General features: G+C 61.2%; 68 protein-coding genes. 37 read left to right on the top strand and 31 right to left on the bottom strand.

The features are described 5' to 3' along the window. Nucleotides 1–121: 121 nt before the first annotated feature. From CER19_RS19425 to CER19_RS19415, 3 genes are all read right to left on the bottom strand, one after another. A complete protein-coding gene (locus tag CER19_RS19425; protein ID WP_003192745.1) occupies nt 122–1,306 on the bottom strand; it encodes a thiolase family protein in 1,185 nt (394 codons plus the stop codon). A gap of 222 nt (nt 1,307–1,528) precedes the next feature. Beyond that, the gene (gene pap / locus CER19_RS19420; protein ID WP_032896033.1) at nt 1,529–3,043 is read right to left on the bottom strand and encodes a polyphosphate:AMP phosphotransferase; all 1,515 of its coding nucleotides are present in this window, start codon (nt 3,041–3,043) and stop codon (nt 1,529–1,531) included. Between the two features lie 102 nt (nt 3,044–3,145). Beyond that, nucleotides 3,146–7,993 carry an NEL-type E3 ubiquitin ligase domain-containing protein gene (locus tag CER19_RS19415; RefSeq protein ID WP_116667609.1) on the bottom strand — a complete coding sequence of 1,616 codons (4,848 nt, stop codon included), beginning with the start codon at nt 7,991–7,993 and terminating at the stop codon, nt 3,146–3,148. A gap of 210 nt (nt 7,994–8,203) precedes the next feature. Between CER19_RS19415 and mnmC the strand changes: the two genes are divergently transcribed. From mnmC to CER19_RS19390, 5 genes are all read left to right on the top strand, one after another. Next, entirely contained in the window at nt 8,204–10,204 is a 2,001-nt protein-coding gene (mnmC, locus tag CER19_RS19410; protein WP_116667608.1) for a bifunctional tRNA (5-methylaminomethyl-2-thiouridine)(34)-methyltransferase MnmD/FAD-dependent 5-carboxymethylaminomethyl-2-thiouridine(34) oxidoreductase MnmC, read from the top strand. Between the two features lie 136 nt (nt 10,205–10,340). Further along, nucleotides 10,341–12,113 carry an N-acetylglutaminylglutamine amidotransferase gene (locus tag CER19_RS19405; RefSeq protein ID WP_116667607.1) on the top strand — a complete coding sequence of 591 codons (1,773 nt, stop codon included), beginning with the start codon at nt 10,341–10,343 and terminating at the stop codon, nt 12,111–12,113. 3 nt (nt 12,114–12,116) lie between these two features. Continuing rightward, nucleotides 12,117–13,862, top strand: coding sequence for an N-acetylglutaminylglutamine synthetase (gene ngg / locus CER19_RS19400; RefSeq protein ID WP_116667606.1), 1,746 nt, complete (start codon nt 12,117–12,119; stop codon nt 13,860–13,862). 136 nt (nt 13,863–13,998) lie between these two features. Beyond that, nucleotides 13,999–15,183 (top strand): osmoprotectant NAGGN system M42 family peptidase, encoded by a 1,185-nt coding sequence (locus CER19_RS19395; RefSeq protein ID WP_116667605.1) that lies wholly within the window; start codon nt 13,999–14,001, stop codon nt 15,181–15,183. A gap of 74 nt (nt 15,184–15,257) precedes the next feature. Further along, nucleotides 15,258–15,485 (top strand): YheU family protein, encoded by a 228-nt coding sequence (locus CER19_RS19390; RefSeq protein WP_003192759.1) that lies wholly within the window; start codon nt 15,258–15,260, stop codon nt 15,483–15,485. Between the two features lie 7 nt (nt 15,486–15,492). Here CER19_RS19390 and csrA read toward each other — a convergent pair whose 3' ends face one another. Together csrA and CER19_RS19380 are read right to left on the bottom strand one after the other, a co-directional pair. Then, a complete protein-coding gene (gene csrA, locus CER19_RS19385) occupies nt 15,493–15,696 on the bottom strand; it encodes a carbon storage regulator CsrA (protein WP_116667604.1) in 204 nt (67 codons plus the stop codon). 127 nt (nt 15,697–15,823) lie between these two features. Continuing rightward, nucleotides 15,824–16,639 carry an SDR family oxidoreductase gene (locus CER19_RS19380; protein ID WP_116667603.1) on the bottom strand — a complete coding sequence of 272 codons (816 nt, stop codon included), beginning with the start codon at nt 16,637–16,639 and terminating at the stop codon, nt 15,824–15,826. 329 nt (nt 16,640–16,968) lie between these two features. Between CER19_RS19380 and CER19_RS19375 the strand changes: the two genes are divergently transcribed. Continuing rightward, entirely contained in the window at nt 16,969–17,121 is a 153-nt protein-coding gene (locus CER19_RS19375) for a DUF3309 family protein (protein ID WP_003192767.1), read from the top strand. Between the two features lie 175 nt (nt 17,122–17,296). Here CER19_RS19375 and CER19_RS19370 read toward each other — a convergent pair whose 3' ends face one another. The 5 genes from CER19_RS19370 to CER19_RS19350 all read right to left on the bottom strand — a co-directional run bounded on the left by CER19_RS19370 (nt 17,297) and on the right by CER19_RS19350 (nt 23,070). Then, on the bottom strand, nt 17,297–19,384 hold the full coding sequence (locus CER19_RS19370; protein ID WP_116667602.1) for an LTA synthase family protein: 2,088 nt from the start codon (nt 19,382–19,384) through the stop codon (nt 17,297–17,299). Nucleotides 19,385–19,790: 406 nt separating this feature from the next. Further along, complete coding sequence (locus CER19_RS19365; RefSeq protein WP_003192770.1) at nt 19,791–19,982, bottom strand: PLDc N-terminal domain-containing protein; 192 nt, start codon at nt 19,980–19,982, stop codon at nt 19,791–19,793. 67 nt (nt 19,983–20,049) lie between these two features. Further along, a complete protein-coding gene (locus tag CER19_RS19360; protein ID WP_116667601.1) occupies nt 20,050–20,580 on the bottom strand; it encodes a hypothetical protein in 531 nt (176 codons plus the stop codon). Between the two features lie 41 nt (nt 20,581–20,621). After that, nucleotides 20,622–21,137: an ankyrin repeat domain-containing protein gene (locus CER19_RS19355; RefSeq protein WP_116667600.1), complete on the bottom strand. Its 516-nt coding sequence runs from the start codon at nt 21,135–21,137 to the stop codon at nt 20,622–20,624. A 106-nt stretch (nt 21,138–21,243) separates the two neighbouring features. After that, on the bottom strand, nt 21,244–23,070 hold the full coding sequence (locus tag CER19_RS19350) for a long-chain-acyl-CoA synthetase (protein WP_116667599.1): 1,827 nt from the start codon (nt 23,068–23,070) through the stop codon (nt 21,244–21,246). Between the two features lie 466 nt (nt 23,071–23,536). Between CER19_RS19350 and CER19_RS19345 the strand changes: the two genes are divergently transcribed. Beyond that, complete coding sequence (locus CER19_RS19345) at nt 23,537–23,815, top strand: DUF3509 domain-containing protein (protein ID WP_003172952.1); 279 nt, start codon at nt 23,537–23,539, stop codon at nt 23,813–23,815. 59 nt (nt 23,816–23,874) lie between these two features. Here the strand turns inward: CER19_RS19345 and CER19_RS19340 are convergent, their stop codons facing one another. From CER19_RS19340 to aroC, 4 genes are all read right to left on the bottom strand, one after another. After that, nucleotides 23,875–24,144, bottom strand: coding sequence for a response regulator transcription factor (locus CER19_RS19340; RefSeq protein WP_116667598.1), 270 nt, complete (start codon nt 24,142–24,144; stop codon nt 23,875–23,877). A 209-nt stretch (nt 24,145–24,353) separates the two neighbouring features. After that, complete coding sequence (locus CER19_RS19335) at nt 24,354–24,884, bottom strand: acireductone dioxygenase (protein ID WP_116667597.1); 531 nt, start codon at nt 24,882–24,884, stop codon at nt 24,354–24,356. Further along, on the bottom strand, nt 24,881–26,044 hold the full coding sequence (locus CER19_RS19330; protein WP_116667596.1) for an MFS transporter: 1,164 nt from the start codon (nt 26,042–26,044) through the stop codon (nt 24,881–24,883). The genes CER19_RS19335 and CER19_RS19330 overlap by 4 nt, the downstream gene beginning before the upstream one ends. Before the next feature lie 75 nt (nt 26,045–26,119). Then, nucleotides 26,120–27,211 (bottom strand): chorismate synthase, encoded by a 1,092-nt coding sequence (aroC, locus tag CER19_RS19325; protein WP_116667595.1) that lies wholly within the window; start codon nt 27,209–27,211, stop codon nt 26,120–26,122. 143 nt (nt 27,212–27,354) lie between these two features. Between aroC and CER19_RS19320 the strand changes: the two genes are divergently transcribed. Together CER19_RS19320 and CER19_RS19315 are read left to right on the top strand one after the other, a co-directional pair. Next, nucleotides 27,355–28,317 (top strand): alpha/beta hydrolase, encoded by a 963-nt coding sequence (locus CER19_RS19320; protein ID WP_116667594.1) that lies wholly within the window; start codon nt 27,355–27,357, stop codon nt 28,315–28,317. 99 nt (nt 28,318–28,416) lie between these two features. Next, a complete protein-coding gene (locus tag CER19_RS19315) occupies nt 28,417–29,220 on the top strand; it encodes a hypothetical protein (RefSeq protein WP_116667593.1) in 804 nt (267 codons plus the stop codon). A 125-nt stretch (nt 29,221–29,345) separates the two neighbouring features. On the opposite strand, the gene prmB is transcribed toward CER19_RS19315, so the two are convergent. Further along, nucleotides 29,346–30,254, bottom strand: coding sequence for a 50S ribosomal protein L3 N(5)-glutamine methyltransferase (gene prmB, locus CER19_RS19310; protein ID WP_116667592.1), 909 nt, complete (start codon nt 30,252–30,254; stop codon nt 29,346–29,348). A gap of 240 nt (nt 30,255–30,494) precedes the next feature. Here prmB and CER19_RS19305 point away from each other — a divergent pair, with 240 nt between their 5' ends. The 5 genes from CER19_RS19305 (at nt 30,495) to CER19_RS19285 (ending at nt 33,272) form a co-directional block, all read left to right on the top strand. Then, nucleotides 30,495–31,085 (top strand): cysteine hydrolase family protein, encoded by a 591-nt coding sequence (locus tag CER19_RS19305; RefSeq protein WP_014719280.1) that lies wholly within the window; start codon nt 30,495–30,497, stop codon nt 31,083–31,085. Nucleotides 31,086–31,221: 136 nt separating this feature from the next. After that, complete coding sequence (locus CER19_RS19300; protein ID WP_020302242.1) at nt 31,222–31,542, top strand: hypothetical protein; 321 nt, start codon at nt 31,222–31,224, stop codon at nt 31,540–31,542. Between the two features lie 75 nt (nt 31,543–31,617). Then, nucleotides 31,618–32,175 (top strand): Smr/MutS family protein, encoded by a 558-nt coding sequence (locus CER19_RS19295; protein ID WP_003192796.1) that lies wholly within the window; start codon nt 31,618–31,620, stop codon nt 32,173–32,175. A 78-nt stretch (nt 32,176–32,253) separates the two neighbouring features. Continuing rightward, entirely contained in the window at nt 32,254–32,799 is a 546-nt protein-coding gene (gene folE, locus CER19_RS19290) for a GTP cyclohydrolase I FolE (RefSeq protein WP_003192797.1), read from the top strand. A gap of 101 nt (nt 32,800–32,900) precedes the next feature. Further along, on the top strand, nt 32,901–33,272 hold the full coding sequence (locus tag CER19_RS19285) for a glutathione S-transferase N-terminal domain-containing protein (protein ID WP_116667591.1): 372 nt from the start codon (nt 32,901–32,903) through the stop codon (nt 33,270–33,272). Between the two features lie 120 nt (nt 33,273–33,392). Here the strand turns inward: CER19_RS19285 and CER19_RS19275 are convergent, their stop codons facing one another. Genes CER19_RS19275 through CER19_RS19265 form a run of 3 tightly spaced genes read right to left on the bottom strand, consistent with a single transcriptional unit; the run spans nt 33,393 to nt 36,329 of the window. Next, nucleotides 33,393–33,713 carry a hypothetical protein gene (locus tag CER19_RS19275; RefSeq protein ID WP_116667589.1) on the bottom strand — a complete coding sequence of 107 codons (321 nt, stop codon included), beginning with the start codon at nt 33,711–33,713 and terminating at the stop codon, nt 33,393–33,395. Next, nucleotides 33,710–35,035, bottom strand: coding sequence for an acyclic terpene utilization AtuA family protein (locus CER19_RS19270; protein ID WP_116667588.1), 1,326 nt, complete (start codon nt 35,033–35,035; stop codon nt 33,710–33,712). Before CER19_RS19270 ends, CER19_RS19275 begins: the two co-directional genes overlap by 4 nt. A gap of 1 nt (nt 35,036) precedes the next feature. Then, nucleotides 35,037–36,329, bottom strand: a complete 1,293-nt coding sequence (locus CER19_RS19265) for a CitMHS family transporter (protein ID WP_003192804.1) — start codon at nt 36,327–36,329, stop codon at nt 35,037–35,039. Nucleotides 36,330–36,454: 125 nt separating this feature from the next. On the opposite strand from CER19_RS19265, the gene CER19_RS19260 reads away from it, so the two are divergent. Further along, entirely contained in the window at nt 36,455–37,351 is an 897-nt protein-coding gene (locus CER19_RS19260) for a LysR family transcriptional regulator (RefSeq protein WP_116667587.1), read from the top strand. Nucleotides 37,352–37,360: 9 nt separating this feature from the next. Here CER19_RS19260 and CER19_RS19255 read toward each other — a convergent pair whose 3' ends face one another. Further along, nucleotides 37,361–37,963: a glutathione S-transferase family protein gene (locus tag CER19_RS19255; RefSeq protein ID WP_116667610.1), complete on the bottom strand. Its 603-nt coding sequence runs from the start codon at nt 37,961–37,963 to the stop codon at nt 37,361–37,363. 290 nt (nt 37,964–38,253) lie between these two features. Between CER19_RS19255 and CER19_RS19250 the strand changes: the two genes are divergently transcribed. Both CER19_RS19250 and CER19_RS19245 read left to right on the top strand, forming a co-directional pair. Next, nucleotides 38,254–39,600 (top strand): NCS2 family permease, encoded by a 1,347-nt coding sequence (locus CER19_RS19250; RefSeq protein ID WP_116667586.1) that lies wholly within the window; start codon nt 38,254–38,256, stop codon nt 39,598–39,600. 12 nt (nt 39,601–39,612) lie between these two features. After that, nucleotides 39,613–40,251 (top strand): LysE family translocator, encoded by a 639-nt coding sequence (locus CER19_RS19245; RefSeq protein WP_116667585.1) that lies wholly within the window; start codon nt 39,613–39,615, stop codon nt 40,249–40,251. On the opposite strand, the gene CER19_RS19240 is transcribed toward CER19_RS19245, so the two are convergent. Together CER19_RS19240 and uraH are read right to left on the bottom strand one after the other, a co-directional pair. Continuing rightward, nucleotides 40,226–45,493, bottom strand: coding sequence for a dermonecrotic toxin domain-containing protein (locus CER19_RS19240; protein ID WP_165861650.1), 5,268 nt, complete (start codon nt 45,491–45,493; stop codon nt 40,226–40,228). The genes CER19_RS19245 and CER19_RS19240 overlap by 26 nt on opposite strands. Nucleotides 45,494–45,635: 142 nt before the next feature. Continuing rightward, entirely contained in the window at nt 45,636–45,989 is a 354-nt protein-coding gene (uraH, locus tag CER19_RS19230) for a hydroxyisourate hydrolase (protein ID WP_032896006.1), read from the bottom strand. A 440-nt stretch (nt 45,990–46,429) separates the two neighbouring features. On the opposite strand from uraH, the gene puuE reads away from it, so the two are divergent. From puuE to CER19_RS19190, 8 genes are all read left to right on the top strand, one after another. After that, nucleotides 46,430–47,356, top strand: a complete 927-nt coding sequence (puuE, locus tag CER19_RS19220; protein WP_116667582.1) for an allantoinase PuuE — start codon at nt 46,430–46,432, stop codon at nt 47,354–47,356. Then, on the top strand, nt 47,353–47,868 hold the full coding sequence (gene uraD / locus CER19_RS19215) for a 2-oxo-4-hydroxy-4-carboxy-5-ureidoimidazoline decarboxylase (protein WP_116667581.1): 516 nt from the start codon (nt 47,353–47,355) through the stop codon (nt 47,866–47,868). Before puuE ends, uraD begins: the two co-directional genes overlap by 4 nt. A 41-nt stretch (nt 47,869–47,909) precedes the next feature. Beyond that, nucleotides 47,910–48,905: an allantoicase gene (gene alc / locus CER19_RS19210; protein WP_014719294.1), complete on the top strand. Its 996-nt coding sequence runs from the start codon at nt 47,910–47,912 to the stop codon at nt 48,903–48,905. A gap of 145 nt (nt 48,906–49,050) precedes the next feature. Further along, nucleotides 49,051–49,554, top strand: coding sequence for an ureidoglycolate lyase (locus CER19_RS19205; protein ID WP_014719295.1), 504 nt, complete (start codon nt 49,051–49,053; stop codon nt 49,552–49,554). Nucleotides 49,555–49,605: 51 nt separating this feature from the next. After that, complete coding sequence (locus CER19_RS19200; protein ID WP_116667580.1) at nt 49,606–50,889, top strand: urate hydroxylase PuuD; 1,284 nt, start codon at nt 49,606–49,608, stop codon at nt 50,887–50,889. Nucleotides 50,890–51,066: 177 nt separating this feature from the next. Beyond that, nucleotides 51,067–52,410, top strand: a complete 1,344-nt coding sequence (locus CER19_RS19195; RefSeq protein ID WP_003192826.1) for a nucleobase:cation symporter-2 family protein — start codon at nt 51,067–51,069, stop codon at nt 52,408–52,410. A gap of 44 nt (nt 52,411–52,454) precedes the next feature. Then, complete coding sequence (locus CER19_RS28625) at nt 52,455–52,823, top strand: hypothetical protein (RefSeq protein ID WP_133298345.1); 369 nt, start codon at nt 52,455–52,457, stop codon at nt 52,821–52,823. Nucleotides 52,824–52,846: 23 nt separating this feature from the next. Then, complete coding sequence (locus tag CER19_RS19190; RefSeq protein ID WP_003192827.1) at nt 52,847–53,632, top strand: outer membrane protein OmpK; 786 nt, start codon at nt 52,847–52,849, stop codon at nt 53,630–53,632. Between the two features lie 108 nt (nt 53,633–53,740). On the opposite strand, the gene CER19_RS19185 is transcribed toward CER19_RS19190, so the two are convergent. Then, complete coding sequence (locus tag CER19_RS19185) at nt 53,741–54,889, bottom strand: patatin-like phospholipase family protein (protein WP_116667579.1); 1,149 nt, start codon at nt 54,887–54,889, stop codon at nt 53,741–53,743. Nucleotides 54,890–54,919: 30 nt separating this feature from the next. Beyond that, nucleotides 54,920–55,855, bottom strand: a complete 936-nt coding sequence (locus CER19_RS19180) for a lipid A biosynthesis lauroyl acyltransferase (RefSeq protein WP_116667578.1) — start codon at nt 55,853–55,855, stop codon at nt 54,920–54,922. Nucleotides 55,856–55,974: 119 nt separating this feature from the next. Between CER19_RS19180 and minC the strand changes: the two genes are divergently transcribed. From minC to CER19_RS19140, 8 genes are all read left to right on the top strand, one after another. Beyond that, nucleotides 55,975–56,712, top strand: a complete 738-nt coding sequence (gene minC / locus CER19_RS19175) for a septum site-determining protein MinC (protein WP_116667577.1) — start codon at nt 55,975–55,977, stop codon at nt 56,710–56,712. 199 nt (nt 56,713–56,911) lie between these two features. Further along, a complete protein-coding gene (gene minD / locus CER19_RS19170) occupies nt 56,912–57,724 on the top strand; it encodes a septum site-determining protein MinD (RefSeq protein ID WP_003192835.1) in 813 nt (270 codons plus the stop codon). A gap of 3 nt (nt 57,725–57,727) precedes the next feature. Then, nucleotides 57,728–57,982, top strand: coding sequence for a cell division topological specificity factor MinE (gene minE / locus CER19_RS19165; protein WP_003175252.1), 255 nt, complete (start codon nt 57,728–57,730; stop codon nt 57,980–57,982). A gap of 262 nt (nt 57,983–58,244) precedes the next feature. Beyond that, nucleotides 58,245–58,880, top strand: a complete 636-nt coding sequence (locus tag CER19_RS19155) for an RluA family pseudouridine synthase (RefSeq protein WP_003192838.1) — start codon at nt 58,245–58,247, stop codon at nt 58,878–58,880. A gap of 170 nt (nt 58,881–59,050) precedes the next feature. Then, nucleotides 59,051–60,340, top strand: coding sequence for a M18 family aminopeptidase (locus CER19_RS19150; RefSeq protein ID WP_116667576.1), 1,290 nt, complete (start codon nt 59,051–59,053; stop codon nt 60,338–60,340). Nucleotides 60,341–60,530: 190 nt separating this feature from the next. Beyond that, on the top strand, nt 60,531–60,707 hold the full coding sequence (locus CER19_RS28820) for a hypothetical protein (protein ID WP_164692207.1): 177 nt from the start codon (nt 60,531–60,533) through the stop codon (nt 60,705–60,707). 72 nt (nt 60,708–60,779) lie between these two features. Beyond that, complete coding sequence (locus tag CER19_RS19145; RefSeq protein WP_116667575.1) at nt 60,780–62,945, top strand: mechanosensitive ion channel family protein; 2,166 nt, start codon at nt 60,780–60,782, stop codon at nt 62,943–62,945. A 16-nt stretch (nt 62,946–62,961) separates the two neighbouring features. After that, on the top strand, nt 62,962–64,308 hold the full coding sequence (locus tag CER19_RS19140) for an amidohydrolase (RefSeq protein WP_116667574.1): 1,347 nt from the start codon (nt 62,962–62,964) through the stop codon (nt 64,306–64,308). A gap of 109 nt (nt 64,309–64,417) precedes the next feature. On the opposite strand, the gene CER19_RS19135 is transcribed toward CER19_RS19140, so the two are convergent. The 5 genes from CER19_RS19135 to CER19_RS19110 all read right to left on the bottom strand — a co-directional run bounded on the left by CER19_RS19135 (nt 64,418) and on the right by CER19_RS19110 (nt 69,292). After that, nucleotides 64,418–64,642, bottom strand: coding sequence for an MbtH family protein (locus CER19_RS19135; protein ID WP_003192847.1), 225 nt, complete (start codon nt 64,640–64,642; stop codon nt 64,418–64,420). A gap of 82 nt (nt 64,643–64,724) precedes the next feature. Next, nucleotides 64,725–66,125: an aspartate aminotransferase family protein gene (locus CER19_RS19130; protein WP_003192849.1), complete on the bottom strand. Its 1,401-nt coding sequence runs from the start codon at nt 66,123–66,125 to the stop codon at nt 64,725–64,727. Nucleotides 66,126–66,395: 270 nt separating this feature from the next. Continuing rightward, nucleotides 66,396–67,169: an N-acetylmuramoyl-L-alanine amidase gene (locus CER19_RS19120; protein ID WP_116667573.1), complete on the bottom strand. Its 774-nt coding sequence runs from the start codon at nt 67,167–67,169 to the stop codon at nt 66,396–66,398. Between the two features lie 123 nt (nt 67,170–67,292). Next, on the bottom strand, nt 67,293–68,612 hold the full coding sequence (locus tag CER19_RS19115; protein WP_116667572.1) for an ATP-binding protein: 1,320 nt from the start codon (nt 68,610–68,612) through the stop codon (nt 67,293–67,295). Continuing rightward, nucleotides 68,612–69,292 (bottom strand): response regulator, encoded by a 681-nt coding sequence (locus CER19_RS19110; protein WP_014719307.1) that lies wholly within the window; start codon nt 69,290–69,292, stop codon nt 68,612–68,614. The genes CER19_RS19115 and CER19_RS19110 overlap by 1 nt, the downstream gene beginning before the upstream one ends. 175 nt (nt 69,293–69,467) lie before the next feature. On the opposite strand from CER19_RS19110, the gene dsbD reads away from it, so the two are divergent. The 3 genes from dsbD to dsbG are packed head-to-tail and all read left to right on the top strand — an operon-like array spanning nt 69,468 to nt 72,777. After that, a complete protein-coding gene (gene dsbD, locus CER19_RS19105; protein WP_116667571.1) occupies nt 69,468–71,195 on the top strand; it encodes a protein-disulfide reductase DsbD in 1,728 nt (575 codons plus the stop codon). Continuing rightward, nucleotides 71,195–72,040, top strand: coding sequence for a TlpA disulfide reductase family protein (locus tag CER19_RS19100; protein ID WP_116667570.1), 846 nt, complete (start codon nt 71,195–71,197; stop codon nt 72,038–72,040). The genes dsbD and CER19_RS19100 overlap by 1 nt, the downstream gene beginning before the upstream one ends. Beyond that, on the top strand, nt 72,016–72,777 hold the full coding sequence (gene dsbG, locus CER19_RS19095; protein WP_014719310.1) for a thiol:disulfide interchange protein DsbG: 762 nt from the start codon (nt 72,016–72,018) through the stop codon (nt 72,775–72,777). Before CER19_RS19100 ends, dsbG begins: the two co-directional genes overlap by 25 nt. Before the next feature lie 63 nt (nt 72,778–72,840). On the opposite strand, the gene CER19_RS19090 is transcribed toward dsbG, so the two are convergent. The 3 genes from CER19_RS19090 to CER19_RS19080 form a co-directional block, all read right to left on the bottom strand. After that, a complete protein-coding gene (locus CER19_RS19090; RefSeq protein WP_116667569.1) occupies nt 72,841–75,561 on the bottom strand; it encodes a hypothetical protein in 2,721 nt (906 codons plus the stop codon). A 152-nt stretch (nt 75,562–75,713) separates the two neighbouring features. Beyond that, nucleotides 75,714–88,610, bottom strand: a complete 12,897-nt coding sequence (locus tag CER19_RS19085; RefSeq protein WP_116667568.1) for a non-ribosomal peptide synthetase — start codon at nt 88,608–88,610, stop codon at nt 75,714–75,716. 49 nt (nt 88,611–88,659) lie between these two features. Further along, nucleotides 88,660–89,412 carry a thioesterase II family protein gene (locus CER19_RS19080; protein WP_116667567.1) on the bottom strand — a complete coding sequence of 251 codons (753 nt, stop codon included), beginning with the start codon at nt 89,410–89,412 and terminating at the stop codon, nt 88,660–88,662. A gap of 301 nt (nt 89,413–89,713) precedes the next feature. Between CER19_RS19080 and CER19_RS19075 the strand changes: the two genes are divergently transcribed. Further along, nucleotides 89,714–90,265, top strand: a complete 552-nt coding sequence (locus CER19_RS19075) for an RNA polymerase factor sigma-70 (protein ID WP_014719314.1) — start codon at nt 89,714–89,716, stop codon at nt 90,263–90,265. The last annotated feature ends 199 nt before the right edge of the window (nt 90,266–90,464 follow it).

The following is a 90,464-nucleotide window of genomic DNA, read 5'->3' as shown; positions in this document are numbered from 1 at the left end:
TACCGTTAGCGCGTATCGCCTTTTCGCTCATGAAAAATCAAAGCGAGTACCAATCAAAAGCGTTTTTTGGGGCTTCCCCCCAACCATAGAATCTCCCACATTGGCGGTATTCCAACCTGACTCAGCGCACGGCTTCGAAGAGTCCGGTAGCGCCCATTCCCCCGCCCACGCACATGGTGACGATCCCATAACGCAGGTTGCGTCGTTGCAGCTCGCGCACCAGGTGCCCCACCTGCCGCGAGCCGGTCATGCCGAACGGGTGCCCGATGGAAATCGAGCCGCCGTTGACATTGTATTTGGCATTATCGATCTCCAGGCGATTGCGCGCGTAAAGGCATTGGGAAGCAAAGGCCTCATTGAGTTCCCACAGGTCGATATCCGCCACCTGCAAGCCCTTGGCCTTGAGCAACTTGGGCACCGAGAACACCGGGCCAATGCCCATTTCATCCGGCTCGCAACCGGCCACGGTAAAGCCCCGGAAAAACGCCTTGGGCTTAAGCCCCAGTTCCAAGGCTTTCTCCAGGCTCATCACCAGGGTCATCGACGCACCGTCGGAAAGCTGCGAGGAGTTACCTGCCGTCACCGAGCCATCCTCGGCAAACACCGGTTTCAAGCCGCTGAGGCTGGCCAGGGTGGTGTCCGGGCGGTTGCAGTCATCCCGGTCGACCACGCCGTCCAGGATCTGCACCGCGCCAGTGTTCTTATCCTCGACCTTGTACTTGACCGCCATCGGCACGATTTCATCGTTGAACAAGCCATCAGCCTGGGCCTGGGCGGTGCGCTGCTGGCTTTGCAGCGCGTAAAGGTCCTGGTCTTCGCGACTGACGTGATAGCGCCGCGCAACGATTTCGGCGGTCTGGCCCATGGGGAAGTAAATGCCCGGAACCTGTTCTTTAAGCAGCGGGTTGATCAGGTTATCGGTGTTGACGCTTTTCATGGTCAGGCTGATGGACTCCACTCCACCGGCAACAATGATGTCGCTGCAGCCCGAAGCGATCTGGTTAGCGGCAATGGCAATCGCCTGCAAGCCCGACGAACAGAAACGGTTGAGGGTCATGCCCGCCGTACCGGTGCCCAGTTGCGAGAGCACCGCCACATTGCGCCCGATGTTATAGCCCTGGGCGCCTTCGTTGGAGCCGGCACCGACGATGCAGTCTTCCACCGTCGCCGGGTCGATACCGTTGCGGGCCAGCAGCGCATTGACACAATGGGCCGCCATGTCATCGGGACGGGTCTGGTTGAACTTGCCGCGAAAGGATTTGGCCAGGCCGGTTCGTACGCTGTCGACGATCACTACTTCACGCATGGGCTACCTCAATCTTGGGGGTGTGGATCGAGGATAGAGCTGGGCCGGGCCGACCGCGATGATCATTCACTGCGTGGATGCAAAAGCATGGACCCACTGTAGGAGCGAGCTTGCTCGCGAAAAACGTCAACGATAACGCGTGCTTCCTGACTAAACGCGGCGCCTATGAGTTTTTCGCGAGCAAGCTCGCTCCTACAGTGGGAGAGGGCAAGCCCCCTCAGGCTATTTCTTTTTCTTCTTGTCGTGCTTGTCGCTTTTATCAAATGCCTCTTCCAGCGCACGGTTGATGGTGCGCAGCACCTTGACCCGTGCCCAGCGCTTGTCGTTGGCTTCCACCAGGGTCCAGGGCGCCACCTCGGTGCTGGTGCGGTCAACCATGTCGCCCACTGCCGCGCGGTAGTCGTCCCACTTGTCGCGATTGCGCCAGTCGTCTTCGGTGATCTTGAAGCGTTTGAAGGGGATTTCTTCACGGGCCTGGAAGCGCTCCAGCTGCGTCTCCTTGTCGATGGCCAGCCAGAACTTGACCACAATCACCCCGGCATCGCGCAGTTGCTCTTCGAAGTCATTGATCTCGCCATAGGCGCGCATCCAGTCCGCGGGGGTACAGAAGCCTTCGATGCGCTCCACCAGCACGCGGCCGTACCAAGAGCGGTCAAACACGGTGAACATGCCGCGCGCCGGGATCTTCTGCCAGAACCGCCATAGATAAGGCTGGGCCCGTTCGTCTTCGCTCGGCGCGGCAATCGGCACGATGTGGTACTGACGCGGGTCGAGTGCGGCTGCCACCCGACGGATCGCCCCACCCTTGCCCGCCGCGTCGTTGCCCTCGAACACGCTCACCAGGGCGTGCTTGCGCATGCGTTTGTCACGCATCAGGCCAGAGAAGCGTGCCTGTTCGGTAATCAGTTGTTCTTCGTAATCGTCCTTGTCCAGGCGCAGGGTCATGTCGAGGCTGTCGAGCAGGCTCTTGCGGTCCACCGAGGCAAGCAACGGCGCCGGGTTCATGCCGCTGGCCTTGACCTTGGCCTGCTTCAAGGCACTTTGCAGCCCATCCAGCAGGATCTTACCCACGGTCAGCCCACGGTAATGGGGGTCGACGCCTTCGATCACATGCCACGGCGCGTAATCGCGGCTGGTGCGGCGCAGCACACGCTCACCAAAATGCACGAACTTGTCGTAGGTCTTGGACTGCTGCCAGTCCAATGGGCTGATGCGCCAGCTGTGCAGCGGGTCGTCGGCCAGGGCCTTGAGGCGCGCCTTCATCTGTTTTTTGGACAGGTGGAACCAGAACTTGAAGATCAGCGCACCTTCATCACACAGCATCTTTTCCAGGCGTTCGGCGCCAGCGATGGCCTGGTCCAGCCGCGCATCCTTGATCTGCCCATGCACGCGGCCTTGCAGCATCTGGCTGTACCAGTTGCCGAAGAAAATGCCCATGCGGCCCTTGGCCGGCAGTTGCCGCCAGTAGCGCCAGGCCGGTGGGCGCGCCAGTTCTTCGTCGGTTTGCTGGTCGAAAGTGCGCACTTCGATCAGGCGCGGGTCCATCCATTCATTGAGCAGCTTGACGGTTTCACCCTTGCCCGCGCCCTCGATGCCGTTGATCAGGATGATCACCGGGAAGCGCTTCTGCTGTTGCAGCTCGTACTGAACTTCCAGCAAGGCTTCACGCAGGGCCGGCACTTCGGCGTCGTAGGTGTCTTTGTCGATGGCGTGACCGATTTCGGCGGATTCGAACATGGGCAGCTCCGTTTCAAGATGGCTCAAGACTAGCGGATTGGCAGCCACGGCAGGCAAGGAATTTCAACCGGCTTGCCGTGGATCAATCTGCGGGTTGGGTGGTCAATGGCCGGGAACCTGGCAAATGCCCAAGTCTTGATGCCTCAAGATCTGCTGCGTCAGGCGCTCTATCACTGCGGTGACTGCCTGTCGGCGCGGCGCGCGCAGGGCTTCCATTTGTTTGAAGTACTCGCCGTCGGTAAGGTTCTGACTGCTTTCAAAAAGCGTTTGCTGCTGCGCATCAAAAGGCGCGGTAGCCGTCAGGAATGCAGCGGGGAATTGCCGTTTGAGATGGGTTCTCCAGAAAGCCAACTGGGTAATAAAGCGCAAGAATGCCGGGGAAAGCTCTGCCGTGCGAACCTGCGAATGCGCGAGCTCCAAACCCTCACGGGTCACCCCGGCAAAGGAGCCATATTGCATTTGTTTGGGCTGCCCCGGCAGTTGCAGGTCTTTGGCCAACCCGACTCGAAATGCCAGGCTGACTTCCAGCGGGTCCGTGGAGGCGTTTTCGACAGCGTAGGTCGCGGCGATTTTCTCCAGTTCGCTGAGGCGGAACAAACCTCGGCTCAAGTCCAACAGCGCCCCGGAGTTGCCCTGCGCACGACCGGCCTGCTGCGTGGCCTTCTCGACCTCTTTCATGACCTCCATCTGGCTGAACATCTGCGCAGCACCATCTGCACAGTTAGTCGGATGAGCCGCCAGTTCAAAGACCTGCTCGCGCAGCCCGACACTGTCGTGGGTCGCCTGCAATACGTCCCAGACCCGCTGCGTCATATCCTCGTGCACATGACGGCTGTCGGCGGTACCGGACAACTCGGCCAGCAACAAAAACAACGCGCTCGATTCCGGGTCGTCCCGCAGGTTGGCCCACACCGTGCGCTTGTGGGCAGCGCGAACGGATACCTCTTCCGGCAACCACAGCGCCCGCGCCTTCAGTTCGGTCATGCGGGGCTCATCGTCGTCGACATACCCCATGCCAATGCCGACTTCGGCGCGATAGCGTTCGAGCTCGGTTACCGTCGTCTCGGACAGCGGGTTGCCCCCCAGATCAATCGACTGACTGAAACTGCGTGGCACCGTGAACAACCACTCAGGTAACACGGTGATCAAGTTATCGCGCAGATCCACCTGCTCCAGGTTGGCCAACCGCCCGAGCCCCGCAGGCAGATCGACGAGTTTGCTGTCTTGCAATAGCAGGGTGTGCAAGTCACGCATATTGCTGACATCTATCAACTTACCCAAAGGGTTGTGACTCAGGTCCAGTAGACGCAAGGTATTCAGGTCGGCCAGTTTCAGGCGGGTGTAATCCGTCAGCGCAAGACGGTTACGGGGCATCGACAAACTTTCAAGATCAAGCATTCGCGAGAATATTTCTGGCAAACGGGTCAGGCGGTTACGTCCCAGCTCCAGATGCCGAACCCCTTTAAAACACTTCAAGAAATACACCACGTCGTCACCCAACCGCATGTTCTTGAGTGAGACCTGCCGAACGTGATCAAAACGAACTTCGGCGGGCAGTGACGGCAGCGACCCAACCCGCATGCCATTCAGGTTCAGACTGGCAACCGACGCATGGTGCTCATCCAGGGTAAAGCTCTGATGTCGCCAGCAGGCCTCAATGCGTTGCGCCACTTGCTCGCGGCTATTGCGGATGTCGCTCAGGCCTGGCTGCTTATCCATGCCCTGGATATCACTCTTCCACAGTTTGAGCAGCGCACGCAGATGCGTAAGCTCTGCCTGCAAACGCTTGACCGCCCGGGCCCTGGAAAGATGGTCAGCCCCCAATTTCATCAGCAGCGAAGACACTTGCGCATCGCTGAACAACGGATACAATTGCTTCACCTTGCGTACCAACTCCGATGGATGCGCCAGTGGCCCGGTCGGCGAATCAGCCATTTCGCAGGGAACCGCCTCCAGCAGGTGCTCGCAGCCCCTGCTGGAGAAAGCCTCGCCAGCCAGTTCCCGTTCTCCCTGCGCCTGCTTGGCACTCATATATCGCAGGCGCCAGAGGTTACTGGCGTCTTTGAGGGGTAGTCCCATTGCCACGCGCTGAGTGTCCGTCAATGCTGAGTCGATCGCCTCGAACAAACCGTCCGGCCCGGAATAAGGCCCGCCCAGACTCAGGCCGTTGTCATCGAACGCTTCAAACCCGGCGCTCGAGCTGACCAGTACTCGCCGCACATCAGCGTCTTTGAACGCACCCACTGCCAATAAGTCGCCCTGTGGCGAATCCTGGCGCAACTCCAGGCGCACCGCCCTGCCCCACCCCGCCAGATGGGGCATTGACCGAACGGCAACGCGCGCGGTGTCCAGGCTGGCCAGCTCTGGCTGCTCAAACCCCATCAAGGCACGATCCAGGCGTTGCTCGCCAAGGGCACGCTGCGCTGACTCGGCCAATGCCATGGGAATACGTTGATTATCGCGCAGGGACTCACGCTGTACGGTTGAGGTGCGGGCCATCAATTCGCGTATCAGCGTGCAAGGCATTTGCCCATAGGTGCGCCTGAGCAACGCCCCTTCGGACGGTGCCGGCCCGTCATAGGCCTGATAAAGCTGTTCAAACAATGGCCTGCGATCCATCTTGAGGTGCGCGAGCAACTGACGCCCGAGCACCGCGTGCTCCTGATTGGCGGGAACCTCTTCTCCCAGCAGACCGATCTTTTGTTGCTCATCCAGCCCGGACAAGAGCACCTCAAACACTTTGCCCTCACGCAGCATCTGCTCGGTGAGCGCCAGGCGCAGGCCGACGTTGTCGAAAGGCCCGCTGGACGGATAGCGTGCCTTGATGCTGCGCTGTGCATCCAGCACCTCAAAATAGCGGCCTGCGGGCCAGCCTTGCAGCAGGGGCAAGGCATGCATCTGCAGGGTCGAATCTTCGACGCTCGGGAAAGCCGCGCTTTCCAACTGCCAGATCAAATCACGAATGGACTGGTCCAGCCTGAAGCGTTCGTACAAATCGCGAAAGCGTGCCGGAAAGGGCAAACACTCCTGGGCCTGATAGGTCCCCCAATCATGGGGCATATTCATGATGGCCTTGATCTGTACCAGTTTCCTGGGATGCAGCGAAACACCAGGGCCCGCTGGCTGCAGCCGTGAAAAGAGATACTCCTGATCTTCCCACTCGTGCGGCCTTTCGAACTCAAAACGCCAACGGCCTTCACCGTTATGCACAAGCTCAGGGCGATAAGCCGTGGGTCGCAGCGGATGGATGGCCCGCCATCGATCCCGTTTGGCGTCAAATGCAACCCGGTGCACGCAATCATTGACCTTGACGTAGGAATGGCCACCCACCTTGTAGATGCCCGAAGCGTCCGCGGTTTCGTCGTCGCCAACGCTGCGGTCATGGATGTATCGCGTGGCATCCGGGCGCCACAGCCGCAGGTTGCCATGAGTGGGGCGTACCACCTCAAATTTGCGGAAAAAACTGCCCAGGCTCAGACCACTGCGTTTGAGCGCCGAACCTACTACTTGGGTGCCCGCAGCGAACAGCACCATTGATGTGATGTTTTGCGCCACCGCCGTCAACTGCTCGAACGCCTCTTCGTGCTGCCCACGACGCCAGTCCTCGATGCCCTCATAGAGCTCACCGAGCATCTGCCCCACCGCCACTGCGGTCATCAATAACCCCAACTCCGGAATGACAAAGCCGGCGAGGTTGAGCAGCGTCAACCCGGCGTCCTGATATGCCTGCAAGCGCTGGTCGCGGGCCGCCTCGTCCACATCGGCCACCGGCACCGCCAAGGCCCGCGCGTCGGCCTGCAGCTTGCCCACGTAAGTCTCGAAAAAATGCCGCGCCAGGCTGACCCCGATCAGGTTGGCCTCCAGCATCCCCATGTCATTGGTTCGATCGAAACGGCTGAAAAAACCGACCCGGTCACCCTGGCTCAGGTAACGGCTGAAGAAGGTGCGATACGCAGCCACTTTGAGTTTGCCCTTGAGGTAAACCTGAAAGTCTTCAAACGAGGCGTACTCGAACAACGGTCGCTCCGGCTCGTTGGGCATATACACCACACAGGGCTCTTGCGGGTATTGCGCAATCGAGCGGCCAGACAACACCAGGATGCTCCAAAGGCAGGCTCCCTGTGTATTGAGCCCTTGCCAAATGACCGGTCGCCCTTGAAACACCAGCCCTGCAGCCTGGGCCTGTGAGGGGGTCAGTTTGCGCTCCATCAAGGTGCACAGCGTCTGGTAAGTACCTTGGGAAATATCCCCTCGCATACAGGCAATATGGGCGTCGACTTTTACATCCAGGATTTTCATCCGGCCGATATCGGTGGCGACATGATTGAGGTAGGGCTTATCCCCTGTCGGGTCACTCTGCAGTTGGAACACATCACTGATGTGCTGCTGGTACAAGCGGCCAAGGTCCAGGTCACGGCAGCCCTGGGCAAACTCAACGGGCGTCAGGTCAATGGCCTCATGCATGGCGGCCCCTGACTGCAACAGCGACCCCTCTGGATAGTGTTGTGCCCGGACTTCATCCTCTGAAAAATTCTGCATCGCCACATGCAGCAGGCTGTCCTGCACCAACCTCACCGTTTTTACATACTTCAATGGCACGACTTCTTTCTCATATTCGTTTACAGCCCGAATAAAAAGATCCTTCCAGGGATCCACAGCCAGTTGCCATCGTGTCAGGCAGTAATGCTTGAGCCGCTCACTGCAAAACTCATCCAGCCCCTGCAACGGCTTCAATCGCTCAGCGACGGCGGCCTGGGCTGCTGCAACCTGTGTCGCATCGTTGGTCAATGCATCCAGTACGCCAGGAGGTGCGTTGACCATCCATCCCGGCAGTTGCTTTTGCAGCACCTGGGCCTTGTCCAGATCGCCAGTTATTTCCAGCAAGGCCGCTTGCAGCTGGCGCTGGGTCAACTGGTTCAGCTTGTTGTTCAAATCATCCTGGATTCGCATCAGCAATGTCCTTGATTGCCTATTAACCAGGGAATGACGATACCGCAGCACCCAGTACAGGATTAACGCTGATTGTTGATGGGTTGGAAGGTGCGTGCAGCAGTCTTTTCCATGCAAAAACTACAGGCCTACCACCCTGATCAGCCCTCTGCCTCGTGATCGGCTAGAATGGCCGCCTTGCCTTTGCCCGCTTTCATTTTATGAGCCGCCATGAACCCCATCACCCATGCCCAGCTCGACTGGGATGATCAAGGCCGCCCGCATTCGCGGGTATTCGACGACGTGTATTTTTCCGACCAGTCAGGCCTTGAAGAAACCCGCTACGTGTTCCTGGAGCAGAACCGCTTGCAGGAACGCTTCGCCGCCTTGCCAACAGGTGGGCGCCTGGTGATTGGCGAGACCGGCTTCGGCACCGGTTTGAACTTCCTCTGCGCCTGGCAGTTGTTCGAACAGCACGCAGTCGCCGGTGCGCGACTGCACTTTGTCAGCGTGGAAAAATACCCGCTGAGCCATGCGGACCTGCAACGCGCACTCGCCCTCTGGCCCGAACTGCACCCCTTGGCCGAGCAACTGCTGGGGCAATACATTGCCATCCACCAGGGTTTCCAGCGCCTGGTATTGGACAATGGCCGCGTGACCCTGACCCTGTTGATCGGCGACGCGCTGGAACAGTTGCCACAACTGGATGCCCAGGTCGATGCCTGGTTTCTCGACGGGTTCGCCCCGGCGAAAAACCCCGACATGTGGACCGCCGAGCTGTTCGCCCAACTGGCGCGCCTGGCGGCACTGGGCTCGACCATCAGCACCTTCACCAGCACCGGCTGGGTAAGGCGGTTGATCAATGCCGCAGGGTTCAAAATGAAACGCACGCCCGGTATCGGGCATAAGTGGGAGATCCTGCGTGGGGAGTTTGTCGGTTGGCCCACCGACTCACCCGCGCCGCCCCCACGTAAACCCTGGTTCACCCGGCCACCCGCCATCGAGGGTGAACGTCACGCCCTGGTCATCGGCGGTGGCCTGGCCGGTTGCGCGACCGCCGCCAGCCTAGCCGCCCGGGGTTGGCGTGTCAGCCTGCTGGAGCGCCACGCCGGCCTGGCACAGGAAGCTTCGGGCAACCCACAGGGTGTGTTGTACCTCAAGCTTTCGGCCCATGGCACAGCCTTGTCCCAGCTGATACTCAGCGGTTTTGGCCACACCCGACGCCTGCTGGAACACTTGCACCGAGGTGTCGATTGGGACGGCTGTGGCGTGTTGCAACTGGCGTTTGATGCCAAAGAAAGCCAGCGGCAGGCCCAATTGGCAAACGCCTTTGCTCCGGACCTGCTGCAGCTGCTGGACCGCGAGCAGGCGCAGCAAAAGGCGGGAATCGAACTGGCCCACGGCGGGGTGTTTTTTCCACAGGGCGGTTGGGTGCATCCACCCGCGCTGTGCCAGTGGCAGGCGAAACATCCACTGATTGAAGTGCTCACCCACCACGAGGCACTGGAACTGCACCGGCTCGACGACCAATGGCAAGCCCGCGCCGGTGACCGCGTACTGGCCAGCGCCGGTGTCGTGGTGCTCGCCGGGGCTGCAGAGATCAAGCGTTTCCCCTTCAGTGCTGACATACCGCTCAAGCGCATCCGTGGGCAGATCACTCGGCTGGCGCAAACCTGCGCGAGTAAAGCGCTGGCCACGGTGGTCTGTGCCGAGGGCTACGTCGCGCCGGCCCGGCTTGGCGAACACACCCTGGGCGCCAGTTTTGACTTCAACAATCAAGACCTCACGCCCACGCCCGCCGAACACAGCGGCAACCTGCAGATGCTGCGCGAGATGTCTACCGACCTGCTGCAGCGCCTGGGTGCCGACCGCCTGGCGGCCGAACACCTGGAAGGCCGTGCCGCGTTTCGCTGTACCAGCCCCGACTACCTGCCCATCGTTGGGCCACTGGCCGACCATGCAGCGTTTCAGCAGGCTTATGCGGTACTGGGCAAAGACGCCCGGCAAGTGCCGCAAACGCCCTGCCCGTGGTTGCCGGGGTTGTTTCTGAATAGCGGCCATGGCTCGCGTGGATTGATCACTGCGCCGTTGTGCGGCGAACTTCTGGCTGCGTGGCTGAGTGATGAGCCCCTGCCCGTGCCCACCAGCGTGGCCGAGGCTTGCCACCCCAATCGATTTGCCCTGCGCGCGCTGGTGCGAGGCCAGGCCGCTGCACAAAAAAAGCCGGATTAAAGGCAAGGCGGCTATCTGCCTTATAACTTATCGGTCTAAAACTCCACGCATAGCACTGGGTCAGTTTCTGGGTACGCGCCCGTTTGGGCGTATTGAGTGTTGACCCCTCCCCAACGGAAAAACCGGTAAGGAACTTATGTGTGGACTAGCTGGCGAGTTACGCTTTGATCATCAACCTGCCGACCTGGCAGCCGTAGAACGCATCACCCATCACCTCGCCCCCCGAGGCCCCGACGCCTGGGGTTTTCATGCCCAAGGACCGATTGCCCTGGGCCACCGCCGCCTGAAGATCATGGACCTGTCGGACGGCTCCGCCCAGCCGATGGTCGACGCCCACCTGGGGCTGTCCCTGGCCTTCAATGGCGCCATCTATAACTTCCCGGAGCTGCGTCAAGAATTGGAAGCCCTGGGTTACGCGTTCTATTCCGGCGGCGACACCGAAGTGTTGCTCAAGGGTTATCACGCCTGGGGCGAAGCGCTGCTGCCCAAGCTCAACGGCATGTTCGCCTTTGCCATTTGGGAGCGTGATGCGCAGCGCCTGTTCATCGCCCGCGACCGTCTCGGCGTGAAGCCTCTGTACCTGTCGCGCACCGGCCAACGCCTGCGCTTTGCCTCGGCGTTACCCGCGTTGCTCAAGGGCGGCGACATCAACCCGATCCTCGATCCGGTGGCGCTCAACCATTACCTGAATTTCCACGCCGTGGTGCCCGCGCCGCGCACGCTGCTGGCGGGTATTGAAAAACTGCCGCCCGCCAGCTGGATGCGCATCGACGCCAGCGGCAAGACCGAACAGAAAACCTGGTGGACCCTGCCCTACGGGCCCCATGAGGACGAAAAACACCTGGCCCTGGAAGACTGGACCGACCGCGTGCTCGACAGCACCCGCGAAGCCGTGGCCATCCGCCAACGTGCGGCGGTGGATGTGGGTGTGCTGCTGTCTGGCGGCGTCGATTCGAGCATGCTCGTCGGCCTGCTGCGCGAAGTGGGCGTGGAGGATTTGTCGACCTTCTCCATCGGCTTTGAAGACGCCGGCGGCGAACGTGGCGATGAGTTCCAGTACTCAGACCTGATCGCCAAACACTACGGCACCCATCACCACCAACTGCGCATCGCCGAAAGCGAGATCATCGAGCAACTGCCGGCAGCCTTCCGCGCCATGAGCGAACCGATGGTCAGCCATGACTGCATTGCCTTCTACCTGCTGTCGCGGGAAGTGGCCAAGCATTGCAAAGTGGTGCAGAGCGGCCAGGGCGCCGACGAGTTGTTCGCCGGTTACCACTGGTACCCGCAAGTGGACGGTGCCAGCGACCCGTATGCGGCCTATCGCGAGGCGTTTTTCGACCGCAGCTACGATGACTATGCGGCGACCGTCACGCCCAAATGGCTGACCGCCAACGACGCTGCCGGCGACTTCGTGCGCGAGCATTTCGCGATGCCTGGCGCCGACGCGGCGGTGGACAAGGCCCTGCGCCTAGACAGCACGGTGATGCTGGTAGACGACCCGGTCAAACGCGTGGACAACATGACCATGGCCTGGGGCCTGGAGGCGCGCACGCCGTTCCTCGACTACCGCCTGGTAGAGCTGTCGGCCCGTGTGCCGGCCCAGTTCAAGCTGCCCGACGGCGGCAAACAGGTGCTCAAGGAAGCGGCGCGCCGGGTGATCCCCAGCGAAGTCATCGACCGCAAGAAAGGCTACTTCCCCGTGCCCGGCCTCAAGCACCTGCAGGGCGATACCTTGAATTGGGTGCGCGAGTTGCTGCTGGACCCGAGCCAGGACCGCGGGCTGTTCAACCCGGCCATGCTCGACCGCCTGCTCACCGACCCTCAAGGCCAACTGACCCCACTGCGCGGCTCCAAGCTGTGGCAATTGGCGGCGCTGAACCTGTGGCTCAGCGAACAAGGAATCTGATCCATGAAACCGAATGCCGCGGCTTATAGCCAACGCTTACTCAAGGGCCAGGCGCCGACCTATGAGCGCCTGCAAGCGCGCCTGGCCGAAGATGGCAGCGCACTGGCCGCCGACCCGATTGCCGTGCATTGCGGCTGGGGCCGGTTGTTGATCGGCCACACCTTTCCCGACCCGGCAAGCCTGGCTCAGGAACTGCTCAACGAACAGCCCGGCGAGCGCGATATCGCACTGTACGTGGCCGCGCCCCAGCAAATCCTGGGCATTGACCCGCAGCAACTGTTTCTCGACCCGTCCGACACCCTGCGCCTGTGGTTCACCGACTACCGCCCGGCCACGCGGGTGTTTCGCGGCTTTCGCATTCGCCGGGTGCAGAGCGAGGCCGACTGGCAAGCGGTCAACCACTTGTACCAGGGCCGCGGGATGCTGCCCGTCGACCCGGAGCGCCTTACCCCACGTCATCAAGGCGGCCCGGTGTACTGGCTGGCCGAAGATGAAGACAGCGGCGCGGTGATTGGCAGCGTGATGGGCCTCAACCATCACAAAGCCTTCCACGACCCGGAGAACGGTTGCAGCCTCTGGTGCCTGGCCGTCGACCCGCAATGCACGCGCCCTGGCGTCGGTGAAGTGTTGGTGCGCCACTTGGTGGAGCACTTCATGAGCCGAGGCTTGAGCTACCTGGACTTGTCGGTGTTGCACGATAACCGCCAGGCCAAGAGCCTTTACGCCAAGCTGGGCTTTCGGGCGTTGACCACCTTTGCGATCAAGCGCAAGAACGGCATCAATCAACCGCTGTTTCTGGGCCCGGGACCCCAGGCGGAGTTCAACCCTTACGCGCGCATCATTGTCGAAGAAGCCCACCGCCGCGGCATTGATGTGCAAGTAGACGATGCCGATGCGGGCCTGTTCACCCTTAGCCACGGCGGGCGCCGCGTGCGTTGCCGTGAGTCCCTGAGCGACCTGACCAGTGCCATCAGCATGACTCTGTGCCAGGACAAGAGCCTGACCCACAAGGTGCTCAAGGCTGCGGGCCTGCATGTGCCGGTGCAACAGTTGGCGGGCAGTGCCGATGACAACCTGGAGTTTCTCGACGAACACCAGCGCATCGTGGTCAAGCCGCTGGACGGCGAGCAAGGCCATGGCGTCGCCGTGGATCTGCGCAGCATCGAAGAGGTGCAGCAGGCGGTTGAAGCGGCGCGCCAGTTCGACAGCCGCGTGTTGCTGGAAAGTTTCCACGAAGGCCTGGACCTGCGCATTCTGGTGGTCGGTTTTGAAGTGGTCGCGGCGGCGATTCGTCGCCCCGCCGAAGTGATCGGCGACGGCCAACATTCGATTCGCGCGTTGATCCAGGCGCAAAGCCGTCGCCGCCAGGCGGCCACCGACGGCGAGAGCAAAATCCCGCTGGATGCAGAAACCGAGCGCACCCTCAAAGCCGCAGGTTACGACTACAACAGCACCCTGCCCCGTGGCGTGCAACTGGCCGTGCGACGCACCGCCAACCTGCACACCGGGGGTTGCCTGGAAGATGTCACGGCGATCCTGCACCCCACGCTGGTGGACGCGGCCGTGCGTGCGGCCCGTGCCCTGGATATTCCCATGGTCGGCCTGGACCTGATGGTGCCTGCGGCCGACCAGCCAGAGTATGTGTTTATCGAAGCCAACGAACGGGCCGGCCTGGCCAACCATGAACCGCAACCCACGGCTGAGAAGTTTGTGGATTTGTTGTTTCCACACAGTCAGCCGGCTACCTGACTACCGAGCGTTCCCACGCTCCGCGTGGGAATGCAGCCTGTGACGCTCTGCGTCACCACAGCGGACGCAAAGCGTCCCTTGAGGCATTCCCACGCAGAGCGTGGGAACGATCGCCCTCAACTCATCAGGAGTTTCCATGACCCGAACCATTCCCGAACCCGATCTCGCGTACCTGCAAAAAGTGTTGCTGGAAATGCTCGCCATTCCCAGCCCCACCGGTTTTACCGACACCATCGTGCGCTACGTCGCCGAGCGCCTGGAAGAACTCGGCATCCCGTTTGAAATGACCCGGCGCGGCACCATTCGCGCCACCCTCAAGGGCCAGAAAAACAGCCCTGACCGCGCCGTCTCCGCGCACCTGGACACCATCGGCGCCGCCGTTCGCGCGATCAAGGACAACGGGCGCCTGACCCTGGCGCCGGTGGGCTGCTGGTCGAGCCGCTTTGCCGAGGGCAGCCGCGTCAGCCTGTTCACCGACAACGGCGTGATTCGCGGCAGCGTATTGCCGTTGATGGCCTCCGGGCACGCATTCAACACCGCCGTGGATGAAATGCCGGTGAGCTGGGACCATGTCGAGCTGCGCCTGGACGCCTACTGCGCCACGCGTGCCGATTGCGATTCCCTGGGAATCAGTGTGGGTGACTACGTGGCTTTCGACCCACTGCCCGAGTTCACCGAGAGCGGGCATATCAGCGCTCGCCACCTGGACGACAAGGCCGGGGTCGCCGCCCTGCTCGCTGCGCTAAAGGCCATCGTCGACAGTGGTCAGCCCCTGCTGATCGACTGCCACCCGCTGTTCACCATCACCGAAGAAACTGGCAGCGGTGCAGCGGCCGCGCTGCCCTGGGATGTGAGTGAGTTTGTCGGCATCGATATCGCCCCGGTCGCTCCCGGCCAGCAGTCCAGCGAACATGCGGTGAGCGTGGCCATGCAGGACTCTGGCGGGCCCTATGACTATCACCTGTCCCGCCACTTGCTGCGCCTGGCGTCGGACAACGACCTGCCGGTACGCCGCGATCTGTTCCGCTATTACTTCAGCGATGCGCACTCGGCGGTCACCGCCGGCCATGATATTCGCACCGCGCTGCTGGCCTTCGGTTGTGACGCCACCCATGGCTACGAGCGTACCCATATCGACAGCCTCGCCGCCCTGAGCCGCTTGTTGGGCGCCTATATCCTCAGCCCGCCGGTGTTTGCCAGCGATGCGCAACCGGCCCAGGGTTCACTGGATAGGTTCAGTCATCAGATCGAGCATGAAACGCAAATGGAGAGCGACACCCGCGTGCCGTCGGTGGACAGCCTGGTCGGCCAGAGGTCCTGACGCGGGGTGAGTGGATACTGGCAACAAAGGTCCCGGCACAGTAGCATCGCCGGGACCTGACACCTGAGGCTTGTATGCTGATTCCCTACGATGCACTTGAAGTCGACACCCTGACCCGTCTCATCGAAGACTTCGTCACCCGCGACGGCACCGACAATGGCGACGACACGCCTCTGGAAACCCGCGTGCTGCGCGTGCGCCAGGCGCTGACCAAAGGCCAGGCGCTGATTGTCTTCGACCCCGAGAGCGAGCAATGCCAGTTGATGCTCAAGCACGATGTGCCCAAGCATCTGTTCGACTGAAACCTGCCTAAGGGTTGGGCACCGGCACGGGATGGGTAGCCTGGCTCTCGCCTTTGAGAATTTTGCGGTACACCTCGGCACGGTACACGTTGACGCCCACCGGTGCCTCGATGCCGAATTTCACGTGAGTACCGTTCACTTCAAGGATATGCACGGTGATGTCATCGCCAATGGCGATGGCTTCGCCTAGGGTACGGCTTAAGACCAGCATGGCGGTTGTCCTTTTCCAGTAACAGGACCTCGACCATGCCCCCTTGGCGCTGGGCCGGCAATGGCTTGCGGGCAAATCAGGCATTTCCTACACAGATAGGTAATTTGCCTGACAGACCCCAGCCAAATCAGCCCTTAACAACCTGCGCCTTGGCGCGCATCTTGTCGGCCATCAGTGTCATTTCGTCATACAGCAACTGCGGATTTTTTTGCTTCAACGCCCAGGCCATACGGCCTTGCTCGTGAGGCAGGATCATGAATTCACCTGCGGCCACGCGCTGGTAGATATAGTCGGCAATATCCGCCGCCGAGATGGGCGAACTCTCAAGCAACTTGCCCACTTGAGCCTTCATGGCTGGGGTTGGCCCACGGAACGAGTCGAGCAGGTTGGTCTGGAAAAACGACGGGCACACCACATGCACGCCCACTTCCTGTTGCTTGAGCTCCACCAACAGGCTCTCGGACAACGCCACCACGCCCGCCTTGGCCACGTTGTAGTTGCTCATGGCCGGGCCTTGCATCAGCGCTGCCATTGACGCGATGTTGATGATGCGCCCCTTGCTCTTTTCCAGCAGCGGCAGGAACGCCTTGCAACCTTTGACGACGCCCATCAGGTTGATTGCGATCTGCCAGTCCCAATCCTCCAAGGACAGTTCAGCGAAGAACCCGCCCGAGGCCACGCCGGCGTTGTTGACGATCACATCGATGCCCCCGAGCTTCACCTCACAGGCCTGGGCAAAGGCCGTGAGCTGGCTGTAGTCACGCACGTCACAGCGCTGGGTAAAGCCATCGCCGCCCGCCTCGCGAACCTGCTTGAGGGTTTCCTGCAAACCGGGCTCGCTGACATCGGACAACGCCAACTGCCAGCCTTCACGGGCCCAGCGCAGAGCGATTTCGCGACCCAGGCCAGACCCGGCGCCAGTGATCATCATGCGGTTTTGCATAGGAGGTAGCCTTGTGGTTCACGAAAGAAGTGACCGGCAGTGTAGCGAAGGTTTTTGCTCGACCCACGCACCATCAGGGTGATGAATGCCCCGGGCAAACCGTGGGCTCGGTCGCAGGCGTGCCTATAGACTAAGTTCAATTTTTTTCAACTGATTAGTTCAAGTTGTGCACGCGTTAAAAGAAATAAGCGACACATCAAAATGTTTTATAAAAACAATGAATTTTCTACGAAGTGGCAGAGTCGGAATGGGTAAGGCGTCCCACTGTACATGGACGAACCAACGGTTAAACAGCCGGTTTTTGCAAAAAACCTATAAGGAATAAAACCATGAGCCTCATTCTGATTATTATCCTGATCCTCCTGCTGGTCGGTGGCCTGCCGGTGTTCCCGCACTCGCGTAACTGGGGTTATGGACCGTCGGGTATCCTGGGGGTGGTACTGGTTGTTCTGCTGGTGCTGTTGTTGCTCGGCAAGATATAAACACCGCGCCCCGCTTTTTGTAGGAGCGAGCTTGCTCGCGAAAAACGTCAACGATAACGCGCGCGTCCTGAATGAACGCGGCGCCTGTAAGTTTTTCGCGAGCAGGCTCGCTCCTACAAGTAAGAAAGCAAAAAAAAGAGGCCTTCTAGAAGGCCTCTTTTTTATTGCCGGTCAGTTAGTCCGGCTTACCGTCCACCACACCTGCGGTGTTATCCAGCAGGCTCTTGGTCGCGGTCTGCAGGAACGACTCGAGTTTCTGCTTGAGTGCAGCTTCGTCCGGCGACTCAGGAATCACCTTGCCAGTCGGCTCGGCGCCCAGTGTGTATTCCCACAACTTGGGTGGCATTTCCTTGGGCAATACTAGTACGCGATCGCCGGTGAGCAAGGCCACGGTCTGGTCGCTGCCCGATGGCTTGATCACGCCGAAACCCTTGTCACCTTCCGGCAGGTTCAGCAGGTCACGGCCCCAGCACTGGTGCAAGGTGTCGCCGCCCAGGCGGCCCATGATGGTCGGCACGATGTCGATCTGGGTGCCCACAGTGTGGTCACGCTCACCGAACTTCTCGCGCATGCCCGGTGCGATCATCAGCATCGGCACGTTGAAGCGGCCCAGGTCCATCTCGGTGATCTGCTGCTCGTTGCCGAAGCCGTGGTCACCGACGATCACAAACAGGGTTTCCTTGAAGTACGGCTCTTTGCGGGCCTTTTCAAAGAACTGGCCCAAGGCCCAGTCGGAATAGCGCATGGCCGTCAAATGCTCGTTGAGGCTGCCACGGTCGGTGACTTTCTCAACCGGCAATGGGGTCGGCAACGCGTACGGCGTGTGGTTGGACAGGGTTTGCAGCAGTGCGTAGAACGGCTTGCCGCCTTCGCGCGCCTTCAGTTCTTCCAGGCCACGGTTGAACATGTCCTGGTCGGACACGCCCCACGTCGGGTCGGAGAACACCGGGTCGACGAAGTCATTGCGGCCGATGAAGTTGGTCATGCCCTGGTTGCTGAAGAAGCCCGACTGGTTGTCCCAGGCGAAATCGCCGTTGTAGACATACACATCGTCGAAATCACGCGCACTGAGCAACTGCGGCAGGCCCGACAGCTTGTGGCTGCCTTCCGGGGTCTGCATCAGGTATTCGAAGCCCGGCAGGTTCGGGAAGCAGGCCATGGTGGCGAACATACCCTGGTGGGTGTGGGTGCCGTTGGAGAAGAAGCGGTCGAACAGCAAGCCCTCCTGGGTCAACTTGTCGAAGTACGGGGTGATATTGCCCGGACGTCCCAATGCGCCCACCGAGTGACCGGCGAAGCTTTCCATCAGGATGACCACGACGTTCTTGATCGGCAGGGTTCTCTCGGCCGGTGGCGTGAAGTCACGGCGCACGGCAGCGGTGTCGGTATCGACCAGCTTCTCTTGCGGCAGCACCAGCATGTCGCGCACGGTCTGGGTGGCCAGTGGTTGTTCCAGCGTCGCCTTCCAGATGTTGGCGCGGTCTTCACCGAAGCGCGCCTTGGCCGCCGCGATCAGCGACAAGGTGCCATTGAGGCCCAACTGGTTGGCGAAGTTCGAGTCAGTGGTATAGACGTCACCCCAACGCAGCGGTGGCCCCTGGCGCAGGGTGCCACGGATGGCGACCACGGCAACCAGCAGGCAAACCATAAATACCGCGATGCGGCTGTACCACGGCGCCACCTGGCGCGTGCTGATCGTGCCGCCGCTGAACGGGCCCCGTGGGCGCGTTGCGCGGTCAGCGCCCTTGAAGGCCATGCTCAGGATCAGCGTACCCACGGCCCAGGCCAGCAGGTAGCGCACTACCGGGAAACCGTACCAGAGCATGCTCATCACGGTTTTCGGGTCTTCCTTCACATACTGGAAGACCAGGCCGTTGAGGCGCTGGTGGAATTCGCGGTAGAAGTCCATCTCCATCAGACCCAGGAACAAGGCGATGCTGGACGCAACGGTCAGCCACAAACGGAAGAACCCGCGCGCCGCCATGGCCCGCACGCTGAACAGCGCCAACAGCAGCGGAATCAGCAGGTACATCACCAGGCGAATGTCCAGGCGCAGGCCGTTGGCGAACGCTTCGAGGAACGTGGAGGCCGGCGTATCGAGGATCATCTCGCGGTTGTAGACCAGCAACGCCAGGCGCAGCAGGGAAAACATCACCATCATGACCAGTGCGCAGAGCAGCGTGTACGCCAGATGGGATTTGACGGTCGGTTGCAGCAGGCGATTTGAAGCTCGCTGCTGATTCAGGGCGTCCGGGTTTGCCATGTCGTTTTAGGACCCATTGGAAGTTTAAGTTGCGAAATAATGCAGTGGCGTCCGTCCCTCGCCCAGGCTGGCTGGGGTAGGCGGTTAACGCGGTGGCACAAATGGTGCCCGATCAAGGCCGGCAAGGCTATTAATTACTGAACGTATGCCACGGCCCTGCCTTTAAGGGCACTGGAGATAGAGCCCTGGCAGCCGGATAAAGCCGGCGAATTGTCTTGGATGGGATGTGAAAATTTCGTGCGGCGAATAGTTTCGACACACAAATATGGTTAATACAGTGCCCCCTGTGGGAGCTGGCTTGCCTGCGATAGCGGTGGGTCAGCTTGCATCGTTTTGATTGACACACCGCAATCGCAGGCAAGCCAGCTCCCACATTGACTGTGCCCACTCCAAATCGAGTAGGTCGTCAGATCCGCACGTTACCGCGCGGCCCGGCGATGGCCCAGATGATCAGGCCCAGCACTGGCAACAGTAGGATCAACAGGATCCACAGCACTTTGGCGCCGGTGCTGGCGCCGCTTTTGAACACGTTGATGATCGCCCAGATATCCAGCGCGAGGATGATCAGGCCAATCAGACTATTAAACGTGGAACCCATGGTGTCGCTCCTAAGTGAGGGCATGCACTTGTAGGATAGTCAGCCTTGGCGCGGGTTCCGTTTTATTTCAGACGTGTACAGCAATCTTCAAGGCTTCAAGCGAGGGCTCGCCCTTGATGCCGACTTCGGCACACAGTTCCAGTACTCGCGCCAGGTCGTTGCCGAACACCAGCACTGCCTGGATCTCGTCGTCCAGCAACTGGCTGAAGTTCATCAGCACATAACCGCCGTCTTCCGGGCTCAGGGCGCTCATCTGGATCTGGATGCGGTTGAGCGCGGTCAGATCTTCGGTCTTGGCCAGTTGCTTGGGCTTGAGGTTGAACGCCACGCCCGGACCGAACGACGCGACGATCTGGGCAAACAGGTCGCCATAGGTATCGGCCTGGAACAACACCGTGTCCGGCAGGCTACCGACCACCACCCACTCTCCCAGCGGGATCGGGAAACTGTCGTCGTAGTTGATATCCGGATTGGCCGCCAGGAACGCCGCCGGGTCCGCATAGGCCTGGGCCGCTTCGTCGGCGATACGCGCTACTTCGTCCTCACCCATGACGCCGGCGCTGATTTTACTGATGAGTTCGACGAGGGCGGTTTGCATGGGGCGATCCTGTAACGGGCAAGTTTTGAAGGGCGCGTAGCCTACACCAGTTTCTGCAACTGCGCCGCCGTATCCACCGCGCCCATGGTCTGCGCCGCGGCCAGTGCCGTCGCGCCTTGTGCATCGGTGGCCTTGGGATTTGCGCCTTTACCAAGCAGGTACTCAACCATTTCAACGCGGTTGAACATCGCCGCCATCATCAAGGCCGTACGCCCGTCCGAGGAGGCCGCCTCAACCGGCGTGCCGCCTTCGATCAACGCCCGGACCACCGGCAGGTTGCCTTTGAACGCCGCCCCGGCAATCGGCAACTGGTTCTTGTCGTTGGCGATCAAGGGGTCGGCCTTGAACTCCAGCAGCACTTTGACCGCCTCGGCATGGCCGTGGTACGCCGCAAGCATCAACAGCGTGTCGCCATTGTGATTACGAAAGTTGGCCGGCAGGCCCTTCGCCAACAGTGCGGCAAGCATGGCGGCGTCGCCGCGACGGGCCACGTCGAAAACTTGCTCGGCAAACTCGGCGGCTTCGTCTTCGGTCATTTGTTTAGGCTGATCTGACATGGGGGCTCCTTGCTGAGGCGACTGACATAACTGTTTAAGGCGCCCAGTGTCGCGATGGAGTTCCCCGGTGTCATGGCTTTTTTGTCAAAAGCCGCCATAGCCAGAATCAATAACGGAATTGGCCGCCCTGGATCTGCGCCAGCAATTGCCCGGTCACCGGCACATAGCTGTCCGAACCCGGCAACCAGGCGTAGACCGGGTCATTGCCAGCCTTGTCCGGGTCGAACCCTTGCTCCTTGAGCTTCACTTTCTGGTACTTGAACGTGCCGGTGGTTTCCATCTTCACCTTGATCCGCAAAAACAACGGCACCGCATAAGAGGGCAACTGGCCGTGGGCGAATTGCAGCAGTTCGCGCATGTCCAGGCTGGCCAGGGACTCGCTGGGGGTGATAGCGACCATGCCGGCGCGGCCGTTGGTGTTGTCGATCTCGACGCCATAGGCCACCACTTCAGCGATCTGCGGGTGTTTCAGCAAGACGTTTTCCACCTCGGTGGTCGAGACGTTTTCGCCCTTCCAGCGATAGGTATCCCCCAGACGATCGACAAATTGCGCGTGGCCGAAACCGATGCTGCGCACCAAGTCGCCGGTGTTGAAATAGCGGTCGCCTTTTTCGAATACATCGGTCAGTACCACCTTGCGGTTCTTTTCCGGGTCGGTATAGCCGTCGAAGGGCGACTTTTCATCAATGCGCGCCAATAACAGGCCCTGCCCGCCGGTGGGCACCTTGACCATAAACCCATTGCTGCCGCGCAGTGGTTCACCGATGTCATGGGCGTAGTCCACCAGCGCCCAATGCTGCAGGCAAAAGCCGATGGTGTTGTCAAAGTTCAGCACGTTGGTAAAGCCGATGTTGCCGTCGCTGGCGGCATACAGTTCGCAGATATGCTCCACGCCATAACGCTGCTTGAACTGCGCCCACACACCGGGGCGCAGCCCGTTGCCGACCATCTTGGTCACGTGGTTATCGCGGTCCTGCGCACTTGCGGGCTGGTCGAGCAGATAGCGGCACAGCTCACCGACATAGCCCAGGGTGGTCGCCTTGAACTTGCGCGCATCGTCCCAGAACTGGCTGGCGCTGAATTTGCGCCGAATGGCAAACCCCGACGCGCCGATAATCGCCGCCCCCCAGCACACGCACAGGCCGGTGGCGTGGTACAGCGGCAAGGTGCAATAGAGGACGTCCTGCGGCCCCATGTCCAGGGCGATACTGCCGAAGCTCACGGCGGTTTTGGTCCAGCGCCCGTGCTTCATGATGCCGGCCTTGGGCAAGCCGGTGGTGCCGGAGGTGTAGATATAGAAGCAGGGATCGTGGAAGAACACCTGCGCGGAACTCGCCGGGTTGTCCACCGGGCTTTCGGCACTGGCGGCCATCAGGTCGATGTAGCCGTCGGGCCCCCTACTGCCGGGCTGATCGGCCACGAACCAGGTGCGCTCGGCCGGGATCTGGACTTGATCGCGCACTGCTGCGTAAGGGCCCAGCAATTCGGCACCGACCACGATGGCAACCGGCTTGACCAGGGTCAGGCTGTGTACCAGCGCCCCTTGAGTTTGCGCCGTGTTGAGCATGGCGCAGATGCCGCCCAGCTTGGCCACAGCCAGCACGTTGAGCAGCAACTCGGGGCGATTTTCGATAAACAGCGCCACCACGTCACCCTTGCGGATGCCCTGGGCCTGCAAGTGATGGGCAATGCGATTGGCGCGCTGATTGGCGTCGCGGTAGCTGATCACGCTGTCCCCATAAAGCAGGGCAGCACCGTCCGGGTTACGCAAGGTGGCTTGTTCGAAATGCCAGCCCAGGCCGCAGGGTTGGCTGGGGTCGGTGACGTTGGCCGCGCGCATGCCGCGCACCACCCGTGGGAGGGCCCGAACGATGGCAGGCACCTTACGCAGCATCATGCGCCAGGTGATCATGTCGATTTGTTGATGAGTCATGGCGGGACGTCCCTTTTCTTATTCTTGATCTGGTCCAGGTACATCGACTGGTGTAGCGGAAAATACGTCAGCGGTTCTTTGGCTGTACACGCGGGATTTGAAAAGTTTTGTATCCCGTGGCGGCCGGCCGAGGCTTATCTCCATCACACTCCACCCTCCAAATGTGGGAGCTGGCTTGTCGGGTCGCCGCATCGCTGCGATGACGGCCTGCCAGCCGACCGGATTTTTCCGAGCAAAAGACGGTCAGTATCATTACAGCCCTCCCCCTCCTCCCGGAAAAATCACCGGGCAGACAGCGCAAAATGCAGGATGCACGATGGCCATTCATGCAAATTGCACGAAAATGAAAATCTTATAAATTTATAAACTACTGATTTATAACGATTTTCTAAAAAATCCAATACTGGCACAATCACTGCACCTACCACTCCATGCTTGCCAACTTGAGCCAACGGAGCTGATAGACATGAGCCTGATCCAAGATAAATTCGCTTCAGTATTCTCCAACTACGACGTCACCACCCAGCCACGTCCGGACGGCGGTATCCTGTTGACCCTGCGCAACAGCGAAGGTAAGCAGGTCAAGCGCTCGATCTCTTATCAGCAGCTGCACACTGCCGACCAACTGACCTGGGTCATCAGCGCCATTCGCCGTGACTTGGCTGAACAAGCCAGCGAACTGCCGCAGATTTCGATGCTGCAAAGCCAGAACCGCTTTGCACTGCCGACCTATCATTCGGCCTAAGCTGGAAATCTGAAAAAGGGCCGCGACGCTACTCAGCGTCGCGGCCCTTTTTCATGCCGTTAACATAAGCCCTGGCGGGTGGCCTCATTCTTTGCCTGCACACGGTTGGTGACATCCAACTTGCCGTAGATGTTGCGCAGATGAAATTTCACCGTGGCTTCAGAGGTGGCGCGAATCTGGCTGATTTCCCAGACGGTCTTGCCCTCGGAGGCCCATCGCAGAATTTCCAGCTCCGTGGAAGTCAGGGGCTTGCCGGACAAGCTCATGCGTTTTCTGATAGCCGTCGGCACGATAACCAACGGGCGATGCGTCTCCTCGGGGCCACTCATTGTTCTCTCCTTATATCTGCTGATGCGCTGCCATCTTTCGGATTCCTCCTATTGACAGATGGCATAAACATTGACGCTGAACAGAGAGTTACATAAAGAGTGGAATCAAAGCGCACAGCACAGAACAAACAGCTTTGCCCTACAAATAATTAAGTTTCTTCCCACAGCAACTTCCAACTTGCCAGGGTTGAACATTCAGTTATCTATGCTTAGTCATCCAGCCCTGGAAAGCCTGTGGCAATCGCATCGCCGGTAAAAGAAGGCACAACGCCTTGGGCCGTGTTGAACAAGCGCAGTGTCACACAGTGCGGGTTTTCGCCCATGTCGAACCAGTGCGGTACACCGGCCGGGATGATCAGCAAGTCATTCTTCTCACAGCGCAGGCTGTAGACAGAGTCGCCTATGTGCAGCGTAAACAGCCCCTGGCCTGCGATGAAGAAACGCACTTCATCTTCACTGTAGGTACGTTCGTCCAGGAACTGTGCGCGTAACTCGTCTTTCTGTGGATGGTCGAGGGTCACGCTGACCACTTCCACAGCGGCGTAGCCGAGGGCTTCGATCTGAGCCTGGTAGGCGGCAATCATTTCAGCATCAGTGGCGCCCTTTTCTATCGGGCTGGGCTGCCAGCGTTCAAAACGCACACCATGCTCGGCCAGGGTCGACTGGATGTCGTCGGCATGGGTCAACACTTTATTCGGAGTGTCCGGGGTGGCGATGGAGTAGACGGCTACATAGCTCATTGCACGGTTCCTTGGTTCGGCTCTTGCAATCGAAGGCCAATGATAATGGCGGCGGCCAGGGCCGCGAGGCTGGCGATACTGAACGTGAAGGTTGGCCCCAGCAGGTTCCAGCTGTAACCGGAATACAGGGCGCCGAGCGCGCCGCCGGTGCCGGCCAGCGCAGCATAAAGGGCCTGGCCCTGGCCTTGCTGGCGATCACCGAAGCTGCGTTGCACAAAGGCAATCGCCGCCGCGTGGAAGCTGCCGAACGTGGCGGCGTGCATCACCTGCGCCACCAGCAGCAGCCAGAAAACTTCGGCAAATGAACCCAGCAGCCACCAGCGTAGCGCCGCCAGCAGGAAACTGGCGAGCAGCACCCGGCGCACCGAAAAGCGCGTAAGAATACGGCTCATGGCCAGGAACATCAGCACTTCCGCCACCACCCCCAGCGCCCACAGCAGGCCAATTACGCCACGGCTGTAGCCCAAATGCTCCAGGTGCAGGGTGAGAAAGGTGTAATACGGGCCATGGCTCATTTGCATCAGCGCCACGCAGGCATAAAACGCCAGCACGCCGGGGCTGCGCAATTGCTTGAGAAAGCCATCGCCGACCAGGCGGTTGCCGTGGCTGGCCGGCTGCGCGTTCGGTACCCAAAGGCTGGCGCCGATGATGCCGGCCATGATCACCACGACCACCACCGGGTAAATATCCAGACTCAGCCAATCGAACAGACGCCCCATGATCACCACGGTGAGGATAAAACCAATGGAGCCCCACAGACGGATCTGGCTGTAGCGCGAGGTTTGCTTGTGCAGGTGGGCCAGGGTGATGACTTCGAACTGCGGCAGCACCGCGTGCCAGAAGAACGCGTGCAGGGCCATCACCAGCGCTAGCCAGGCGTAGGTCTTGCTGACAAAAATCAGGCAGAAGCTGGCCAGGGTGCACACCGCGCCGAATCGCACAATGGCCAGGCGCCGGCCGGTGTAGTCGCCGATCCAGCCCCACAGGTTGGGGGCCACGCAGCGCATCAGCATGGGTATGGCCACCAGCTCGCCGATGCGCGCGCTGGAGAAACCGAGGTGATCGAAGTACAGCGCCAGGAACGGCGCTGTCGCCCCGAGCAGGGCGAAGTAGAACAGGTAGAAGCTGGAGAGGCGCCAGTATGGGAGCACGGGGGTCATTTTATTGGGGCTGCTTCGCAGCCCAGCGCGAGCAAGCTCGCTCGCCACAACAAGCTCGCTCGTTGCCCCAGGCGATCACAGCTGGCCCAGTATCGGGGTACTCACGCGCACATCGGCATTCTGCCCGCGGTTGCGCAGCAGGTGGTCCATCAGCACGATGGCCATCATGGCTTCGGCAATCGGTGTGGCACGGATGCCGACGCACGGGTCGTGGCGGCCCTTGGTGATCACGTCCACCGGGTTGCCGTGCACATCGATCGAACGGCCTGGCGTGGTAATGCTCGACGTGGCCTTGAGCGCCAGGTGCGCCACGATCGGCTGGCCGGAAGAAATACCGCCGAGGATGCCGCCCGCGTTGTTGCTGAGGAAACCTTCAGGGGTCATCTCATCGCGATGCTCGGTACCGCGTTGGGATACGCAGGCGAAGCCGGCGCCAATTTCCACGCCTTTCACCGCGTTGATGCTCATCAGCGCATGGGCCAGTTCGGCGTCGAGGCGATCAAAGATCGGCTCGCCCAGGCCCGGCTTCACGCCTTCGGCCACGACGGTGATCTTCGCGCCGACCGAGTCCTGGTCGCGGCGCAACTGGTCCATGTAGGCTTCCAGTTCCGGCACCTTATCCGGGTCGGGGCAGAAGAAGGCGTTGTCTCCGACGCTGTCCCAGGTCTTGAACGGGATTTCAATCGGGCCCAACTGGCTCATGTAGCCACGGATGACGATGCCCTGGGTGGCCAGGTATTTCTTGGCGATGGCGCCGGCGGCCACGCGCATGGCGGTTTCACGCGCCGAGCTGCGGCCACCGCCACGGTAGTCGCGTTCGCCGTATTTGTGGTGGTAGGTGTAGTCGGCATGGGCCGGGCGGAACAGGTCCTTGATCGCCGAGTAGTCCTTGGACTTCTGGTCGGTGTTGCGAATCAACAGGCCAATGGCACAGCCCGTGGTGCGGCCTTCGAACACTCCGGAGAGGATTTCGACTTCGTCCGGTTCCTGGCGCTGGGTGGTGTGGCGGCTGGTACCGGGCTTGCGACGGTCGAGGTCGCGCTGCAGGTCGTCCAGGCTCAGCTCCAGGCCTGGCGGGCAGCCGTCGACAATGGCGACCAACGCCGGGCCATGGCTTTCGCCCGCGGTGGTGACAGTGAACAGCTTGCCGAAGGTATTGCCGGACATGCAGGGCGCTCCGTGAAATCAGTTGAATCAAGTCAACCGTAATAACTTAAGGCGGCCAGTATACGCAGGCTAACCGACTAGTTCATCCTCGAAACCTTACCGGTAGACGTTGGTCCAACCGGCACCTCTCCAATGATGGCGCTATGATGCTGCGAGTTCTGCTGTTCACCCTCACCCTATTCACCGCCGTGGCCCAGGCCGCCTCCCCTGTCGTCTTGCAACGCCCGATCAGCCTGGACACCGGCAGCGGCCAACTCTTTGGCTCTCTGCTGTTGCCGCAATCGGATAAACCGGTGCCGGTGGTGCTGATCATCGCCGGCTCCGGCCCCACCGACCGCAACGGCAACAGCGCCGACGGCGCGCGCAATGACAGCCTCAAGCGCCTGGCCTGGGTACTGGCCCGGCATAACATCGCCAGCGTGCGCTACGACAAGCGCGGCGTGGCCGCAAGCCTGGCGGCCACGCCGGATGAGCGCAACCTGACCCTGGAGGCCTATGTGGCCGACGCCGTGGCCTGGGGCAAGTTGCTCAAGGCCGACACGCGCATGGGCCCGCTGATCGTGCTGGGCCACAGTGAGGGCGCGCTGGTCGCGGCCCTCGCCGCGCCGCAACTTGAACCGGCCGGGGTCATTTCCTTGTCTGGCAGCGCCCGCCCGGTGGACCAGGTGATCCGTCAGCAACTGGCCGATCACTTGCCCCCGGCCCTGCTGCTACGCAGCAATGAAATACTCGATCATCTCAAGGCCGGCCAGGTGGACGCCGACGTGCCGCGCCCACTGGAGGGTATTTTCCGACCCAGCGTGCAGCCGTATCTGATCAGCCTGTTCCGCGCCGATCCGTCGGCCGCCTTTGCGCGCTTGGGCATGCCGGCGCTGATTATCCAGGGCACCAACGATATCCAGGTTGGCGTAGGTGATGCCCGGCAACTGAAGCAGGCCAAGCCCGACGCGCAGTTGACGGTGATCGAAGGCATGAACCACGTGATGCGCATCGTACCCAATAACGTGAAGCAGCAACTGGCCTCCTACAATGACCCGAAACTGCCGCTGGCTGCGGAGCTGGGCCAACGTATCGTCAGCTTTATCGAAGGACTTCAACCCCGTTAAGCGGCAATTGGCCTCCAGTCCTGGGAAAAACGGCCGATAAGTCCAGAGTCGACAGTAAAAAGACTGTCGGCTCGCAGGGCTTGGACAGGATCGCGCCGCATGACAACCACCGAAACAACACCCGAATCTACCGCCGAGACCCCGGCTGCAACCGAAGTTGGCGCCGCAGCGGCCCTGCCGTGGGCCGACGTTCACGCCGAACATTTCAAGATGCTGCGCCTGGCCCCGCTGGCCACCGACCGCGCGACCGGCGCACGGCCATTGCGCTTTGTGCAGTTCGGCTATGCCGAGCGTCATGACAAACACCACAGCCTGTTGCGCATGGTCATCCAGTTACCGGGCCAGCGAGTACGGCGCGAGCAGAACCACCTGGATATCTGGGTCGATCACGATAAACACCGCGTGCACTTCGGGCCCGGCAACAGCTTGGAAATCGAGCCGGCCAACCGCGGTATCGGGCGCTTCCTGGTGGCCCAAGGCGCCGCCTGGGCGAAGAAGAAGTGGTCCCACTACCGCGTCGACGGGGTGGACCTGGCCAACAAGGACGCCCTCAACGAAGCCACGCGCCTGCGCCGCGATCACTTCCTGCGTATCCAGGGTTTCGACGTGGCCTACGCCGATGTGCAGCACCTCAAGGGCAATGTGCAACCCGGCAAGGTCAGCGACGTGCTGGACAGTTGGAACACTGAGAAAGTGCAGTTCGTAGAGATCCTGGAAGCCGCGCAGATGCTGCAACAGGCCGAGCAGAACCTGGCGGAGCAGGAAGTGAAGCTGCGCAAGGAAGAGGAGAAAGTCACCAAGTTCAAGCGTGAGGACAGCGGGCTGCGCTTTACCATCACCTGCCTGGTGGCGTTTACGGTGTTTCAGGCGGGGTTGTTGATCTGGATTGCCACGCACCGTTAACAGAGTGAAATACGCTCCAATGTGGGAGCTGGCTTGCCTGCGATCCAGTCAACTCGGTGATTCAGGCACACCGAGTCGATACCTTCGCAGGCAAGCCAGCTCCCACATTGACCGCGCTTGTGCAGTTAGACCCGGGCGGCAAATACTGCCTGATGCGCACGGCACTGTTCAGCCGTCAACATGAACACCCCATGCCCACCGCGCTTGAAGTCCAGCCAGGCGAAGTCCACTTCTGGGTACAGCGCCTCGACATGCACCTGGCTGTTGCCCACTTCGACAATCAGCAAGCCCTTCTCGGTCAGGTGGTCCGCCGCTTCAGCCAGCATCCGGCGTACCAGGTTCAGGCCGTCGTCACCGCAGGCCAGGCCCAGCTCCGGTTCGTGCTGGTATTCATCGGGCATGTCGGCGAAATCTTCGGCATCCACGTAGGGCGGGTTCGACACAATGAGGTCGAAACGCTGGCCAGGCAAACCGTCAAAACCATCGCCCTGCACGGTGTAGACGCGCTCGTCGACACCATGGCGCTCGATATTCTGGTTCGCCACTTCCAAGGCTTCGAACGACAGGTCTCCCAGCACCACTTCGGCCTCCGGGAATTCGTAGGCACAGGCGATGCCGATGCAGCCGGAGCCGGTGCACAGGTCGAGGATGCGTGCCGGCGGCTGGGCCAGCCAGGGTTCGAAGTGGTCTTCGATCAGCTCGCCTATGGGTGAACGCGGGATCAACACGCGCTCATCGACGATAAACGACATGCCGCAAAACCAGGCTTCGTTCAACAGGTAGGCCGTCGGCACTCGCTCATGGATACGGCGATGCAGCAAGCGCTGCACGTGGGAGATTTCCTCTTCTTCCAGGTTGCAATCCAAATAGCTGTCGGCGATTTCCCACGGTAGGTGCAAGGCGCCCAGCACCAATTGCCGGGCTTCGTCCCAGGCATTGTCGGTGCCATGGCCAAAAAACAGGTCTTCCCCATGGAAACGGCTGACAGCCCAACGGATATGGTCGCGCAAGGTGCGCAGGCGGGAAGTGATCACGGGGGCAAGCTCCTGGAAAAAACGACTGGCGATTCTAACAGCCTTCACCTGTACCGACGATGTACGAAAAACCTGGCGCCGTACGTCGGGTTTCATCCAATTTGCCCGCTTTGTGTTAAACAGGCCTGCCTCTTGACATGGCTGCACACCAGCAACGGCGTACCTTACGATAGTAGCGATTCACAGAAGCGCTCAGCCAGTGGACAATGTCGCAAAAGCCCCACTCACAGGAGCCCCAGAATGTCCGTTCCAAAGACGATGTTTCAACTCAGCGGTCGCGGTTACGCAGCAGCCAACCTCAATCATGCGACCCTGGTGATCATCGACGCCCAGAAAGAATACCTCAGCGGCCCGCTCGCCCTCTCGGGCATGGACGCGGCGGTAGAGAACATCAAGCAGCTTGTGACCGCAGCGCGCAGCGCCGGGCGCCCGATTGTGCATGTGCGCCACCTGGGCACCGTGGGCGGCCTGTTTGACCCTCAGGGCGAGCGCGGCGAATTCATTCCGGGCCTTGAGCCTGAGGGTGACGAAACCATCATCGGCAAACTACTGCCCAGCGCCTTCCATGGCACCGGCCTGGAAAAACACCTGCAAGACCTCGGCTCCCTGGACCTGATCGTCTGCGGTTTCATGAGCCACTCCAGCGTCAGCACCACCGTGCGCGCGGCCAAGAACCTGGGCTTTCGCTGCACCCTGGTGGAAGACGCCTGCGCCACCCGCGACCTGCCCTACAAGGGCGGTATCCTGAGCGCCGAGCATGTGCAGCAAACCGAAATGGCCATCATGGCAGACAACTTCGCCACCCTGGCGCTGGCCAAAGACTTGATCTGATCCTGCTGGCGGTGAGCGGCGTGTTTATTGCTCCGCTCATCCGCAAAGCCCTTTCATTTGGCGCATTTACCTCTCCCCCCGGAACAACCTGTGTATCTTCCGGTCGAAGGGCCGATACCCTGGAGGAAAGGTCGGAATGAAGATATCCGATGGTTTTGATGCTCGTCGCTTGCGCCCCAAGGGCCCGAGCAATTGGCGTCTGCGCCTGGTAGCGTGCATTGCCGCGTTGCTGGCGATAGTAGGCTTGTTGTTGGCGGGCGCTGGTGGCGCCGGCCTGTTTGGGCATTCGCCGGCACTCGGCGAACTGAATGCCAGCCCGGGCGGCTCGGCACTCCTGCTGGGCATCGGCTTGCTGGTGCTGTGGCTGGGCGTGTGGCTGTGGCGTCGCAGTCGTCGGAAAATGCGACAGCCGTTGTCGTTGAATATCGCCTCTCACCTGATGAAAAAGCACGACTGATGGCGCTTGGATAGCGTTTCCTGCGCCCTGGCCGCCGCGATTTAGGTAAACTGCCCGCCCTTCGCGGAGGCTGACATGCAAGACGACGATTTTTCCCTGTTCAAAAACGAGCTGCGCGGCGTCAAGCCGATCAAGCACGACCGCGCCGACACCGGCAAACCCAAGACTGACCGGGCGCAGATCGCCAAGCTGCGCCAGGCCGCGACCGTGCGCACCGATGCCACCACCGTGGATGGCCTGTCGGACCAGTTCGTGATCGACGTCGGCCCCGAAGATGAACTGATGTGGGCCCGCGACGGCGTGCAGGAAAGCCAGATGCGCAAGCTCAAGGCTGGCCAGATCCCGTTCGAAGGCAGCCTCGACCTGCACGGCATGACCGTGGAAAAAGCCCGGGAAACCCTCTGGGCCTTCCTGGCCGAAGCGACCAAATTCGAAATCCGCTGCGTGCGCGTCACCCACGGCAAGGCTGTGCGGTTGGACGGCAAGCGCCCGATGATCAAGAGCCACGTCAATACCTGGCTGCGCCAGCATGCCCAGGTGCTCGGCTTTACCTCGTGCCAGGCCCGTCACGGCGGTGCCGGCGCGGTGTATGTGATGCTCAAGCGCACCATGATGGAAGGGCGCGACGAGTAACAAGTGCCATCGTCAGGCTTGCAGCGATGTGTCCGCCACCGTAACCTTGCGCTTTGCGAAAATCCCACAGGTAGTTTCATGTCCCTGGAACAGAATTACACAGAGATTCTCGGCCAACTCGGCGAGGACGTGTCCCGCGAGGGCCTGCTCGACACGCCAAAGCGTGCCGCCAAGGCAATGCAGTACCTCTGCCGCGGTTATGAACAGACACTCGAAGAAGTCACCAACGGTGCCTTGTTCAGCTCTGACAACAGCGAAATGGTGCTGGTCAAGGACATCGAGTTGTATTCGTTGTGCGAGCACCACCTGTTGCCGTTTATCGGCAAGGCCCACGTGGCGTATATCCCGAGCGGCAAAGTGCTGGGCCTGTCGAAGGTCGCACGCATTGTCGACATGTATGCGCGCCGCCTGCAGATCCAGGAAAACCTCAGCCGCCAGATCGCCGATGCCGTGTTGGAAGTGACAGGCGCCCTGGGCGTGGCCGTGGTGATCGAGGCCAAGCACATGTGCATGATGATGCGCGGTGTCGAGAAACAGAATTCGTCGATGATCACCTCGGTGATGCTGGGTGAGTTCCGCGAGAACGCGGCCACCCGCAGCGAATTTCTCAGCCTGATCAAGTAACCGGCCAGGCAGGAAAAAACCGGCGTTCATCGCCGGTTTTTTTTCGCCTGCAGAAATCAGGTAAGCTGCGCCCCCTCAGTCATGGGCAAGAGGTTTCAGCCATGTTCGTCAAAGCACTTCGAGTGGGCCTCGGCCACGTCATCATCGCGGGCGACTTTCTTACCCGCCCACGTAAAAAACAACGCTCGGCCGAGCAACAGGCCAAGGTCAATGCTGCGGCCAGGGACCTGACCCTGTATCAGTTCCACGCCTGCCCGTTCTGCGTGAAGACCCGTCGCACCCTGCACCGCCTGAATGTGCCGGTCGCCTTGAAGGACGCGAAGAACAACGAACAGGACCGCCAGACCCTGCTGGAGCAAGGTGGCAAGATCAAAGTGCCGTGCCTGCGCATCGAAGAGAACGGCCAGACCACCTGGATGTATGACTCCAAGGTGATCATTGACTATCTGGACAAGCGCTTCGCCGCAATCTGAAGCCCGCTGCGGTCAATGTAGGAGCTGGCTTGCCTGCGATTGCATCACCGCCGTACATCTGCTGCACCGCGGTGCCCGCATCGCAGGCAAGCCAGCTCCCACATTTGCTCTGCGGTGTTCTTAAGTCGGTATTGTCAGGTCGAGATCCAGCAGTGCCGAGCCCAGGCACTTGCCATGGGCATCCAGCGCCAGCGAGCGGGTCACGCCGCCACGCAAAATGCCCGGCAACACGAAGTTCAGCGCCTGCACGTTCGGCAATTCGTAACGCCGAACCGGGGCCGCCAGCGGTTCGAGCAAATCCTTGAAAAATTCCGTGACGCGCTCGGCCGTCAGCTGTTCGCACAGCAATGGGTAGTCCTCGGCGCGATAGGCAATGATCGAGATGTTCGACGTGTCGCCCTTATCCCCGGTGCGGGAATGGGCCAGCCTGTGCAGTTTCATTCTTCAATCCTCGGTTTGACCGCTTCACGGGGCAACAGCAACGACGCCACCGCCACCACCTGACGCACGCTCTTGCTCGCCCCACCACCGCCGGCCGGGCCGTTGGTGTAGAGGGTCTCCACTTCATTGCCAACCCGCACGGCGTCGCTGCGCTCGTCACACCGGGCGGCAACCCGCAGGCGCACTTCCCAAGGCTCGACACTGCTGCGAGGGCCGTGCAATGAATCCATGCCGATCAACTCGGCGCGCAGGTCCTGCATGTTGACGCCGATCAACGCCAGGCGCTTGAGCACCACTTCCCGCGCCAACTCAGCCCGTGCGACAGCACCGGGACCACCGTAAGACATCTGCCCTTCACCAATCCAACCGTCCAGATAACCGACGCTGACCTTCAGTTGTTCAGGCCGAGCACGCCCGCTCGCCCCCTCAGCGCGCACCCGGTCCACGCCCTCCTCGACAAACCCCACCTGGGAAAAGTCGGCCGTCACATCCGGGGTCAAATACGCCGCAGGGTCGTGAACTTCATAAATCAGTTGTTCGGCGCAGGTCGCGCGACTGACCCGCCCACCGGAGCCTGCCACCTTGGTAATCACGGCATTGCCGTCGGCGTCGATCTCGGCCAGGGGAAAGCCCAGGCGCGCCAAGTCCTCCACATCCTTAAAGCCTGGATCGGCGAAATAACCGCCACTGACCTGCCCCGCGCACTCAAGCAAATGCCCCACCAACGTGCCCCGGCCCAATCGTTGCCAATCATCGAAGGCCCAGCCGAACTCGAACATCTGCGGCGCCAGGAACAGCGAAGGGTCGGCCACGCGCCCGGTGATCACCACATCGGCGTCGGCGCGCAACGCTTGAACAATGCCCTCCACGCCCAGGTAGGCATTGGCAGAAATCAGCCGCTCACCCAATGCGCCTACGGTCTGGCCGTTATCCAGCAACTGCTCGGCAGACAAGGTATGCAGCACGTCATCCCCGACCACCGCCACGACCTTGAGGCCCAGGCCCAGCTCGCCGGCAATGCGCCGTACTTCACTGGCCGCCGCCAGCGGGTTTGCCGCCCCCATGTTGGTGATCACGCGCAGACGTCGACGCCCCGTCCCCTGCCCCACAAAGGGCAAGACACGGCGCATGCGCTCAGCGAGCAGCGGGTCATAACCGCCTTGCGGGTCGCTGATGCGCGCCTGTTGCGCCAGGGCGATGGTGCGTTCGGCCAGGCATTCGAAGACCAGGTAATCCAGGTCGCCGTGTTCGGCCAGTTCCACGGCAGGTTCTATACGGTCGCCGGAGTAGCCGGCACCGGAGCCGATGCGCAAGGTGTTCATGTCAAATCACTCCCAGAAGCAACGCCGTCAGGGTCATCAACACCGAGGCGGCAAACAGGAAAGGAATGGTGAAGCGCTGGTGATCGGCCAGTTCGATCTTGCACAGGCCCACCAGCAGGAAGGTCGCAGGGGTCAGCGGGCTGACCGGGAAGCCGGTGGTGTGCACCCCCAGCAACGAAGCCTGGGCCACCTGAAGCGGGTCGACGCCCAGGGCCTTGCCGACTTCGGCGATCACCGGCATCACGCCGAAATAGTAGGAATCGGGGTCAAACAACATGCTCAGGGGCATGGACAAAAAGCCCACGACGGCCGGGATCAACTTGCCGTGGCCCGCCGGAATCTGCGCCACCGCCACTTCGGCGATGGCCTTGAGCATGCCGGTGCCTTGCATGATGCCGGTGAACACCCCGGCGGCGAGCAGGATACTGGCCATGGTCAGCGCGGTTTTCGCATGGGCGTCGATGCGCGCACGCTGGGCGTCCACGTTGGGGTAGTTGATGCACAACGCAACCACGGTGCCGAGCATGAACATCACCACCGGGTCGACCCAGCCGGCGATCATCACCACCATCACCAGCACGGTCAGCATCAGGTTGACCCAGAACAACCGTGGACGACGCAGCGTGATGTCGTCATCGCTGAGCACTCGTTGCGGCACCGCCTCCACGCTGGAACCGGCGCCCAGGCCCAGGCGTTTTTCTTCGCGATGGCCCAGCCACCAGGCGCAGGCGAAGACAAAGATCAGCCCGACGATCTGCACCGGGATCAATGGCTGGAACAGGTCGGCCACCGGCACATGCAGCGCCGCCGACGAGCGCAGCACCGGGCCGGTCCAGGGCAGGAAGTTGACCCCGGCGGCCATCGCACACACGCAGGCGAGGATGCGTTTATCGATGCCCAGCCGCGTATACAGCGGCAGCATTGCCGGCACCGTCACCAGAAAGGTCACCGCGCCAGAGCCGTCCAGGTGCACCAGCAACGCCAGGGTCGCGGTACCCACCACAATTCGTGTAGGACGCGTCCCGACCGTACGCAGGATGCGATCAATGATGGGATCGAGCATGCCCGCATCGGTCATGATCCCGAAAAACAGGATCGCGAACACAAACATGCCAACCACAGGGGCGACGTTCTTGATACCGGTAATGATGAAGGCGCTGGTTTGCAGGCCGAAGCCACCGATCAGCGCGGCAATGATCGGCAAGGCGATCAAGGCCACCAGCGGCGAGAGGCGCTTGCTCATGACGGCAGCGAGCAGGCACAGGATGGTGATGACACCCAGGGTTGCGAGCATGGGTTACTCCAGGGCGGCCTGGTTGGCCGGTTATTGTTTTCCCTGGAGTATTGGAATCGCGCTAGGCTTTGTAAATTGCAATATTCAACCACCAGTGTTCGGAAAAACAAAATGAAGCGACGCTCATGAAAAACAGCATCCAGCACATTCAAGCCTTCCTCGCTGTCGTCCGTACGGGCAGCTTCACCAAGGCGGCCAACGAGTTGCATCTATCGCCGTCGGCGCTCACGGTGCAGGTGCAGCAACTGGAAGACTGGCTCGGCGTCGCCTTGCTCGACCGCAGCCCTCGCCACGTAAGCATTACCGCCGCAGGCCAGGATGCGCGCGGGCCCATGGAAAAACTGCTGCTGGACCTGGACAACATCGTCACCGGCTCCCGCGACCTCGCCGCCTTGCGCCGCGGCGTGGTGACCATCGCCGCCCTGCCCTCAGTCTGCGCAGGCGCCCTGCCCCCGGCCTTGCGCCTGTTTCGCGAACGCTTTGCCGGCATCGAAGTGCGCCTGCATGACCTGGTGGCCCAGCGCATTCATGCAAAGGTCCGCAACGGCGATGTGGATTTCGGCATCGGCGTGCGCGCCCGCCTGAGCCACGGCCTGGACTTCGTCCCCGTACTGAATGATCGTTTGTGCGCGTTTGTGCCATCGGGTCATGCGCTCGCCCGCCATCGTCAGTTGACTTTGGAGCAACTGGCAGACCAGCCGATTATCCTGACCGGACGCGACAGCAGTGTGCGCGAGCAAGTCGATACACTGTTCGATGAGACACGGCTGACGCTGAACGCCGGCATGGAGGCCAATTACATGTCGACCGTGTTGGCCTTGGTGCGCCAGGGATTGGGCGTCAGTGTGCTGCCGGAGTCAGCGGCGGATAGCCTGGAGGGTTTGCAGCGGATCAGCATCGATCATCCCGGGGTGAATCGGGAGATCGGGTTGATCAGCCGTAGCGGGATGGGCTTGAGCCCAGCGGCGCAGCGCTGCTTTGAACTGCTCAACAAAGCACTGCCTGACACGCCGCCGCGCTGAATGTGGGAGTCAGTCGAGCATCGGCACATGCCCAGGATAACTGGCCACGCGCTGCAACCACGCCTGCACCGCCGGATACGGCGTCAGGTCGAAGCCGCCTTCATGGGCCACATGGGTGTAGGCATACAACGCAATATCGGCAATGGAAAACTGCTCGCCCACTAAATAAGGCGTGGCTTGAAGCTGACGCTCCATCACTCTCAAGGCCTTGTAACCGCCTTTGTGGGTGGTCTTGTATTCTTCCAGCCGATCCTCGGGCATGTTCAGGTAAAACTGAATAAACCGCGCCACCGCAATGTAAGGCTCATGGCTGTACTGCTCGAAAAACTGCCACTGCAATACCTGGGTACGCAGGCGCGGTTCGGTCGGCAGGAATTCGCTGCCATCGGCGAGGAAGTTGAGAATCGCGTTGGACTCCCACAGGCAGGTGCCGTCTTCAAGCTCCAATACCGGGACCTTGCCATTGGGGTTCTTGGCCAGGAACGCCGGGGTCTGGGTATCGCCCTTGAGGATATCGATATCGATCCATTCATACGGGATGCCCAACAGATTGAGCATCAATTTGACCTTGTAGCAATTGCCCGACTTGTAATCGCCATAAACCTTGTACATGGGGCTCCCCTTTTCGCCGCGCTGACCGAATGCTTGCGCCCACAAGGTGCGGGTATCGAAGGCTTGTTTCAAGGCGTCGCGCAGAATAAATCCCTTGGCCTGGGCCATTCATCCCTTTTCGCCGAGACAATCGAAAACATTATTTGCTTTATTTGTACACAAAAGCATAATTCGCTTCGTGCGAGTTCCTGACCTTTTGGTCAACAAACCCGCCAGTACCTCAAAGCGCTGTTGCCCACTCATGTGACCGGCGCTGGAAATAACAATAAAACGATTGAGGAGTACTCGCTGTGGATAGCCGCAAAACCGAAGCCCCTACGTTGGACCTGGCCGCGCCCCGAGGCGGTTGGCTGGAACGCCTGTTCAAACTGCGCTTGCATGGCACCACAGTGAAGACCGAGCTGATCGCCGGCCTCACCACCTTTATCACCATGGCCTACATCATCTTCGTCAACCCCAACATCATGGCCGATGCCGGTATCGATCACGGCGCGGCCTTCGTCGCCACCTGCATCGCGGCGGCGCTGGGTTGCCTGCTGATGGGCCTGTACGCCAACTGGCCGGTGGGCCTGGCGCCGGGCATGGGCTTGAATGCGTTTTTCACCTACACCGTGGTCGGCACCATGGGTTACACCTGGGAAACCGCCCTCGGCGCGGTTTTTATTTCCGGCGTGCTGTTCATGATCCTGACGCTGTCGCGCATCCGCGAATGGCTGCTCAACAGCATTCCGGTCAGCCTGCGCCACGCCATGGGCGCCGGCGTGGGCTTGTTCCTGGGGGTGATCGGCCTGAAAACCGCCGGCATCATCGTCGACAGCCCGGCCACGCTGATAAAACTCGGTTCTCTGCACGAGCCGGCACCGCTGCTGGCGGCCGTGTGCTTCCTGTTGATCGCCATCCTCAGCTATCACCGCGTCTTCGGCGCCATCCTGATCAGCATCATCGCCGTGACCCTGGCCGGCTGGGGCCTGGGCCTGGTGCACTACAACGGCATTCTTGCCACCCCACCGAGCCTGGCACCGACCTGGATGGCAATGGACGTGATGGGTGTGTTCAATGTGAGCATGATCAGCGTGGTATTTGCCTTTCTTTTTGTACACATGTTCGACACTGCCGGTACACTGATGGGCGTTGCGCAACGCGCAGGACTGGTGAATGCCGATGGCAAGATCGACAACCTGTCTCGCGCATTGAAGGCTGACAGTGCGTCCAGTGTGTTCGGCGCCATGGTCGGTGTACCGCCGGTGACCAGCTATGTAGAAAGTGCCGCAGGTGTGGCAGCCGGTGGCCGCACCGGGTTGACCGCTGTAACGGTGGGTGTGCTGTTCGTGGCGGCGATGTTCTTCGCCCCGCTGGCCGGCATGATTCCCGCCTATGCCACCGCTGGCGCGCTGATCTACGTAGCGATGCTGATGATGGCGAGCATGGCCCATATCAATTGGGATGAAGCTACCGACAGCATTCCGGCGATCGTCACTGCCATCATGATGCCGCTGACGTTCTCGGTCGCCGACGGGATCGCTCTGGGCTTTATCACCTATGTGGCGCTCAAGGCCGGCACCGGCAAGTACCGCGAGATTTCTGTCAGCCTGTGGGTGTTGTGCGCGATTTTCATCGCGAAATTCATATTTTTATAAAAGGAGCAAATGATGAACCTGGATACCTGGCTGCTGTTCAGTGGGGCTGCATTGATCGTGATCCTGATTCCAGGGCCACTGTCGTTGCTGATGATCAGCAACAGCCTCAACTACGGCCTGCGCCGCTCGTACCCGGCGTTTTTGGGCGGAGTATTTGCGTCGATCTGCCTGTTGAGTGCTTCGGCCTTGGGTCTGGGGGCCGTGTTGCTGGCCTCGGAACAGCTGTTCAGTGCCTTGAAAATCGTCGGTGCGCTGTACCTGTTCTACCTGGCCTGGCAGAGCTGGCAGCAATCGCGCCTGCCGAGCCAGGGCTCCGTGGTGCCTGCGGCCGCGGGGACACCCCGGTTCCGCACGCTGTTTGGCCGGGCCTTTGTGCTGGGCGCCAGCAACCCCAAGGACATCCTGTTTTTCGCAGCCTTCCTGCCGCAATTCCTCAATAGTCAGCAAGCATTTTTGCCGCAGTTGCTGATCATGATCGCTACCTGGACTGTACTCGACCTGCTGTGCAAGCTGGCCTACGGCCTCAGTGCCCAAGGCGCGGCGCGCTATTTGCGCAGTGGTACAGGTCAGAGCTGGTTCAACCGCATCAGCGCCGCCTTGTTCGGCTGCGCCGGTGCGGTGTCGCTTATTGGGGCGAGGGGTTCACTTTGACGAAATAGACGGTGGAAGGGAGCGTCCTCTTGGTCGGCCATTGAATGCCGGCCACGATCCGAACCAGGCGCCCTTCGTCGAGTGCACGTTTGACGCCCGCCAATGGAAGCGCATTGTCCTTTTTGCTGAGTGCGTCGGTAAACCAGCGATCCGAGAGTCGGGTATTTAGCTGAATACTTCCCTCCTCCACCCAGCTGGGTGACACGTAGTACAGCTGGTTTGAGTTGGGATGAGTAGCGATCAGATCATCTATTGGCCTACCGTGCTTCACTTTCACTTCGCGGACATTGAAACCCTGCTGCTCCAGCACGCTCTTGAGTGCCGTGCGCTGGGCAGTGCTTCGCTCAACCGCGACCGACTGGCCACCGAATAAAAGCGAAGGGTCTAATCCAGACACCTGAAAGTCAACACGGGTGAAGCCAGCCGCCTCGCTTTCGTAACCGATGTGTATCCTGCTGTACGGCTTTTCAGTGGGCCGCAACATTCGCAATAAATCATCTGTCTGGCCAATCCTCCCCTGAGTCGGGGTTAACCACGTGTCCAGTGTCGAACGCACATTGAGCAAGTGAGTGGCCGTTGCCTGGCGCGTAGAGCCTGACAACTCAATCAGCCTTTCGGCGGTGAACCTTTGGCTATTGGCGGTCATGGTTGGGAATGCCGTGCCGATATGCTGCTCCAGTGGCCTGTCAAACAAGGGCGCATGGAACTGCCATTGGCTCGTTAGGGTGTTATATGACGCCGGAAGAGGTTGTTCTGCGAGTTCAGTGGTTGTCCAACGTCCAATATCAATCCGTGCGGCTGAAGCCGGCGCCCTGTCCCTGGTGATAAACACGATACCCGTCAACGGCGCCTGCTCACCGTGGGGAAGCAACCTGTAATAAACGCTCGAAGGAGCCCTTAGGTTGGTATTAGCAGGGGCCACCCGGAGAACGTAGTGAGGCCCCCTACGAGCATCCGTTCCAATGTAAAACACCCCTGGCGCCGCGGAAACAAAACCCGCATCCAACTCAGGTGAAATACGCCAACTGAACCAACGGTCCCCCATTGCAGACGACTGAAGAATAGCGTTTTCAGTCGCCGTGCGCGCAGTCGGTGGCCGCCAGTCTGGCACGGCCGCAGGCCACGAATGAAGGGCCGCCGAACTGCTGCCCGCCACCGGTTGAGGGGCGTCCGCACCAAGCAGCCACTCTCTCTCCCGGCGGATGGTTAAAATCAGTTCATCTTGCCCCGGTGCCTGTTTATTTTTCAGGCGCAACGACGGCTCATTGTCGCGCCGGTAAACCGGATAATGGTGGGTGTCATCCGTGACAAATCGCTCGCCACTTTTTACATAGACACCTTTTTCACCCGGCCCTTTCAACGCAACGGCGCCCTCAGGAATCGTCTCGACTTTGAACCGTTCAAAAACTTTGAGCTGGGTCTCGGGGGGCGGTTTGAGGCGGGAAAGCCCACTGCGCGCAGTCATGCGCAAGCGGTGTATTCGCCCCAGTAAAGCCTTGGGTCTCGGACGTGTCACGCCGACGACAACACCGCCACGCTTCTTGGGGCCGGGTATAAAGTTCGATAACAGATCAATCGCCAGAAGTACACTCATAAAGCCCACGTCAATTGCATCGTGGGGATCGCCATAGCGGTGATAGCGCCGCGCCACAAGCAGCAACTCATAGAAATCGTTGAACATTCCGAATAACGGAGAAAAAAAGCCGACCAACCTGCGCTGGGTGGTTTCGCTCTGCCCGCCCAAGCGACGGGTGCGATATTCCTCCAGTGCTTTGCCGGAATGACTGGCAGCCTGGGCCTGACGTTTCAACCCCAGCCCGTTGGCGTCGTACAACAACCCCTGAGCATTGCTGTGGGACGTAGCTACAATGGCCAGCCAACCCTGCGGTTCACTGGCAATCTGCTCAAGGGTGACCTTTTCAATCTCGTCGGGTAATGCGGTCGGCTCCTGGTGCTTTCGACCGAAGGAGCGAACGAACTCGCCCCCCTGCCAAATCCCTTTCACCATGGCAAAAGCCGGTATGCGATCGAACAAACTGATGGAAGTGCCGTGCTTATCAACCTTGTCCGGATGATGGTTTACTGCCTGAAATGCCCAGCCGGGCGCGACCTGACTCGCCAGTACTTTGGCGTTTTCAGGCTGCGCGCCTATACGGTTCAATTCATCCTGGGCGTGTTGCAGGCTGCTGTATTCGGTGAGGACCATCGCAGGCCAAGCGTGCGGCCAATAGACGACGCAAAGCCCCGAGCGCTGGTCTCGCACAACCACTATCCCCGCGATATAGCGGTCATGCTCCATCGTGTGACCCACCAGATGAAGCACATGAAGTTGCAACTCATGCTGGTTTTTCAACAAGTCTTGCGACGTTCGTGCCGCCATCGCGGTGTTGAAAATGCTTTGCGCGGCCACCGTCAACCCCTGACGCCCGGCCAACAACAGATGATGCTGAGCGCCGGCGAGTAATGTGCGGTTCAATAATTCAGGGATACGCCCTGTGCTGAACGTGTGGAGGGCATCGCCAGGCGGGTAAAAAACCTGGTTGATCAACGCGTCGTACTGACCACCGATATCCAGCGCGGACATCGTACGGATCAAGTAAGCAGCATTCAGTTGATTTTTCCATTCAGGTTGCAAATAACGGGCGCGATTGAGTCGCCACTGCGTCCAGGGGGCCAACGGGTCCAGATTATGCAGCGCGAGTTGCAGCAAGCTGTAGGTGGTGCGTGCAAGGGTCGGGGTCAATTTTATTGAGCGATCGCCAACGACACAGCCACTTGTCCATCCACAATAGCTGCCCTGAACATCATCGGGCATATCAATGTACGGCTGGTCGACATCGAACCGCGCGGGTATACCGTCCAACCGCAATCGAGCGGTCAAGGCACGACGAGCGAAGGTTTCCAGATCGGGTAACTGGTGTTCAAGCCTGGCCTTGAATGCAAAGGTGCTGCGCAGGTAATGGCGCTGCGAACGCCTGAATTTTTTACGCAGGTCACGCGATGCGCGCTCCAGCCATGTCGGCAGTTTTTTGGCTTGCAGTGCAATTTTACGCAACAACTCGACATTGGTCTGGGCCAGGCTCTGGGCACCACTGACGGGAAGCTTAAGCTGCTCTTGCAAGTCAATCATCAGCAAGGCGCGGCTCATCTCGGCATCCTTCACTTCGCTGAACAAGCGCGTGATGTCTTCGGTGCTTTTGTGCAATCGACTGTAGCATCCAAGCAATTTCTTGATCGAAGCCAATGCAGGCTTGTCACCAATCGGAACGTAGCGTACGGCCAACGTTTCAAGCGCCGCATGTGCACGCAAGTCGTTACGCTTATCGTGCTCGACATAACCCCACAATATGGAGTCATCCCGACTGTTAAGGCTCGCCTTGAGGCTTTGAGTCAGAGCGTCCAGGCTGGTAAAGCCCTTCACCCCACCCGGCGCCCCAAAGCCGTACAGAACCACCGGATGCTGACGCAGTGGCACCCGCACCGCCGCGGCTGTGGTCACCACCCACATGTTATGAAGTGGGTAGAAGGCATCCGGGTCGTTGCCAATCGCGATCGACAGCACCCGGGTTTGACTGTCGGGGCGTTTGGACGGCAAAGGCTGCTCAATCACTTCGATGATCAGATCCCGATGCGCGGTGCTCAGGAGCTTGAGTCGATGCTGCAACTGAACCTCACAGCGTAACGCTTCGGTTTGGGCATTCATAAACAACGTGCCACGCCTGAGCGTACCCGCCCCACCCGGACGCTCAGCCCAAAACGCCACATCGAACAGCCGTTGCTGCGCATCCTGCACCAACTTATCCAATGTCTGGCTATGGGCCTTGAGCTGGGCCACCAACGCAACAAACGCCTGATACTCGGGTGTATCCCGGCTTAGATCATCCGGATCCAGTAACGCGACCAATCCTTTTTCGTAACGTTTGACCTGGTGTTCTACGGTGTACCGGGCCAACCCTGCCGCAGCACTGCCAAAGATGATTTCGGCGTGACGTCGTTGCTGGTCCCACTTGAGCAACCGCTCACGAAGGAAGCCAAGTCGGGCGCTGCCGATAAGCTGCTGCCTGTTACCCTCCACACGTGCGAGAACAGCCGCGGCCTCCAGAGGCAGAGGCCGCTCAGCGGCAGGCACGTAGGCGTGATTGATCCTCACGACACAAGCCAATTCATTGCTCCATTGCCCGTCCAGCAACACCTGTGCGCCAAACGCCAGCGCATCCCCCATGAGTTCCAGGCCGCGAGCGACACCGGACACCGGGGACAACTCTGCGGGCCGACACAACACATGACGGCGACTCAATGGCAAACACTGCCAGAGGTCATGAAGCCGACTATCCAGCTCCAGCAAGCCGCACTGAAGCGCGACGAAGGAGGGATACTCGTAGAAATTTCGGGCCACGCCGGGCAGGTAAACGACATGAGGCGCGTCGCTGGGGTCACCCTCACGGTAGAAATGCAATGCTCCGGGAATAGCCATCGCAGGCGTACCCGGCCACATCAACTGGCCCACTCGCACATCGGCCCACTCTGCTCCTGCGCGAAGACGTGCTTCAGCGGTAGGAGCATCGATGACGGCCTGCACCAAAGCCAATCCGGCACGCGATAGCTCGGCCAGTTGCCGTGCGATAAACGCCCGGTCAGCAAAGAGCGCCTGGTTAAACTCTACCCAACGCTCCCGGCGCGTGAGCCAAGAGCCGTCATCCAGAGAGCTCCAATATTCGCTTACTGCGCGACCCAGCCGTTCAAACAGCCCCAACGCAATGACTCGCCGCAGGGCTTGCAACGGTGTGTAGGGTAACTGACGGTCAGGCTCGCCCTTGACGCTGAGGGTTGTGAATTGATTGATATTGATAGGCACCGAGGGGCGGGCCATCAGCAACACTGCCCGATCAGTCAAGCTGTCGACTTTCTGGGGCGCGTGCGGTTGCTTGAGCTCGGTAAACAATAGCCTGTCCGGGTCAATTTCAAACGCTTTACGCAGTTGGCTGCGGATCACTTTCAGAACCCTTGGCGAGCGCCCCACCAGCTTTTTGAGGGCGTTTGCCGACTCGTTGCATCGTGAGTCAACAAGATCAAGCTGATTGATCAGACGGCTGGGATGGGTATAGCCGTTAATCAGCCCACTCAGCTGGTGGCGCATCGCCTGTAACTCGGCTTCACGAAGGGCGACCGGCTCATCATCGGTAGTGTCGAGCAAGTCACCAGAAGAGGGTGTGACACCCGGGTGATCAGGAAACAAGGTCATGGTGCTTTCTTCTCTATGAGGAAAAAACCAGCCTAGGCATCACTGATGTTCAAAGGGGCTAGATAGTTGAACAAAAAAAGCCCGCAGTGTGCGCGGGCGAAACCAACGAAGAGCATTTGGGGGTGTGAAGCAAGGTGACGACTCAGCTACCGCGATAAGTGGAGTAGCTGTAAGGCGAGATCAGCAGGGGCACATGGTAATGGTCCTGTTCGGCACTGATGCCAAAGCGCAGTACCACTACGTCCAGAAAAGCCGGCTCTGGCAACTGCACGCCACGGGCACGGTAGTAATCACCGGCGCTGAACTGCAGTTGGTACACACCGCTGCGGTAGTCGTCGCCTTGCAGCAGCGGTGCGTCGCAACGGCCATCGCTGTTGGTGGTGGCGGTAGCGACAAGCTCAAGCTGCGCGCCTTCGACGCGGTACAGCTCAACCTTGATAGCGCTGCCAGGGCAGCCGTGCGCGGCGTCCAAAACGTGTGTGGTCAAACGTCCCATGGCTTTTATGCGCCTCCCGAAGTCAGTCATAGAGAAACCCGCACTCTTTCAGGGCACTGAAAAAGCCGGCGATGGCTGATTAAGACACTTTTATAAAAAATTGTACACAATAAATTTCACAGCGCTTCAACCCCCTGTAGGAGCGAGCTGGCTCGCGAAAAACGCCAACGATGACGCAGGCTCTCAGAATGAAAAGTGGCGCCCTCAGGGTTTTCGCGAGCAAGCTCGCTCCTACAGTGGGCTTTTTCATTTTAACCTGACCACTCAGGCAAGTTTCTTGCAGTGACCTTTAGAGAGACGGTTCAGAAAAAATGCAGAAATGCAGGCTTACAAAGTTTGCGATAAGTTGTATACAATCACTCATCGCTGTGACGCCACCCAGTCTTTCCACTGCCCGGCCGCCACACACCTAGCTACCACGAACAAGAAGGAAGACTGCAGTGAGCGCTGACTACCCACGCGACCTGATCGGTTACGGCAGTAACCCTCCTCACCCCCACTGGCCAGGCAACGCACGCATTGCGCTATCGTTCGTACTCAACTACGAAGAAGGCGGCGAGCGCAACATTTTGCATGGCGACAAAGAGTCTGAAGCCTTCCTTTCGGAAATGGTCTCGGCCCAGCCGCTACAAGGCGAGCGCAACATGAGCATGGAGTCGCTGTACGAATACGGCAGCCGTGCCGGGGTGTGGCGCATCCTCAAGCTGTTCAAAGAATTCGACATCCCGCTGACCATCTTCGCCGTGGCCATGGCTGCCCAGCGTCATCCGGATGTAATCCGCGCCATGGTCGCCGCCGGCCACGAGATCTGCAGCCACGGCTACCGCTGGATCGACTACCAGTACATGGACGAGGCCCAGGAGCGCGAGCACATGCTCGAAGCCATCCGCATCCTCACCGAACTCACCGGTGAACGCCCGCTGGGCTGGTACACCGGCCGCACCGGCCCCAACACCCGTCGCCTGGTGATGGAGGAAGGTGGCTTCCTGTACGACTGCGACACGTACGACGACGACCTGCCCTACTGGGAACCCAACACCCCCAACGGCAAGCCGCACCTGGTGATCCCCTATACCCTGGACACCAACGACATGCGCTTCACCCAGGTGCAGGGTTTCAACAAGGGCGATGACTTTTTCGAGTACCTCAAGGATGCCTTCGACGTGCTGTATGCCGAAGGCGCCGAAGCGCCGAAGATGTTATCGATCGGCCTGCATTGCCGTCTGATCGGTCGCCCGGCACGCCTGGCCTCGCTCAAGCGCTTCATTGAATACGTCAAAGGCCATGACCAGGTGTGGTTCACCCGCCGCGTGGACATCGCCCGGCACTGGCACCAAACCCACCCTTTCCCGGGAGCGGCGAAATGACTGCGTTCCAGACCCTGAAACCTTCGACCTTGAGCCGCGACGCCTTCGTCCAGGCCTTTGCCGATATCTACGAACATTCGCCATGGGTGGCCGAAAAGGCCTTCGACCTGGGCCAGGACGCGTCGATCGACCAGATCGAAACCCTGCACCAGCGCATGAGCGATATCCTGTTGAGCGCCGATCATGCCAGTCAACTGGCCCTGATCAACGCTCACCCGGACCTGGCAGGCCGTGCGGCCGTCCAGGGCCAACTGACCCAAGCCAGCACCGATGAACAAGCAGGCGCGGGTATTCACCAATGCACGGCCGAAGAGTTTTCTCGCTTCACCGAGCTGAATGAGGCCTACAAAGCCAAGTTCAAGTTTCCCTTCATCATGGCGGTAAAAGGCAGCAACCGGCATCAGATCCTCGCCGCGTTCGAAACGCGCATCCACAACTCTGCAGACGCTGAGTTCAAGTGCGCGCTGGACGAGATCAACAAGATCGCGTTGTTCCGCTTACTGACCCTCTAGCAGTCCATCCCCAGCCACTCTATCTAAGGCAGACAAGAAGAATGAAAGCTTACGCCGTACCTTTCGAGAAGTTCGTCAACCTGGCCGACGCCCGCCTGGGCACCAAGATCATCTCGGTGACCGATGACTGGTTCGCTGACGCCAACCGCCTGTTCCAGCCGACCCCGGCCGTGTGGAAGGAGGGCGTTTTCGATGACAACGGCAAGTGGATGGACGGCTGGGAGTCACGCCGCAAGCGCTTCGAAGGCTACGACAGTGCAGTGATCCGCCTGGGCGTACCAGGCTCGATCAAAGGCGTAGACATCGACACGTCATTCTTCACCGGCAACTTCCCGCCGTCGGCCTCCCTGGAAGCCTGCTTCCTGGCCTCGGGCGAGCCGGATGCCAACACCCAGTGGGTGGAAGTACTGTCAGCCGTCGAGCTGCAAGGCAACAGCCACCACTACCACGAGATCAACAACGACCAGGCGTTCAGCCACCTGCGCTTCAACATCTACCCGGATGGCGGCGTTGCCCGTCTGCGTGTGTACGGCGTGCCGTTCCGCGATTGGTCTTCGGTGGGCGACAACGAGCAGGTCGACCTGGCTGCCGCGCTCAATGGCGGCCGTGCCCTGGCCTGCTCCGATGAACACTTCGGCCGCATGAGCAACATCCTCAACCCGGGCCGTGGCATCAACATGGGCGATGGCTGGGAAACCGCACGTCGTCGCACGCCAGGCAATGACTGGGTGATCGTCGCCCTGGGCCACCCGGGCGAGATCGAGAAAATCGTGGTCGACACCCTGCACTTCAAGGGCAACTACCCGGACACCTGCTCGATCCAGGGCGCCTTCGTAAAAGGCGGCACCGACAGCCAGATCGAAACCCAGTCGCTGTTCTGGCGCGAACTGCTGCCGGCGCAGAAATTGGAAATGCACGCCGAACACACCTTCGCCGAGCAGATCAAGGCGCTGGGGCCGATTACCCACATCCGCTTGAATGTGTTCCCGGATGGTGGTGTGAGTCGCCTGCGCGTATTGGGCAAGGTATCGAAGTAATGCTGAGACTGTAGGAGCGAGCTTGCTCGCGAAGATCGTCAACGATAACGCGCCCATCCTGGATAAACGCGGTGTCCTTGAGTTTTTCGCGAGCAAGCTCGCTCCTACACAGATCCAATAACAACTCAAGATTAAGAAGACAGCCATGCGCACATTGATGATCGAACCCCTGACCAAAGAAGCCTTCGCCCCTTTCGGAGACGTTATCGAAACCGATGGCAGCGATCACTTCATGATCAACAACGGGTCGACCATGCGCTTTCACAAACTGGCCACGGTCGACACCGCGAAGCCGGAAGACCACGCCATCATCAGCATCTTCCGCGCCGACGCGCAGGACATGCCGCTGACCGTGTGCATGCTGGAGAGACACCCGCTGGGCAGCCAGGCTTTCATTCCGCTGCTCGGCAACCCCTTTCTGATCGTGGTCGCGCCACTTGGCGATGAACCTGTATCAGGCTTGGTCCGCGCCTTCGTCACCAACGGCAGGCAGGGCATTAATTACCATCGCGGCGTCTGGCACCACCCGGTGCTGACGATCGAAAAGCGGGATGACTTCCTGGTGGTTGATCGCAGTGGCACAGGCAATAACTGCGATGAGCATTTTTTCAAAGAGGATGAGCGGTTGATCCTCGCCCCCCACCAATAAGAGAAGGTCTGATCACCCGACAACAAGGGTGACAGGCGAGAGGTAAAGACTGTGGAAGCACATCTGTTGGAATGGCTGAACCTGAGCGTGCGCTGGGTTCACATGATCACTGGCGTCGCCTGGATCGGCGCTTCTTTCTACTTCGTCTGGCTGGAAAACAACCTTAATCGCGTCAACCCCAAGAACGGCCTGGCCGGTGACTTGTGGGCGATCCACGGTGGCGGTATCTACCACCTGGAAAAATACAAACTGGCCCCGCCGACCATGCCGGACAACCTGCACTGGTTCAAATGGGAAGCCTATTTCACCTGGATGTCGGGCGTCGCGCTGCTGTGCGTGGTGTTCTACCTCAACCCAACGCTGTACCTGCTCGCCCCCGGCAGCAGCCTCAGCGGTACCGAAGGCGTATTACTGGGCATCGGCTCACTGTTCGCCGGTTGGTTCATCTACTCCTTCCTGTGCGACTCGGCCCTGGGCAAACGCCCTGCCCTGCTCGGTTTGATCCTGTTCGTGCTGTTGATTGCGGCGGCCTACGGCTTCAGCAAGGTGTTCAGCGGCCGTGGCGCCTACCTGCACGTGGGTGCGGTGATCGGCACGATCATGGTGGGTAACGTGTTCCGTATCATCATGCCGGCCCAGCGTGCACTGGTGGCAGCCATCGCCGAGAACCGCACACCGGATCCGGCGCTGCCGGCCAAGGGCTTGCTGCGTTCACGCCACAACAACTACTTCACCTTGCCGGTGCTGTTCATCATGATCAGCAACCACTTCCCGAGCACCTATGGCAGCCAATACAACTGGCTGATCCTGGCCGGGATTGCGGTGGCGGCGGTGCTGGTAAGGCACTATTTCAACACCCGGCATGACAGCCAGAAGTATGCGTGGACCTTGCCGGTGGGCGCGTTGGCGATGATCAGCCTGGCGTATGTAACGGGGCCCAAACCTGCAGAACCGATTGACAAGGCGCCTGCTGCGATCGAGTACCAGCCGCTGCCGGAAACCGCCCTGGGCGGTGGCTTGAAACCCGCGGCGCCTGCCGCCCCCGCCGCTGAACCGGCACCGGCCCAGGCCACGACCGACTTCGGTCAGGTGCACCATGTGATCGAGCAACGCTGCACCGTGTGCCATTCGGCCAAGCCCACCAGCCCGCTGTTCAGCACCGCACCGGCTGGGGTGATGTTCGACACACCGGCACAGATCCAGCAGCAGGCGGCGCGTATTCAAGCGCAGGCCGTGGCGAGCCAGATCATGCCGTTGGGCAACATTACCCAGATGACCCAGCAGGAAAGAGACCTGATCGGCACCTGGATCAACCAAGGAGCCCGCACCAACTGACTGTTTCACACAGGACCAATGTGGGAGCTGGCTTGCCTGCGATAGCAGTGCGTCAGTCACCGGATGAGTTGCCGCCCCTGCGCTATCGCAGGCAAGCCAGCTCCCACAATTGAGATCTGCCGTGTTTTGAAAATTGCTTTGCAAACAACACAAAAATAAAAAGATTCGAGGTGTTGCATGTCCCAGTTAGAAACGCAGACTCCTGCCGCGCCCGCCATGGTGCGGCTGCCCCTCTTGCAACTGATTCTGGTAGGCCTGCAACACGTCTTGCTGATGTACGGTGGTGCCGTTGCCGTACCTCTGATCATTGGCCAGGCCGCCGGCTTGAGCCGTGAAGAAATCGCCTTTCTGATCAACGCCGACCTGCTGGTGGCCGGTATCGCCACCATGGTGCAGTCGTTCGGCATCGGCCCGATGGGCATCCGCATGCCGGTGATGATGGGCGCCAGTTTTGCCGCCGTCGGCAGCATGGTCGCCATGGCCGGCATGCCCGGCATCGGTTTGCAGGGCATCTTCGGCGCGACCATCGCCGCCGGGTTCTTCGGCATGCTCATCGCACCGTTCATGTCCAAGGTGGTGCGCTTTTTCCCGCCGCTGGTGACCGGCACGGTGATCACCGCCATCGGCCTTTCGCTGTTTCCCGTGGCGGTGAACTGGGCCGGCGGGGGCAGCGCCGCCGCCACGTTTGGCTCGCCGGTCTACCTGGCGATTGCCGCCCTGGTGCTGGGCACTATCTTGCTGATCAACCGCTTCATGCGCGGCTTCTGGGTGAACATCTCGGTGCTGATCGGCATGGGCCTGGGTTACGCGCTGTGTGGTGTGATCGGCATGGTCGACCTCAGTGGCCTGGCGCAGGCGCCGTGGGTGCAGGTGGTGACGCCGTTACACTTTGGCATGCCCAAGTTCGAGTTGGCGCCGATCCTGTCGATGTGCCTGGTGGTGGTGATCATTTTTGTCGAGTCCACGGGCATGTTCCTCGCCCTGGGCAAGATCACCGGCCAGGAGGTCACGCCGAAGATGCTGCGACGCGGCCTGCTGTGTGATGCCGGCGCGTCGTTCTTTGCCGGTTTCTTCAACACCTTTACCCACTCCTCCTTCGCGCAGAATATCGGCCTGGTGCAGATGACCGGCGTGCGCTGCCGCTCGGTCACACTCATGGCCGGCGCGTTCTTGATCGTGCTCAGCCTGCTGCCAAAGGCGGCCTATCTGGTGGCGTCGATTCCACCTGCGGTACTCGGCGGCGCGGCGATTGCGATGTTCGGCATGGTGGCAGCAACCGGGATCAAGATTCTGCAGGAAGCCGACATCGCCGACCGCCGTAACCAGTTGCTGGTGGCGGTAAGCATCGGTATGGGCCTGATCCCCGTGGTACGCCCGGAGTTCTTCGCACAGTTGCCGTTGTGGATGAGCCCGATTACCCACAGCGGCATCGCCATGGCCACCCTCAGCGCGCTGTCGCTGAACATCCTGTTCAACATTCTCGGCGGCGCTGAGCGCCCCGAAGTCGCACATACGCATTGATTCCTTTGTTAGTACAAAAATAACAACAAACAGGGAACACCCACATGCACAACCTTGACATGGGGCCGGCCACACGCCGCGCCCCATTCTTGCCCCTCGAGCTCTGTTACAGCGCACTTGAGCCCAGGCCTGGGAGCCAGTATTCTCCGCGCCCGCTCGAATCGACTCAAAAAAAAACAGCGAATGTAAAAGCTGACCTCAAGGCCAACTTATCCCGGCCTGATGTTTGCTGCCAAAGTGCACAAAAGTCCCCTGAATTCGACTGCATCCGCTGCAGCCGACGGGGATTTTTTGGCTTTTTGAACACCTTGGCGCAGCTCTTGCTAAAAGCATCAAAGCTGACCGAACAGACGATTTTTGCAGCGAACCAAAAGGCGCCACACCAGAGCGCCTGCGTAGAAGAAAAACCATAAAATTTTAACTCGGGAGCAACCGAATGAAACCTATGTTCAAAGGCCTGATGCTGGCAGGATCACTGTTGGCCGGTGGCCAAGCCGTAGCCGGTGACTTGTTGCAGTGGCAAAACAACAGCCTGACTTATCTGTGGGGCAAGAGCTTTACCGTCAACCCGCAGATCCAGCAAACCGTCACCTTCGAACATGCCGACGCGTGGAAGTATGGCGACAACTTCTTCTTCCTCGACCGCATCTTTTACAACGGCAAGGAAGACGGCAATGTCGGCCCGAATACTTACTACGGCGAGTTCAGCCCGCGTTTGTCGTTCGGCAAGATCCTGGACAAGGACCTGTCGTTCGGCCCGATCAAGGATGTGTTGCTGGCCTTCACCTACGAGTTCGGCGAAGGCGACAACGAGTCCTACTTGCTGGGCCCGGCATTCGATTTGAACATTCCCGGTTTCGACTACTTCCAGCTGAACTTCTACCAGCGCCAGACTGAAGGCAATCGCCCGGGTGACGGCGTGTGGCAGATCACACCGGTGTGGTCGTACACCATTCCCGTGGGTAATTCCGACGTGCTGATCGACGGTTTCATGGACTGGGTGGTGGATAACGACAAGAACGCCCGCGGCACTTACCACGCCAACCTGCACTTCAACCCACAGGTCAAATACGACTTGGGCAAAGCCTTGCATTGGGGCGACAAGCAGTTGTATGTGGGTTTTGAATACGACTACTGGAAGAACAAGTACGGGATTGAAGACAGCGGCGCCTTCAAGACGACTCAGGACACGGCAAGCTTCCTGGTCAAGTACCACTTCTAAAGGTTGATCGCGGTTCCCTGTGGGAGCTGGCTTGCCTGCGATCGCGGTGTGTCTGTGCCAGCAGTGTTGGCTGGCATACCGCTATCGCAGGCAAGCCAGCTCCCACATTCAGTTCGGCGCCAGGCCGAGGAAACGGGTGATTTCTTCGCGCTTGGCCAAGGCATCCTTGCGCCCCAGTTCGATCAACTCGCTGCAATACCCCGCCTCGAACAACAGATAACTCAACACCCCAGCCCCGCTGGTCTTGGTCGCCCCCGGCCCACGCAGGAATACACGCAACGCCGCCGGCAACTCCTGGCGATGTCGCGCGGCGATTTCATCGATGGGCTGGCTGGGGGCAATCACCAACACCTCTACCGGGGCCAGGCCCTGCACCGCCGCATCCACAGGCACCACACGGCTGAACTGGTTCAGACGCTCCAGCAACTCGATATCGCTTTCCAGGCTGTCAATGAACGTGCTGTTGAGCATATGCCCGCCGATTTGCGCCAGGGTCGGTTGCTGGCCGGTGTAGGTGCGTTGCACCGAAGGTTCATTGCCCCGTGGGTTGCCACTCACCCCCACCACCAACACGCGACTGGCGCCCAGGTGCAAGGCCGGGCTGATGGGCGCGGACTGGCGCACCGCACCGTCGCCGAAGTACTCCTGGCCGAGCTTGACCGGGGCAAACAGCAGCGGAATCGCCGAACTGGCCAGCAGGTGCTCCACCGTCAATTGGGTGGGCACGCCGATACGCCGATGGCGCAGCCAGGCATCGATGGTGCCGCCGCCCTGATAGAAGGTCACCGCTTGCCCGGACTCGTAGCCAAACGCCGTCACCGCCACCGCCTGCAAATGCTGGCGACGGATCGCCTCGTCGATGCCGTCCAGGTTCAAGCGCTCCTGCAACAGATCCCGCAGCGGCGAGCTGTTGAGCAACGCCACCGGCACCTGGCTGCCCAGGCCTAACAGGCTATGGATCAGGAAACGACTGGCCTGGCGCATCACCCCCGGCCAGTCACTGCGCAGCACCTGATGGCTGCGAAAGCCCTGCCAGAAGGCGGTCAGCCGTTGGATGGCTGCCGAAAAATCGCTGGCGCCACTGGCCAGGCTCACCGCATTGATCGCACCAGCCGAGGTGCCGACGATCACCGGAAAAGGATTCGCTGCCCCCGCAGGCAGCAACTCGGCAATCGCCGCCAACACGCCCACCTGATACGCCGCGCGCGCCCCGCCGCCAGAAAGAATCAAGCCTGTGACCGGTTCAGCTGGGCGCATTGCGTCAATCCATGTGAGAAAGGGTTGGGCTTATCGACGGCGCTTTTCGTACAACTTGGGCTCACCCGGCGGTCGGCTCTTGAAGCGGCGATGGGTCCACAGGTATTGCTCGGGGCATTCGCGTACCGAGGCTTCGACCCACTGGTTGATGCGCAGGCAGTCGATCTCGTCGGTTTCACCCGGGAAGTCCGTCAACGGCGGATGGATCACCAGGCGGTACCCGCTACCGTCAGCCAGGCGCTCCTGGGTAAACGGCACCACCAGCGCCTTACCCAGGCGGGCGAACTTGCTGGTAGCGGTAACGGTAGCAGCCTGGATGCCGAACAACGGCACGAAGATGCTTTGCTTGGCGCCGTAGTCCTGGTCCGGTGCGTACCAGATGGCCCGGCCGGCGCGCAGCAGCTTGAGCATGCCGCGCACGTCGTCGCGCTCCACGGCCAGGGAATCGAGGTTGTGGCGTTCACGGCCACGGCGCTGGATAAAGTCGAACAACGGGTTGCCGTGTTCGCGGTACATGCCGTCAATGGTGTGCTTTTGCCCCAGCAGCGCCGCGCCGATTTCCAGGGTGGTGAAGTGCAGCGCCATGAGGATAACGCCCTTGCCGTCCAACTGCGCCTGCGTGAGGTGCTCCAGCCCTTCGACATGGGCCAGGCGCGCCAGGCGCGGCTTGGGCCACCACCAGCTCATGGCCATTTCAAAGAAGGCGATGCCGGTGGAAGCGAAGTTTTCCTTGAGCAGGCGTTTGCGTTCCTTGGCGGATTTTTCCGGGAAGCACAGCTCAAGGTTGCGCGCCGCAATACGGCGACGATCGCCCGCCACGCGGTACATGCCCGCGCCCAGCAGGCGACCAATGGTCAACAGCGCCCGATACGGCAATTGAGTGACCAGCCACAGCAGGCCGAGCCCCAGCCATAGCAGCCAAAAACGCGGGTGAAGAAATACAGCTCGAAAACGCGGGCGATCCATTACAGATTCCGGTAAAGACAAGGGCCGCGCATTCTACAACGGTTCGACTCGGCTTGCGGCGGGTGAGTGTTCTCGTTATAAGTCTCGACACTTTTCGTGACAAGCCGCTTTCGCCGACCATGAGCCAAACCGAACCGCTAGACCAAGATCCCGTGTTCCAGCTAAAAGGCAGCATGCTCGCCATTACCGTGCTGGAACTGGCCCGCAATGACCTCGACGCCCTGGACCGCCAACTGGCCGCCAAGGTCGCCCTGGCGCCGAACTTCTTCAACAACGCCCCGCTGGTGCTGGCGCTGGACAAGCTGCCGACTGGCCAGGGCGTGATTGATTTGCCCGGCCTGATGCGCGTATGCCGTTCCCATGGCCTGCGCACCCTGGCCATTCGCGCCAGCCGCATCGAAGACATCGCCGCCGCCATCGCCATTGAACTGCCAGTACTGCCACCGTCCGGCGCCCGTGAGCGTGCGCTGGAGCCATTGGTCGGCGAAGAAAAGAAAAAACCGGAAAACCCACCCGAGCCTGCGATCAGGCCTACAAAGATCATCACCTCGCCGGTACGCGGCGGGCAGCAGATTTACGCCCAAGGCGGCGACCTTGTGGTGGTCTCCTCGGTCAGCCCGGGGGCGGAACTTCTTGCCGATGGCAACATCCATGTATACGGCCCGATGCGCGGACGCGCCCTGGCCGGCATCAAGGGTGATACCAAGGCACGTATTTTTTGCCAGCAGTTGACCGCTGAGCTGGTTTCCATCGCGGGTCAGTACAAGGTTTCCGAAGATTTGCGCCGCGATCCACTGTGGGGCGCTTCGGTACAGGTCAACCTGTCGGGCGATGTGTTGAACATCATCCGTCTTTAACGGATACTGCCGCATTTTCCAAGCATCTCTAGACTCTGATAGCAAAGCGAAACCGGCAAGACTTGTGTAGGACTTTTTGGAAGTTGGTGTTTCCCCATGGAAACCCCGTCTTTTTCCTGCAAAGGCTGTCCGCCTGCGGCGAGTTCCAAGAGATGTTTTTCAGGGACCGAAAGTCCTTTTTCCTTAGGGGTGAAACACCTTGGCCAAGATTCTCGTGGTTACATCCGGCAAGGGTGGTGTGGGTAAGACCACCACCAGCGCCGCTATCGGTACCGGCCTCGCACTGCGCGGCCACAAGACAGTCATCGTCGACTTCGACGTCGGTTTGCGTAACCTTGACCTGATCATGGGCTGCGAGCGTCGCGTGGTGTATGACTTCGTCAACGTGGTGAACGGCGAAGCCAACCTGCAACAGGCCCTGATCAAGGACAAGCGCCTTGAGAACCTGTACGTGCTGGCTGCCAGCCAGACCCGTGACAAAGACGCGCTGACCAAAGAAGGCGTCGGCAAAGTCCTCGCCGAGCTCAAAGAAACCTTCGAATACGTGGTCTGCGATTCTCCGGCCGGTATCGAAACCGGTGCTCACCTGGCGATGTACTTCGCCGACGAAGCCATCGTGGTAACCAACCCGGAAGTCTCCTCGGTACGTGACTCGGACCGCATGCTCGGCCTGTTGGCCAGCAAGTCCAAGCGCGCCGAAGAAGGCCAGGACCCGATCAAGGAGCACCTGCTGCTCACCCGCTACAACCCGGAGCGCGTCAACAACGGCGAAATGCTCGGTGTTGAAGACGTGAAAGAAATCCTCGCCGTGACCCTGCTGGGCGTGATTCCGGAATCCCAGGCCGTGCTGAAGGCATCCAACCAGGGCGTACCGGTGATTCTCGACGACCAGAGCGACGCCGGCCAGGCGTACAGCGATGCAGTTGATCGCTTGCTGGGCAAGACCGTGGAACACCGCTTCCTCGATGTCAAGAAGAAGGGATTCTTCGAGCGTATCTTTGGAGGCAACTAAACAATGAAATTTCTCGACTTCTTTCGCGCCAACAAAAAGCCAAGTACCGCGTCGGTAGCGAAAGAGCGTCTACAGATCATCGTGGCGCACGAACGCGGCCAACGCAGCACGCCGGACTACCTGCCAGCCTTGCAGAAGGAACTGGTCGAGGTGATCCGCAAGTACGTCAATATCGGCAACGATGACGTGCATGTCGCCCTGGAAAATGACGGCAGCTGCTCGATTCTGGAACTCAATATCACCCTGCCCGATCGTTGATCGAACGGGCGGTCGCCACGGCGGCTCCCCTGACGGCCCACGTCCTGCAGGAGCGGCTTGTGTGGCGAGGGAGCTTGCTCCCGCTGGGCTGCGAAGCGGCCCCAGACTGAACGCTCGAGTTACATCAGTTGCAACTCGGTGAGCGGTTTGGGAGTGCTACGCACTCCAGCGGGAGCAAGCTCCCTCGCCACACAAGCTCGCTCCTACAGGGTGAGGGGGCAGTCAGTGGAGCCGCCGTTGGCGTTTGTTACGAGGCTGTTTAATGCCGCTGTCCAATATCCATATCCTGCATCAGGACGACGCTGTCCTGGTGGTGAACAAGCCGACCCTGCTGCTCTCGGTGCCTGGTCGCGCCGACGACAACAAGGACTGCCTGATCACCCGCCTGCAAGAAAACGGCTACCCCGAAGCCCGTATCGTCCATCGCCTGGACTGGGAAACCTCAGGGATCATCCTGCTGGCCCGGGACGCCGACACCCACCGCGAACTGTCCCGCCAGTTTCACGACCGCGAAACAGAAAAGGCCTACACCGCCCTGGCCTGGGGCCAACCGGCACTGGACAGCGGCAGCATCGACCTGCCCCTGCGTTACGACCCGCCGACCAAGCCTCGCCATGTGGTCGACCACGAGTTCGGCAAACATGCACTGACCTTCTGGAAAGTGCTGGAGCGTTGCGGCGACTGGTGCCGCGTAGAGCTGACACCCATCACCGGGCGCTCGCACCAGTTGCGCGTGCATATGCTCTCCATCGGGCATCCGTTGCTGGGTGATGGCTTGTACGCCCATGAGCAAGCCCTGGCCGCCTGGCCGCGCCTGTGCCTGCACGCAAGCATGCTCAGCTTCACCCATCCGCAAAGCGGCGAGCGCCTGCGCTTCGAGTGCCCAGCCCCTTTTTAAGGCACAGACGCTTACCTGTAGGAGCGAGCTTGCTCGCGAAGAACCTGAGAACACCGCGTATAACCTGAATGACTGCGGTGCCGTTGAGTTTTTCGCGAGCAAGCTCGCTCCTACAATGAATCGGCGGGGCCAATACGGTAAACTCCGCGCATTGCTGTCTGGAGCTATTTATGCGCGAAGCGTTGAATCAAGGCCTGATCGACTTCCTCAAGGCCTCCCCTACTCCTTTTCATGCCACTGCCGCCCTCGCCCAGCGCCTGGAAGCCGCCGGCTACCAGCGTCTCGACGAGCGCGACACCTGGGCCACCGAGGCCAACGGTCGCTACTACGTGACCCGCAACGATTCCTCGATCATCGCCTTCAAGCTCGGCCGCCAATCGCCGCTGCAGGACGGTATCCGCATGGTCGGCGCCCACACCGACAGCCCATGCCTGCGGGTCAAGCCCCAGCCGGAGCTGCAACGCCACGGCTTCTGGCAACTGGGTGTGGAAGTCTACGGCGGCGCGCTGCTGGCGCCCTGGTTCGACCGCGACCTGTCCCTGGCCGGGCGTGTCACCTTCCGCCGCGATGGCAAGGTCGAGAGCCAACTGATCGACTTCAAGTTGCCGATCGCCATCATTCCCAACCTGGCCATTCACCTCAACCGTGAAGCCAACCAGGGCTGGGCGATCAATGCCCAGACCGAGCTGCCGCCGATCCTGGCGCAATTTTCCGGTGACGAACGCGTGGACTTTCGCGCTGTGCTCACCGAGCAGTTGGCCCGCGAGCATGGGCTGAACGCTGATGTGGTGCTCGACTACGAGCTGAGTTTCTACGACACCCAAAGCGCGGCAGTCATCGGCCTCAATGGCGACTTCATTGCCGGTGCGCGCCTGGACAACCTGCTGTCGTGCTACGCCGGTTTACAAGCCTTGCTCACCAGCGAAACCGATGAAACCTGCGTGCTGGTGTGCAACGACCACGAAGAAGTCGGCTCCTGCTCGGCCTGCGGCGCCGATGGCCCGATGCTGGAACAGACACTGCGTCGCCTGCTGCCCGAAGGTGAAGAATTCGTACGCACCATTCAGAAATCCCTGCTGGTGTCGGCAGACAACGCCCACGGCGTGCATCCCAACTACGCCGAGAAACACGACGCCAACCACGGCCCGAAACTCAATGCCGGCCCGGTGATCAAGGTCAACAGCAATCAGCGCTACGCCACCAACAGCGAAACCGCCGGGTTCTTCCGCCACCTGTGCATGGCCCAGGAAGTGCCGGTGCAGAGCTTCGTGGTGCGCAGCGACATGGGCTGTGGTTCGACCATCGGCCCCATCACTGCCAGCCACCTGGGCGTGCGCACCGTGGACATCGGCTTGCCGACCTTTGCCATGCACTCCATCCGCGAGTTGTGCGGCAGCCATGACCTGGCGCATCTGGTCAAGGTGCTGGGGGCGTTCTACGCCAGCCGCGACTTACCCTGAGACCGAAGCGCGCCCATCGCGGGCAAGCCCGCTCCCACATTTGATCTGTGAACGCATTTCAGTGTGGGAGCGGGCTTGCCCGCGATGGGTTTCCAAACAGATGTAAGGCTATCTGACTCACATCAACTGCACTTCTGCCAATCCGGCCTAGACTTGTCAGAACTTTCAGTCCGACAAGGCCACCCCCGCCATGATCTCAATGTCCTCCTTCCACGCCATGCTGATCCCCATCGTGATCGGCATGATCATGCTCGCGGTCGGCTTCAACTTTCGTGACAAGCCCCTGGGCGTGTTCGGTATGTGGATCGGCATGCTGTTGATCCTCGGCACCGTGCTCTACAAGATCCTCGCCAAACTGGCGCAGTGACAAATGCGCTCGCATTGGGCATAGCGGCCTCGTACACTCGGTCAATTCGTCGTTTTCAAGGTTGACCGCCTCGTGTTCTCCCGTCTGTTTGCCCTGCCCTGCTACCTGCTGATCGCCCTGCTTACGCTGCTGCCAGTGACGCCCGCCCAAGCGGTGGGCTTGCCCGGGATGCTGGGCGGCTCCAGCAAGACCCAACCCCAGGCGGAAGTGCCCCTGGGGCAGTCGCTGGACGAAGTCATCAAAACCCTGGAAAACGACCAGCAACGCACCCAGTTGCTCAGTGACCTGAAGAAACTGCGCGCCGCCACGCAAAAGGCCCAGCCCGCCGCCGAACTCGGCGTACTCGGGTTGATCGGCAGTACGCTGTCGGGCTTTGAGCAGCAGTTTTCCGGCGCCGACAGCCCGCTGGGGCGCTGGTCCAATGAAGTCGACCTGGCCAAGGATGAACTGGCCGCCCTGATGCTGCCGGCCAGCGAATGGCTGCCGATCATCTTCGGCTTTGCTGTGATTCTGGCCGTGTGGAGCCTGCTGGCCGCTGCGCTGATCTGGCTCAGCCACCGGGTGCGCGAGCGCTTCGGCCTGCCCGAAGAGCTGCCGCAGCACCCGCGCACCTGGGACATGCTGCGCTTCGCCCTGCGCAAGCTGGGCCCCTGGTTAATCGCCCTGGTGATCACGGTTTACCTGAGCTACGCCCTGCCTTCCTCCCTGGGCAAATCCCTGGCCATGGTGCTGGCCTATGCCTTGGTGGTCGGCACCTGTTTCTCGGCCATCTGTGTGATTGCCTTCTCCGTACTCGACGGCCCACACCGCCACCGCGCCCTGTATATCCTGCGCCACCAGGCGTTCCGCCCGCTGTGGTGGATCGGCAGTTTCGCCGCCTTTGGTGAAGCCTTGAGCGATCCGCGCCTGATTGCAGCGCTCGGCCAGCACCTGGCCCACACCGCCGCAACCGTGGCCAATGTAATGGCGGCGTTGTCCACCGGGGTGTTTATCCTGCGGTTCCGCCGTCCGATTGCGCACCTGATCCGCAATCAGCCGCTGTCGCGCCGCCTCAACCGCCGTGCGCTAACTGATACGCTGTCGATCATCGGCACCTTCTGGTACGTGCCGGCGCTGTTGCTGGTGGGCATTTCGCTGTTCGCCACCTTCCTGTCCGCCGGCGACACCAGCACCGCCCTGCGCCAGTCGCTGCTGTGCACGGTGTTGCTGGTGTTGTGCATGGTGATCAACGGCCTGGTGCGCCGCCACGCCCTCAAGCCGCACCGCGGGCACAAGCGCCATGCGCTGTATTCCGAGCGCCTCAAAGGCTTTGTCTACACCCTGGTGCACCTGGTGGTGTGGCTGGTGTTTATTGAGTTGGGGCTGCGGGTGTGGGGCCTGTCGATGATTCGCTTTACCGAAGGTGACGGTCATGAAATAGCCGTGAAGCTGTTTGGCCTCGCGGGCACGTTGCTGTTTGCCTGGCTGATCTGGATCCTCAGCGACACGGCCATTCACCACGCCCTGACGCGCTCGCGCAAAGGCTTGGCCAACGCCCGCGCGCAAACCATGATGCCGTTGATCCGCAACGTGCTGTTCGTGACTATTTTCATCATCGCCGCCATCGTCGCCCTGGCGAACATGGGCATGAACGTCACGCCCTTGCTGGCCGGTGCGGGTGTGATCGGTATCGCCATCGGCTTTGGTGCACAATCGCTGGTAGCCGACTTGATCACCGGCCTGTTCATCATCATCGAAGACTCCCTGGCCATCGACGACTACGTGGATGTGGGCGGCCACCTCGGCACGGTGGAAGGCCTGACCATCCGTACCGTGCGCCTGCGCGATATCGACGGCATCGTGCACACCATCCCGTTCAGCGAAATCAAGAGCATCAAGAACTACTCCCGCGAGTTCGGCTACGCGATCTTCCGCGTGGCGATCCCTTACAACATGGAAATCGACGACGCTATCAAACTGATGCGCGAGGTCGGCCATGCCATGCGCAACGACCCGCTGCAACGCCGCAATATCTGGTCGCCGCTGGAGATCCAAGGCGTGGAAAGTTTCGAGTCCGGCAGCGCAATCCTGCGCGCACGCTTCAAGACCGCGCCGATCAAGCAGTGGGAAGTGTCGCGGGCGTTCAACCTGTCGCTCAAGCGGCACCTGGATGAAGCTGGGCTTGACCTGGCGACACCGCGCTTGAGCGTGCAGGTGCTGACCGCCGGCAGCGTGCAGGAGAAAGATCCACAACAATAAGCAAGGAGAGGTTGGTATGCGAATGAACGGTCTGACACACCAATGGGTTTTGGGTCTGCTCGGCGCCGTCGCGAGCAGTGCCGTGATCGCCGCCAGCAGCGGCCAGGACGGAGCCCGGGAGGAAATTGCCGCCCAGGCAAAAATCCTCGAACCCAGCCTGCTGGAAACCCGCCGCGATATCCACGCCCATCCTGAACTGGGCAATACCGAAACCCGCACCGCCGAATTGGTCGCCAAACAGTTGCGCGAGCTCGGCCTTGAGGTGAAGACCGGCGTAGCCCGCACCGGCGTCGTCGCCATCTTGAAAGGCGCCCTGCCCGGCCCCACGGTGGCCCTGCGCGCCGACATGGATGCGCTGCCGGTCAAGGAAGTCGCCGACCTGCCCTTCGCCTCCAAAGCCAAGGGCACCTACCTGGGCAAAGAGGTCGACGTGATGCATGCCTGCGGCCACGACGCCCACACCGCGATCCTGCTGAGCACTGCGAAGATTCTTACCGGTATGCGCGAGCGCCTGCCCGGCACCGTGGTGTTTTATTTCCAACCGGCCGAAGAAGGGCCGAGCGACTTTATCCCCGACGGCAAGAACACCTGGGGCGCGAAGATGATGGTGCAGGAAGGCGTGATGAAAGCGCCGAAACCCGACGCGGTGTTCGGCCTGCATGTGTGGGCCGGTGTACCCGCTGGGCAAATCGCCTACCGCCCGGGGCCGACCCTGGCCAGCTCCGATGACCTGCGCATCAAGATCCTCGGCAAACAGACCCACGCCGGCCGGCCTTGGGACGGTATCGACCCGATCACCGTTGGCGCCCAGACCATTGTCGGCCTGCAAACTGTGGTCAGCCGCCGTACCGATATTTCGTCATTCCCCTCTGTGGTGAGCATCGGCACCATCAACGGTGGCACCCGCTATAACATCATCCCCGAGTCGGTGGACATGAGCGGCACCATTCGCTCCTACGACTACGGCATTCGCCAGAAGCTGCATGGGGATGTGCGCCAGACCGTAGAGAAAATCGCCGAAAGCGGTGGCGCCAAGGCCGAAGTGACGATCATCGAAAAGTACGACCCCACCATCAACAATCCGGCGCTGACCGAAAAAATGCTGCCGAGCCTGCGCTGGGCGGCTCAGGATGATGTGGTGCAAGGGCCGTTGGTGGGTGGCGCCGAAGACTTCTCGTTCTATGCCAAGGAGGCGCCGGGACTGTTTGTCTTCCTGGGGGTAACCCCTAGGGACCAGGACATGAGCAAGGCGGCGCCGAATCACAACCCTGGGTTCTTCGTGGATGAGTCGGCGTTGGTGGTGGGCGTGAGGACGCTGGCGTCGTTGGCGACGGATTACCTCTACACCCACACCCCCCTGTAGGAGCGAGCTTGCTCGCGAAAAACTTCAGAACGCCGCGTTTATTCAGGGTAAACGCGGCGTTCTTGCGTTCTTCGCGAGCAAGCTCGCTCCTACAGGGTATTGGGGTGAATCAGTTGGCGAGGGCCGCGCCATCCATTTTCTGGCGCAGGCTCAACGGGCGCATGTCGGTCCACACTTCCTCGATGTAGGCCAGGCATTCTTTCTTCATGCCACTCTTGCCCACGGTGCGCCAGCCTTCCGGCACGGCCTTGTAATCGGGCCAGATCGAATATTGCTCTTCGTGGTTGACCACTACCTGAAAGAGGATGTCGTCGCGGTCAAATACTGAGGTCATTGCTGTTCTCCGTCGCTCAAAGGGTGGCTGCGCACCACGCGCAGCACTGATATCTGTAGAAACGTACCAAGGGCCTGGAAAATTAGACGCTGGCCACGGCCGCCGCCAAGGCACGCCCGAAGATCTCGGCCACCTGGTCGACTTCACCAGCGGTGATCACCAGCGGTGGCAGGAAACGCACCACACTGCCATGGCGCCCGCCCAGTTCCAGGATCAGCCCGCGCTTGAGGCATTCGCGCTGCACCAGCGGCGCCAACTGGCGATGCACCGGTGGGTGGCCCTGGCTATCAGGCGTGCCAGTCGGGTCTACCAGCTCCACCCCCAGCATCAGCCCACGCCCACGGATATCCCCCAGGTGCGGGAAATCGCGCTGCAGGATGCGCAAGTGTTCGCCCAGGCGCTCGCCCATGGCCGCCGCATGGCCTGCCAGGTCGTGATCCTTGAGGTAGCGCATCACCGCCGAGCCCGCCGCCATCGCCATCTGGTTGCCGCGGAAGGTCCCGGCATGGGCGCCCGGCAGCCAGGTGTCGAGCCAGTCGCGATACACCACCACCGCCAGGGGCAGGCTGCCGCCAATCGCCTTGGACATCACCACCACGTCCGGAATGATGCCGGCGTGTTCAAAGGCAAACATTTTGCCGGTACGCCCAAAACCACTCTGGATTTCATCGACGATCAGCGCCACCCCCGCTTGCGCGGTGATACGGCGCAGGCCACGCAGCCAGTCGAGGTCCGCCGGGATCACGCCCCCCTCGCCCTGGACCACTTCGACAATCACCGCCGCTGGCAGCAACACGCCGGCTTCCGGATCGTTGAGCAGGTTTTCCAGGTAATGCAGGTTGACCCGCACACCTTCGGCGCCACCCAGCCCGAACGGGCAACGGTAGTCGTACGGGAATGGCAGGAATTGCACGCCATTGCCGAGCAAGGCACCCAAGGGTTTCTTCGGCCCCAGGCTGCCCATCAAACTCAGCGCGCCCTGGCTCATGCCGTGATAACCGCCCTGGAACGACAGCACAGTGCTGCGCCCGGTGGCGGTGCGCACCAGCTTCAACGCGGCCTCCACCGCATCGGTGCCGGTGGGGCCGCAGAACTGGATTTTCGCTTCCCGCGCCAGCTCAGAAGGCAGCAAACCGAACAGGTCCTGCACGAATTGATCCTTGACCGGCGTGGTCAGGTCCAGGGTGTGCAGGGGCAGTTCATCGCTCAGCACTTGCTGGATGGCCTGGATCACCACCGGGTGGTTATGCCCCAGCGCCAGGGTTCCGGCGCCGGCCAGGCAATCGATGAACCGGCGCCCCTCGACGTCTTCCACATAAATGCCCTTGGCGCGCTTGAGCGCCAGGGGAATGCGCCGTGGGTAGCTGCGGGCGTTGGACTCCTGCTGGCGCTGGCGGGCCAGCAGCGGGCTTTCGTCAAACTGATAAAGCGTTTCCGCGGCCTGCACCGGGGCGTCTTCGATACGGCTGGTAGCGACTGACATCTCTCGATCCCTCAATACGCTGATGATGGTGACCAAACTGCCGATCCGTTGGCGTCTGGCCCAAGGGGGCATGCGCACGGATTTCCTGTTGTGGAGACGCTTCAGCGAGAAAAGGATTTAGGGGACGAGGGTTGTTAACTGATGAATGAAGATCCAATTGTAGGAGCGAGCTTGCTCGCGAAAAACTCCCAGGCGCAGCGTTTATCCAGAAAGCCCGCGGTATCGTTGACGTTTTTCGCGAGCAAGCTCGCTCCTACAATTGAACAGTGCTCAGCTCCGAAGCCCGCGGTATTTTTCATTCAGCGCATAAAGAATCGCGCAAGTCTCTGCATCCAGGAACCCACAATAATCCCGTGGCCGAAAGTGCATCTGGAACGCCCGGGTGCGCTGCTCAAAGGCCAGGCGATTCTGCGCTGGCTTGTAGCCATAACGCTGAAACGCCCGCTCCACTTCGACCTCCGGCGGCAAGCCGAGACAAAAGCGGCGCTGGTACATCGCCCGGGTCGATTCATCAAACCAGGCCCCGATGCCGGCCTCATGCAGCACACGCCAGGGCAGCCGAGGCCCAGGGTCGCTCTTGCGCCAGTAGGCCACATCCGAATGCCCGAGCCAGTCAGTGGGGCCGACCTGCGGATAGCGCTCCAGCAGGTCGCGAAGCAATGCAATCAGTACGTCAATCTGTGCCGGTGCGTACTCCGGGAAGGTAAAGACGCCCGCGTCATCGCGCGCCAGGTTGACGATTTCAATGCCCATCGAGCGGCTATTGAGATCGGCCTTCCCCGCCCAATAACTCACGCCGGCGTGCCAGGCGCGCTGGCCCTCGTCCACCAGGCGAAACACGCGCAGCTCTTCATAACCGGCAGCACGGTAGCTGGGTTCATCGGGGTCGGGCAGCAGATAGTGGGCGCTGACGCCATCTTGGGTGAGGGTGCGTAGCGAAGAAGCAAAGGGTGCGGCGGTGTAGTGCACAATCACCTGCTGCACGGATTCGCCGCGGCGGTCGTTGAAATCCCTGGCAGGGAAACTGGTGTCGATCACCAACATAAGAACAGTCCTTTTCAATTCAGGCCGACTCATTCGGCCCGTTCAAGCGCAAAAAAATTACCGCCATCCTGAAGGCTTGAGCCTCAGGCGGGCGGTAATTATTTGCCACGTGAAAAGGGCAGTTCAGCGCCGCAACGGCATGCCCAGGTCGACCCGCATACCGTCGGGCTGGCTGTCGAAGTGCAACGAGCAGGAGCAACGCTGCACAATCGCTTGGACAATCGCCAAGCCCAGGCCACAGCCTTCGCTGCTGCCGTTGCGCCAGAAGCGCTGGGTGAGGTATTGCAGGTCTTCGCTGGAGATCTGCTGGCCATGGTCACGCACGCGGAACACCACGTTATCCGGGGTAGAAAACACCTGCAGTTCCACGCGGGTATCGGCGGGGGTATGGCGCAGGGCGTTGTCCAGCAGGTTACGCAAGGCCGCGACGGCAAGGCCCACGGGCATCGCCACTGGAACGGGAGAAAGCGCCGGCGCCAGGATCAGATCGATACGGGAATTGTCACCGGCGTTGGCATCCTGGATCGCCAACCTGGCGACTTCCTCCGCACTGGATTGCAGGCCATCGTCAAACGACAGGCTGCCCTCCACCCGCGCCAGTAACAACAGTTGCTCCAGGGTGCGATGCAAGCGGTCGGCGCCCTCCTCGGCGTGCGCCAGGGACTGGTCGCGGGCCGCGCCCTCGGTCATGCGCGCGACTTGCAGGTGGGTCTTGATCGCGGTCAACGGGCTGCGCAGTTCATGGGCGGCGTCACCGGTCAGGCGACGTTCGCGCTCGATGGTCTTGGCGATGCGCTGCAGCAGTTGGTTCTGGGTGTCGAGCAACGGCTTGAGTTCACTGGGCAGCGGGTGAATCTGCAAGGGTTCGAGGGAGTCGACACTGCGCCGCATCAGCGCGTCACGCATACGGTTGAGCGGCACCAGGCTCTGGCCGATGCCCAGCCACAGCAGGCACAGGCAGCCCAGCAACGCCACGCCGACCGGCACCGACGCCGCCAGCAGGATCGACAGGTTGAGGGCTTCGCGCTCCACCTGGCGGTCGGCGGTGGTGATCAGCAAATCGCCACGGGACAGGGTAAAACTGCGCCAGCCCACACCGTCGATGATCTGGTCGCGAAAACCGCTGCGGCGCGACTCCAGCCCTTCCTCCGGCGTGGTATGGCTACGCGCCAGGATCTCGCCGCGCAAGGAACTGACCTGGCAGGCCATGCCGCCCGGCACATTCAGTTGTTCGGTGCGCAAATGCGCGCCACCGCTGACGCTGGCCAGGCCCGGCATCTGCTCGGTGAGCCCGGCCACCATGCGCGCCGAAGCCACCAGGCGCTGGTCGAGGGAAAACATCATCTGGTTGCGCAAATCGTTGAGCATCCAGGCGGCCGCCAGCACCCAGATCAGCACAAAAGCGGCGCCCAGCTTGAACGTCAGGCGCAGGCGCAAGCTCATCACGGCGTGTTTTCTCCCCCATCAGCGGTGCCCAGGCGATAGCCCAGCCCCCTGACGGTTTCGACGATGCCGTTGCCCAACTTGCGCCGCAGGTGGTGGATATGCACGTTGAGGGCGTTGCTTTCCAGTTCGTCGCTGAAGCCGTAGACGCTGTCCTTGAGCTGTTCGCTGGACAGTACGCGGCCCTTGTTGTGCAACAGCGCCTGCAACAACGCCTGTTCACGCCGGGACAGGTCCACCGGCTGGCCGCCGAGGAAGGTTTCGCGGCTGCTGGGGTCGTAGGCCAGACGGCCATGTTCGATCAGGTTGACGCTGCGCCCCGCCACCCGGCGCAACAGGGTTTGCAGGCGAGCGGCGAGTTCACGCAAGTCGAAAGGCTTGAGCAGGTAATCGTCGGCGCCGGCTTGCAGGCCGTCGACGCGGTTGGTCACCGAGTCCCGCGCGGTGAGGATCAGCACCGGAATGTCCAACCCTTGGCTGCGCTGTTGTTGCAGCAGCTTGAGGCCGTCTTCGTCGGGCAGGCCGAGGTCGAGCACCATGATGTCGAAGGCCGCGGCCTTGAGCATCGCCCGCGCAGCCGAGGCCGTGGCCACGCGCTCCACGGTAAAGCCCTGGGCGGTCAGGCCGGCCACGATGCCACTGGCGATCAGTTCGTCGTCTTCACAGACCAGTACGTGCATGGTTAACCCTTCATGAAAGATGGCGCGATTAGAAAAGCCACGGATTAAGCGCGCATTATGCCGCTAAAGTTCGCAACACCGGATAATCCCTACGCTCTAGAATAGCGGTGGTTAATCATCGGTTAATCAACGCCACACATTGTGTGCCTCACTTGCATCGAACTAAGGCTTGACCATGCGGCATCTGTTTACCCTTCTGCTGGTGTTGTTCGCGGGATTCGCCCAGGCAGCGCCGGGCAGCCCCTTCGAAACCAAACCCGACTTCCTCCCGGTGGGCAAAGCCTTCGCCTTTACCTCCGAACGTCTTGAAAGCGGCGAAACCCAGCTGTTTTGGCAGATTGCCGACGGTTATTATCTGTACCAGCAGCGCATGAAGTTCGACGGCCTGGCCGAAAAACCCGTGCTGCCCGAAGGTGAAGCCCATAGCGATGAGTTCTTTGGCGAACAGCAAGTCTATCGCCAGGGCCTGGAAGTGAAGATCCCCGCTGGCACCACCGGCCAGGTCAAGCTCGGCTGGCAGGGCTGCGCCGATGCGGGCCTGTGCTATCCGCCGCAGTCGATCACCGTGGACCTGGGCGGCAACCCGGCCGTCGCCGCGACCGCGCAAGCCCAGGATCAAAGCCTGGCCAGCGGCCTGCAGCAGCGCAGCCTGGGGTGGAGCCTGCTGGTGTTCTTCGGCCTGGGCCTGCTGTTGGCGTTTGCGCCCTGCTCGTTGCCGATGCTGCCGATCCTCGCCGGCCTGGTGGTGGGCAGTGGCGCCAGCCCGCGCCGTGGCTTTGCCCTGGCCGGCAGCTACGTGGTGTGCATGGCGCTGGTGTATGCCGCCCTGGGGGTGATGGCCGCATTGCTCGGCGCCAACCTCGCTGCGCTGCTGCAAACGCCGTGGATCCTCGGCAGCTTTGCGGCGTTGTTCGTACTGCTCGCCCTGCCGATGTTCGGCTTCTTTGAACTGCAACTGCCCGCCTTCCTGCGCGACCGCCTCGATAACGTCAGCCGCCAGCAAAGCGGTGGCAGCCTGGTGGGCGCCGGTGTGCTCGGCGCATTGTCCGGCCTGCTGGTGGGGCCGTGCATGACCGCGCCCCTGGCTGGCGCCCTGCTGTACATCGCCCAGAGCGGCAATGCGCTACACGGGGGGCTGATCCTGTTCGCCATGGGCATCGGTATCGGCATTCCCCTGTTGCTGCTGGTCACCGTGGGCAATCGCTTCCTGCCCAAGCCGGGCACCTGGATGAACGTGCTCAAGGGCATCTTCGGCTTCCTGTTCCTGGGCACTGCGGTGCTGATGATTCGCCCGGTGGTCGGCGACAGCCTGTGGATCGGTCTGTGGGGCGCCTTGGCGCTGGTGATGGCGTACTGTGGCTGGGCGCTGGCCCGTGAGTCCGGCCTGGCGGCCAAGGTGTTCGGCGCCGGTTCCCTGGTACTGGGCCTGTGGGGCGCGGTGCTGGTGGTGGGTGCGGCCGGTGGCAGCGATGAGCTGTGGCAACCGTTGAAGGTCTACAGCGGCTCGCGGCTCGCCGCTGCACCCAGCGCTCACGATGCCTTCACCACGGTAAGCGACCCGACTGTACTGCAAAGCCAACTCGACAGCGCCAAGGCCCAGGGCCAGTGGGTGCTGTTGGACTATTACGCCGACTGGTGCGTGTCGTGCAAAATCATGGAAAAACAGGTGTTCGGCAAACCCGAGGTGATGGACGCGCTCAAAGACGTGCGCCTGCTGCGCCTGGCCGTCACCGCCGACAACGCAGCCAGCCGCGAGCTGCTGGGCCGCTACAAAGTACCGGGGCCCCCGAGCTTCGTGTGGATCGGCCCGAACGGTGAAGAACGCCGCGCCCAACGCATCACCGGCGAAGTAGACGCCGCCGCCTTCCTGCAACGCTGGACCCAGACGCGGGATGCCCTCTGATGCTGACCCTCACCATCGGCACCTTCGCCATCGCCCTGAATCACCTGCTGCTGATCAGCGCGCTGATTCTCGCCACCCTGGTGGGCTGGCGCGTGGCCAAGCGCGGCGGCGAGAACCCGGAGTCGGTGCTGTTCAGCCTGTTCCTGCTGGGCCTGCTCGCTGCCCGCGTCAGTTTTGTGCTGATGTACTGGAGTTATTACAGCAACGACTGGGTGGAGATGGTCGACCTGCGTGACGGCGGCTTTCTCGCCTGGCCCGGGATCATCGCGCTGATCCTCGGCGCGCTGGTCTACGGCTGGCGTCGCCCTGCCCTGCGCAAGCCGCTCAGCGCCGGAGTAATCACCGGCCTGTTGTTCTGGGGCATGACCGGCCTGTCCCTTAGTCTGTACGAAAAAGGCACGCGCCTGCCGGATATCACCCTGCGCAATGCCAATGGCGAGGTGGTGCAACTGGCGGATTATCAAGGCGCCCCGTTGGTGATCAACCTCTGGGCCACCTGGTGCCCGCCGTGCCGACGCGAAATGCCGGTGCTGGAAAACGCCCAGCGCATGCGCCCCGACGTGACCTTCCTGTTCGTCAACCAGGCCGAAAGCATGCAAAGCGTCAGCACCTACCTGGCTACCCAGGGCCTGAACCTCGACAACGTGCTGTTCGACGCCAGCGGCCGCCTCGGCCAGGCCGTGGGTTCCATGGCCTTGCCGACTACGCTGTTCTACCAAGCCGATGGGCGCCTGATCAACAGCCACCTGGGCGAACTCTCCGAAGCCAGCCTGGCCCGTGCCATGGAACCCTTCGACAACACCACGACAAGGAAACCGACATGCCTCGCCTCCGCCACCTGCTGACCCTGCTGCCTTTGACGCTAGCCGCTACGCTGGCCCAGGCCGAAGACCTGCCGGCCCCGATCAAACAGATCGAAGCCAAAGGTGCCAAGATCATCGGCAAATTCGATGCCCCCAGCGGCCTCACCGGCTACGCCGCCCAGTACCAGAACCGGGGCATGGCCTTGTACTTGACCGCCGACGGTAAGCACGTGATTGCGGGCAACCTGTACGACGCCCAGGGCAACGACCTGAGCACCGCGCCCCTGGAAAAACTGGTGTACGCGCCGATGGCCAAGGAAGTCTGGGCCAAGATGGAAAACAGCAGCTGGATCCAGGACGGCGATAAAAACGCCCCGCGCACCGTCTACCTGTTCAGCGACCCCAACTGCCCGTACTGCAACATGTTCTGGGAACAGGCCCGCCCGTGGGTCAAGGCCGGCAAGGTGCAGTTGCGCCACATCATGGTCGGCATCATCCGCGAAGACAGCCCAGGCAAATCCGCCGCCCTGCTCGCCGCCAAAGACCCGCAAAAAGCCCTGCAAGAGCACGAAGCCGCCGGCAAGGGAAGCAAGCTCAAGGCGCTGGAAAAGATCCCGGCCGAGGTCGAGGCCAAGCTTGATGCGAATATGAAGCTGATGGATGAACTGGAGTTGTCGGCGACGCCGGCGATTTTCTATCTGGATGACAAGGGGGGGTTGCAGCAGCAGCAAGGGGCGCCTTCGCCGGAGAAGTTGGTGAAGATTCTCGGGCCGAAATAAAGATTTTTCCTACAAAAAAGGCCTCCTGAATCGGAGGCCTTTTTTTGACTCGGCAACCTCTGATCAAATCTCCTTCACGGTGATACCTGTTACGTCGAAGTCATTTACCGGGTCGATGCCCATTTCCATATTATCCAGCGAAAGTCTCAAGGAGCTTGAACTGGCCTGGAAGGTGCCTTTAAGCAATTCCCAGGCAGTGCCCGGCCGCGTTATCGAAGTAATGTCTACGCCTTGAACTACCAGTACCAACGCGGGCTTCCTACCGGTGCCTGGCGGATAACTGTTACGAATCCAGGCACTGAATTCGTACTGTTTCCCGACTTCCAACTCTGTAAAGTTCTTGAACATTTTCTCGCGCTGTGTAGCGGGATTAGTCGTATTGGTGTATCCCCAGTCTTCCCGATAATATCCATTCGCAAAATCAGGCGGCACTTGACCTTGTTTCAGCCGTAAATCTCTCGAATCGGTGGCTCCCGGGCCTCTTTGCCAGCTATTCCAGTCTTTTCCGGTAGGGTTGAAGTCCGTGTAGTCGTAAAACGCTTTACGAAACTCCAGGTGTAGGACCGGAAACTCAATCGCGCTGGCTTCATGCCCACCAATCTCTGCCGTGCACTTGAACACCACCTCCAAAGCGGTTCTATTACGCAGCTTTTCCAGGTCCTCGCGCTTGAGCACCCGCAATATCCCATCGGCCACATCACCTGCGGTAATTGGCTCGTTGGGCATCACTCTAATAATGCAGGGGGAGCCATCTTCCTGGATGCCTCGACACTCCAGCAATCCCATTTGGCCTGCCAGGATGAACCACCATTTTTCCACGGTGATATGAGCATCCCCTGTAAAGCTCCTCAGGTCCAAAATGCCCCCCTTGGTCGCCGGTGGCGTAGCCTCTGGCACAACGGGGGTCGGCAACCGGGTCGGCACACTGATCTTCAACGCAAGGGTCTTCGACGGCGACAACTTACAAGTACTGGTCACTATGTAATGGATCAGGATGGTTTTACCTGCTGCCTGGATCACCGCCTCACGCGGGACCGCAAAATCCACATAGCCCGGATCGCTGTTGTCCGGTTTTGATTCCAACCGCAGGCTCGTACCGTCCGGTTTGACCCACTCCGCCTCGATCTCATGTCTGGAGCTGATCCGCTCATACTCCACTCGCGCCGTCACACCGTATCGGCCGTTATAGATGGTCAGTTGATCACCCACTGCTTCACATACCCTGGGAGGGGGAAGTAACAACGCTTCTTGCTCAATGCTGAAAATACGAACAGGGAACTCAACGGCTGTATCCAGCGTACACTGGCCATTGAAGTTCGCCGCAAAATGCAGTTCAAACTCGCTGCAATCCGCCAACTTTTGCAGTTTGGTCCTGTCCATCGGCGTATCGACCCCATCGTGTAACCAGGCAGCTTTAAGCGGCACGCCCTCCAACACATAAAAACAATAGTCGCTGCCATCCTCAAGCGTACCGGTTACCCACATCCAGCAACATTGCTTCTCTACCGCATAATCCCAAACAGGCACCACCCCCGTCGCATTCCCGCTAAAGTTGTTGAGGTCCAGGGTATTCCCCGTTGCCTGTTCAATGCCTGGTCTGGTCAGTTGTGGCGCAAGTACTTTGATCAAGCGCTCAGGCGAATACTGGGGCTCGTAACTGTTGAATCTAAGGCTGTAGTTCAGCGTCAAGGTCTTGTTGAAAAGGGCTGCGATGATGTCTGGAGCGACATCGAATGACAGGTTCGTTTCGCCGCTCTTCACGTTCTGGCAACCGAGTTCCACAGGCCCGTAATTTGGCCCGGACGCGTAAGCACAGACATGGTCACCTTCATACATGCCTTCATAACTGACAGTGGCATGCCCACCGTTGACCGTGTTGGTGGGATTGACCTGCCATTGGCCTGGAGGCAGCTCCACCGATTCGCGCAAATGGGGTGGGTCCAGATCCTGGGCCGGGTCTACGTGCAAGAGCGAGGTCGTGCGCAGGTGAAAATCCTGCGCATTTACAGGCAGCGGATTTTCCAGAAGCGGGTTGCCCGGCTCGGGAAACACAGGCGCAGTCTTGTCCCAAATCACCCCCAGATGGGCAGTGATAGACGAATAGTCGTCGAGTCTGGATAACCAGCCTCGCGACAGAGAGAACCTGAAAACGTGATCAGCATGAGCCTCATGAGGCTGTACGACGTGATCCAACGCCACCCATCTGAAGCGATACGGCGTGACATGCTGATTACCCGCGACGATGACAAACAGGCGGTGGCCCGCGTTAATCATTGGCCACGCCTTAATGTGAACGGTTTCATCGCCAGTGAAGCTCAGCATCCTCAGCCGCCAGGTGTTCGGCTCCTCCTCTTTGGAATGCTCAAACACCGGCCTTGATACCACCAGGTGCTCCTCCCGGACCTGTTGGACTTCCAACTCCAGTGTCAAGGACTCCAGCGCTCGGCCACCTGCATTGGCCGTGTACTTGATCAATACCGTGTGCCCGATGCAGTAACTGATCCAGTTTGCAGGAATATCGACGACATCAACACCGTTTGCGACAGAAACAGGCTCGAAGACGGGCTCGTCTTGATCCTTGATCGCCAGGTAGAACGTGACATGGGTGGCATTCGCCGGCAAGGTCAGTGTCGCCGTAGTGCCATCGATCGCATCGATCGGATACAGCACACTGTTATTGGTGGCGTACTGGATAATCGCATAGGGCAACTCCGCTTCAGTCGCTTGCGACACGCCAGAGGCCTGAGCGGAAATAGGTTTTTCAGAGAGCGTTTTTTTAACCACGATAAGACTCCTGTCCAGCGTTAGATCACCGTCGGGCCTGGCCGAGTGAGCCAGAAACTGCGGTTATCTAACACGTGGTTCAGGAAGCTTGCCTACTGTCAGATTTGACAGTTCTACCGGAAAAAATGGGTATTCCAGACCAGCGGTCTGGCTTACAACCCCTCCAACTCCGCCATCAAATCACTCAACCGATCCACCTTCTCGGCACTGATCTCATTGCCCGCCAACTCCTCGATATACCCGGCCAACTCCGCCACCGTGCTGCACTCGAACATCGCCCGCAGCGGCACGTCGCGCTGCAACGTCTTCTGCACCCGCGAAGCGATCTGCGTAGCCAGCAGCGAGTGCCCGCCCAGTTCGAAGAAGTTGTCCTGCACCCCAACCCGCTCGACTTTCAGCACGTCGGCCCAGATAGCCGCCAACGTGGTTTCCAGTTCAGTGCGCGGCGCCACATAGTCCTGGCTGTGCAACTGGCCAATTTCCAGGACCGGCAGGGCCTTGCGGTCGAGTTTGCCGTTGGCGTTGAGGGGCAAGCGTTCAAGCCATAGCCAATGCAGCGGCACCATGTATTCGGGCAGTTCGGCACGCAGGCGTTGCTTGATGCGCTCCAGCTGTTCGCTCGGGTCCAGCGTGGCGTCGGCAGCCACCAGGTAGCCGACCAGGTGCTTGCCATTGGCCCCCTCTTGCACACCCACCGCCGCATCACGCACCTGCGGTTGTTCGTGCAGGCGCGCTTCGATTTCACCCAGTTCGATGCGGTAGCCGCGAATCTTCACCTGGTGGTCAATACGACCGACATACTCCAGCACGCCATCGCTGCGACGCCGCGCCAGGTCGCCGGTACGGTAGAGGCGCTCGCCGGGCGCGCCAAAGGGGTTGGGTACAAACGCCTGGGCGGTGCGCAGCGGATCGCTGACGTAGCCGCGACCGACACCGGTGCCGGCGACGCACAATTCGCCGACAGCGCCTTGTGGCACCAACTCCAAGGCGCCATCGAGCAGGTACAAGCGGTTGTTGTCGGTCGGCGTACCAATCGGCAGGTAAGTGCCACGGGTGGAGGCCAAATCGACGCGAAAGAACGCCACATCATCGGAGCATTCCGCCGGGCCGTAGGCATTCACCAGGCCAATCTGCGGGTAACGCAGCAGCCACTGATGCGCCAACTCCGGCGGCATGGCCTCCCCGGTCGGCAACATCCAGCGCAAGCCATCCAGGCTGATACGCTCCTGGGCCAGCATGCCCTGGATCAGCGATGGCACACTCTCCAGCACGGTGATGCCCTGCGCTTGAACGTGGGCCAGAAGCCCTTGCGGATCATGGGCAATGGCAGGCGGCACGATGTCCACCCGCGCACCAAACAGCGGCGCGGCGAGGAACTGCCACACAGAAATATCGAAGCTTTGCGACGCGGTCTGGGCAATCACATCGGCGTCGCTCAAGTTCAGGTACGGCACCTTGCTCAACTGGTTGTTGAGCATGCCGCGCTGTTCGACCATCACGCCCTTGGGCAAGCCGGTGGAGCCTGAGGTGTAGATCACGTAGGCAAGGTTGTCCGGGGCAGTGTAGACGCCTGGATTTTCGCCACGGGCGGGAATTTCCTCCCACACCAGCAACTGGCAATCGACACCTTCGAGCAACTCGATGGCCTGCTCGCGGCACGCCTCGGTGCACACCAGCAACGGCGTGCGGCTCAGGTCGATGATGCGGCTCAGGCGCTGGCCCGGCAGGCCCGGATCCAGCGGCAGGTAGCCGGCGCCGGCCTTGAAGCTGCCGATGATCATGCCGAGCAAATCCAGACCACGTTCAGCCAACAACGCCACCGGTTGGTCCAGGCCGACACCCGCCGCAATCAGCGCGTGGCCGAGGCCATTGCTGCGGCGATTCAGATCCTCGTAGCTCCATTGCTGGTCAAGACAACTGGCGGCGATACGCTGCGGATGTTGCGCGACCTGCGCCTCGAACAACTCGATGTAGCTGCGTTCCAGCGGGTAGGCATGTGCGCTCTGGTTACAGCCTTCCACGAGGAATTCACGCTCCTGCTCGCCCATCAGCGGCAGCTCAGCCATGTCGCCATGGAAGCCCTGCACCAGCGCCAGCAACAGGCGCTTGAACTCAGCGAGCATGCCTTGCACGGTGCTTTCGTCGAAATAACGCTGGTCGTAGGACAGGTGCAAACCGAGGTCATCGCCCGGATAACACACGGCCGTCAGCGGGAAGTTGGTGTGGGTACGCCCGGAATCCGAGGTGGCATTCAGGTTTTGCGCACGGTCCAGCACCGAGACTTCCACCGGCGCGTTCTCAAACACGAACAGGCTGTCGAACAGCGGCTGACCCTTGGGCAATTCGCTGTGTTCCTGGATCGTCACCAGCGGCAGGTATTCGTACTCGCGCAGTTGCATATTGCTGTCGAGCAAAGCGCTCAACCACTGGCGCACACTGCACGTCTGGCCGTCATCGGGCAGTTTCACCCGCAGCGCGATACTGTTGATAAACAGGCCAACGGTGCGTTGCATCTCGGGCATGTCCACGGGGCGCCCGGCCACCGTGACGCCGAACAGCACGTCGCGATCACCACTCAAACGGCGCAGCACCAGGGCCCATGCCGCCTGGGCGAAGGTGTTGACGGTGAGCTGGTGCGCCTGGGCCAGTTCGCGCAGTTGCGCACCGTCGCGGGCATCCAGGCGGGTGTAGCAGTCGCCCACCACCATGCCGCCGCTGCCACCAGCGTGTTCGCGCAGGAACGGGCGGTCGCTCGGGATCGGCGTGGTGCGCTCGAAGCCTTGCAAGTTGCGCTGCCACCACTGGCGCGCTTCGTTGAGGTTCTGGCGTTGCAGCCAGGCAATGTAGTCGCGATAGCGCGGCGGCGTCGCCAATTGCGCGTCGCGGCCTTCGCCCAGGGCTGTGTAGATATCGAAGAAGTCATTCATCAGCAGCGAACGGCACCAGGCATCGATCAGAATGTGGTGGTTGCTCATCATGAACCAGTAGCGCGCCTCGCCCACGCGAATCAGGCGCAAGTGGAAAGGCGCTTGATTGAGCAGGTCAAAGCCGGCTTCGCGCTCGGCCTTGAGCAAGGCTTGCAGACGCGGCTCCTGCTCATCCTGCGGGTCGGCGCTCCAGTCCAGGTACTCAATCGGCGTACTACCTGGCTTGTGGATCACTTGCAGCATGTCTTCGCCGACGTTCCAGCAGAACGAGGCGCGCAAGGCTTCATGGCGGGCGATCACCGCTTGCCAGGCCTGGGCGAAACGCTCCGGGTCCAGGGCGCTGTTGATGCGGTAGCGATCCTGCATGTAATACAGGCCCGTGCCAGGCTCCAGCAGGGTGTGCAGCAGCAGGCCTTCTTGCATCGGGGTCAGCGGGTAGACGTCTTCGATGGCGCTGGCCGGGACCGGCAAGGCGTCCAGTTGCACCTGGGTCAGGTGCGCCAGGGGGAAGTCGGACGGTGTGAGGCCGCCGGCATCGTCCTGCAGGCAATGGGCGATCAGGCTGTGCAATTCGCCCAGGTAAGCTTCGGCCAGATCGCGAATCACCTGCTGATCATGACGCTCACGGCTGAACGTCCAACGCAGTACCAGCTCGCCGCCGTAGACCTGGCTGTCGATGCTCAGTTCATTGGGCAACGGCGCATCCGGGTCATGGGCCTGGCCGGCGGATTCTTCCAGCGGATGGAACAACGCGTCAGTGCCAAAGCTCTGGTCGAACTGGCCCAGGTAGTTGAAGGTGATCTGCGCGCTCGGCAAGGCGGCCATGCTCTGCTTGCAGAGGTCATCGGCCAGGTAACGCAGCACGCCATACCCCAAACCTTTATGCGGCACGCCCCGCAGTTGCTCCTTGATCGCCTTGATCGAGTCGCCCTGCTCGGCCTGCGGTGTCAGGCGCAACGGATAGGCACTGGTGAACCAGCCCACGCTGCGGGTCAGGTCGATGTCATCGAACAAGGTTTCGCGGCCATGGCCTTCCAGTTGAATCAGCGCCGAGGCCTGTCCGCTCCAGCGGCATAGCACACGGGCCAGGGCGGTCAGCAGCAGGTCGTTGACCTGGGTGCGATAGGCTCTCGGCGCCTGTTGCAGCAGCTGCCGGGTGCGCTCGGCATCCAGGCGCACGCTGACCGTTTCTGCATCGCAGTTTCGCAATGGTCCTTGTGGGCGCTGCACCGGCAAGGCCACGGCGGGGCCAGCCAATTGCGCTTGCCACAGGCTCAGCTCTTCGCGCAGTGACTCACTATGGGCATAGGCTTGCAAGCGCGCCGCCCAATCGCGCAGCGCGCTGGTTTTGGCCGGCAGGCTGACGGACTGGCCTTCACTCAGTTGGCGATAAACGTTTTGCAGGTCTTCCAGCAGGACGCGCCACGACACGCCGTCCACCACCAGGTGATGGATGGCGATCAGCAAACGTTGCTGGCCTTGCGGCCCGTCCACCAACAAGGCGCGCAACAGCGGCCCCTGTGCCAGGTCGAGGCTGCGCTGGGTGTCGGTGAACAACGCCGTGCATGCCTGCATGTCGCGCACCTGCGCCTGCAGCAGCACGCCGCCTTCCGGCACGCCAAGGTGCTCGGCATGCCATTGCGCATCGCGCCGGGTGAAGCTCAACCGCAGCGCGTCGTGGTGTTCCAACACCGCCAGCAACGCTTGCTCCAGGCGGTGAGGGTCGAGCAGTTGCAGTGGCTTGGGCACCAACGCCTGGTTCCAGTGCTGGCGCGCCGGGATGTCGGTGTCGAAGAACCAGTGCTGAATCGGCGTGAGGCCTGAGGGGCCGGCCAGCAACCCTTGCTCGGCGGTGACGAGCTCCGAGCGGGTCGCCACGGCAGCCAGGCTCTGTACAGTCTGGTGCTGGAACAGGTCACGGGGGCTGAAATGAATCCCGGCCTGGCGCGCACGGCTGACCACCTGGATCGACAGGATCGAGTCGCCGCCCAGTTCAAAGAAGTTATCGTCGAGGCCGACTTGCTCCACGTTCAGCACCGCGCACCAGATGGCAGCCAGGCTGTGTTCCAGCTCACTGCGGGGCGCCACGTAGGCTTGGCGACTGGCCTCTGGGTCCGGTTCAGGCAAAGCGCGGCGGTCGAGCTTGCCGTTGGCGGTCAGCGGCATGCTCTGAAGCACGATCAGATGCGCGGGCACCATGTAGTCCGGTAGTTGCGCCTTGAGGTGCGCCTTCAACGCGTCGCGCAAGGCGGCGTGCTCGGCATCGCTGACCAGGTACGCCACCAGCTGTTTGCCGCTCGGCGCATCCAGCGCCAGCACCACCGCTTCGCGCACGGCCTCGTGTTCGAGCAAGCGCGTTTCGATTTCACCCAGTTCGATACGGAAACCGCGGATCTTCACCTGATAGTCGATACGCCCCAGGTACTCCACCAGGCCATCGGCGCGTTGGCGTACCAGGTCGCCGGTGCGGTACAGGCGCCCGCCCTTGCCAGCAAACGGGTCTGCGACAAAACGCTCCGCCGTCATCCCCGGCCGCTGGTGATAACCCTGGGCCAGGCCGGCGCCACCGATATACAGCTCACCGCTGGCGCCCTGGGGCACCAGCGCCAGGTCGGCGTCGAGAATGTAGGCCACGCGCGCGCCGACGATGCTGCCGATCGGCACACTGCCAGCGCCCTCCTCCAACTGCTCGGGCGCCAGGCTGGCCAGGGGCATCACCACGGTTTCGGTGGGGCCGTAGGCGTTGAAAAACAACTGGGGCGTAAACGCCGCACGGATGCGTTGCAGGTGTTCGCCGGTCAAGGCTTCGCCACCGGTGATGCACATACGCACCGGCAGAGTCTGTTGCTGGGTCGCCAGCCACTGCGCCAATTGGCTGCCGTAGCTCGGGGTAAAACCGAGCACATTGATGCGATGGGTACGGATCAGCGCGCAGATTTCTTCGGCATCCCACTGGCCCTGAGCGCGCAATACCACCCGCGCCCCGCACAGCAGCGGCACCAGCAAACGCTCGGTGGCAGCGTCAAAGTTGATCGAATAAAAGTGCAGCTCGCAGTCATCCGGACGCATATCAAAGCGCTCGATCACCGCCTGGCAATGCATGGCGATCTCACCGTGGGACACCACCACGCCTTTAGGCTTGCCCGTGGAGCCCGAGGTGTAGATGAGGTACGCCTGGTGTTGCGCCAGGCTCACGAACGGCAGCGCCTCGGCGGGGGAATTCGCCAGCACCGGCGAGTCATCCTCCCGGCACCAGCACGCCACCGTCGACGGCAATTGGCCAAGGGCTTCGAACAGCGCCGCATCACTGAGCAGCAGGCCGATGTCACTGTCTTCGATCATGTAGTGCAGGCGGTCCAGCGGGTATTCCGGGTCCAGCGGCACGTAGGCGCCGCCGGCCTTGAGGATCGCCAGCAGGCCGATGACCATTTCCAGGGAACGCGGCAGCGCCAGGCCCACGCGCACCTGCGGGCCCACGCCACGCTCGCGCAGCATCCAGGCCAGGCGGTTGGCGCGCTCATCCAGTTGCGCATAAGTGAGGGTCACACCGGCAAAGGTCAGCGCCGGGGCATCCGGCCGCTGGCTCGCTTGCTGGCTGAACAGCTGATGGATGCACTGGTCGAGGCGATGCGCGCCCTTCTCCACCCCAAGGCTGTCTTGCAAGGCGCGTTGTTCATCCGCGCTCAGCAACGGCAATTCGCTGAGGCGCTGACCGGGATCGGCGACCAACGCTTCGAGCAGGTTGCGCCAATGCGCGGCCATGCGTGCAATGCGCGGTTCATCGAACAGGTCGGTGCTGTAGGTCAGGCAGCAACCCAGGCGATGGTCGAGGTCGGTGACTTCCAGGTTGAGGTCGAACTTGGTCGCCCGCGCATCGTTGGCCAGGTACTCCACGGTCATGCCGGCCAGTTGGCGGCTTTGCTGGAACTCCCAGCGTTGCACGTTGCACATCACCTGGAACAACGGGTTGTACGCCGCGCTGCGCGGCGGTTGCAGGGCTTCCACCAGGTGGTCGAACGGCAGGTCCTGATGGGACTGGCCCTCGATCACGGTATGACGCACCTGCTCGAACAACTCGCTGACCTGCATCTGCCCATTGAGCTGGCAACGCAGCACCTGGGTATTGAGGAACGCGCCAATCAAGCCTTCGCTTTCCGGGCGGATACGGTTGGCCACTGGCGCGCCGATGCGCAGGTCGGTCTGGCCGCTGTAGCGGTAGAGCAACACCGCCAGGGTCGCGGTCATGGTCATGAACAGCGTGAGGCCGTGTTGCGCGTTGAAGGCACGCACGCGGGCAGCCAGCTCATCGCTCAAATCAAAGCGGTACAGCTCGCCCCGGTGGCTTTGCACGGGTGGCCGTGGACGGTCGCCGGGCAGTTCCAGCAACGGGTGTTCGTTACCCAGTTGGGCGGTCCAGTAGTCCAGCTGGCGCTGGCGCTCACCAGCTTGCATCCACTGGCGTTGCCACAAGCTGTAGTCGAGGTACTGCACCGGCAACGCTGGCAGCGGTGACTCGCGCTCGTCGATAAAGGCTTCATACAAGGCGCTGAGTTCACGGGCAAAGATGTCCATGGCCCAGCCTTCGGTGACGATATGGTGCAGGGTCAGCGCCAGGTAATGTTCCTGCTCGCCGGCCTTGACCAGGCAGGCGCGCAACAGCGGCCCGGTTTCCAGGTTGAACGGCGTGTGCGCCTCGACATCGGCCAGTTGCTGTAAACGCTGCTGGCGTTGCGGCTCATCCAGCGCCGATAAATCCTGCCAGCCCATGCGCACAGTGGTCTGCGCTGAGACCTTCTGGCAAGCCACGCCATCGACACTGGGGAAGGTGGTGCGCAGGGTTTCATGACGCATGATCAAGGCTTGCAAGGCCGCCTCGAAACGCCCCACATCCAGCACGCCGCGCAGGCGCGCCATGCCGCCGACGTTGTAGGCCGGGCTGTCCGGTTCCATCTGCCAGAGGAACCACATGCGCTGCTGGGAATAGGACAAGGAGACCGGCTGGCTGCGGTCGACTTTGGCGATGGCAGTCTGTTGGTTGCGCTGGCCCGCCGCTTGGATCAGCCCGACCTGGTCGGCAAAATCGCCCAGCTCGCTGGCTTCGAACAGGGTGCGCAGCGGCAGTTCGACGTCACAGGCCTGGCGGGTGCGGGAGATGATTTGCGGGGCCAGCAGCGAGTGCCCGCCCAGTGCGAAAAAGTCATCGCGCAGGCCGATGCGTGCCAGGCCAAGCACCTCGCGCCAGATCGCGGCGATTTGCAGTTGCAAAGGTGTGTGCGGTTCGACGTGTTCGCGGGTTTGCCATACCGGATCTGGCAAGGCACGCCGGTCGAGCTTGCCGCTGGGGCTCAGGGGCATGGCGTCCAGGCGCATCAGCAGCGCGGGCACCATGTACTCCGGCAACTCGGCGGCCAGGGCGATTTTGACGCTCTGTTCATCCAGTTCGGCATGCGCTGTGTAGTAGCCGATCAACTGTGCATCACGCACCAGCACCACGGCCTGGGCGATGCCGTCCAGGGCCAGCAGGCGCGCTTCGATTTCTTCCGGCTCCACCCGAAAACCCCGCAGCTTGACCTGCTGATCGAGGCGCCCGAGGTATTCGAGGACGCCATCGGCGTTCCAGCGCGCACGGTCACCGGTGCGATACAAGCGGGTGCCCGCCGCGCCCAGCGGGTCGGCGACAAAACGTTCGGCCGTCAGCCCGGCACGGCCCAGGTAACCCCGCGCCAGGCCGATACCGCCGATGCACAGTTCGCCCGGCACACCGGCCGGCAGCGGGTTGAGTTGCTCGTCCAGTACGCGGCAGATCACATTGCCCAATGGCCGGCCAATCGGTGAGCGCTCGCCATCCGCGGCACTGCACTGCCAGTGAGTGACGTTGATTGCGGTCTCGGTCGGGCCATAGCGGTTGTGTAATTGCACCGCTGGCAAGCGCGCCAGTACGCGGTTACGCAATTCGGCAGGCAAGGCTTCGCCGCCGGAAAACAGCCGACGCAAGCTGGTGCATTCGGCCACCAGCGGTTCATCGATAAACAGCTGTAACAACGGTGGCACGAAGTGCAGCGTGGTCACCCCATGCTCCTGCACAAGCTGCGCGATACGGTGCGGGTCGCGATGTTCGCCCGGCCCGGCCAATACCAGGCGGCAGCCGGTAATCAATGGCCAGAAGCATTCCCACACCGACACGTCGAAACTGATCGGCGCCTTTTGCATCAGCACATCAGTTTCGTTCAGTTGATAGGTGGCCTGCATCCACTGCAAACGCTCGGCCAGGGCGCCGTGGGTGTTGCCCACGCCTTTGGGTTGGCCGGTGGAACCGGAGGTGTAGATCACGTAGGCGAGGTTATCGCCGTGCAGGTGCAAGCCTGGCGCCTGGGTCGGCCAGCTGTCGAGGTGCAGGCTGTCCATGGCTATCACGCACACGCCTTCGGCGCTGGGCAGTTGGGGGAGCAAAGCGGTCTGGGTGAGCAGCAGTTGCACGCCGCTGTCCTTGAGCATGTAGGCCAGGCGCTCGGCGGGGTAATCCGGGTCCAGCGGCACGTAGGCGCCACCGGCCTTGATGATGGCGAGCAGGCCAATCAGCAGTTGCGGCGAACGCTCGGCGGCGATGGCCACGCACACGTCCGGGCCGACGCCTTTGTCGCGCAGGTAATGGGCCAGGCGGTTGGCCTGGGTGTGCAGTTGGGCGAAGGTCAGGCTACCGTCCTGCCAGACCAGCGCGGTGGCGTCGCACGTTTGTTGGTTGAGCAGCTCGGGCAGCCAGTGCCGAGCCGGCGCGCAGGGGGCTTCGCTCCAGGGTTGCTGTTCGTCAGCCTGCATCAACGGCAGGTCGCCCATGGCGTGTTGTGGTTGCGCGCACACAGCGGGAAGTAGATGGATGAACTGCTCGGCCAGACGCTGGATGGTCGCGCAATCGAAAAGCTCGTCGGCGTAGTCGAACGACAGGCTCAAGCGCCCATTGCGGTCTTCTTCGCTGTGCAGTTGCAGGTCGAACTTGGCTTCGCGGCTGTGCCAGGGCAACTCATCGGCCAGCAGGCCCGGCAGGCGGCGCAAGGCACTGAGGTCACGTTGCTGGTGGTTGAACATGACCTGGAACAGGCCCTGTTCGCGGGCCTGGGGGAACGCTTCCAGCAGTTGTTCGAAGGGCAGGTCCTGATGGGCCTGGGCGGCCAATGTGGTCTCGCGAGTGGCGGCCAACAGCTGGTTGAACGGCAGGCGCCCGTCCAGCTCGGCGCGCAGCACCAAGGTGTTGATAAAGAAGCCGATCAGGCCCTGGGTTTCATGGCGTGGGCGGTTGGCGTTGGGCACGCCGATACGGATATCGCGCTGGCCGCTGTAGCGATAGAGCAAGGTCTGGAACGTCGCCAGCAGCAGCATGAACGGCGTCGAGTCATGGGCCTGGGCGGTCTGGCGGATCGCCGCACTAAGGCGCGCATCCAGGCGCTGGCTATGGCGCGCGGCGCTGTGCCGATGCTGGGCGGCACGCGGGTGATCGGTGGCCAGGTTCAGGGCCGGATGCTCGTCACCCAACTGCGCTTTCCAGTACGTCAGCTGTCGCTGGCCCTCGCCTTCGGCCAGCCATTGGCGCTGCCAGCTGCCGTAGTCGGCGTATTGCAAGGCCAACGGCGGCAGCTCCAGGGACTGGCCTTGGGCGGCAGCGGCGTACAGGCGCGAGAACTCGTCGATCAGGATATTCAGCGACCAACCGTCGGCAATGATGTGGTGCAACGTCACCAGCAGTTGGTGCTCTTCATCGCCCAGGCGCACCAGGGTAACCCGCAGCAACGGGCCTTTTTCCAGGTCGAACGGGCTGCGCGCCTGGTCTTCGCGGACCTGTTGCGCACGGGCTTCGCGTTCGGTGTTGGGCAGGTCGCTGAGGTCGATGACCGGCAGTTCGAAATCCGCCGTGGCCTCGACACGCTGAAACGCCTGGCCGTCGCGCTCGTAGAAGCGCGTGCGCAGGGCTTCATGACGCTGGATCAGTTGCTGGAGGCTATGGCGCAGTGCGTCTTCATCCAGCTCGCCGCGCAGGTGCAAGGCGCCGGGAATGGTGTAGGCGCTGCTGTGGGGGTCCAGTTGCCAGGTGATCCACAGGCGGTTCTGTGCCAGGGATTGGGGCAGGTCTTCTTGACGTGACAGCGCGTGGATCGCGCCTTGGGCCACGCCGCCGTCCTGTTGCAGCTGCGCCACAGCCGCAGCAAAGGCCGCGAGTGTCGGCGCTTCGAACAGCAGGCGCAGGTTCAGCTCCAGCCCCAGGCTTTCGCGCAGGCGGGCGACCCCTTGGGTCGCGGGGATGGAGTTGCCCCCCAGCAGGAAAAAGTGATCGTCGCCCGCCACCTGGGCCAGTTGCAGTTGCTCGCACCAGATCGCCGCGATCTGCTGTTGCAGGTCCGATTGCAGCGCCACTTCGCTCGCCAGCCCCTGCTGCCCCGGGAACTGCGCGTAGCTGTCGAGGCTGCCATCGGCATGCCGAATCGCACAGGCCGCACGCTGCACTTTGCCGCTGGAGGTCTTCGGCAAGGCGCCGGGGTTGAGCAGCACCACCACGCTCGGGGCTTGCTGGCAGGCCTCGGCCACGGCTTGGCGGATCGCCTTGATCAGCGCTTCGGGCGGCAGGATTTTCTGCACGCTGCGGCTGATTTCCGCAGCGATGCCGATGCCTTCCAGGCCCTGGTCATTGACCGCAAACGCGGCGACCCGGCCCTTGCGCACCACTTCCACTTCGCGCTCGATGGTCTGTTCGATGTCCTGGGGGTAGAGGTTATGGCCGCGCACGATCAGCAGGTCTTTGAGGCGCCCGGTGATATACACCTCGCCGTCACGGATAAAGCCCAGGTCACCGGTGCGTAACCAGGTGCGGCCAGCGTGCTGGACGAAGGTCTTGGCGCTGGCTTGCGGGTTGCGCCAGTAGCCGTGGGCGATGCTCGGGCCCGTGGCCCAGAGTTCGCCGACGCACTGGTCGGGCAGCTCGGTGAGGGTGTGCGGGTCGGCGATCAACACGGCGTGGTCCGGCTGGCTGGTGCCGCAACTCATGATCGCAGGGCCCTGCCCCGGTTCAGCACGGTTGGCGGCCAGCGCCTGTTCGTCCAGGCGCATGGCGGGAATGCCACGGCCACGGGTGCCGCCAGCGACAAACAGGGTGGCTTCGGCCAGGCCGTAGGAGGCGAAGAAATTATTCGGGGTGAAACCACAGCCCGCGAATTTTTCCGCGAAGCGTTCCAGGGTGTCGAGGCGGATCGGTTCGGGGCCCGAATAGGCCACGCGCCAGCGGCCCAAGTCCAGGCGCTCCAGGGCCGATTCACTGACCCGTTCGCAGCACAGGCGGTAGGCGAAATCCGGGCCACCGCTGATGGTGCCGCCGTATTCGCTGATCGCCTCCAGCCAGCGCAACGGTCGGCCAAGGAAGTAGGCCGGCGACATCAACACGCAAGGCACGCCACTGAAAATCGGTTGCAGCAGGCCGCCGATCAAGCCCATGTCGTGGTACAGCGGCAACCAGCTGACGATCACGTCGTCGGGGTTGAGGTCGATGCCAAAACCACGGCGGATCAGCACTTCGTTGGCCACCAGGTTGCCGTGGCTGACTTGCACGCCCTTGGGCAATGCGGTGGAGCCGGAGGTGTATTGCAGGAACGCGATGTCGTCGGCCGTAAGGTCGGGCGCGACCCACTGGTCAGCCTGCTGCGCATCCAAGGTGTCGACGCTCAACACCTCGGGCGCGTTTTCAATCTGGGCCAGGCCCTCGCTGAGGCTGGCAATGGTCAACAGCAGGCGCGGCTCGGCATCGCTGATGATCGACAGCAGGCGCTCCTGGTGATGACGACGCGTGGATTCCGGCGGATACGCCGGCACCGCGATCACCCCGGCGTACAGGCAACCAAAGAACGCCGCCACATAGTCCGGCCCACTGGGGAACAGCAACACCGCACGCTCGCCCAGGCCAGCGTTGGCCTGCAGGGCGGCGGCGATGGTGCGAGCGCGTTGGTCGAGGTCGCGATAACTGAGCACCACACTGTGCTCGGCGCTCTCGGCGAGGAAGCGCAACGCCACCTGGTCCGGCGTCTGCGCAGCACGCTGTTGAAGGGACTGGACCAGGGTGCGGGGGAGTTCGAAGGCGTCCATCATGGGGTTCCTGCCTGAAATCGGCTTACGGGAAATTCGGGAAGTCGGGTGCTCAGCCGGCAGCGAGTTGCCGCGCCGCGCCAATGCGCCAGCGCGCCAAGTGTTCGTCGGCATAGCGACGCACGCAGCGCAGCACCGCGCTTTCGTGCTGCACGAGGAAGAAGTGGTGGCCGTCAAACATGTCCAGGGAAAACCCACTGGCGGCGTCGAGTTGCCAGTCGAGCAACTGGTCGGCACGCACGCTGTCCTGCTTGCCACCGAACACATGGATCGGCAGCGCCAGGGGCTGGCGCTCGCCATAGGTGAAACTGCCGCACAGCAGAAAATCGGCGCGCAGGATCGGCAACATCAGTTGCATCAGCTCGGGGTTGGCCAGGGCTTCTTCGGCGGTGCCCTGTAATTCGCGCAGGCGGGCAATGAGTTGGGCATCGTTCTTTTCAACGGCGTACTCGCTCACATCACGACGCGCCGGGCCCGCCGTGCCGGACGCGAACAACGCCAGGGGCGCAGGCAGATTGCGCGCGTTTAAAGCGTGGGCCAATTCAAACGCCAGCAGCCCGCCAAGGCTGTGGCCGAACAAGGCATAGGGGCCATCGAGGTCACGGCTGATTTCTTCAGCAAGCTGCGCGGCCAAGGCCTTGATATCGCGCTGCAATGGCTCATCCATGCGCATACCGCGGCCCGGCAATTCCAGCGGGCATACCTGCAGCCAGTCCGGCAGAACCCGGCGCCAGCGAGCGTAGACCGAGGCGCTGGCGCCTGAATGGGGCAGGCAAAACAGGCGCATCCGCAGGGGTGTACTCATCCCGCGAGGACTCCAAACTGAAACACGCTGAATGCACGATAAAAACCCATCTGGTCCTCCTGCGGGTGCTGATCCTTGGCCGTTGTACTAACGAACCTGTCACCCATGAGAACGGACGGAGCCGGCAAATAATTAGTCGCCGGGGGCGAGCGAGACGTGGTTCACACCTTTGCCCAAGGCATAAGATTAGTTCGTCTTCTCATTTGACAATCATTATCATTCAGCATAATTTGTTGCCCGATGTGTAGGAGGCCTCAGCAGGGACGCCCTCCCCTAACTTATTAGCAGCAAGGTGATTTCCATGACGGAACCAGTATCCACAGGCAGGTGCGATTCACCCCTTCTCCAGGCGTTCGTCGACAATCGACTGATTTTGGTGAAGATCGCGGCCCGTATCACCGGGTGCCGCTCCCGCGCCGAAGACGTGGTGCAGGACGCCTACTTCCGGCTGCAGTCGGCGCCGACGATCACCTCATCGTTCAAGGCCCAACTGAGTTATCTGTTCCAGATCGTGCGCAACCTGGCGATCGATCATTACCGCAAGCAGGCTCTGGAGCTCAAATACTCCGGGACCGAAGAGGAAGGCTTGAATGTGGTTATTCACGGCGCTTCACCGGAAACCTCGCACATCAATTTCAACACCCTGGAAAACATCGCCGACGCCCTGACGCAACTGCCCCAGCGCACCCGCTACGCGTTCGAGATGTACCGCTTGCATGGCGTGCCGCAAAAAGACATCGCCAAGGAACTCGGAGTATCGCCGACGCTGGTGAACTTTATGATTCGCGACGCGCTGGTGCATTGCCGCAAGGTGTCGGGCAGTCATAGCGATACGTTTGCGCGGCGGGTTTGAGCGCAGCGAGGAATGTATGGGCAGCAGCTTCCAACGGTAACCACGATGCGAAGCGAGCCGCTCTTGATCTTGATCTGCTTTTGATCTCAGGCGCCCCGTTAAACCACGCTGGCCGTAATTCGACAGGGATTTGGGGGGTAAACCGGCAGGGATGCCGGTTTAGCCGCCCCGCGCCATGGATGGCGCGTGGCGGCGGCCC

Source organism: Pseudomonas sp. GL93 (genome assembly GCF_003408955.1).
GTDB lineage: Bacteria > Pseudomonadota > Gammaproteobacteria > Pseudomonadales > Pseudomonadaceae > Aquipseudomonas > Aquipseudomonas paracarnis.
Note: the sequence above shows the minus strand (reverse complement) of the source record. Positions and strands in the feature narration are given on the sequence as shown.

Bases quoted from the DNA above. Each gene is read 5' to 3' on its own strand.
- CER19_RS19425 (WP_003192745.1), bottom strand. From the start codon at position 1,306: ATGCGTGAAGTAGTGATCGTCGACAGCGTACGAACCGGCCTGGCCAAA.
- pap (WP_032896033.1), bottom strand. From the start codon at position 3,043: ATGTTCGAATCCGCCGAAATCGGTCACGCCATCGACAAAGACACCTAC.
- CER19_RS19415 (WP_116667609.1), bottom strand. From the start codon at position 7,993: ATGCGAATCCAGGATGATTTGAACAACAAGCTGAACCAGTTGACCCAG.
- mnmC (WP_116667608.1), top strand. From the start codon at position 8,204: ATGAACCCCATCACCCATGCCCAGCTCGACTGGGATGATCAAGGCCGC.
- CER19_RS19405 (WP_116667607.1), top strand. From the start codon at position 10,341: ATGTGTGGACTAGCTGGCGAGTTACGCTTTGATCATCAACCTGCCGAC.
- ngg (WP_116667606.1), top strand. From the start codon at position 12,117: ATGAAACCGAATGCCGCGGCTTATAGCCAACGCTTACTCAAGGGCCAG.
- CER19_RS19395 (WP_116667605.1), top strand. From the start codon at position 13,999: ATGACCCGAACCATTCCCGAACCCGATCTCGCGTACCTGCAAAAAGTG.
- CER19_RS19390 (WP_003192759.1), top strand. From the start codon at position 15,258: ATGCTGATTCCCTACGATGCACTTGAAGTCGACACCCTGACCCGTCTC.
- csrA (WP_116667604.1), bottom strand. From the start codon at position 15,696: ATGCTGGTCTTAAGCCGTACCCTAGGCGAAGCCATCGCCATTGGCGAT.
- CER19_RS19380 (WP_116667603.1), bottom strand. From the start codon at position 16,639: ATGCAAAACCGCATGATGATCACTGGCGCCGGGTCTGGCCTGGGTCGC.
- CER19_RS19375 (WP_003192767.1), top strand. From the start codon at position 16,969: ATGAGCCTCATTCTGATTATTATCCTGATCCTCCTGCTGGTCGGTGGC.
- CER19_RS19370 (WP_116667602.1), bottom strand. From the start codon at position 19,384: ATGGCAAACCCGGACGCCCTGAATCAGCAGCGAGCTTCAAATCGCCTG.
- CER19_RS19365 (WP_003192770.1), bottom strand. From the start codon at position 19,982: ATGGGTTCCACGTTTAATAGTCTGATTGGCCTGATCATCCTCGCGCTG.
- CER19_RS19360 (WP_116667601.1), bottom strand. From the start codon at position 20,580: ATGCAAACCGCCCTCGTCGAACTCATCAGTAAAATCAGCGCCGGCGTC.
- CER19_RS19355 (WP_116667600.1), bottom strand. From the start codon at position 21,137: ATGTCAGATCAGCCTAAACAAATGACCGAAGACGAAGCCGCCGAGTTT.
- CER19_RS19350 (WP_116667599.1), bottom strand. From the start codon at position 23,070: ATGACTCATCAACAAATCGACATGATCACCTGGCGCATGATGCTGCGT.
- CER19_RS19345 (WP_003172952.1), top strand. From the start codon at position 23,537: ATGAGCCTGATCCAAGATAAATTCGCTTCAGTATTCTCCAACTACGAC.
- CER19_RS19340 (WP_116667598.1), bottom strand. From the start codon at position 24,144: ATGAGTGGCCCCGAGGAGACGCATCGCCCGTTGGTTATCGTGCCGACG.
- CER19_RS19335 (WP_116667597.1), bottom strand. From the start codon at position 24,884: ATGAGCTATGTAGCCGTCTACTCCATCGCCACCCCGGACACTCCGAAT.
- CER19_RS19330 (WP_116667596.1), bottom strand. From the start codon at position 26,044: ATGACCCCCGTGCTCCCATACTGGCGCCTCTCCAGCTTCTACCTGTTC.
- aroC (WP_116667595.1), bottom strand. From the start codon at position 27,211: ATGTCCGGCAATACCTTCGGCAAGCTGTTCACTGTCACCACCGCGGGC.
- CER19_RS19320 (WP_116667594.1), top strand. From the start codon at position 27,355: ATGATGCTGCGAGTTCTGCTGTTCACCCTCACCCTATTCACCGCCGTG.
- CER19_RS19315 (WP_116667593.1), top strand. From the start codon at position 28,417: ATGACAACCACCGAAACAACACCCGAATCTACCGCCGAGACCCCGGCT.
- CER19_RS19305 (WP_014719280.1), top strand. From the start codon at position 30,495: ATGTCCGTTCCAAAGACGATGTTTCAACTCAGCGGTCGCGGTTACGCA.
- CER19_RS19300 (WP_020302242.1), top strand. From the start codon at position 31,222: ATGAAGATATCCGATGGTTTTGATGCTCGTCGCTTGCGCCCCAAGGGC.
- CER19_RS19295 (WP_003192796.1), top strand. From the start codon at position 31,618: ATGCAAGACGACGATTTTTCCCTGTTCAAAAACGAGCTGCGCGGCGTC.
- folE (WP_003192797.1), top strand. From the start codon at position 32,254: ATGTCCCTGGAACAGAATTACACAGAGATTCTCGGCCAACTCGGCGAG.
- CER19_RS19285 (WP_116667591.1), top strand. From the start codon at position 32,901: ATGTTCGTCAAAGCACTTCGAGTGGGCCTCGGCCACGTCATCATCGCG.
- CER19_RS19275 (WP_116667589.1), bottom strand. From the start codon at position 33,713: ATGAAACTGCACAGGCTGGCCCATTCCCGCACCGGGGATAAGGGCGAC.
- CER19_RS19270 (WP_116667588.1), bottom strand. From the start codon at position 35,035: ATGAACACCTTGCGCATCGGCTCCGGTGCCGGCTACTCCGGCGACCGT.
- CER19_RS19265 (WP_003192804.1), bottom strand. From the start codon at position 36,329: ATGCTCGCAACCCTGGGTGTCATCACCATCCTGTGCCTGCTCGCTGCC.
- CER19_RS19260 (WP_116667587.1), top strand. From the start codon at position 36,455: ATGAAAAACAGCATCCAGCACATTCAAGCCTTCCTCGCTGTCGTCCGT.
- CER19_RS19255 (WP_116667610.1), bottom strand. From the start codon at position 37,963: ATGTACAAGGTTTATGGCGATTACAAGTCGGGCAATTGCTACAAGGTC.
- CER19_RS19245 (WP_116667585.1), top strand. From the start codon at position 39,613: ATGAACCTGGATACCTGGCTGCTGTTCAGTGGGGCTGCATTGATCGTG.
- CER19_RS19240 (WP_165861650.1), bottom strand. From the start codon at position 45,493: ATGACCTTGTTTCCTGATCACCCGGGTGTCACACCCTCTTCTGGTGAC.
- uraH (WP_032896006.1), bottom strand. From the start codon at position 45,989: ATGGGACGTTTGACCACACACGTTTTGGACGCCGCGCACGGCTGCCCT.
- uraD (WP_116667581.1), top strand. From the start codon at position 47,353: ATGACTGCGTTCCAGACCCTGAAACCTTCGACCTTGAGCCGCGACGCC.
- alc (WP_014719294.1), top strand. From the start codon at position 47,910: ATGAAAGCTTACGCCGTACCTTTCGAGAAGTTCGTCAACCTGGCCGAC.
- CER19_RS19205 (WP_014719295.1), top strand. From the start codon at position 49,051: ATGCGCACATTGATGATCGAACCCCTGACCAAAGAAGCCTTCGCCCCT.
- CER19_RS19195 (WP_003192826.1), top strand. From the start codon at position 51,067: ATGTCCCAGTTAGAAACGCAGACTCCTGCCGCGCCCGCCATGGTGCGG.
- CER19_RS28625 (WP_133298345.1), top strand. From the start codon at position 52,455: ATGCACAACCTTGACATGGGGCCGGCCACACGCCGCGCCCCATTCTTG.
- CER19_RS19190 (WP_003192827.1), top strand. From the start codon at position 52,847: ATGAAACCTATGTTCAAAGGCCTGATGCTGGCAGGATCACTGTTGGCC.
- CER19_RS19185 (WP_116667579.1), bottom strand. From the start codon at position 54,889: ATGCGCCCAGCTGAACCGGTCACAGGCTTGATTCTTTCTGGCGGCGGG.
- CER19_RS19180 (WP_116667578.1), bottom strand. From the start codon at position 55,855: ATGGATCGCCCGCGTTTTCGAGCTGTATTTCTTCACCCGCGTTTTTGG.
- minC (WP_116667577.1), top strand. From the start codon at position 55,975: ATGAGCCAAACCGAACCGCTAGACCAAGATCCCGTGTTCCAGCTAAAA.
- minE (WP_003175252.1), top strand. From the start codon at position 57,728: ATGAAATTTCTCGACTTCTTTCGCGCCAACAAAAAGCCAAGTACCGCG.
- CER19_RS19155 (WP_003192838.1), top strand. From the start codon at position 58,245: ATGCCGCTGTCCAATATCCATATCCTGCATCAGGACGACGCTGTCCTG.
- CER19_RS19150 (WP_116667576.1), top strand. From the start codon at position 59,051: ATGCGCGAAGCGTTGAATCAAGGCCTGATCGACTTCCTCAAGGCCTCC.
- CER19_RS28820 (WP_164692207.1), top strand. From the start codon at position 60,531: ATGATCTCAATGTCCTCCTTCCACGCCATGCTGATCCCCATCGTGATC.
- CER19_RS19140 (WP_116667574.1), top strand. From the start codon at position 62,962: ATGCGAATGAACGGTCTGACACACCAATGGGTTTTGGGTCTGCTCGGC.
- CER19_RS19135 (WP_003192847.1), bottom strand. From the start codon at position 64,642: ATGACCTCAGTATTTGACCGCGACGACATCCTCTTTCAGGTAGTGGTC.
- CER19_RS19130 (WP_003192849.1), bottom strand. From the start codon at position 66,125: ATGTCAGTCGCTACCAGCCGTATCGAAGACGCCCCGGTGCAGGCCGCG.
- CER19_RS19120 (WP_116667573.1), bottom strand. From the start codon at position 67,169: ATGTTGGTGATCGACACCAGTTTCCCTGCCAGGGATTTCAACGACCGC.
- CER19_RS19115 (WP_116667572.1), bottom strand. From the start codon at position 68,612: ATGAGCTTGCGCCTGCGCCTGACGTTCAAGCTGGGCGCCGCTTTTGTG.
- CER19_RS19110 (WP_014719307.1), bottom strand. From the start codon at position 69,292: ATGCACGTACTGGTCTGTGAAGACGACGAACTGATCGCCAGTGGCATC.
- dsbD (WP_116667571.1), top strand. From the start codon at position 69,468: ATGCGGCATCTGTTTACCCTTCTGCTGGTGTTGTTCGCGGGATTCGCC.
- CER19_RS19100 (WP_116667570.1), top strand. From the start codon at position 71,195: ATGCTGACCCTCACCATCGGCACCTTCGCCATCGCCCTGAATCACCTG.
- dsbG (WP_014719310.1), top strand. From the start codon at position 72,016: ATGCCTCGCCTCCGCCACCTGCTGACCCTGCTGCCTTTGACGCTAGCC.
- CER19_RS19085 (WP_116667568.1), bottom strand. From the start codon at position 88,610: ATGATGGACGCCTTCGAACTCCCCCGCACCCTGGTCCAGTCCCTTCAA.
- CER19_RS19080 (WP_116667567.1), bottom strand. From the start codon at position 89,412: ATGAGTACACCCCTGCGGATGCGCCTGTTTTGCCTGCCCCATTCAGGC.
- CER19_RS19075 (WP_014719314.1), top strand. From the start codon at position 89,714: ATGACGGAACCAGTATCCACAGGCAGGTGCGATTCACCCCTTCTCCAG.